Origin of the sequence: Pseudonocardia charpentierae (assembly GCF_031845345.1) — a bacterium.
GTDB classification, from domain to species: domain Bacteria; phylum Actinomycetota; class Actinomycetes; order Mycobacteriales; family Pseudonocardiaceae; genus Pseudonocardia; species Pseudonocardia charpentierae.
The window spans coordinates 170309-285651 of the sequence record NZ_JAVREJ010000001.1 but is presented as its reverse complement, the minus strand read 5'-3'; the positions used below and the strand labels follow the sequence as shown (position 1 = coordinate 285651).

The window sequence follows — 115343 nt, the reverse complement described above, 5'->3', positions numbered from 1 at the left end:
AGCGCGGGCAGCTCGGCGCGGCACGGGGCGCACCACGACGCCCACACGTTGAGCAGAGCGGGCCGGCCCGCGAGAGCGGCCCCGAGATCGACGGCGCCCGGTGCGCCGAGGCACGGCACGGTCACCCCGGCGAGCGGGCCTGCCGCCGGTGCTCCGCTCGCCGCGGGGCAGGCGTCGAGGCCGGCGGCGGTGCGCAGCGGCGCGAGGTCGGCGTCCGTGGCGGCCGGCGCCGTCTGCGCGGAGGTCGGGGCCGGGTCCGCCGTGCGCGGCCACAGCGCGACGATCCCGAGCACGAGGAGCGCGACCACGACGACCGTGCTCAGCACCTCCGCCCGCGTCGCGCCCGTCCGTGAGCCCATGTCAGGGGACGTCCGCGGCGGCCGCGACCGGGTCGGTGCCGGCGTCGAGCGCCCGGGGGTCGTCGGCAGGCGCGGCGTCCGGCGGAGTGTCGTCCGGCGCACCGGCGAGGCGCAGCAGGCGCGCCCGGCTCGGGCCCTTGACCAGCGCCGCGGCTTGGGCGGGGTCCGTGGGGCCGGTGCCGTACGAGGGGCAGTCAGCCGCCAGGGTGCAGGCACCGCAGGCCGGCTTCCGGGAGTGGCAGACGCGGCGCCCGTGGAAGATCACCTGGTGCGACACGATCGTCCAGTCGCGCTTGGGGACCAGCGCGCCCACGGCGTGCTCGACCTTCACCGGGTCTTCCTCCTCGGTCCAGCCCCACCGCCGGACCAGGCGGCCGAAGTGCGTGTCGACGGTGATGCCCGGGATGTCGAAGGCGTTGCCGAGGATGACGTTGGCGGTCTTGCGCCCGATCCCGGGCAGGGCGACCAGCTCGTCGAGCGTGTGCGGCAGCACCCCGTCGTGCTTCTCGACGACGGCCCGGCCGAGCCCGATCAGCGACGTCGCCTTGTTGCGGTAGAAGCCCGTGGAGTGGATGAGCTCCTCCAGCTCGGCTCGGTCCGCCGAGGCGTAGTCGGCCGCCGCCCGGTAGCGGGCGAAGAGCTTCGGGGTGACCTCGTTGACCCGCACGTCCGTGGTCTGCGCCGACAGGATGGTCGCCACGGCCAGCTCGTAGGGAGTGGTGAAGTCGAGCTCGCAGTGCGCGTCCGTGTGCGTCTCGGCGAGCTCGCGCAACATGCGGCCCACCCGGCGCGCCCGGCCCAGTGCGGGCTCGCCGGCGGCGACCCGCCGGGCCAGCCGGGCGGCGGCGGCACGTGAGGGGAGACGGCTCGGGGTGCTCACACGCGCGAGGGTACGTGCGCCCGCCGACAACCTGCCCGCGTCCCGCCCGGTCGCTTTCGCCGCGCATGGTCCGAGTGCCGCTCGGCCTCCGCCGAATGCGCACGTCGCACGGCGGCCAGGGTCACGGATCCGTATCGGGATCGCGTCGGGGCGGCCCCCGGTACCGCGCGCCGCCCCGCCGTGCGGGATCATCGACAGCGATGACTGCATGGCTGTCCGTCCTCGTGCCGCTCCTGGTGATGTTCTTCGCCCTGGGCATGGAGAGGGTGGAGTCCCGGCTCCGCGAGACCTCCGTGCGGCAGGACGAGCTCGACGAGCTTCTCGAGCAGCCCCGTCCGGACGAGGTGCGGGCGCTGTTCCGGTCCGGCACGAACCGCGCGCTCGAGATGTTCCGGCTGCGCCACCGCGACGCCGACGGCGGTCGCCCGACCCGCCGCAGCAAGGTCTCATCCTGACCTTTCGGGGAACTACTCCGGTCCGCCGTGTCAACCGCTCGGCGGAAGTGTGTGATCGGTACACCACACAGCGCAGACGCAACCCATAGACTGACTCGTCGATGATCCGTTGCGGTCAACGGCGGACGGACGAGGAGCGGTCAAGTGGATGATGTTCTGACCCGCGCGGGGATCTTCCAGGGGGTCGAGCCCCACGCGGTGGATGTGCTGGCGCAGGCGCTCGAGCCCGCGGAGTTCGCGCGCGGAGCCGTCATCTTCGCCGAGGGCGAGCCGGGCGACCGCCTGTACATCATTGGGAACGGCAAGGTGAAGATCGGGCGCAAGAGCCCGGACGGCCGGGAGAACCTGCTGATGGTGGCGGGTCCCTCGGACATGTTCGGCGAGCTCTCCATCTTCGACCCGGGACCGCGAACGTCGACGGCGACGGCCGTCACCGAGGTCAGGGCCTACACGATGGACCGGGCGGCGCTGCGCGAGTGGATCGGCAAGCGTCCGGAGATCGCCGAGCAGCTGTTGAGGGTGCTGGCGCGCAGGCTGCGCCGGACGAACAACATGCTGGCCGACCTGATCTTCACCGACGTCCCGGGCCGCGTGGCCAAGGCGCTGCTGCAGCTGGCGCGGCAGTTCGGGTCGCAGGAGTCGGGGCTGCTCCGCGTGACGCACGACCTCACGCAGGAGGAGATCGCGCAGCTCGTCGGCGCCTCGCGGGAGACGGTGAACAAGGCGCTCGCCGACTTCGCCCACCGCGGTTGGCTGCGGCTGGAGGGCAAGAGCGTGCTGATCCTCGAGCCCGAGCGGCTGGCCCGCCGGGCCCGGTGACGGCCATCTCCGAATAAAACTGGTACGCACGTACCAGAATGTGTCACCCTGGACGGCGTGTCCACGATGTCGCCGCCGGGGGAGTCGGCCTCCCTGTCCGACTACCGCGCTGCGCTGACCACGCGCGGCGCTGCCGTTCCCGCGCTCTTCTCGGCGGTCGGGCGGCTGCCGGTCGCGATGTACGCCTTGGCGACGCTGCTCTACGTGCAGGGTGCGACGGGCTCGTTCGCCGTGGCCGGGTTGGTGTCCGCGGGTTCACTCGTCGGAGTGGCACTCGGGTCGGTGGTGCAGGGGCGGCTGGTCGACCGGCTGGGGCCGACCCGCCCGCTGCTCGCCGCCGCGGTGCTGTTCGCGGGCGCCGTGTCCGCCCTGATCGTCGCCGTGGAGGCCGGTGCCCCGCTGGCCCTGGTGGTCGGCGCTGCTGCGGTCGCCGGGGCCGTGCAGCCGGCGCTGCCGGGCTCGTCCCGCGCGCTCTGGAGCCGGCTGGTGCCGGCGGGCCCGAAGCGGGCTGTCGCCTACAACTACGAGGCGATCAGCATGGAGATGTTCTTCATCCTGGGTCCGGCGCTCGCGGCGCTGCTGGCCGCCGCACCGTGGCCCGGCATCGGGCTCCTCGTGGCGGGGATCGCCACGGTCGTCGGCACCACCGGCTTCGCGCTGACCCCAGCCGTGCGCGCGGCGAAGCCGGAGGCGCGGGCCGGTTCCGGCGGCATGCTCGGCGTGCTCGCGCGGCCCGGCGTGCTGACGGTCGCGCTGGCCGGACTCGGGTTCGGTCTGGTCGTCGGCGGGGTGGAGGTCGGCGTGCCGGCGGTCGCCGCCGAGGCGGGCTCGCGGATCCTGGGCGGCATCCTGATCTCGGCGTGGTCCGTGGTCTCGGTGCTGGCGGGGCTGATCTATGCGATGCGTCCGTGGCCGCGCCCGCTGCACCTGCGCCTGCCCGTGCTGCTCGGGGCGTTCGGGGTGCTGGTCGCGGCGATGGCGGCCGCGGGAAGCTCGCTGGTCGGGCTCACGATCGTGATGCTCGTCGCGGGTGCGGTGATCACGCCGCAGGTCACGGCGCAGTCGCTGGCGCTGGAGGTCGCGACGCCGCCGGGTATGGCGACCGAGGCGTTCGGCTGGGTGATCACCGCGATCACGCTGGGCGTCGCCGCGGGGCAGTCGACGACCGGCTGGCTCGTCGAGCAGGCCGGCCCGTCCGCGGCGTTCCTGGCCGGGGGCGTGGCCGGGGTGCTGCTGGCTGTCGTCCTGTGGGTGCGCCGTGGCAGCCTCGCCCCGTCGGTGGACCGGACCCCGCTGCCGGCGCCCTGCTGAGCTGCGCCCGAGGTACTCGGATGTAGCGAAAGCGGCTTTCGGTGCACTCAACGCACCCAACGCCGCTTTCGCTACATCGGCGCCGGCGCGCTCAGGAGCGCAGGTACTCCAGCTGCGCCCGCACCGACAGCTCCGCCGCGCCCCACAGCACCGCGTCGACGTCGGCGTACACGTGCTCGACGACCTGCCGCGGCGTCGCCTCCGGGCCCAGCGTCCGCAGCGCCTCCCGCACCTGCTCCAGCCGTTCCTCCCGGTGCGCGAGGTAGTGGCGGGCGGCCGCGGGGGCGTCGGGCAGTTCCGGGCCGTGGCCGGGCAGCACGGCCGTGCCGTCGGCCAGCTCTGCGAGCCGGCGCAGTGAGCCGAGGTAGGGCCCGAGCGAGCCGTCGGGGTGGGCGATGACGGTGGTGCCGCGGCCGAGGATGGTGTCGCCGGTCAGCACCGCCGAGCCCGCGTCCGGGCCGGTGAGCAGGAACGACAGCGAGTCCGAGGTGTGTCCCGGCGTCGCGAGCACCCGCAGCTCGCAACCTGCGGCCGCCACGACGTCGCCCTCGCCGAGCGCCTCGGAACCCAGCACGAGCGAGGGGTCCAGCGCGCGCACCGGGGCACCGGTCAGCTGGGCGAAGCGGCACGCGCCGGCGGCGTGGTCGTGGTGGCGGTGGGTCAGCAGGACCAGCGCGACCGGACCGTGGGCGGCCACCCGTTCGAGGTGTTCCGGGTCGTCGTCGCCGGGATCGATGACGACGCACCCCTTCTCGCCGGGCGCGCGCAGCACCCACGTGTTGGTGCCCTCCAACGTCATCGGCGACGGGTTGTGCTCCAGCAGCACCGCCGCGAGCGGCGTCACTGCGCGCAGCTCGCCGTAGGCGGGATGCATCAGATCAGCCCGTCGACGTCGAACCGCAGGGCGGGATCGCCGGGCACGGTCACGACGACGCGGCGGCCGTCGCGGTGCACCACCGGCCGGTGCACGCGCACCACCCGGGACTGCGCGGCGGCGAGGACGCCGGCGACGTCGGCGTACCCGGCGATCTCCTCGAGGGTGTGCTGCGTGGGCGGCATCAGGCGCAGCTCCCCGCGGCGCGCACCCGCCAGCGCGTCCGCCGGGTACCACCACGTGGCCTCGACGGCCTCGGTCGTCCGCGCATCCGCCTCCTGCCCCTCGGGCACCGCGGCGACGAAGAAGGCGGTGTCGTAGCGCCGCGGTTCGGCGTCCGGTGTCACCCAGCGGGCCCACGGCGCGAGGAGGTCCGCCTGCAGGGGCAGGGCGGCTGCGCTGAGGACGTCGTTCATCGTGCGGCGGCGGCCCACGAGGTCGTCGCGCGCCGCCGGATCGACGGCCCCCGGCCCGGCGAGCAGCACCCCGCACTCCTCGAACGTCTCGCGCACCGCCGCGACGACGAGCGGCCCGGCCTCGTCGGGGGTGCACCCGAACTGCCGCGCCCACCAGTCCGCGCCGGGCCCGCGCCAGAGGCCGGGGTCGGGCCGGTCACCGGTGTCGACGCCCCCGCCGGGGAAGACGGTCATGCCGCCCGCGAACGCCATCCCCGCCACCCGGCGCTGCAGGAAGACCTGCACGGTCGCCCCACCCGGCCCCGGCTGCGGCGCGTCGCGGAGCAGGACGACGGTGGCGGCGGGCCGCGCCACGGTCGGCGACGCGGGCGCTGGTGTGGACACCGTCGGACTGTAGAACGCCGCCGCCCCCACCCGCGGGTACTACCCGGCCGCGTCGGGGGAAGGTGGGGTGCGACCGCCAGGCTGGCCGTTCGCTCCGTCCCCGTGGCCGTTGATCCCGCGGCCGTTGGCCCCGTGCCCGTTGACCGCGGGAGTGACGTCGGTCCGCGCCGCCCTCCGGTACGGGCGCGGGCGCCGTTCCTGCGAGGCGAGCTCGGCCTGCAGCTGGGCCAGGAGGTCCCGCTCGGTCCCGGCGAGCAGCGGCGCGTCCGCGTCGGGCACGGCCGGGGGAGCGGCCGGCTCCGGCTCCTCCGGCTCGGGGCGGCGTCGACGTCCTTCGCGCGGCAGATGCGACGAGGCCGCGGCGGGTCGGCGCCCGTCCGGCGACGGTGCGTCGCCGAAGAGCGGGACGTCGGTCGGCGGGTGAGAGACGTCCGGCAGCGGCGGCAACCGACGCGGCATCTCGGCCGCAGGCGGGCCTGCCGGGGGCCGGACCGGGCCGCCGGGCCGCGGCGGACGACCGACGCGGGCCGTGGGCGAGTCGAACAGCGACACGTCGGGGTGCTGTTCCGCGCGTGGCGGCCGGCGCGGTCCGGGATCGACGTCCGCACGGACCTCGGTGCGGCGGACGGCGCTGCGTCCCGTCTTCTCCGCGTCGCTCTCCCCGGCCCCGGTACCGACCGGGGCAGGCGGCGCGGACGTCTCGAAGATGTCGAACGCCTCCGCGGGCCGCGCCTCGTCGACCGGTGCGGGCGGCGACTCGCCGGGCACCTCGGCGGGCGGTCCGGGCAGCCCCGAGGGGGGCATCGCCCAATCGCCGGACCGCCAGTCGTCCTCCCACTCCTGCGGGATCTCGTCCGCACCCCCGACGGCTTCGGACGGGGGCTCGTCCGCGGGAGCCGCCGGCTCGGACGCGGTCGGCAGCCGTTCGATACGGCTGGTGTCGGACTCGACCGGGTGCGCCTTCCCACCGGCCGACTCGTCGCGATCACCGGCGGCGGGCTGGGCAGGCAGGGGCCGGATCGGGGTCGGCTCCGGCGGCCGACCACTGCCGTCGTCGGCACCCGGCGTCGTCGGGTCGAGCAGCGGCGCCAGCAGAGGCACCCGCAGCGGGCCGTGGAACGGGTCGGTGTCGGGAGCGCCTTCGGCGACAGGCGCCTCGGCGACGTCCGCATCGAGGGGGCCGGCGTCGACCCCCGGCGGCTCCTCGATCACCGATCCCCCGAGGTCCCGCCGCCGTCGCCGCCCGCCGGCGCGCCGGGCCTCGGCGGATGATCCCGAGAGGGCGTCGGGGGAGGGCACCACGAAGAGCGCTGCCGTATCCGCCCGAGTGCCCGCCTCGGCATCCGGACGGCCGGGCACACGTGCGGCGACGTCCGGAGGACCGGCGACGGGCGTCTCCGCGCGCTCCGCCACCGTTCTCGCGACGACCACCCCCGCCGGCGCGATGACCGTCGCCCCGACCTCGATCCGCCGCGCCGACCGCAGCGCCGCGACGTGGTACGCGGGCAGGGCGGCACCCGTGGTGAAGACCTCGACCGACGTCGGCAGGCCCGCCCGGTCCAGCTCGGTGGCGAGCAGGTAGGCCAGCACGTCCGCCGAGCGGTCCGGGCCGGCTTCGACCAGCAGCAGCGCGCGCGGAACGGGCCCGGGGGCCGTGCCGGCGGGCGTCAGCCGCGAGGTCAGGTGGAACGTGCACCCCGCGAGCCGGCGTGCAGGCAGGGCCGCGAGCACCGCCACCACACGGTCGGGGGGAGCGACTGCGGCGTCGAACCGGTGCCCGGTCGCGTCGTCGGAGACGGCCGGGGCCAGCTCACGCTCGACGTTCAGGTCGGTGTGCGCCGCCCGGGCGGTCGCCACGGCCGCCGTCCGCACCGCGGGCGGCAACGCGACCCGCTCCGCCGCGAGCGCGGCCGTCGCCAGCTCGACCGCCTGGCCCTCCTCGCCGACGGCGACCAGCTCACGCGCCCACGCCAGCAGGTCGTCGTCCAGCCGCCCCGCCAGCGCGAGCAGGAGCTCGTGCACGGTCGGGTCGTCGACGGGGTCACTCGTCGGGGCGCTCACTGCAGTGCCTCGCTGCGCTCGCTCACAGGAACCTCCTCGGCGGCGGACCGCCTCGCGCGCGGGGACGGGGGAGCGGTGACGTCGCGCGTCGCGTCACGTGGTCGAGCAGCCGGTCAGTGACCGGCGGTCGGCGCCTCGGGGCGGCGCCAGAGCAGGGTCGAGCCGGCCAGCGCGGCCCGGTGGTAGGCGGGGGGATCGCCTGCGGGCAGCACCTCGACGCACGGCGCGGGGTCGCCGTGCGCGCGCAGCAGCCGGGCCAGCGTGCCGGCCAACGCCCACGGGCGGGGTCCGTCGGCGCGTACCAGCACCACCCGCTGCGCGTGGCGCCCGTTGCCGCGCAGCGCCTGCCGCAGCTCGGTGCAACCGCTCTCGCCACGGGCCACGGCCAGCAGGCACAGCGCCGTCGTGTCCGCCGTCGGCGCGGGGCGGAAGGTGACGTCCGGCTCGTCAGCGGTCGCCAGGGTCAGCACGGCGTCGAGCAGCTTGCGCGGGGCGTGCCCGGCGACGGCCGTCTCGAGCAGGTCGCGTTCGTCGTCGGTGAGGCCGACGCGGTTGCGCAGCAGCGCTCGCGGCAGCAGCGCGGCGACGGCACTGTGCGCGCCCGACGCCAGCCACTCGCGCAGGCGCCACAGCAGCCGGTCCGGCAGCCGGCCCGCGAGCCGGACCAGCAGCTCGTGGCAGGCCGCCGTGCCGAACTCGGACGGCGACGTCGTCACGCCAGTTCCACCACGAGCTCGACCTCGACCGGTGCTCCCAGCGGGAGCTCCGCCACGCCGACCGCCGACCGCGCGTGCCGTCCCGCCTCACCGAACACGTCGGCGAGCAGCTCGGATGCGCCGTTGACGACTCCGGGCTGGCCCGTGAACCCGGGAGCCGAGGCGACGAAGCCGACGACCTTCACCACGCTCGCGACGGCGTCGAGGCCCACCAGGCCGTCGACGGCGGCGAGCGCGTTCAGCGTGCAGGTCCGCGCGAGGTCGTACGCCTGCTCGGGCGTGATCTCCGCGCCGACCTTCCCGGTCGCCGCGAGAGCGCCGTCGACGAACGGCACCTGTCCCGCGGTGAACACGAGGCCGCCGGCGCGCTTCGCCGGGATGTAGGACCCGGCGGGCGTGGCCACCGACGGGAGCGTGATGCCGAGCTCACGCAGCCGCGCCGTGGGGGAGGTCATCCGCTCTGGACCGGACGCTTGAACCAGGCCACGAGCTGCTCGGAGCTCATGCCGGAGGTCACCGATACCAGCTCCCAACCGTCGCGGCCGAAGTTGTCGAGGATGGCCTTGGTGTTGTGGATCAGCAGGGGAGCCGTGAGGTACTCCCACCGGGTGACCGAGGGGCCGGGGGTACTCATGCGGGCACTGTATCCAGGGCCTCACCCGCTCGAACCGGCCGGTCGTCCCGGCCCCGCCTACGCTGGTCCGGTGGATCCCTCCGCCTGGCCGACCGCGATGTCCGCGGTCCGCTTCCACGTCGTGTCGGGCAAGGGGGGCACCGGGAAGACGACGGCGGCCGCGGCGCTCGCGCTGGCGCTCGCCACCGGCGGACGCCGGACCCTGCTGGTCGAGGTGGAAGGTCGCCAGGGCATCGCGCAGGTGTTCGACACCCCGCCCCTGCCGTACGAGGAGCGCAAGATCGCCGTGGCGCCCGGCGGGGGCGAGGTGCGCGCGCTGGCCGTCGATCCCGAGGCCGCGCTGCTGGAGTACCTCGAGATGTTCTACCGGCTCGGGGTCGCCGGGCGGACGCTGCGGCGCATGGGCGCGATCGAGTTCGCCACCACGCTGGCACCGGGGCTGCGCGACGTCCTGCTCACGGGCAAGGCGAAGGAGTGCGTCTCCCGCCGGGACCGTGACGGGCGCCCGGCCTACGACGCCGTCGTGCTCGACGCCCCGCCGACGGGCCGTCTCGTCACCTTCCTCGACGTCACCCGGGCGATGTCGGACCTCGCGCGCACCGGCCCGATCCACAGCCAGAGCGAGGGGGTGGTGCGGCTGGTGCACTCGCCGCAGACCGCCGTGCACCTGGTGACGCTGCTGGAGGACCTGCCCGTGACCGAGACCCTCGAGACGGTCGCCGAGCTCGAGGCCGCGGACCTGTGGCCGGGGGCGGTGCTCGTCAACCGGGTGCGCCCGCAGTGGCTGCCGGACCGCTCCGTGGCGGCGGCCGCCGACGGCCGGGTCGACGCCGCGCGCATCCGCACCGGCCTGGCCTCGGCGGGCGTCGCACTGGCCCCCGAGATGATCGACGGGCTGGTGGCCGAGACCGTCGAGCACGCCGTGCGGGTCGAGGCGGAGGCCGCGGCGATGGCCCGGTTGCGCGAGGGTGCCGGTCCGCTGCTCGAGCTGCCGAACCTGGTCGACGGCGTGGACCTCGGCACCTTGTACGAACTGGCGGACGCGCTGGTGGCTCAGGGCGTCGGGAGGGGCGCATGAGCTCCCCGCTGCTCGACGTCGACGCCCTGCTCGACGACCCGGCGATCCGGATCGTGGTCTGCTGCGGTTCCGGCGGCGTCGGGAAGACGACGACGAGCGCGGCGCTGGCCCTGCGCGCGGCGGACCGCGGGCGCCGCGTCGCCGTGCTGACGATCGACCCCGCGCGCCGGCTCGCCCAGGCGCTGGGCCTCGCGGAACTGGACAACGAACCTGGCCTCGTGGCGGGCGTGCCGGACGGCTCAGGGGCGGGCGAGCTGCACGCGATGATGCTCGACATGCGCCGCACCTTCGACGAGATGGTGCAGGCCCACTCCACCCCGGACCGCGCCGAGAAGATCCTCGCGAACCCCTTCTACCAGACCATCTCCACGTCGTTCTCCGGAACGCAGGAGTACATGGCGATGGAGAAGCTCGGTCAGCTGGCGGCCACCGGGAACTGGGACCTGATCGTGGTCGACACCCCGCCGTCGCGCTCGGCGCTCGACTTCCTCGACGCCCCCCAACGCATGTCGACCTTCCTCGACGGCCGCATGATCCGCCTGCTCTCCTCACCGGCCCGCGCGGGCGGGCGCAGCCTGCGCAAGGTGCTCGGCGCCGGGTTCTCGCTGTTCACGAAGGCGGTGTCGACGATCCTCGGTGGGCAGTTGCTGGCCGACGCGTCGGCGTTCGTGCAGGCGTTCGACACGATGTTCGGCGGATTCCGGGAACGTGCCACCGCGACCTATGCCCTGCTGCGCTCGCCGGGCACGGCGTTCGTCGTCATCGCCGCGCCGGAGCCGGACGCGCTGCGCGAGGCCGCGTACTTCGTCGACCGGCTGCGCACCGAGGACATGCCGCTCGCCGGGCTGGTGCTCAACCGCACCCACCCGGTGTTCGCACCGCTGTCCGCGACCCGGGCCCGCGACGCCGCGGACGAGCTGTCGGGCGCACCGCTCGCGGCGGCCGTGCTGCGCCTGCACGCCGACCGGGTGGACCGGGCCGCCCGGGAGGGCCGCCTGCTCGCCCGATTCTGCCGCGCGCACCCCGAGGTGGCGGTGACGCAGGTGCCGGCGGTGGCGGGTGACGTCGCGGACCTCGACGGACTCCGGGAGATCGGGTCGCGCCTGGCCGCGGACGGACCGCAGGCACCGGTTCCAGCCGACGAGACCGAACCCGCGGGAGACCTCAGGCCCGTTTGAGCACGCGGGCGGCCCCCGCGGCCGCCGTCGTCGCCAGGATCCAGCCCGCGGCCACCAGCCCGCTGCTGATCCACTGCGCTGCGCCGTCCAACCGCCAGTAGCCGTCCTGCCCGAGGTTCACGATCGGCAGCAGCGTGTCGGCGGCGAACAGCCACGGGTTGAAGACCGGATTCTGGCCGCTGTCGACCGGCCGCGGTGGATGCGCCGCGAACCAGGCCCCCCCGAGCACTGCGAACAGCACGAGCCAGAACACCGCCAGCCACGGCCGGTACCCGAAGCCGACCGTCCAGCGCTGGAGCGCACCCCACGCACGCTCGACCGGGTCGGCCTCGGAGTACCGCCGCCGGTGGCGCGCGATCACCACCCGCTGGGCCTTCTCCTCGTCGCCGGCCCGCCGGTACGCCGCCGCGAGCTGCTCGTAGGGGCCGGGCGCGAAGTCGGGCATCACCCGTTCGAGCCACCCCAGCCGCGTACGGACGTCGACGTCGCGGGTGTCGTCCAGCTGGTCGTAGGAGAAACCGCGGACGTCGACGCCGCGCTCCGCGGCCCACAGCTCCGCCGAGTCGGCGAAGGTCCCGACCCGGGCGTGGGCGAGCAGCACGGTGCCACCCGGAGGGGTGCCCGGCCGGAACGTGAGCTCGGTGGTCACCAGGCCGTTGGCGTTGAGCGCGTAGCGGGCGAAGCCCGTTCCCGGTGTGCCCACGAGCGTCGCGTCGACGAACTGCACCGACTTGCGTGCCTCGGTCCGCCGCAGACGTACCCCGCCTGCCGCGACGAACCCGTCGCGGCACAGCAGGTCCTTGCCGATCATGGCTGCCCGGGCGTCCAGCGACGGGCGGACGCTCCCGTCCACCCGGAGCCGTGGGCGTTCCAGGTGGGCGCCGGTGCAGTCGAGCGTGGCGCCGACCTCGGTGTCGTTGAGCCGCAGCGTGCCCTGGCAGCGGAGGCGGCGGAGGAAGAACTCGCCGCCGACGTGGAGCCGGTCCGCCAGCAGCGCGTAGCCGTCGGGCGCGGCCAGCTCGATCCCGGACAGGCTGGCACTGCCGCGCACCCGGGCGCCGACCAGGCGCACCTGCCCGGCGCACACGAGTGGACCGCGGCCGTGGTCGCGTCCTTCCAGGTCGCCACCCACCTCCATCCCGTCGGCCAGCAGCGAGATCCCGTGTTCCGAGGCGCCGTACGGCCCGGACAGCCGGGCACCGGACAGGCGCAGGTACCCACCGACGGTGGCGTTCGGCAGCCTGATCGTGCCGTCGGTGGACAGCCCGTCGTCGAGCTCCAGGTTGCCCTCCACCCGCACGCGGTCGGCGACCACGCAGGTCCCGGTGTCGATGATGCCCACCGGCACCGGCGGCAGCCGGCTCTCGACGCGATCCGGCTGGATCGCGTCGGCGACCGCGCCCGCCTCCGCGGCCCGCTCGATCCGCGCACCGGAGAACACGAGGTCGCCCACGATCCGGGCCCCGGAGAGCAGCACCCGGCCCGTGGCGGCGAACGCCAGGCCCGGCACGCCGACGTGCCGCCCGGCGTGCAGGCTCCCGCCGACGGACACGCCCGTGACGTCGAGTGCGTCGCCGGTCGAGCCCCGCAGATCGGCCCCGGCGAGGTCGAGGTCGCCGGCGATCCGGCCGCCCGGCAGCCGCAGCTCGCCCTCGCTGCGCAACCGGCGCGCGTAGCAGGTGCCGCCGACGACGATCCGGTCGGCGATCAGGGCCGGCGCACCTCCACCGTGCAGCCGCCCGCCCGACAGCCGCAGCGAGCCGCCGATCTGCGCGTCCGGCAGGTGGACCGCGCCGTCGGCGACGAAACCGTCGTTGAGCAGCAGGTCCGCGGTGACCCGCAGGTTCCCGGCCTGCAGCCCGGGCATCCGGCAGCCGGTGAGGGCGAGCCCCGTGAACTCGGCCATCCGCAGGTCCGGCACCTCGGTGAAGGTGCACTCGAGCAGCTCCACCGGGCGCTCGATCCGGGCACCGACGAGCGCGAGCTCCCCGGTCACCACGGCCCGGCGGAGACGCAGCGGGCCCGTCCCGGAGACGAGCGCCCCGGCCAGTGCGGCGGCGGGCAGCTCCGCCGAGTCGAGGTCGAGCTCCCGGCCGGCCGCGAGCTCGGCGCTCAGGCCGGGCAGCACCGGACCCGGCGCCGCGCGCGGGGAGGGGACGGCGGCGCTCACCCGCAGGAGTGTCCACGACAGCGGCGGTCACCGGGCGGGCACCTCGGCGGGCGGCCCGGCGTCGTGTGCCTCCTGCGCCGCCGACAGGAGCTCCGCCCACGACGTCACCTCCGGCCGGGCCCGCAGCAACGCCCGGCGCTGCCGTTCGGTCATCCCGCCCCACACCCCGAACTCGATGCGGTGGTCGAGCGCGTGGGCGAGGCACTCCGTGCGCACCGGGCACGTGCGGCAGAAGCCGCGTGCCTCGCGCTGGCGGGCCCCCCTCACGAACAACCCGTCCGCATCGACCGTCCGGCACCGTGCCGCCACACGCCAGTTCTTCCTCCCGGGCATCCCCGTGCTCCCCTCGCCGTCGTCCTGCGACCCCCGATCGGGAGTGCGACATCGACAGACGGATCGTCGGAGCCCGCGGTTCCACCGAACACCCGGCAGATCTACTCAATCGCCGTACCCGATCGCTGCACCCGGTCCCGTACTGACACGGTGCAGACGGCGGCCCGCGTAACCTGGTCGATCGTGAAGGCCCCCCGTCACCTGCTCCGACCGATCGGCATGCTGCTCGCGTTCTGCGTGCTGGCCGGAGTCCTCGTGGCCGGGATGGCGTTCCCCGGTGCGCTCGCCCTGGGCCTGGTGTCGAACGAGGCAGGCGACAGCGTGAACAGCGTGTCGACGGACCTCGCCACGGGCCAGCTCCCGCAGACGTCGACGATCACCGACTCCGCCGGCGCGCCGCTCGCGTACCTGTTCGACCAGAACCGCGACCCGGTGCCCGCCGACCAGATCTCGCCCGCCATGAAGGCGGCGATCGTCGCGATCGAAGACCGACGCTTCTACCAGCACCAGGGCGTCGACTGGCAGGGCACGATCCGGGCGGTGGTGGCGAACTCGGCGTCCGGCGACGTCGTGCAGGGCGCCTCGACGCTGACCCAGCAGTACGTCAAGAACTACCTGCTCTACGTCGAGGCGGAGACCGAGGCCGAGCGGCTCAAGGCCACCGAGCAGACGCCCGCGCGCAAGCTGCGGGAGGCGCGGATCGCGCTGCAGATGGAGCGGTCGCTCTCCAAGGAGGAGATCCTCGCCCGCTATCTCAACATCGTCTTCTGGGGCAACGGGGCGTACGGCATCTCGGCGGCGGCCCGCACGTACTTCAACACCACGGCCGACCAGCTGACCGTCCCGCAGTCCGCCATGTTGGCCGGGATGGTGCGCTCGACCACCCAGTTCGACCCCGTCGCGAACCCGCAGGCCGCGCTGGACCGCCGGAATCTGGTGATCACCCAGATGCAGGAGCAGGGAATGATCGACCAGACCCAGGCGCAGCAGGCCCTGGCCGAGCCGCTGGGGATCGTGGACCCGCTGGGCACCCGCAAGAACGGGTGCATCGGCGCGGGCGACGCCGGGTTCTTCTGCAAGTACGTCACGGACTACCTGGCCGAGGCCGGCATCCCGATGGACCAGATCGTGCGGGGCGGGTACACGATCAAGACCACGCTCGACCGCAACGCCATGGAGAAGATGAAGGCGTCGCTGAACGCCCAGGTGCCGGCGAACGCGGCGAACGTCGCGGACGTGATGGCGATCGTCGAGCCCGGCCAGGAGAAGCACCGGGTGCTGGCGATGGGGTCGAGCCGGACGTTCGGGCTGGACGCGAGCAAGCAGGAGACCAGCTACGGGCTGCCCTACGAGCCGGTGAACCTGGGTGCCGGCTCGGTGTACAAGATCTTCACGACGGCGACGGCGATGCAGAAGGGCCTGGGCATCAACTACCAGATGACCGTGCCGCCGTCGGGCTACGCGTCGCCGATCTACGTCGACGGCAACGGTCGGCCGATCCCGGTGGCGAACTCGTCGGACAGCCTGCCCGAGAAGCTGTCGGTCACGGATGCGCTGGCCCAGTCGCCGAACACCGCGTTCATCAAGCTCGAGGAGTTCACGGGCGTCCCGGACGTGGTGGACATGGCGGTGCGGCTGGGGATGAAGTCGCTGGCCACCACCCCCTTCGTGGATCCGAACACCGGGCGGCGCACGGACCGCTCGATCGCCGAGGTGACCAAGGCGCAGAAGCAGGCGTCGTTCACCCTCGGTGTGTCACCGACGAGCGTGCTGGAGTTGTCGAACGTCGGGGCCACGCTGGCGTCAGGCGGGAAGTGGTGCCCGCCCTCGCCGATCGACTCGGTGACCGACGCCAACGGCCAGCCGGTCCAGGTGACCGAGGCGCCCTGCGACCAGGCCGTCGAGCCCGGCCTGGCGAACACCCTGCTCACGGCACTGAGCAAGGACGACCAGCCGGGTGGCACCGCGGCGGGGGCGGCCGCGCAGGCGGGCTGGAACCGGCCGATGGCGGGCAAGACCGGCACCACGCAGCAGCACAAGTCGGCGGCGTTTATCGGGATCGTCCCGCAGATGTCGGGAGCGGTGATCGCCTTCGACAACTCGAACTCGCCGAGGCCGCTCTGCGACGGTGCCGGGGCCCCGTTCCCGTGTCGCGAGGGCAACATCTTCGGCGGCAAGACCCCGGCGCAGACCTGGTTCGGGGCGATGAAGCCGCTGCTCGAGGGCCAGCCGGTGCAGCCGCTGCCGCCGACGGATCCCCGCTACACCGAGGGCGGCGCCGAGTCGAAGGTGCCGAGCGTCGTGGGTCGTGGTCAGAACGACGCCCGGGCGATCCTGGAGCGTGCAGGCTGGAAGGTCTCGACCCGCTCGGTGGACAACCGGGCGGACCGCGGCACGGTCGTCGGGCAGAACCCGAACGGCACTGCGCTGCCGGGCGAGACGATCCTGCTGCAGATCAGCAGCGGCGAGGTGCCCCCGCCGCCCGCTCCTCCGGGCGACAACGGCGACGACAACGGCGGCGACGACGGCGGGGACGATGACGACGACGACAACTGACCTCTTCCGGACGCTCTTCTGAAAGCTCGCTGAGCCCGGCGACGTGCCGATACCCGGTCCTGTCGGGGTCCCCGGCTACCCTGATGGCCGATTGCACCACCGGGGTGCGCGTCGGTACCGAGGGGGTGGGTCCGATCGTCTCCGGCACCACTCCGTCCGGGCCGCCCACGGCCGGCCTGCCCACGGCGACGGCGCCCACGGCGCACCGCGTGCGCAGCGTTCTCGCCATCCCCGCGTTCCGCCGCCTCTGGCTGGTCACCGCCGTCTCCGCGACGGGCGACTGGCTGAGCCTGCTCGCGCTCTCCGCGCTCGCCACCCAGCTCGCCACCGGCTACCAGGCGCAGAGCTTCGCCCTCGGCGGCGTCGTCGCCACCAAGCTGCTGCCCGCCCTCGTGCTGGGTCCCCTGGCCGGAGCGCTGGCCGACAAGTTCGACCGCCGCCGCGTCATGGTCGTCTGCGACCTGTGCCGCTTCGGCCTGTTCCTCTCGATCCCGCTGGTGGGCTCGCTGTGGTGGCTGCTCGTCGCCACCCTGCTCATCGAGATCTGCGCGCTGTTCTGGATCCCGGCGAAGGACGCGTCGGTGCCGAACCTGCTGCGCCGCCCGGACCAGATCGAGACGGCGAATCAGCTCGCCCTGGTGATGACCTACGGCGTCGCGGTGCTCACCGCGTCCGGGCTGTTCACGGCGATCTCCGGCCTCGGGGAGTTCCTGCCGGGCTCGACGCCCGAGATCTCCACCGCCTACGTCGCGCTGGTGCTCAACGGCCTGGCCTACCTGCTCACCGCCACCACCGTCTGGTTCCGCATCCGGGAGATCTCCGGCCGGGCAGCGCAGCGCCGAGAGGCCGCGCCCGGGCTGATCGCACTGCTGCGCGACGGGGCGCGGTTCGTCGTGAGCACCCCGCTGGTCCGCGGGCTCGTGATCGGGATCATCGGGGCCTTCACCGCAGGCGGGGTCGTCATCGGCTCGGCGACGCTGTACGCCGCGAGTCTCGGCGGGGGCAACGCCGCGTACGGCATGCTCTTCATCGCCGTGTTCGTCGGCCTCGCGCTCGGCATGGGCGCCGCGCCGCAGCTGTCGCGGCGGCTGCCGCACAACCGCCTGTTCGGCACGGCCATCGTCGCGGCGGCCTGCGCGCTGGTGCTGGTCGCGCTCGCGCCGCACCTGACGGTGGCGATCGGCGCCGTCGGGCTGGTGGGCGGCTTCGCCGGGATCGCGTTCCTCACGGGTCTGACGATCATCGGTGCCCAGGTCGCGGACGAGGTGCGCGGCCGGATCGTGGCGTTCGTGCAGTCGATCGTCCGGCTGACGCTGCTCGGTTCGATGGCGCTGGTACCGCTGATCGTCGGCTTGGTCAGTGCGCGCACCGTCGACCTGTTTGGCTACCCGTACCGCATCGACGGCACCCGCGTCGTCATGCTGGTCGGGGGCGTGATCGCCGCGGTCGTCGGCATGTTCGCCTACCGCCAGATGGACGACCGCCGCACCGAGCCGCTGCTGCCGGACCTGCTCGCGGCCCTGCGCCGCGGGGTGCGGCGCAGCGGATCCGGGGTGCTGATCGCCGTCGAAGGTGCCACGGCGCGGGAGACGGCCGCGCAGGCAGGGCGGCTGGTCGACGCGCTCCGCGAGCAGGGGCACCGGGTGGTCGTGGCCGGGCCCGGTCAGCTTCGGGCCGAGCCGGTTGCCGCCGCGGGAAACCTCGCCGGAGCCCGGGCCGGGGCGCTCGCCGAGGCCGCGGCGCGGGCGGACCTCGTGGAGCGGGTCGTGCGGCCCGCGCTGGCCGACGGCGCGATCGTCGTGGCCGACCGGTTCCTCGCCAGCCCGCTGGTGCAGCTCGGCGTGACGGCCGACCGGATGCAGGCCGAGTTGGACGCCCGCGAGCTCGAGAGCCTGGCCGCGTTCGCCACCGGGCGGCTGCGGCCGGACGTGTCCGTGCTGCTGGACCGGGCACCCGCCGCCGTACCCATGCTCGAGGCCACCGACGACACCGTGCCGTTGCCGCTGCCCGGCGAGGAGCACCTCCGGGTCCGGCGCCTGCTCACGCGGATGGCCGCGGCCGAGCCGCGCCGCTACGTTGTCGTCGACGCCGACGGGCCGCCGGACGAGGTCGCCCGCCGGGTGCTCGCCGCGCTCACCCCGGTGCTGCCGGTGCGCCCGGCAGCCGACCGCGCCGACCGCGCCGACCGCGCCGACCGCGCTGTCGACGACCTCGTCGCGGCCGAGCCACTGGCGCGCCCCGTCGGCGATCCGGGAAGCCGGGTGGACCCGTGAGCGTCTGGGACGAGGTTGTCGGCCAGCCCGACGCCGTCGCCGAGCTCTCCGCCGCGGCCGGCGACCCGACGGCCATGACGCACGCGTGGCTGTTCACGGGTCCGCCCGGCTCGGGTCGGTCGGTCGCCGCCCGCGCCTTCGCCGCCGCCCTGCAGTGCCCCCGGCACGGGTGCGGCGAGTGCCCGTCGTGCCACACGGCCCTGGCCGGCACGCACACCGACATCCGCGAGGTCGTCCCCGAGGGCCTCTCGATCGGGGTAAGCGAGATGCGCGCGCTGGTGCAGCTCGCCGCACGCCAACCTGCGCTCGGGCGGTACGAGATCGTGATCATCACGGATGCGGACCGTCTCACCGAGGGTGCCTCGAACGCCCTGCTCAAGGCGGTGGAGGAGCCCTCGGACAAGACGGTGTTCCTGCTCTGCGCGCCGTCGGAGCACCCGGACGACGTGTCGGCGACGATCCGGTCGCGGTGCCGGAGGGTCACACTGCGCAGCCCGGCGCCCGACGCGGTGGCGGCGGTCCTCACCGCTCGCGACGGGTTCGACCCCGAGACGTCCCGGTGGGCCGCGTCGGTCTCCGGCGGCCACATCGGGCGTGCCCGTCACCTGGCCCGCGATCCCGACGCTCGCAGCCGCCGCGAGCGGGTGCTGACCGTCCCCCTCGGCCTGCGCGGCCTCGGCGACGCGTTCGCCACTGCGGCGGACCTGGACCGTGCCGCCACCGCGGAGGCCGACGACCTCAGTGGCGAGCGCGACGCAGCGGAGCGCGAGGAGCTGGGCATCGCCATGGGCGCCGGGGGTGTCGGCAAGGGCGTCGCGACCGCCGCCCGGCGGGCCAAGGCCGCGGAGAAGGATCTCGAGAAGCGGCAGAAGCTGCGCAACACGCGGAGCCGGCGCGACGTCCTGGACCTGGCGCTGATCGACCTGGCGGGCTTCTACCGCGACGTGCTCGTCGCCGGATCCGGGGCCGAGGTCGCGCTGACGAGCCCGGACCGCGCCGCCGACGTGCAGCGCGCGGCTCGCGAGTGGCGGCCCGAGTCGGCGCTACGTAGGTTGGAGGCCGTGCTCGCCTGCCGGGAGGCGCTCGACCGCAACGTGAAGCCGCTGGTGGCGCTCGAGGCGATGATGGTGGCGCTTCACCAAGGTTGACCAACGTCAGGCGCGATTGACGGCGGATCGGGAGGGTAGCCCTCCGACATGGCCGATACGAACATCTCCGACGACCGCGCCCGCACGTTCGCGAGCGCCCTGCAGACCTTCGAGAAGGACGGCGACGCGGCGGCCTTCGCCGCGCTGTTCACCGACGATGCCGTCACCCAGCGCCTCGACGCGCGAGGGGAGCGCCGAGGCGAGGTCGAGCAGTTCTGGCAGGAGTACCGCGCCCAGTTCGACTCGATCAGCACCACGTTCTACGACGTCGTCGAGGGCGGCGACCGGGTCGCTCTGGAGTGGACCAGCGACGCCACCCTCACCGACGGCCGCCCGCTGCAGTACCGCGGCGTCACGATCATCGACCTCGACGGCGACGACAAGATCAGCGAGCTGCGCACGTACTACGACTCGGCGCAGTTCACGACGTCGACGGCGGTCGCCGACTAGCCACGTCACACCGGAGTGACGGCCGCCAGCCAGTCCGTGAAGCCCGGGCTGGTCGGCGGCCACACCCACGCGAGCACGAGCTGCACGATCGCGACGGCCGCGATCACGACGCGGGTCCGGCGGCTCGTGTCCCGCGGTACCGACAGCAGCGCGACCAGTGTGAAGAGCACGTACGCCGTCACGGGTGTGTAGCGCAGGCCGATCCACACCGCGACGACGGACGCCGGCACCGGCGTCAGGTACCCCACGAGCGCCATCGGGCGGCGCAGGGCGTGGATCAGGCCGACAGCCACGAACAACGGCACGTGCACCAGCGCGCACACCACCGTGGTCGCGGCCGTGCCGAGCGCCGGCCACACCCCGGCGCGGAAGGCCAGGACGGCGGGATCCGCGGCGACGGTGCCGAAGATCGTGCCGGAGAAGCGCCACTCCAGGAACATCCAGCTCAGCACCGCGAACACCGTCGGGAAGACGATCACGGCGACGGTCGCGCGGGTGCGGGACGTCTCCGGCTGGAACCGCTCGTGGGCGATGAACCAGGTCGCCGTGCCGAGCGCGAGGGCGTAGAAGATCGCGATCGGGTCGACCGTGAACGCCGCGGCGAGCGCGAGGCCGGTCACGAACCCGGCCTCGGTGTCGCGGTGGACGGTGAACCGGACGAAGCCGTGCATGGCCACCGCGAGCAGCGACAACAGCGCGATCCCGGCCACCGACTGGCTCGCGGCGTACGCCACGGCGGGGACCGCGAACAGCGGCAGGAGCAGGCAGCCGGTGAGGACGGGGGAGAAGCCGCGACGCACGAACTGCTCCCACACCAGGTGCAGCGTGCAGGCGGCGAACAGGCTCGCCACCACGCTCAGCCCCAGCGTCTCGCCCGGTACGAGACCGGCGAGCAGCGTGGGCGTCGGGGGATACGCCGCCGCCATGCCGGCCAGATCCGAGCCACCGGCACGCACCGCGGCGGCCTGTGCGTCGAACGTCCGGTGCGACGCGCTCTCGAAGCCGCGGGCCTGCGCCCAGATCCCAAGGCCGACGAGCGGTAGCGCCAGGGCCAGCCGCAGCCCCCAGCGTGCTCCTGCGCTAGCCGGCCAACGTCGGCTCCGGTCCGGCAGCAGCGTCGGGGAGCCGATGGGCAGCGTGGCTGAGGCCATGGACGGTCTTCTCCCAGTAGTGCGGCTTCGTCACGAGCTGCCAGAGCGCCTTGTAGGCGGCGGCCGAGTGCAGCAGCCAGTAGACGGGGTTGAGCAGCGCCCACAGCACGAGCGAGTAGTTGCGCCGCTTGAACGCGCCCATCATCGACACGTAGATCATCAGCCCGTTGCCGACGAGCAGGTTGAAAAGGATCACCCACAGCACCCAGCCGGGGAAGACGCCGGCCATCTCCGACGGCGGCAGGATCAGCGCCACCACGAACAGCCCGTACAGCGGTGGGGTGAACAGGAACGTCACCGGGGTGCCACCCACCAGCAGCGCGAACGCCGCGGTCCGCCGCACCCCCGCCGTCCGCAGCAACGCACGAGGCCGGCGCAGGTGCACGAGCAGCGTCTGCAGGTAGCCCTTGATCCAGCGCGACCGCTGGCGCACCCAGTTGCCCGGTGCCCGGTTCGCCTCCTCGTAGGTGGTCGAGTTGATCACGCCGACGGTGCGTCCGAAAGCTGCCGCACGAATGCCGAGGTCGGCGTCCTCGGTCACGTTGAACGGGTCCCAGCCACCGAGCATGCGCAGGCCGCGGGTGCGGAAGTGGTTCGACGTGCCGCCGAGCGGGATCGGCAGGCGCAGCCGGTCGAGGCCCGGGAGCATGTAGTCGAACCAGAACGAGTACTCCACGGTGAACATCCGGGTGAGCCAGTTGTCGGTGGCGTTCCAGTAGTTCAGCGCCGCCTGCACGCACACCAGCCGGTCGCCGCCGCGGCGGAACGCGATCACGGCCTTCTTCAGCTGGTCGGGCTCCGGCCTGTCCTCGGCGTCGTAGATCACCAGGAACTCGCCGCGGGCGAAGAACAAGCCCACGTTGCAGGCCTTGGGCTTGGTCTGCGGGTGCCCGGGCGGCACCGTGAGGAACGTGATCGTCGACGGTGGCCGCGCCGCCTTTGCCGCCTCGATCGTCTCGGTGTCGTTCTCCTCGAGCAGCAGGAGGACCTCGAGCTTCTCGCGCGGGTAGTCGAGCGCGCCGAGGTTGGCGATCAGGTCGGCGACGACGTTGGCCTCCTCGTACACCGGCACGAGCACCGTGTACGTGGGCAGGTCGCGGGGGTCGAGCGCGGCGACGTCCGCGTCGTCGACCTGCACCCGGTTCTCGTGCCGCGCCCCGACCATGCAGACCACGAACTTGAACAGCACTGCGGCGAGGAAGGCCAGGCTCAGGGCGGCGCTGAGCACCGCGACCGTCGTCCGGGGGGCCAGCACAACACCGGCCATCAGCCCGGCGAGCAGGAGGCCGAGCCACACCCGCTGACCGGCGAGCAGCACCTGCCGGGCCGACTGCATGCGGTCGCGCCGCCAGAGGCCCAGGGTCGCCTGCTCGACGACGGTCTCGCGGAAGGCGGTGTTCAGCGACTGGAGGATGTCCCAGTCGGTGGTGACCACGAGCGTGACCGGAGCGCACAGCCGGTCCAGGATCGACCGCTGCCGCTCGAGGGTGGGCCGCTCGGAGGTCGCGACGAGGATCCGCTCACCGTCGCGGCCGTACGGGATCCAGCCCTCCTCGGCGAGGACGTGCGGATCGAGCCCGTCGAGCAGGGAGAGGTCGAGCGGGGTGTTGACCAGATCGACGAACTCGCAGTCCCAGGTGCGCGCGAGCACCCGGTAGACCGCGTCGCGGCGGATGAGCCCGGCCGCCACGAGGATCGCCCCGAGCCGACAGCCCGTGCGCTCCTGCACCTCCGTGGCCCAGTCGCGCTGCTCGGCGGTGATCCACCCCTCCCTGACGAGGATCTCGCCGAGCTTCTCCTTCGTCCCGCCGACCTGCACCTACGCAGGATCACCAGGTTCGATCACGTTTACGTGCGCCCGCGGGAAGGTCGACACGACCGGGTGACGACCTTCCCTGCTCGCCAGGGCCTACACGCTCGGCCGGATCGGGTTATCCGGGTCGTCCGCCGTGCCCGCACGCGGGTCGAGCGGGTCGAGGCCGCCGCCGACCTCGTCGGCTGTCCCCGGCGTGTCGAGGGTGTTCAGCCCCGTCGGCTGCGGGGCGGGAGCACCCCGGTGGCCCTCGATCCCCCGGTCGGCGATGTCGCGCTCGGTGACGTCCCGGTTCGCGAAGTCGCGCTCCACGACGCCCCCGCCGGAGATGTCCCGGTTCGCGAAGTCGCGGGCGACGACGTCGTCGCTCGTGATGCTCTCGTCCGCGAAGTCGCGCTGCACGACGCCTTCCTGCCCGGCGCCGCGGACTCCGCGGTCCTCACCCGGGCCGCTGCCGCCTGCCGCCCACGGCTCGTCCGACCGTGCCTCGTGCCGCCCGCCGGTGCCGGTGCTTGCACCCGGGTTGCCGGTGACGGTGCCGGAGTTGGGGTCGTCGCTGCTCAGCCCGGTGTCCGTGCCGAAGCCGGCGACGCCTGCCGCCGACGAGGACGCGGCGCCGGCGGCGACGCCGGTCCGTTCGCCGTCGTCGGTGCCCGTTCCGGTGCGACTCGCCGCGTGCGCGCCGGGGTTGCCGGTCACGACGCCCGAGTTCGGGTCGTCGCTGCTCAGACCGGTGTCCGTGCCGAAGCCGGCGACGCCCGTCTGGGACGACGACGCCGCGTCGGCGGTCGGTCCGGACGTCCCGGCGGCACCGCGCCCCGCATCGGGATCCACGGCGATCGGATCGCCGCTGTGTCCGAGCGTCGAGTCGTCCACCGACGGGGTCGCCGACGGCGCACCCCCGTGCTCGGTCGTCAGGGTGCTCTCCGTGCTCCCGGTGGGCCCGACGGCCACGACGTCGCCCGGCACGTCGTCCGCCGTCTCGCCCGCACCCGTCCGTGCATCCGCTCCATCCGACACCACGTCACCGTCCTCGATCGTGCCTCGCCAGCCACCCGTCGCCGAGCCCCGGCCTTCGATGAACTCCTTGAACCTGTCGAGATCCGCCACTGCCTGCCGGTCGACGACGTCCAGCACGTCCCCGATCCGCTCGAGGACGCCCTCGGGCTCGAACTCGAGCGTGAGCCGCACGCGCGTGCGGTCCGCGCCGACGTCGTCGAAGAACACCGCGCCCGCGTTCGTCGCTCCGGTGGTCGCCGCCCAGGCGACCTTCTGGTCGGGGACCTGCTCGATGATCTCGGCGTCCCATTCGCGGCGGATGCCGGCGATGTGCGCGACCCAGTGCGTGAGCGCGTCGCCGACCTGCCGGACCTCTTCCACGCCCGACATGAACCGCGGGAACTCCTCGAACCGTGTCCACTGGTCGTAGGCCGTACGCACCGGCACCGCGACCTCGATGGACCGTTCCACGTGCGTGGTCACCAACGCTCTCCTCGCCGTCGAGGGCCTCGGCCCGTCATGCGGTCGGGTACCCGCTGATCACGGCGATGACCCGCGCCGATGGTGGGCGACCGGCCCCCGCAGCCCACTGACGAGGGGTCGCTACACTTGGCGCCGCACCACCCGCCGCCTTAGCTCAGTCGGTTAGAGCGACGCACTCGTAATGCGTAGGTCTGGGGTTCGACTCCCCAAGGCGGCTCCGCAGGTCAGGGCCGGTGTCCGGCCCTCATCCATCCCCTTCCGGCGACGCTCGTGGCCTCCTTCGTGGCCTCCATCGGTTCTACAGTCCGCCGCATGGCCTCCCCACGGTCGGCACGCGGACGCCAGCGCGGCACCATCGGATGGTTGCCGAGCGGCTCGGCACGGGTGAAGGTGTACGCCGGGATCGACCAGCTCACCGGCAAGAAGTTGTGGCTCCGTGAGACCGTGCCGGCCCGGGAGAACCGCAAGGAGACGCAGCGCGAGGCGGAGAAGGCCATCACGCGGCTGCTCAATCAGGTCGACGAGCAGCGCAGCCCCCGCACGGAGGCCACGGTCAATGAGCTGCTCAACCGGTGGCTGGGAGTCCTCGACGTCGAGCGCAAGACCCGCGCCGGCTACGTCAGCAAGATCGAGAAGCACGTGCGGCCGACAATCGGCCGGCTGCAAGTGGCCCGAGTCAAGGCCGAGACGATCGACGAGCTCTACGCGCAGCTGCGGCGCTGCCGCGACCACTGCCGCGGCGAGAAGTACGTCCAGCACCGGACCGACTGTGAGCACGTCTGCGATGAGCACAGCCCACGCCGGCCCTGTGCGCAGGTGACGTTTCAGGACCCGTCGGCGTACTGCCGGTGGTGCGAGCGCATGTGCCGCCAGCATCGGTGCAAGCCGTTGGCGGCGGCGAGCATCCGGGTCGTGCACGCCATCCTCAGCGGCGCATTCTCGCGGGCCGTGAGATGGGGCTGGATCGGCGTGAACCCGATCGACCAGACCGAGCCGCCGCCGGTACCTCGGCCGAACCCGAGCCCGCCCACGGCTGCGGAGGCCGCCGCGCTGCTGACCGAGGCCTGGGCAGACCCCGACTTCGGCACGCTGGTGATGTTCGCGATGACCACCGGGGCCCGACGCGGCGAGGTCTGCGCGCTGCGCTGGTCGCAGCTCGACCTCGACGCCGGCGTAGCGGTATTCCGGGCCAGCATCGGGCAGATCGCCGGCCAGCGGTGGGAGAAGGACACCAAGACCCACCACGCCCGCCGAGTCACCCTCGATGCCGAGCTCGTGGCCGTGCTGCGTGAGCACCGCATCCGGTACGAAGAACACGCCCGCCTGGTCAACAGCACGCTGCGTCGCGACGGGTTCGTATTCTCACCGCACCCGGACGGCAGCGTGATGACCAACCCGGACACGCTGACTCAACGCTACGGGCGCCTGGCCAAGCGGCTCGGCTTCAACACCCACCTGCACAGCCTGCGGCACTACTCGGCTACGGAGCTAATTGCCGCAGGAGTCGACATCCGAACAGTTGCCGGACGACTGGGTCACGCTGGCGGAGGCTCAACGACGTTGCGCACCTACTCGGCATTCGTACTCGAAGCCGACCAGCGTGCCGCAGCGGCGCTCGCCGGCCGACGGCCACGCCCCGTAGTCCGTCCGCCTCATGACACCTGAAGGTCGATTCATGCTGACGTCGATCCTGCGGACAACCACAGGCGCGACCTTGTCTGCGACAACCTGTCCGCGACCTGTCGCGCGACAACCTGTCCGCGGCCTGTCCGGTCCGTTGTGTTTACAGGCCCAAGGCTCACTGAGCTGACGCGGTAGCGTGCGGTGGCTCCCTCACCGGGGTCGTCTCGAGTAGCGAGGGGTGTGGCTTGAGGTTGGTCGGTCTGATGGTTCAGGGTTCGTCGCGGCGTTTCGTACGCGTATCGGCGTTGGTGCAGGTCGCAGACATCATGCAGGTGCCTCACGGGCTAGCATCTGGTTGCGGCATGAAGTTGCCCCCGGTTTCAGAGTGTTGGGCGCCCTTCGCCTGGTTCGGAACCGGCGGGCGGAATTCTTGACGTCGGTGGCGCGGTGGGTGGAGGTGCACCGGCTGGCTGTGGCCGGGGGCGAGGCCGTGATCGCCCGCGCGGTCGGTGGTCGGGTGAGTCAGGAGTGGCTGGCGACGTCTCGGTTCGCCGACGTGGCCCGGTTGGCCAAGGCAATTCTGTCGCTGGGTGAGGACGCCGACGCTCTCTACCACTTGGGGTGGGCGCGGCAGGCCACTGGGCGACCGGCGGAGGCGTTGAGCGCCTATGAGCAGGCGCTGGACCTGTACCGGGCGGCCGGGAACCGGGGGAACGAGGCCACCACCCTCAACAACATTGGCCTGGTCTACCAGGGGTTGGGGCGGCCGCAGCAGGCCCTGGATTACTTCCGGCAGGCGCTGCCCACTATGCGGGCGGCCGGGAACCGGGGGAACGAGGCCACCACCCTCAACAACATTGGCCTGGTCTACCGGGTGTTGGGGCAGCCGCAGCAGGCGCTGGATTACTTTCGGCAGGCGCTGCCCATCCACCGGGAGATCGTCGACCGGGCCGGTGAAGCCAGAACCCTCAACAACATCGGCTCCCTCTACCAGGGGTGGGGGCAACTGCGGCAGGCCCTGGACTACTACCAGCAGACCCTGTCAATCGCCCGGAAAATCGGTGAACGGGCCGGTGAAGCCACCGCCCTCAACAACATTGGCGTCGCCTACGAGAAGTTGGGGCAGCCGCAGCAGGCCCTGGACTGCCACCAGCAGGCCCTGCCCATCCGCCGGGAGGTCGGTGACCGGGCCGGTGAAGCCACCACCCTCAACAACATCGGCCACGTCTACCAGGGGTTGGGGCAGCCGCAGCAGGCCCTGGACTACTACCAGCAGACCCTGTCCATCGCCCGGGAGGTCGGTGAGCGTGCCGGTGAAGCCACCACCCTCAGCAACATTGGCCTGGTCTACCAGGGGTTGGGGCAGCCGCAGCAGGCCCTGAACTACTCCCGTCAGGCGCTGCCCATCCAGCGGGAAATTGGTGACCGGGCTGGTGAAGCCACCACCCTCAGCAACATTGGCCTGGTCTACCAGGGGTTGGGGCAGCCGCAGCAGGCCCTGAACTACTCCCGTCAGGCGCTGCCCATCCAGCGGGAAATTGGTGACCGGGCTGGTGAGGCGGTCACGCGCTACAACTTGGCGATGATCTACCGCGGGCAGGGAGATCTGGGGCGGGCGGTTGCGGAGTTGGAACAGGTCGTCGAGCTCGACCGCCAGGTTCAACGCCCTGACCTGGCCTCCGACACCGCCATGCTCGAACGCGTACGTCAAGAACACGCAGAATTCGACCCTGAACTGGACAGCGATGAGAGCGCCCGTCCAGGTCGGACAGCCGATCAGCGGACGTCAGCGGAGGATGGGAACGCTCTGGGCTGGGTGAAACGGGTGCTGCGGGCGAGGCGAAAGAAGGCATGACCATGCAGAACAATGCGAATAGGACACTGCGTGCCGTTACCGTTCGTGCTCGCGCGGAGTGGGAATCCTACGATTGACTTCTGTCGTGCATGCTGTCCTGTTGCTGGCTGATCTTTGGTGAGGGGTGTGGACGTGGCTGCTGCGTCGATTGAGGTGTCGGGGCCGGATGCTGAACGGCTGGCTCGCGAGTTGCAGGCGGCGTTGGCCGCCGCGGCCGGGACTGGGGAGAGCGCGTCCGCGGTCGAGGTGCAGCGCTCACCGGAGTTGGTGATCGCGGTGATCGGGTTGGTGTTCAGCGGGGTGAGCACGGCCAAGACGATCTGGGACTGGTGGCGGGTGCGTCACGCGCAGGGTGCGACGGTGAAAATCCTTCTAGCCGACGGCACTCGCATGGATTTGGCCGGGATCGACCAGCAGCGGTTGGAGGTCGAGTTCAGTCAACGAACGTCGGAGGGGTGAGTGACCGCGGCCAGACGACGCGCTGGAACTGGTCTGAGGGGCTTGGGTGAACGAGTTCGAGCTGGAGGTCTTTGAGCAGACCTCGGACTACGTGGAGCTGCGGCTACGCGGCAGCGGCAGCAGGGTGCAGACCCGTGGCCTGGACCGGGTGGCGGTCGAGGAACTCATCGGCGTGGCAGAGCAGTCCTACGCCCAGGACGCGGTGGCGCAGGGGGTGTTCGGCGCGGCCGGGCTTCGTGAACTGGGCGAGAGACTGTTCGCCTTCCTCGACGGTGATCAGCGGTGGCTGGCCGCAGTGGTGGACGACCCGTCGGGGGCCGTGCTGCGATTCTCTGCCGAGCAGCGGTTGCGGCATCTGCCCTGGGAACTGTTGACCCGCGGCGGCGACTATCTCGCCGTGTCCGGGCAGGCGCCGCTGTTGGCGATTCGAGCGGCCCGCGCCGGCGCCGGTCAGGGCGGCCCGTCCGTGGCCGGGAACCGGCCGTTGCGGGTGTTGTTCATGGCGACCTCACCGGAGGGTGTGGAGCCGGTCCTCAACTATGAGGCCGAGGAAGCCGGGATTCTGGCGGTAACCGCGGACACCGGAACGGAATTGGTGGTCGAGGAGAGCGGGACGCTGGAGGGTCTGCGGTTCACCGCGGAGTCCTACGGCGCCGGCTATTTCGACGTGCTGCACATCAGCGGCCACGCCGACGTGCGCGAAGGTCGGCCGGTGTTCCTGGTGGAGAACGAGCTCGGCGCGCCGGTGTGGGCCGAGGCTGATGAGTTCGTGCAGGCGATGGCCGGGCAGTGGCCACGGATGGTGTTCGTGTCGGGGTGTCTCACGGCTAACGCACCCGGGCAGGGCAAGGTCCCGTCGATGAGTGAAAGCCTGGTCCGGGCGGGAGCCCCGATCGTGTTGGGGTGGGCGCTGCCGGTGGGCGACATCGCCGCCTCCAGTTTCGCCGCCGAGCTGTATCGAGGATTGGCGGCCGGATTGCCGGTGCATCGCTCGGTGGTCGTGGCCCGGCAGCGGCTGTACCGGGAACGCAGCCGCAACTGGCATCTGCTGCGCGTGTACGCCGACTCCTCGCCACTGACCCCGATGGTCACCGCCCGCAACACCCCGCGGCGGGAACGGATCCGGGTCCGACAGGCCGCGGCCGAGTTCCTCGACCCGCAAACCCGGATCTCCCGAGTCGCGCCCCGGGAGGCGTTCGTCGGGCGGCGGCGGGTGATCCAACGTTGCCTGCGCACCCTCACACAACCCCTCGGTACGGCCGGCGCGGCGGAGGCGCTGGTGGTGCAGGGGATGGGCGGGCTGGGGAAGAGCACGCTGGCGTCGCGGCTGTTGGAGCGGATGCCTACCTACCAGCGGGTGGTCTGGTTCGGCCGGGTCGATCTCACCAAACTGCGGGAACTGACCGAGAAGGTCACCTTCGCGGATCTGGACCAGCAGATCGAGGCAACCGAGCTGCTCAACAACGAGCGCGCCGATCTCACCGTACGGCTGAGGTACCTGTTCGCCGGGCCACTCGCAGACATACCCTGTCTGCTGGTGCTCGACGACTTCGAACACAATCTCGACGAGCGCGACAGCGGCCATGTCCTCTCGCCCGCCATGGCCCAGATTCTTCCTGCCCTACTCACCGCGATCCGGGACACCAACAGCCCCAGTCGGGTCCTAATCACTAGTCGCTACCGGTTTCCGGAACCGGACGGGTCAACCGTGCGGGTGGAAGCGTTGGAAACGTTGACCGACGTCGAGCAGACCAAGAAAATCGCAAACCTGACCAACCTGCGGCCCGCATCATTGACTACTCCACCGGAGGTGAAAGACCGTGCGGTGCACGCCGCGAGCGGCAACCCCCGCCTGCTCGACTGGCTCGACAAGATCGTTGCTGATCCGGACCTCGACGTCGAGGGGTTGATCGCCGCGATCGAGGGCGAGGCCGACCGGTTCCGCCGCGAGAACATCTTCGCCGAGAAGCTCCTCGCCACGCAGCCACTCGAGCTGCGAACCATGTTGGCCCGCCTCAACGTTGTCGAGCTCCCCGTGCCCGCAGCCACCGTGTACGCCGTGCACGACCACCCCGACGCCACTGCCCATGTTCACCGCGCTGCAGCCCTGGGTCTACTTGAGGAAGGCACCGATGCCGACACCGGCCAACCCCGCTACTTCGTCTCCAACGTCTTAAGACCCCTGATCAGGCCCCTGCTCACCGACGATCAGTACCGCGATGCCTGCGCCGCCGCCGCCCGCTCCCTCTATGACCTGTGGGTCACGACACCCGGCACGGCCAGCCCCGACCTTGACTCAAACTAGCCGTGACGTCGGTGGCGCGGTGGGTGGAGGTGCACCGGCTGGCTGTGGCCGGGGGCGAGGCCGTGATCGCCCGCGCGGTCGGGAACCGGGTGGGTCGGGTGTGGCTGGCGACGTCTCGGTTCGCCGACGTGGCCCGGTTGGCCAAGGCAATTCTGTCGCTGGGCGAGGATGCCGACGCTCTCTACCACTTGGGGTGGGCGCGGCAGGCCACTGGGCGACCGGCGGAGGCGTTGAGCGCCTATGAGCAGGCGCTGGGCCTGTACCGGGCGGCCGGGAACCGGGGGAACGAGGCCGCCACCCTGAACAACATCGGCATCGTCTACCGGGGGTTGGGGCAGCCGCAGCAGGCGCTGGACTACTACCAGCAGGCCCTGCCCATCATGCGGGAGGTCGGTGACCGAGGCGGGGAGGCCGCCACGCTCAGCAATATCGGCATCGTCTACCGGGGGTTGGGGCAGCCGCAGCAGGCCCTGGACTACTACCAGCAGGCCCTGCCCATCACGCGAGAAGTCGGTGACCGAGGCGGGGAGGCCCCCACGTTGAACAACATCGGCGGCGTCTACCGGGGGTTGGGGCAGCCGCAGCAGGCCCTGGACTACTACCAGCAGGCCCTGCCCATCACCCGGGAGGTCGGTGACCGGGCCGGTGAAGCTGCCACCCTCAACAACATCGGTCACGTCTACGACGGGTTGAGGCAGCCGCAGCAGGCGCTGGACTACTACCAGCAGGCCCTGCCCATCCGCCGGGAGGTCGGTGACCGGGCCGGTGAGGCTGTCACGCGCTACAACATGGCGATGATCTACCGCGCGCAGGGAAAGCTGAAGCGGGCGGTTGCGGAGTTGGAACAGGTCGTCGAGCTCGACCGCCAGCTTCAACACCCTGACCTGGCCTCGGACACCGCCATGCTCGAACGCGTACGCCAAGAACACGCCGAAGCGGAAACAGCTTCGTGACAGTGGTGGCGCGGTGGGTGGAAGAATCCGACTTTCCGTCGCCGATCTCCCAGGCTGACAGGGTGGGCTTGACAGGCGATTTCCGACACCCGTCACCCAAGTGCTGGGCTGGGGTATGACCTTGCTCCGCCTGTCATCTGGAAGCAGGAGGTGTGAATATTGCCCTGTCGCGCGTCATCGAGGAATACTGGGCGGGAGTCGTTCGGCGCCAGCAAGCTGTAGTTGATGTCTTCGCCCGCCTGGTTAAGCACCACGGCGAGCAAGGTCGAGAGAACGAGTCTGCGCTACGTCGGGTCCGCCCACGACTGGCAGGTCGCGCACGTTGCCGAATCAGGCTCTTGAAGTAGTCAAGTGCGCCGCCTCCGGCGGCGCGGACCGGCACCGCTCGGCTCGCGCACTCCGCCTCCGGCCCGTGCGCGGCCGGCGGAGCCGGTCCAGCTCTCAGCGGCAACCGCAGATCTCGCGTCGGATCAGCGAGCAGCCACAGCGAGGAAGTATGGCCCTCGGTCACCCGCAACAGCGACCGTCAGCTCATTAACCACGACATGACGCAGGTGGACTGTAAATCCGCTGCCGTCTGTCGGTAGCCGGCGAGGCTAACTTGGACGGACCAGTCGTTCGTCAGCCAGGAGTGAATAGAGCGCACTGTCGCGCCACGAGCCGTTGGTGAAGACGTGGTCGCGTATGCGGCCCTCGTACTTCATGCCGAGGTGGTCGGCGGTGGCGATGGATCTTAGGTTGTCTGGGCCGATAGCCGCCGAGATGCGATGTAGGTCCAGCTCGTGGAAGCCGAAGTCGACGATCAAACCCGCCATCTCCAGCGCGTATCCGTGCCCCCAGTGATCGGCCGCGACGGCGTAGCCGAGCTTGGCCGCCTTGACGCCCGTGAGCCCGAGCCGGGCGAAGCCGATGAGCGAGTCGTCATCAAGAACGCCCGCCAGGTAGTACTCAGTCCGCGGTTCAAGCTGAGCCCGCGCGACGACACCCTCGATCATCGCCGCCGCTTGGTTGCGGGTCCGCGAGTCGAACGACAACCACTGCGTCACGCGATCGTCGCCGACGAGCCCCATCGACGCATCGACGTCGTCGCGTTCAAACTCGCGCAACGTGATCCGGGGGCCGTGGAGCTTGACGGGATACACGGGTGACAGCCTCACCGAGGCAGGCTGCGCAGCGGTGCCCGGGTGTACTCCTCGATGCGCTCCTGTAGCTCGACGCCCTCCGCGCTGGTCGTGCCGTCAAGGGCAGCGTGGACGCGCTGTACCGAGTGGACGATGCCGTTAATGCGCTGCTCAACGGGGAGGCCGAGGACCGGCGCAAGGATCTCCGCGGCGCCGTCTACCTCGTGTTGCCGTACGCGGGCGATGGCGAGGTCTGCTCGGCTGCCGGCGGCGTCGCCGAACGCCCAGTCGGGATCGGCGGGGTCGGCGTACGCGGTGACGGCCTCGGTCGAGTAGTCCTGCGCGGCTGCGGCCTGGTCGGGGAGCCAGGCCAGGGCGTCGGCGGCGAAGTAGAGTTGTCGCGGACGCGAGAAGGTGGCGACGCCGCCCATCTCGTCCATCTCGTCCTGCCGAACGGTGCTCCAGGCGCGCTCTGCGCGTGCGATGGCGGCATGTGCTTGTGCGGCGTGTCCGAGGAGTCCCCAGGCGCGACCTTCGCTGGCGGCGAGCCAAACCGTCGAGCTGTTGCCCGCCCGCTCGGCGAACACGGCGCCGCGCTGGGCGTAGCGGATGCTGTCGTGCGGCCGGCGCGCCCAGTAGGAGACCAGCGCCTGCAGGCCACAGATCCAGGCCCGAGCGCCGTCGTGGTCGGCGTGCTCGGCACACAGCCACGCGGTCCGGGACTGGGCCAATGCGGCGTGCGGGTCGGCGAGATCATGCGACGCCTTCGCGAGGAGCCCGCCGACCACCGCAGCCATGAAGTACAGCTGGCGGGAGTGATTCGGACGCTGAGGCTGCTCGAGGAGCCGGAACAAGGTGTCCTGCAATGAGATCATGTGACCCAGCACCTCGGTCAATGGCCGGGTCGGGTACGACCGCACGAGGTCGCGGACATCCTCCTGCACGAGCGCAAGCGTCTCGTCCGACATGGTTTGCAAATTTGACATGAAGCGGCGTGCGCGATCTGCGGCCACCTTAAGCACCTCCGACGTCCGCGGAGCCGGCTCGATGTGTCCCGAGCCAACAACGACGAGTTCTCCCTGTGCGTACGGGGCGAGCAGCTCGTCGATCGAGCGGCCGAAGGCGTACTGCAGTGCGCGGCACGTCGCCGGGTTCGGCTGCGCGTCGCCCTGTCGCTCGCGGCGGGCGAGGCGAGCGAGGTGCCGGCTGCTCAGCGAGAGGCTGCGCTCTCCGTGCTCACGGGCGGCATCGCTGACGGCGCTGGCGGCCTCATCCCACGAGAGCTGCCGCTGCCGTACCAGCGCCTCCAGCAGCGTGCGTGGTGCGGTCATCCGCCTTCCTTCCCCGTACGTCCTCCACGGTGAGCTGCAAAGACGTCCGTTTCAAGGGTGCGTGAAGCCAGGTCCGGATGTGTCCTGGTGATGTCTCGGGAGGTCCAGCGTAGGGCGTGGCGATGTCCTATGGGTCCGTTTCACGGTGTTGCCCATGAGCGCACAACGTGCCGGGGTGATCACCCAGGAGGAGCGAGAGGGCGGCTCAGCGGTCGCTGTGGTCCGATCGAACCTCCAGCGCACTGATGCGCGCCTCCAGGTCCCGCAGCGCCGAATAAACCGAGTCTGCCAATTGCTGCAGCCGCGCCTCGACGTCACGGGTGCGGTCGCCGGTCAGCTCGTCGTCGGTGGGCACGGCGCGCACGAACACCGCCTTGCCGGGCTGTCCGACGACCAGGCCCTCGTCGCGCAGCTCTCGAATGGCTGCTCGGACGACCGTCGTCGAGACGCCGAACGACTCGGTGAGACGGGCGGTGGACGGCAGCTCGCCGCCCACTGGGTAGGTGCCGGCCGCGATCGCAGTCCGCAGGTTGGCTGCGGCCTCGACGTACTTCGGCCGGCCGGTGTGCTCGACCACCTGTGCTGCCTCCGTCGCCCTCTTGGTACGTGCCTTGCGCACATGGTGCACCACGGCGCGGACGAGCCGCGGGACAGCAGCTTGTACCACCTTGCACATAAGGATTGCTATGTACACACGGTGAACAAGGTTGAAGGAGTGAAGATGCCCGACCAGCCCAAGGTGGCGCCGACGTTCTACGACGTGCGCGACGTCGCCGAGATGTTCCAGATGTCGCGCATGACCGTGTACCGGGCCATCCACACAGGCGAGCTGCCCGCGGTCCGCATCCGGGGACGGTGGCTCGTCCCCGCGAAGGTGATCGAGGCGCTCGTGACCGCGGCGGAGGCGGCGGTTCCGGGGCGGACGGCGAGCCCGGCTCAGTCCGGCCTGACCGGGGGAGTGGTCCTGTGAGACACCCTCTGTCAACCACCTCCTCAGGCGGCGCGTCCGAGGGCGCGGTTGCGGTTGGCGACGTGGACGGCTTCGTCGTAGCGCACTCCTTTGGTCAGGCAGTGCCAGAGGATCTCCAGCCAGCGGTTGCCGAGGGTGCGCAGAGCCGCGTGGTGGTTCTTACCGGCAGCGATTTTCTGGTCGTAGAACTCACGGGCCAAGCCACTTTGGGACAGGCTGCAGAACGCCCACTGGTGGACGGCGTCGCCGAGGTAGCGGTTGTGCGCGAGCCGGCGGGCCACGACGAAGTCGCTCTTGCCGGAGCGGCGGGTGACCGGGGCGCGTCCGGCGTAGCACTGCAGCCCGTTCGGGGAATCGAACTGGTCGATGTGCTCGCCGATCTCACCGGCGACCCGAGCTGCCAGGCGGTCTCCCAGGCCGGGGAAGCTCAGGTAGATCGCCCCGCCTGGGAACGCGTTCCCCGGGTCGGGGTCCTTGACGGTGTGGTCGCGTCCGGTGCGCCGGCCACCCAGCAGCAGCTCGGCCATGCGGGCCTCCCAGCCGCGGCGGGCCTCGTGCAGGGCCAGCAGCTGGACCGCGGCCAGCCGGATCCCGGCGGCCTTGGCCCGCACCAGGTAGTCGCGGGTGGGCAGCGACGGTACGGCCAGCGCGGCCGCGACCCGGTCGGCGAAGCGCTCGGGCCAGCCGTGGTGGCCAGCGCGGGCGAAGGCGACCAACTCGTCACGGGTGGCCGCGGCCAGCTCTGGCTGGGTGGGCCAGCGCTCCAGCAGCCGCAGCACCGTCGGTGCGCCCAGGTCCGCGCCGGCCAGGACCAGCGCGGTGGGATAGGTGGTCTGCAGGTCCGCGCGCAGCCGGTTGAGCAGCCGGCGCTGGTCGCGGGCGGCGCGTTCGTCGTCGCGGGCGATCGCCCGCAGCTCCCCACCAAGGTGGCCGTGCGGGATCAGCGCCTTGAGCCCGGCGTGCCGGTCCAGGGCGAGCAGGCAGCAGATCCGGGCGTCCTCGGCATCGTCCTTCTTCCGCGCCGGGCCACGCCGGCGGGCGACCAGGTCCGGGTTGACCGGCAGCACGGTGAACCCGGCATCAACCAACGCCTCGACCAGCAGCCCGTGTCGGGTCTCCAGCACCACCCGCACCTCGGCCGGGTCCGGCTCCAGGCGCAGCGCGCGCTCGATCAGAGAGCCGACTCCGCCTGGTCCGTGCTCGATCCGGAACTGCTCGACCACCCCCTCCTCTGGTGTTCCGAAGGCGACGTCATGGAACTCCTCGGCCCAGTCGATGCCGATTCCCAGCACCAGCCCTCCTCCCGCCGTGCCCATCTTGGCCGTTGTGCGCGGCGGACCGGGAAGGCGCTGCGTCGTGCTGATGAACCAGTCCTCGTGGGACCACACCCTCCCGGGCGTCAGGCCTTCGCCGGGGCCCGGCAGGGGCGCCGTCTCACATCAGTCCTCACAGGACAAGCAGCGGAAGCGCTCCCTGCCGGGATCCACCGTGCGAAAGGAAGGTAGAGCCATCAGCGGCGTGTTCGAACACCTCGACGACGTCCTCGTTCGGGTAACGCAAGAGCGCGACGAGCTGCTCGCTGACCCGAATGCGGTCAACAGGTCGACGCGCCTGGCCTCGGTGTTCGAGTCCGAGGCCGAGACGTGGTCGCAGCTCTACGAACTGTCATCCATACGCCTGGTCTGGCGTGCGGCGCTGGCGGCCGAGGCGGGAGCGCGGGCGAACGCCCGGCGCTGGGCTGAACGTGCGGCGTGGGATGCGAGGTGCGGTTCCCGACAGGAGCGGGTCACCGGCCGCGTGCAAGCGCGGACACCTCGGCTGGCGGTTCTTCCCGGCCAATCCCGAGGTGCGTGATCCGAGATGCAGAGTGTTGGAGTCCTGATCCTGTTCGCGCTGGTTGGCGCGTTCATCTGTGCAAAGGCCCGGGTTGCGGCGGGGGCGGTGGTGTTCTCGCTGATCGCGCTCGTGCTGTTCGTGAGCACGCCGGCCGGGTCCGGACTACCTACGGCCGTCGCGAGCTTCCTCAGCACGTTCAACGCCGCGGCGACGCCTCCGCTGACGGGTTCCGCGGTCCCGTCCGACGGATCAGAGGCCGGGGGATGACGGGCAAGGACTGGTGGTCAGGAGCGGCTTGCCGTGGCGTCGATGCCGAGCTGTTCTTTCCGATTGCCTAGAGCCAACGCGTGGCTGCACAGGTCGCGGTGGCCAAGGCCATCTGCAGCGGCTGCCCGGTCCGCTCCGCACCGAGTGCCTGTCGTACGCGCTGGTCCGGCTCCCGTTCGGCATCGCCGGCGGCCTGACGGCCGAGGAGCGCCACCGGTACCGCGCCCGGCAGGCCGGCGCACGACCGCCCCGGACGTCACGAGGGGTCACCATCGACGCCGAGTGGATTTCGACGGACACGCGAGCCGAGATCGCGTCAGCCGGCCTGGCGCTCCTCGCGGCCGGGCGACCCGTCGCCGACGTCGCGCGCCAATGCCGGGTGTCCACCCGGACCGTCGCGCGGTGGATCAACCGCGCTCAGGCGGAGAGGAGCCACGGCGGCAACCGGGCTCCCCTCCTGATCTCCCACACGCACAACCCCCAGGCAGGGACTCGAACGCAGGAAGGACTCGACCCTAAATGAACACGTCCACATCCACCCACCCCGAGGATGACCGTCCACACGCACGGGTGGCTGCCGAGGAGGCCGCTGAACGCTGGGCCGACGTCGTCCGGTTGCAGCGCTGGGCGGACCCGGACCACGCCGACTTCTACGCCCTCGCCGCCGAGATCATGGCGACCCTGCAGGCGCTCGACGACCTGGCGCATGTGTTGCGACGGCAGGTGACGGGCTACGGGCAGGGCCGCACTCTGTACGACGACACCCGGCAGGTAGACCCCGCGACGCGGCTCACCGAGTCGACCGTCGAGCTGGGGCGTCTCGTCGAGTACCTGCAGGCCGCACAGGCACCCGCGAATCGCTTCTGGTCGGCGATCGGACACGTCGGGGTCGAGGTGACCCCGTGACCGGCCGCGGCGTGCTCTACCTCCTGCTCGCCGTGGTGGCCGGGGCGGCGGCGATGCTGTCGTTCGCCGCGCTGCGCGACCTCGCCCTGCGGTGCGGGTTCGAGCCAGTGTTGGCCTGGTTGCTGCCGGTCGCGGTCGACGCCGGGGCGGCGTCGGCGTCGGGGTCGGTGGTCTGGCTGCGCGAGGGCGCGGGGGAGCCGGCGCGGCGGTTCGCCCGCCGCCTGGCCCTCGGCCTGCTCGCGCTGTCGGTCGCGGCCAACGCCCTCGGCCACGGGCTCGCGGCGTTCGTGCTGCTTCCCCCGTGGTGGGTGGTGGTCGTGCTCTCGGGGATCGCCCCCGCCGTGCTCGGCGCGATGGGACGCCTCGCCGTCTTGGTCGGTCGGCCTATTGACGTCGCACACGACCAGGCGCTTGCTGTCATCCAGCCCGATGCGCCGGCGACAGACGAGCCCGCGCAGTTCCTCACCTGCGACATGGCCTCCTCAGCTCCTGCCAGCAAGCCGACAGACGACGGCATGGCCGAGCAGGGCGTTGAGCTACCGGACGGCGGGGATCGGGCGGCGGCTCTGATCGCCGCGGGAGCCGGTCGTCGTCGCCTTTCCCGCGAGCTGGGTCTCACCGAGTACGAGGCCCGTCGCCTGCTGGAGCGGACGCGCCCCGTCGCCGATGCCTCGTCTGTGACGAAGACCGACACCTCGCCCGACACCGGGGCCGGGCCGGCTGAGGCCGCATGGACCGGCGTCCTCGTAGGAGCACGCTCATGACGACCGGCTACCTGATCCTGTTCACATTCGCCGCCGTGGCGAGCGTGGTGCTGGCGTGGCGCCGTCGGGCGTGGCTGGTCACCGTCGGCCTGGCCCTGTTCGCGCTCTACCCGACCGGACAGCTGGTCGATCGCACCCCGGTGTGGCTGCTCGTCGCGATCGTCGTGCTCACCGTGGTGGTGGCCTGGCATCGGTTCTTCCGCACCTCGGCGACGGTGACCCGGTGGGGTGCTCGGATCCGCCGCAAGTCCGGTGTGGCCTCGACGTTCGACATTGCCCGGGTGGGGTCCGGGATGGCGATGCGCCGCAAGGCCGCCACCGTCCGCCCCTCCCTCTCCCGGGCGACTCGGCGGGCGCGGTGGTGGCAGCTGCTGCGGTTGCCGACCCGTGAGGTGGCGTTGCAGCTCTGCAAGGTGGGGCTGCTGCGGGTGTGGATCTCGTCCGAGGACGTGCTCGTGGTGTTCGGCGGCCCGCGCACCGGCAAGACCCAGTACCTGGCCGGGCGGATCATCGACGCCCCCGGCGCCGTCCTCGTCACCTCGACCCGCACCGACCTCTACGAGGTCACCGCGCCCCTGCGCGCCCGCCGGGGGCCGGTGTACGTGTTCAACGCGACCGGGTTGGCCGGGCTGCAGTCGACGATCACGTTCGACCCGCTGACCGGCTGCACCGATCCGGTCACCGCCGCCGAGCGGGCCGCGGACATGCTCGGCGCGGTCAGCGCCGGCACCGGTCGCGGTGGGGCGGGGGAGCGGGAGTTCTGGGACGCCCAGGCTCGCCGCGTCCTGGCCGCGCTGATGCACGCTGCCGCGCTGGGCGGGGCGTCGATGCGGGACGTGCATGCGTGGGTGTCCGACCCCGACGCCGGCCAGGCCCGGATCACGTCGCTGCTGCGGCGCTCGCCGGAGAAGGCGTTCGAGACCGACGTCGCCCAGTTCGTCTCCACGAACTCCCGCACCCGCACCAGCATCACCTCGACGATCATGCCCGCGCTCGGCTGGCTCGCCCATCCCGCCGCCGCAGCCGCCGCCCAGCCCAGCAGCGCCGGCTTCGACGTCGCCGAACTCCTCGAGTCCCGGGCGACGGTGTACCTGCTGGGCGGGGAGGAGGCCCAGGCCGCACCGCTGGTGTGCGCGCTGACCGGGCACATCGCCCGCCAGGCCCGCACCCTCGCCGCACTGCAACCCGGCGGCCGGCTCGACCCCGCGCTCACCCTCGCCCTCGACGAGGCGGCGCTGATCTCACCCGTGCCGTTGCAGCGGTGGACCGCGGACATGGGCGGGCGCGGGGTGACGATCGTGGCCGCGTTCCAGTCCCGCGCCCAGCTCCTGGCCCGCTACGGCGACAACGACGCCGCGGTCATCCTCAACAACGCCGCAGCCGCGCTGTTGTTCGGCGGCACCCGCGACCGCGACGACCTGCAGTTCTGGTCCACCCTCGCCGGTGACCGCGACGAACCCGTCCTGTCCACCGACGTGCACGGCCACCGCAGCACCCGCACCGTCCGCAAGGTCCCGGTGCTCGCGCCCGCGCAGTTGGCGAACCTCCCGACCGGGCGGGTGGTGGCGTTCCGGCGCGGGATGGCGCCGGTGATCGGGCGGGCCGAGCAGGCGCACCGCCGCCGCGACGTGCGCACCGTGCTCACCGGCCACACGCCCTGGTGGACCCGCCTGCTCGCCGCGCTCGCCCGCGGTCTCGCCCGACTGCGCCTGCGCCGTCCGCTTTCCACTCCCACGGTGCGACCGGAGCTGGTCGACGACGACCCGTGGGTGATCCCGCCCGAGTGGACCGCGACAAGCGGCCCCACCGGCGACGGCGACCCGGGTGAGCCGGGGAGGTGGTCGTGATGGCCGCCCGCGACCAGGAGGCGCCGTCGATTCGGGAGATCGCGGAGCTGACCGCACGACTGCGCCGACTGTCGGCCGCCGGCCCTGACGCGGACCCGGTGGAGCGCGCGGAGTTCCTGGCCGACAACCACGCCCTGCTCGACCGGATCGACGCCGCGAACCGGGATGACACCGTCGACGCGGCGGCCGACGCTGGCGGCGACGAGCGGGGACCGGGCGAGCCTGTCGACGACGACCTGCCGCACCGCGACCGGCCCGAGCACCGACACCACACCAGCACCGACCCGGCGACGCCCACCGCCACCGCCGATGGCCCGGAGCCACCGCTCCTGCCGGCGTGCTGGCCGCTGCCGCCGCAGATGCTCGACGGGATGCAGGAGCGGCGCACCGCCCCCGCGCACGCCGACGACCCCGCCGAGCTCCTCGCCTGCCTCGACGAGCTCCGTCAGCGCCTCAACCCGACCGCCCCGGGCACCAGCGCCGCGCCGGCCGTCGACGACGACGCGATAGCCGCCGAGCAGGTCCGCTACCCGCACTACGACCCGCACACCGACGCCGCCAGCGACGCCGAGCGGGGGTGGTGACCGTGCCCGCCGACTCCCCGCACGACAGGACCGACAGCGCCGACGGTGTCGACCCGCAGCTGGTGGCGCTGGCCCGCACGGTCGACCGGACCGGACGCCGACTCAGCGTGCTGGACAAGCTCGTGGGGCAACTCGCCACCGACCTCACCGCGCTCGCCCGCATCGTCACCTCCAGCCCCGCGACCCCGTCCAGCACGGAGGGCGAGACCGACGCGGTGCCGGCGGTGCGGTCGTGGCTGCTGGCCGACGACCTCGACCAGGCCGCGACGGACTTGGCCGACCTGTGCACGTGGCTGGGCCGGGTGTACCTGCGCTACCCGCGCACCGACCTGCCCTCGTGCTGGCTGTGGCACCCGCACGCGGTCGAGGAACTGTGGTGGCTACGCCGCGCCCACGCCGACGCCTACCACCCCGAGAACGGCTCCTGGCTACGCGTCGGGGACTGGCACGACCGCCAGCTCCCCGGCGTCACCCAACGCCTCGCCCACACGATCGGCTCCTGCGAGCTGGCCCTGCACCTGCCCGGCCAACGCGCCGCCGGACTGCCCCGACCGGTGCCCTTCGCCGACGCCGCCCCGTTCGTCGCCCAGACCTGGACCGGCTCAGCCGGCCGCGAGCCCGGCCCCCCGCCGACCGGCCACCAGCTCGACGAAGCCGACCGCCTCCAGCGCGACCGCTTCACGAGCTGAGCCCACGACACCAAGGACATCGACATGCCCCGACCGAGCACGACCACGACCACGACACCAACGAGCACCAGCACAGCGACGACAACGACTCCAACAACGATCACCACGACGCACAAGAAGGAGCAGAACCCTACGACTCAGCAGCCCCAGAACGACCGACAGAACCTCACGACGAGCACTACCAAGAACAAGATCAGAGAGCGATACACACCTAGGCATCACGATCTGTTGGTGATCTTGACCGACCCTGCCGGGTCGGTCGGGTGCGTTCTCTGCGCGATCACGCTGCGCGTCGACGACGACGCGGTGGTCGACTGCGGGTTCGGGCCCGAGCACCGGGACTGCCACGACCACGAACAACACGTGGCCTGCCCGTGCTGAGCATCGCCGTCGGGCACGACGTCGGTTACCTGACCGGGCCCGTGGCCGGAGGTCGGGAGAGCTACTACACGGGCGCAGTCGCCGCGGGGGAGCCGGCTGGCCTCTGGTACGGGCGCGGCGCCGAGGGTCTCGGCCTGGCCGGGGAAGTCGACGCGGACCTCCTGGAGGCCGTCTACACGCACCTGCTGAATCCGCGCGACCCGGCGGCACAGTCCCGCTCGACGTGGGGCGAGGCCGCGGCGCTGGCGCCGGGGCACCGGAACTACCGCAGTGCTGACGACGTCTACGCCGAGCTGCTTGCGGCGAACCCGGACGCCGGCCCGGAGGCCCGGGCCGCACTGCGGGTGCAGGCGGAGGGCTCGGCGCGGCAGGCGGTGTCGTTCCTGGACCTGACGTTCAGCGCGCAGAAGTCGGTCACGGTGCTGGCGGTGGCGTTCGAGCGGGCCGCGAATGAGGCCCGCGCCGCGGGTGACCACCTCGCTGCCGACGCCTGGTCGGCTCACCAGCGCGCCGTCGAGGACGCCGTGCTGGCCGGAGCCCGCGAGGCGATCGACTACCTGCAGGACGTCGCCGGTTACGCCCGCGCCGGCCACCACGGCGGCGGCGCCGGCCGGTGGGTCGACGCGCACGACTGGGCCGTCGCGCAGTTCCTGCAGCACGACTCCCGCAACCGCGACCCGCAGCTGCACGTGCACCAAGGCGTGCTCAACCGGGTCCTCTGTGCGGACGGGGTGTGGCGCACCCTGGACTCGCGGGCGATCCACAACCACCGCGGCGCCGCCGGGGCGATCGCCGAGCGGGTGGCCGAGGCCCACATGACCCGCTCGTTGGGCGTGCGGTTCGAGACCCGCCCGGACGGGCGGGCGCGGGAGATCGTCGGGATCGACCAGGACGTGCTCGACCTGTTCTCCTCCCGCCGCCGGGCAATCTCCGCCAAGGCCGAGGAGTTGTGCCGGGCGTTCGCCGCCCGCCACGGGCGTGACCCGTCCCCGCTGGAGCGGACCCGCATCGCCCAGCAGGCCACACTCGCCACCCGCGCGGCGAAGTCTCACGACTCCGAGGACCTCGACGCCCGCCTCGAGCGGTGGGAGCGGGAGTGCCGGGAGGCCCGCGATAGCGGGCTCGCCGACGTCGCCCAGGGTGTCTTCGCCCGCGGGCAGCAGATCGAACCGCCCGCCACCTGGTCCGAGCGCGACGTGATCGAGCGGGCGCTCGCAGCACTGGGTGAGTCGCGGGCGTCGTGGTCGAGATCGGACTGCGTGCGCGCGCTGTCGGACGCCCTGCCCGGTCACCTCGGACTCGACCCACACCAGGTGCTGCCGCTACTGAACGGGTTGACCGACCGGTTCCTCGGGAGTGCGGTGCGGCTGGACACGCCGGAGTCGGCCGAAGGGCTGCCGGGGCATCTGCTGCGCGCGGACGGAGAGAGCGTTTACGCCCAGCCCGGTGCGGCGCGGTACGCCAGCCCGGAGACCCTTGCCGCCGAACGGGTACTGCGCGCTGCGGCTACCGAGCGTGGCGCCGCCGCGCTAAGCCCAGCCGACGCCGACGCCGTGCTCGCCCGCTACACCGACAACGGCCGCCCACTCGGCCCTGATCAGGCCGCCGCCGTACACGGTGTGCTCACCTCGGGCGCCGGGCTTGAGGTGCTGTCCGCGGCCGCCGGCACCGGCAAGAGCTTCACAATCGGCGCGCTTGCCGATGCCTGGACCGAGGTCGGTCGTCGCGTCGTCGGGCTCGCCCCGTCCCAGGTCGCGGCCGAGGTGCTGGCCGAGGAAGGGCTGTCGTCGGCGAACGTCGCTTCCTGGATCGGCGCGCAACGCCGGCTCGCTACGCCCGGCCGGCCGGTCGCGGACTCTGACGAGCGGTGGCGGTTGCGCGCTGGCGATCTGGTCGTGGTCGATGAGGCAGGCATGACCAGCACCCGTGACCTCGTCGAGGTGCACCGCCGGGCGTCCGCCGCGGGGGCCAAAGTGCTGCTAGTCGGCGACTCGCGCCAGCTCGCCGCGGTCGGGCCGGGCGGGGCGCTGGCCGATGTCGCCGGGCACGGCATCCGCTACGAGCTGGCCGAGGTCCGCCGCTTCGCCACCGAGTGGGAACGCCCGGCGTCGCTGCGGCTGCGCGACGGCGACCCGACGGTGCTCGACGAGTACGCCAAGTACGGTCGGCTCGTCGACGCCGGCACCGCAGAGCAGGCCGAGGCCGGTGCCGCTCGCGCCTGGCTGGCCGACACGCTCGCCGGCCGAGAGTCGCTGCTGCTGCTCGGCTCCAACGAGGCCGCCGCTCGGACCTGCGCGGCGCTGCGGGCCGAGCTTGTCGCACTCGGCCGGGTCGACGAGCACGGCGTCGCCCTGGCCGCGCAGGGCACGGTCGCCGGGGTCGGTGACCGGGTCCAGGCCCGCCGAAACGGCTGGGAACTCGTCGGGCACGACGGCAATGCTCGCGCCCCAATCAACCGCGAGACCTACACCGTCACCGGCACCACCGCGGATGGCGGGCTGCACGTGGTCGACACGGCCGGGGTCCCGATTGCCTTGCCCGCCGACTACGTGCGCGACCACCTCGCCCTGGCCTACGCGTCCACGGTGCACGCCGCCCAGGGCCGCACCGTCGACACCTCCCACGCTGTCCTTGGCTCCTCGTCCAGCTCCGATGTCGCATACGTGGCGCTCACCCGCGGCCGTGACCGCAACACCGCTCACGTCGTCACCCGTGCGTTGGCCGCCGACGCCGAGACCGGGCAGACCCACGAGATCGCGCCGCGCTCCGCCCGCGCCGTTCTCGCTGACGTCCGCACCGGGCCCGATAGGGACGCCGACCTCACCGCGACCGCCTTGGCTGAGCAGCAGGCCGAAGCTGCCCGCTCGGTGCAGGTCGCTCTCGACCGGCTCGCCGCCGAGGTCGCCGAAGTCACCGCCGGCCGGGTCGGCGCCGAGCTGGACCGGCTCGCCGCCACGGGTGTCCTGCGCCCCGCCGACCGGACCGCGCTGGCCGCCGACCCCGCCTATAGCGGCCTGGAGCGGCTGCTCCGCACCGCCGAGGTCGCCGGCCACGACCCCGCCGCCGTCCTGCACGACGCCGTCGCCGGCCGCGACTTCACCGACGCCCGTTCCCCTGCCCAGGTGCTGCACAAGCGCATCACGACAGCCCTCGACAGACGACTCGCCCCCCAGCTCAGCAGCTACGCCGACCTCATCCCGGCCGGTCTCCCCGACACCGTCCAGAAACGCCTCACCACGCTCGCCGAGGCGGCCGACAGCCGGCGCCGTGAACTCGGCGAGCGGGTCGCCGCCGACCCGCCGCAATGGGCCCGCGAGGCCCTGGGTCTCGTCCCCGACGAGCCGATCGCGCGTGCCGAATGGGAGCAGCGTGCGTCATGGGCCGCGGCCTACCGCGAGCTGACCGGCCACGACCGCGACGCCGACCCGCTCGGCGCCGCCCCACCCGCCCGACTAGCGGAGAACCACGCCGCCTGGCACGCCGCACACGACGCGCTCGACCTCCCCGACGCCGGAGCCGACGAGGGCAAGCTGACCGAGGGCCGCCTGCGGGCCCGCGTACGCGCCTACGAGCGCGAGGAGACCTGGGCGCCCCGCTACGTCGCCGACGACCTCGCCGCGGTCGAGCAGCGCGTCGAGCGTGCCCGCGCCGACGCGGAGCTGTGGACGGCCCGCGCCGCGGCGGCCGGCGACCCGGCCGAGGCTGTGCAGCTGCGTGCCGCCGCCGAGCAGGCCCGTGCAGTGGCGGCCGACGCCGCCCGAATGGTCGCCGACCTTGAGGCAGCCGATGACGCCCGCACCGGCTGGTGGCTGCACACCGCGGTCACACGGGACAACGCCGAACGCGCCCGCGCCGAGCTCGGCAACCGCGGTGTCGACCTCGACGATCGCGCGGACCAGGTCACCGCCGAGGAGTGGCTCGACGCCCACCGGGCTGACCAGGCCGCCGAGGAGCCGCACCGCGAGGTCACCGAGACCGACGTCGCCGACGCCGCCCGCGGCACCTTTGCCGAGGCAGTTCCGGACCCGGACCTGCGCGAGATCTCGACGACCGACGCCACCGAGCACACCGACCCCGACCGCGGACATGTCCTCACCAGCGACGAGGCCGCCCTCTCGGTTGCCCGCGCACAGACCGCGCTCGCCGAGATCGCCGCGCGTCGAGCGGCCGACGAGCAGCGAGAGGCCGCCGAGCAGGCCCGGCGGGACGAGCTCACGCACTGGGCCGCCGAGCAGGACCCGGCCGAGCGCGATCCGGTGCAGCGCGACGCGGTCAACGAGGACGCTGACGACCTCGACTGGTGACGCCGGCTACCGGTCCGCGAGCCCGCGCACGTGCCGCCAATGCCGCCGCGCGTCGGCGCGGGCCCGCTCCCGGCGTCGCGCCTGCGCCGCCTGCCACACCGGCGACGCCGAATCTGACCGGGCCACATAGCGAGGCCCGCCGACCAAGGACCCGTCCGGGTACCGCTCGGGCAGCTCGACCGGCGGATCCGGTCGTACCCCCAGCAGCCACGCCAACATCCGCCACGCTCCGTACGCCCAGTCGATGTCCTCGACCACGGCCGGCTGCGCGTTGACGCCCAGCCGCGTCCAGTCCCGGTCGGTCGGAGCCGCCCCGTCTGCTGCCACGCACAGGGCCACCCACGACTCCGCGCGCACCTGCTCCCACGTCGCCGTGTCCGACCGGTGAGTCACCGGTGCCCGCCGGCCGCCGACGACCCACTCGACCGCAGCGAGCCGGCCCCCGGCCTCGATGTCGCCGACCGCCTCGACGAGGCGGTAGGTCAGGTAGTGCAGCTCGACGACCTGCCGGTGGGCTGGAACTACCCATGCCGGAACGACCGCGTGATCAGGTGCGCTGGTCATGGCCCTCAGTGTGCGTCCGGCCCCCGACAACTCGGTAGAACCAAGGGCACAGACCGCCGGCGGAAGCAGGAGCTGACGCCCGACCGGGCCGCCGGTCGTGATGCCTGCCGGACTTCGCCCTCAAGGCCGGGCGGGCCGAGGCGTAGCAGTCGACCCGCCTGCGGCGGGAGCCGGTCGGCCCTCGGCGTACCACGGCCGGTCTCCCCGTCAAGGGCACTCCGCTGCGCTCCGTGTCGCTTCGCGACGGCCCTGGCGGGCCGCCCGTGACGGCGAGCCTCGCCGGCCGCGGTCAGACGCCGTACCGCGGCGGGGTGAAGCGTCCCGCCGCCCCAAGGGGCCGGACCGACCGGCCAGCAACCCTCCGGCGGAGGCCACCATGGACACCACCACCACTACCGAGCAGCGGACCCGCGGCACGAGCGGAACCACCAGCCGGAAGGTTCAGGTGGGCAAGACCCCCGCGGACCGGGCGGCCGAGGTCGAGGCGCTGGCCGAGCAGCTCACGGACACCGTGACGGCGCTGACCACCTCGGCGGCATGGCTGGAAATGCTGAGGGTGGCGGCACGGTTCACCCGCTACTCCTCGACGAACGTGCTGCTGTTGTGGATGCAGGCCGAGCAGCGCGGCGTCACTCTCTCGCGCGTCGCCGGCTATCGGGCGTGGCAGGCCATCGGTCGGCAGGTCGTCAAGGGCGCCCGGTCGTTCGCGGTGAAGGCGCCGGTCCGCCGTCGGCTTACCCTCGAGGAGGCCACCGAGCGGGCCCGGTCTGGGCAGCGGCCGGCGTTCGACGCCGATGGCCGCCCGGCGCTGGTGGTGCGAGGGTTCAAGCTCGAGCGCGTCTTCCGCTACGAAGACACCGAGGGCGAGCCCCTGCCCGAGGTGCCCGAGGTCGGCTACGTCACCGGCGACACGCCGACCGGCGCCTGGGACGCGCTCAGCGCCCTGGTCACCCGCGAGGGCTACCAGCTCACGGCCGAGGCAGAGGACGGCGACACCCGCGGCCACACCGACTTCACCCGCCGTGTCGTAAACATCGATCCCCGCTATCACCTGGCGGAGCGGGTGCACATCCTCGTCCACGAGCTGGGCCACATCCGTTGCGACCACGAGAACCGGCGGAAGGTGTCGCGGGCGCAGCGCGAGACCGAGGCCGAGTCGGTGGCGTTTATCGTCTGCTCGGTACTCGGCCTGGAGCTTGGCGACGTCGCCGCGGTCTATGTCGGCGGCTGGACCGACGGAGACCCCGACACCATCACCGCTGCACAGGTCGCGATCCACACCGCTGCCCGCGGTGTGCTGGCCGATTTGGAAGACAACCGCAACGAGCATGGCGACGACGAGGACGTGTCCACTTGACCACCGATTAGACCGATCGCCGCCGCGGCCCCGTGCCAAGGGTCCGCGGCGGCCCTGCCTGGCCTGTCGTCCGGCTTGGGTGCCATCAGGTGCGCAGCAGGCGTTCTCGGTCGCGGGCCCACCGAGGTCCAACGCCCGCGTCGTCCGGTGGTCGCACCGGGGGCGGGCTTGGTGAATGTTGCGAGCAGGTTGGCGACAACGAACTCGCCGTCCGCGCTAACCCCGCCACGAAAGGTCAGCCCTGACCTCGCTGGCGCGGCTGGCGACGGCCGGGTCCACGGCGACGTCGACCACCTGGCGACGCGTCAGCCTCATGACCGGGCTCATACAGTTCTCGTCCTCCTGTGCGCGCCGAGACCTCGGTCAGGCGCGGTCTTTCAGTTCGAACGTTAGTCCTAGCGCTTGTGCGATCTTCGTGATCGTCGCTGTCGTCACGTCATTGTTCGCCTCGGCGCGCGCGATTGTCGGGCGTGACAGCCTGGACTTTTCGCCGAGCTCCGCCTGTGACCACCCCTGCTTCTTGCGTGCCTCTCGGATGACGTTGCCGAAGCCCGTCCCAAATTCCTCGCTCATAATGTCGCCCGTCCGGTCTCTTCCACGGCGTCCCGGTCCGGGCGGTACTGCGCGTGGAGCGCGTCTGCGGCGATGTCAGATATCTTTCCAAGGAACGCCGGATCGGTTAAGTAGGACTGGATCTCCTTCGACTCGTTTACAGTCTTCAGTACGGCGAGCCCGACAGCCCCGCTGAAGCCCTCGGAGGCCTTGAGCTGGGCGACGGTGTTGTTCTTCGCCATCGCCACCGCTTCCTCGCTATCATCGAGGAAGCCCCAGAAAGTCGTGATGAAGCCTGACACGCTCTCGGGGCTCACGTCGACGCCCTTGGCCTTGAACATTTCGTTGACCTTGTCGATGGCCTCGTCGAGCGGGCCCCGCTTCGGCGTGGCGCTTCCGGCGTGCTCGCCATCAAAGATGGGGAGCTTGATGCCCGCGCTGTTGCCCTCGCTGAGCGAGTGGTCCTCCTCGATTGCGGAGGGTACGAGCTTGACGCCGGAGAGCTGAACCCCCTCGAGGAAGCTGTCGTCGTAGTCGTTGCCGTCGGTATGGAGGTTGCGGCCGAGCAGGGTCGCGAGGATGGCGCGGCGGCGTAGCTCCGGGTCCTGGTAGTCGACGATCTGGCTGAGGAACTGCCAGGCGTTGCGGTACCCCAGCACGTCCGCGCGGAAGGACTCCAGCTGCTCCTTCTGCTTCTTGTCCTTCGACAGCACGGCCTGACGCCACTGGCCGCTCCAACGGTTCTTAATCGGAGCCAGCGCCTTGGCGATCACCTCACCGCCGAGGACAGAGAGGAATGCGTCGGCGACCGCGTCCATCTCCTCGTGCGTGTAGAGCCCGGCTGTGTCGAGCCGCTCTCCTATGGTGATCAGCGCGTTGGGGTCGACGTCGCCGTCAACGTGGGCGTCGGAGTGGTAGAGCTTGAAATCGGCCTGGACACTCGCCGGGGTGTTCCGGAAGTCGACGACCATCGGCGCGGTCTTGCCCGGGTATATCCGGTTGAGCCGCGAGAGGGTCTGCACGGTGGCGACGCCAGAGAGCTTCTTGTCGACGTACATCGCCATCAGCCGCGGCTCGTCGAAGCCAGTCTGGAACTTGTTGGCGACGATGAGGACGCGGTAGACGCCATCCTCGCGGAATGCCCTGCCGACATCGCTCACCCCGTTGACCGACACCTCGGTGACGCTCTCGCCGGCCTCGTCGGTGAGCGACCCCGAGAAGGCCGCGAGGGTGTGCAGTTCATAGCCCTTCTCGGCGATGTAGGCATCCATCTTCCGCGACCAGCTCAGCGCCTCCATGCGCGAGCTCGTCACGACCATGGCGCGGGCTTGGCCGCCCAGCAGCGGCTGCACGTTCCGGCGGAAGTGCTCGACGACGACTCGTACCTTCTGTGCGATCGCGGTCGGGTGGAGCCTTGCGTAGCGGACGATGCTTGAGACCGCCTCGCCGGTGTTGACCTGGATCTCACTCTCGGCCTCCTCGTCCTCGAGGATGTTCTTCACGCGGAGGAACATGTCATAGGTCGAGTAGTTGGTGAGGACGTCGAGGATGAAGCCCTCCTCGATCGCCTGCGCCATCGTGTAGGTGTCGAAGGCCTCCCACCGGTCCCCGACCTGGGTGCCGAACAGGCGCAGGGTCTTGCCCTTCGGCGTCGCCGTCAGGGCGACGAAGGTGATGTTGGCCGACGCCGCGATGGCCGAGTCCTTGGCGGCCATGAGGTCGTCGGCGCTGATCTCCTCATCGGGATCGACCTCGACATCGACGAGCAGCTCCTTGAGCTGCTTGGCCGCGGAGCCCGACTGCGAGGAGTGCGCCTCGTCGGCGACGACGGCCCAGCGCCGACCGCGCAGCTCCTCGGTGTCCTCGATGAGCTTCATGACTTCTGGGAACGTCTGCAGAGTGCAGGTGATGATGTGATCGCCCTCAAGCAGCGCCTTCTTCAGCTGCGGCGACTTCGCGCCGGACCTCTCGCCGACGGCCACGACGAGCCCCTTGCTCGACTGGACGAGGTTCATGTCGTCGCGGATGTTCTCGTCGAGGACAGTGCGGTCGGTGACGACGATGACCGAGTCGAAGGTCGACTTCGAGTCGGCGCCCATGTGGCGGATCAGGCGGTGACTGAGCCAGGCGATGGTCTTCGTCTTGCCCGAGCCAGCCGAGTGCCAAACCAGGTAGCGCTTGCCGGGGCCGTTGGCCTCGACGTCGGCGACCACGCGCTCGACCGCCCGCAGCTGGTGGAACCTCGGGAAGACGAGCCTGCCCTCGTCCTTCTTCCCCGACTTCCCCGGCTCGAAGAGCGCGAAGTCCTTGAGGATGCGCATGAAGGTCGGGCGGGCGAGGATCTCGCGCCACAGATAGTTGGTCGACGAGCCGGTCGCGGACGGCGGGTTGCCCTCGTGGCCGTCGTTGCCCTGGTTGAAGGGCAGGAAGAGAGTGTCCCCGCCCTGCAGCTTGGTGGTCATGTAGACGAGGTCGTTGGACACCGCGAAGTGCACCAGCGCACGGCCGGGCGCGAGCAGCGGGCGGCTCCGCCCCGGCTTGCGGTCCTCCTTGTACTGGCGGATCGCGTGGTTGACGGTCTGCGTGTTGTCGGTCTTGAGCTCGAGCGTGACGACCGGCAGGCCGTTGGCGAGGAGCACGACGTCGATGCTCTCGTTGGTCTTCGTATCGAAGCGCACCTGCCGCAGGATCCGCAGCCGGACCGACGCGGCCGCTTCGACCACCTCGGTCAGGTTGGGGTTCGCCGGCGGGAAGGCCATCATCGGCCCGAATTTCGCGGCAGGACGCCCGATCTGGGCGTAGGAGAAGCCCTTGCGCAACACGCCGAGCAGGCCGCCGACGGGATGCCCAGTCGTCGGGTCCATGCGCGTCGCCTTGGCGAGCTCCTTGGTGACGTGCTCGAGCAGCTTCCGCTCGGCGTCCACCTTCTGCTCGCCGACCAGGTCGCCGGGGACGGCCTTCTCGTACTCATCCGGGTACTGAGCGGCCAGCCAGTGCAGCGCGTCCGCGGGCGCCATCGCGAGGCCAACGTCCCATCTTGTCGGCTTGCCGTCGTCCTCGTACAGCCAGCCGCGCTTGGCCAGCTCGGAGCAGAGGTTCTCTTCGAACTCCCGCTCCATCAGCTGCGCGTGGCTCATGCGACTTCCTTCTTGCCGGTGACGACGTCGGTGATGAGTGCGGCGCGGCGCTCGATGAGCAGGGACTTGAGATCGGCGACCTTCGCCAGCATGGCATCGACGCGACCGCTCGCCTCGTCAAGCTCGTCCGCGATCCTGACCTGTTCGTCGAGGGGAGGCAGCGGGACCGGTGTCGCGTCCAGCACCGTCTTCGTCACACGCTGGGCGTTCGGACGAACGCCGGTTGCGATCGCGGCGAAGTAGTCGATGTACCGCGAGCTGCGGAAGAGGTGGTGGACGTAGCGCGGCTCGAAACGGTCCGAGATCCAGAACGCCTTGTAGTCCGGGCTGATGTGCCCGGTGAGAGACGAGACGCCGAGCCCGCCGTGGTTGAGCCACATCATGTTGGCCGCGAGCTGACCCGGATGGACAACCCGGTACTTCGAGACGTCGAGCGACGCCTGCTGTCCCTCCGTGCGAGTATTCAGCTCGACACCTCGGTACTCGGAGATGGAGAGCAGCGGCCCGGCGGGGTGATCGCCGTTCCGCTCGGTGCTCTCGGTGAAGTCGTAGCCGAACTTCGTTCTCTCCCAGTGGTCAGGGATGCCTAAGAGGACAGAGTGCGGCTCTAATCCTCGACGCCCCGCGCTCTCAGCGAGCCCGAAAACAGCTCTGGTCTGGACTATGCGCAAACGTTCCTGAAGCTTATGCGTGAGGCTTTGGAGCTGGGCGAGCATCGCATCGATCTCGCCGGTCTCGCGATCAAGGTAGTCGGCGATCTTCCGCTGCGCATCGCGATCGAACTCGGGGATGGGGAGGCGGGCGACGGTTCCGATCGGGATCGACACGCGAGTGACTCCGAACGACGCTGTGAGCCAATAGCCCTTGGTATCGCTGGAGTCCAGGCACCAGTAGAGGAATTGAGGGTCGACCCGGTCAGTGTATGGCCGCAGTAGCGAGAGATGGTAGGCGCACACCATGTCGTCTGAGGCGGATTCGACGAGCGCAGGGATTCCGATGTCATCGGACGTTTCCGAGTCCTTGGTGATGATGATATCTCCGGGCCGGACTCCGAACCGCGCGATGTGGTCCGCGGATGCCGTGGCCTCCATCAGGTCCAAGCTCGCGGTGATGCGCTGGTTGTGGTATACGTCCGTGTAGTTCACGAGGCGGACGGTCGACTCTGAAGGGTTGGACTTCTTGTCGACGTTCGACGGCCGAATGTCGACAAGCGACCAGAGGGGAACCTTCTTCACTCCTCGCTCACCGCCATGAAAAGCTGACCCAGGTCGCTCATGAGCTTCTGTACCTCTGCATCGATTTCTGTCAGAGGGCGGGGCTCCTCGGGTACATAGAAGATCCGCGTGAGCGGGATTTCTGTGCCGTACTTCGCTTTGCTCTCATCCCACTGCGCACCGGGCGCGTACGGAAGCACCTCGCGCTCCATGTGAGCCTCCAGGTCCTCACTCAGCGGCACGCGCTCCGTGAGCTTCCAGCCCGGAACGATCACGGGCTTGCCCTTGCGTTCCACGGCCGGAGGCGCTGTGTCGTCCGGAGCAGCCATCGCCTTCATGACCGCATCGATCAGTCCGATGGAAGCCTTCAGCCCAGCGGCCTTCGCAGCGAGAGGGAACGACTTCGGCAGATCGTTCCAGGCCGTGCCGTCGAGGGAGCGCATCACCGCCGCGTGACCCTCGGCAAAGTCCCGCCGGCTGCGGAGGGCCTTGGCCGCCTCATCGCTGAAGCGCGTCGCGAACCGCGCCTGCCGGTACACGGGCACGTCGCGAAACATGAAGTCCTCGGGCGTCATAACGCGCGAGATCGCGGAATCGGCGTACTCGAACGCATTGTAGGCCTGCAGCAACTTGGCCCGGTGGTCCTTGCCCACCTCGCGGCGCTTGTCGCCCATCGGCTTGCGCAGCGAGATCCACTGGCCGGAGCCGTCAATGAGCTGGATCTTCCCCTTCCGCTCCGCTTCCTTGCTCGCGTCGAGGATCCAGACATAGGTCGCGATGCCGGTGCCGTAGAACATACTCGTAGGCAACGCGATGATCGCGTCGATCAGATCCTCTTCGAGGAGCCACTGGCGGATCGAGTTCGGCCCATTGTCGCTGTTGAACAGCGGCGATGCGTTAGAGACCACCGCTGCGCGGCCGCCCTGTCCGTACTTGCCAGCGGGGCTGAGCTTCGAGGCGCAATGCGCCAGGAAGAGCATCTGGCCATCGGACGTGCTGGGGAGGCCGTGACTGAAGCGCGACCCCTCGATCTTGGCCTGCGCCCGCACCGACCCCTCCTCGACCTCCCAGTCGATGCCGAAGGGAGGATTCGAGAGCACGTAGTCGAAGGTCTGCCCCTCGTAAACGTCCTCGACGAGGGTGTTCCCCTTCTTGATCGCGTCAGGGCGGCCGCCCTGGATCAGCAGGTCTGCCTTGCCGAGCGCGAACGCCGACGGCATGAGCTCCTGGCCGTAGAGGGTGACGTCAAGCTTCTCGTTGGTACGCTTCAGCGCCTCCTGCGCGATCAGCAGCATGCCGCCGGAGCCGGCCGTCGGGTCGTAGACCGAGCGCGCAGCGTGGTCGGATGCAATCGTGTCGTCGTCGTTGCTGATGAGCACGTCGACCATCAGCCGGATCGCGTCGCGAGGCGTGTAGAAGTTGCCCGCGGCCTTCCCCTTCTTGTTGAAGGCCCGGTACATGACGTCCTCGAAGACGTCGCCCATGCCCGTGTTGCTGAGGCTGGTCGGGCTGAGGTCGAGAGTGGAGAAGTGCTTGACGACGGCGTGCAGGCGGTTGGCGTCGGCGAGGACCTTCGCGCGCCGGTTAAAGTCGAACGAGACCCAGATGTCGGCGATGTTGTTGGAGAACCCGTCGATGTAGCTCTTGAGGGACTTGTCCACGTTGTCATCGACCGACGCAATGGTGGCGAGGTCGAGAGGTGAGACGTTGTAGAAGCCCAGGCCGAACCTGTCCTTGACCGCGATGTCGATCAGGTGCTGAGGCATCCCGCTTAAGGCGTCGACGAACTTGACCACCTTGTCCTTGGTTTCAGCAAGCATGCACTCAAGGCGACGAAGGACCGTGAACGGCAGGATGTAGTCGCCGTAGTCCTCCTCGTCGACGATGTTGCGCAAGTACTTGTCCGCCGTGTCCCAGACGATGCGCGCCGTCGTGCTCTTCGATGCCCCCGTTGACTCTGCCATGCGTGCTCGTCCCCACCTCGTCACGTACTGCCTGTGTCGGGAACCTACACGGGGCGATGTATCACCAACGAGACATCCAGGCCCCGTGTCTGAGGCGATCCAGAGGCACACGCGACGTGGACGGGCACCGCGAGCATGGTCGTCTGACCTGCGGCGTTGCGAGGGGCAGCCGTGCTGACTCAGCTCAAACCTCGCAGATGATCGTTCAGGTCTAGGCTGGGCGCAATCCGCGTACGGGTCCGTGTTGGCGTGGTGGGCGGTGTTCGGGCATCGGCCGCAGCCGGCGACGGGCTCAGTTGGTCGACGACAAGGCCTGCTCGTCCCGAGCCGCGAAGAGGCCACCCGCGATCCGCGAGTGCATGTGGTGTGAGTACGCGTGCCACCGGCATGGGTGCGCGCCATGGGCGCCGCCGAACATCCGCGCCGTTCGTGCCATCTTGGGCGGTACGTTTTACCCCGGAGTAAGCCAAGGAGCGCGCTTGCGCCCCCCGGCTGGCGCTACGGCCTGCTTACGCACACTCTACCGACAACGGAACCTCGTTGCGGCCCACGAGTGGCGGAGTTGCAGACTGGCGGGAATGCGTCCGTCAGGCCGACTGATCACGCCGACTTTGTCGAACCTGCGGAGTCGGCTGAGCTTCACGGCGAGCATCGTCGTCCTGCCCCTTTAGGAGCGATCCTACGACGAGGAGTAGGCGAAGGAGCTTCATCAGGGCGACAGTCGAGACGGAAAAGAATACGACAGTCCCAGTGGGATTGGGTACGGAAACTGCAGAGATCCCGACGATAATCGAGCCAAGGAACATGACTCCTAGGCTGCGCAGAAAGATTCCAGTTAGATGAGAGCCCCATTCAACTCGCATTTTGCGCGTTGTCGGATTCTCTAGCGCCGAGTAGGCGAACAATGCTGCGACGCCAAATGCTGCAACGTTGGCTAGTAGTGAAGATAAGCTGCTCATCGCTGACCGCTGACCGTCCTGGTCTGTAGCGGCGAACATACTGACGAGCGGAGTAAGGCGTACCACCACGACGACGATTATGGCGGCTATGACCCAATCGAGTGCAGGTCGATCGAGTGGTCCCCGGGTTGTCGTCGGGCTGGCACCGCGTGCTGCACTCATCGTCGCCGCTCCCAGCTTGGCTACTCCATCGGGTCCCGACGCACGGCCGCGCGCAGGTCGTCCTCGAACTTCTCGACGGCGGCCATGATGGCATCGAACGCCGACAGTTCTGAGACGGAGGCGTTGACCCCGCTCTTGAGCTGGATGTCGCGCTTGATGGTGAAGCGGTGCTTGATCAGGTTGATCGTCTCGGCTTGTACTCCCTTGTTGTCCTGGTCGAACGTCCGGACCTTCGCGGTGCTGAGGTTCTCCAGGCCGATGGAGCGGGCAAGCTCCTCGGTCGCCAAGTACAGGTCGCGCCGCTGCTGATCGTCCTGAGGGTTGCGCGTCCGACCGACGTTGATCTTGATACCGATCTTACCGGTTGCGTACCTGGCTGGGTGCAGATAGTGGTCGAGGGGGCCCGAGACGCGCTTGGCAAGGACCACTGAGGGGCCGGCGAACTCAAGGTAGCTCACGCCTCCAGCGTCGTTGAGGTACCGCCATCGTTCTGGATCGATCACAGGCTCCACTGCGAGCTGCATGTTGAGGATCTTCGTCGCGTTGATCCATCGCGCGACCGCCTGCGGGGATGGTGCGGTGATCTGGGAGCGCAGCAGGCCGAAGACGTTGCCGAACGGAAGGAAGTGGACGAAGGTCGACTCGACAACCTCCCATCCTTCTCCTGTCGTCACCATGTCCGTCACGGTGCCCGTGTCCCGGTTCTGCTGCCGGGGCATGTCGTCGCGGGTCTCGGTCAGCACGAGGTGGTCGACGTCGTTGCGGCTGTAGGCCGCACCTGTAACGTCCGCAGCATCGATGACGTGTCGCGACCGGCCGTTGCGTGCGTTCTCCGCCACCTCCGCCATGAAGGTCGGCCAATCGACCTGTCCGACCGGCGCCATAGATGCGGCGTCAACAAACTGCCAGAACGCCACGGTCCGCTTCAAGCAGCGCTTGTCCGTCATTGCTCCCACCCTCTGGCGCCGCTGGGGCCGACGCCACTCAACTCACGGGTGGGGACAGGATAGTTGCGCCGGACGTGTCCGATCTTTTGCACCCGTCTGGGTGAACTTGACCATGTACTGGTGCTACGAGACGTAGCACGGGCTTCCGGAGCGCTCGTGCATGAGTGTGGCGAGTTCCTTCTCGGGCAGACGGAGCTGTTCGGGAAAGGGTGCCCCCTGCGCAGCGCAGACCGTGATGCGCCCTGTGACTAACCAGTGCTGCGCGTGCGTCACGGTGTAGTTGGCCGTGTAACTGTTGACGCTGGTAGATCCGGCGGCGTTGCCAGGGGTCGGCTGCGGCGAGCCGCTTGGCGATGGTTAGAGCGGTCTGGAAGTGCTGGGCGGCGGCGGGGGTGTCCACGGCCGCGACGGTGAGCTCGCCGAGCCTGATGTGGCTGGTCGTCAGTAACTACCAGCTGCGCCACGCCGAGCACAGCCGAGCACACACGGCAGGATCTACAACACTCTCCGAGCCGCCGCCGTCGTCCGCCTGCGGTGGAAGCATGCCTCATGTGGCCGTCCCCCCGTTGCCCGCTGATCTGCGCGATCCGTACCTCGCCCACCTGGGTGTGGTCCACGGACACGTCGGGACCGAGCCGACGCTGGAGAGGTTGGTCGCGTTGCACGCCGCGCACCTCGACCGCGTCGCGTACACGAATCTGGACGTGCAGCTCGGCAGGCCGGGGTCCATCGACCCACGGCAGTCGGTCGAGCGGATCCTCGATGGTCGCGGCGGGTACTGCTTCCACCTCAACGGCGCTTTCTCCGCCCTGCTCCGCAGTCTGGGCTACGAGGTCGTGCTCGCGCGTGCCGCCGTCCCGGCGGCGGGCGACGGTGGTCGTCGGTGGGGCAACCACGTCGTCCCACTGGTATGGCTAGCCGGCGAGGTCTTCGTCGTCGACGTGGGAATCGGGGACGGGATCCGCAGCCCGCTGCGGCTTGCCGAAGGGACGAGCGTGCAGCCGCCGTTCCGGTACAGGCTCGAACACCGGGGTGGCGAACGCTGGCGGCTCGACCATGACCGACGCGCCTTTGTGCCAGGACTCGATCTCGACACCACACCGGTCGAGCTGTCCCGCTTCGCGGCGACCCACACCGACCTGTCGACCTCCGCCGACTCGTACTTTGTGCGGTACTTCACGGTGCAGCGGAGAGCGGCGGATCATGTGCTGACGATGCGGGGCCGCGTGTTGACCCGGGTGGACACGTCGGGAACGTCCTGTCGAATGATCCACAACCGGGAGGAGTGGGAAGCGGTGTTGGTGGAGAAGTTCGGCCTAGTACTGCCCATCAAGAGCGAGCACGAGCGGTCCGCGTTGTGGCGGCGGGTATACGCACCGCATGCGGCACGGTGAGTCCTGCCGGAGCGGCACGCGGCGACGCCGTATCGTCCTCCTCGCGGCGATGCCGTCGGTACGTCTCGCAACCGAAGAGGAGTCAGAGGTGTCGAGCTCTTTCGCGCCGGACCTCGTCGACCGCATCGAGAAGATCAGAGCGGCATTCGAGGAGGGGGCGCTCGGTGAGAAGGCCCACGAGAAGCATCCCGGGCTCCCGCTGAGCAGCCGGGAGAATTACCTGTACTTCACTCTCGCGCCTGCTCTCAATTATCAGCGACAGTCCCACCAGCTGTGGCGGGCGGCAGAAAAGACGTTCCATGATCCTGCGACCGCGTTCGTGTACGAGCCGAGCCTGGTGGGCGAGGTCACGGACGACGAACTCCGTCGTGCGTTGACGACGCACGCGCTCGCCACCCGACCGGTGCGGCACACCGAGACGTGGAGGAGGTTGTGCGGAACCCTTGCGGCCCATTACCACGCCGATCCGCGCGAGTTCCTGGCGAGCTGCGATTGGGACGTCGTCGCGATTCTTGACGGGCTAAAGCGCGACAGGAAGCGGTTCCCGGTCCTGTCGGGACCGAAGATGTCGAACTACTGGCTGTTCATCTTGTCGCGGTACACCGATGTGAAGTTCGAGAACATGCACGAGGTCTCGATCATCCCCGACATTCATGTCAAGCGGGCGACCGAACGCCTGGGAGTCGTGGAGGACGCGTCCCTGCACACGACCGAAATGATCGCCGACATCTGGCGAGCAGGGCTCCGGGGAACCGGGATCATGCCGTCCCAGCTCCACGGACCTCTGTGGTTCTGGAGCCGGGCCGGTTTTCCCGAGCTGTGATGAGGGGCAGGCGCTGACCACACAGCGTCGCGCCCCGCGTCTACTCCGACAGCCACCAGTGTATCGGGCCGTCCTCGTCCCGCTCGGGTTTGACGAACCGACTGGCCTTCGGCCATATCGTGACCGTCTCGATCGGGTACGGCCGGCCGCGTTCCGAGAACCGGGCGAGCACCTGTTCGGAGAGCAGTCGGCGGTCCGGCCTCCCACTGCTGATCCTAAAGCGCCGGAAGGCGTACTCGGGCTGGAAAAGGAGGACGGTCGAGTCGGCCATGTCCCACTTGCGCGAGTGGTCCGGGCGGTAGCTCGAGGAGAACACGGGAACGAAATAGCGCACCGCTCCAAACGTGAAGTCCCACGTCTCGCGGCGGTGCGACAACTCCGCGGCCAATCGGGTCGCCGCCAACGAGTCCCGCTCCCGAAGGCCGCTCAGGCACTTGAGCAACATCCGGCTCAAGTGGTGGCAGGTCGGTTCCACGCCGGGGTGGTACGAGACGGCGATGACTGTGTCGGCGCGATCGGTGCCCCTCTTCCCGGATTCTCCGCCCAGGACTGAGGCCAGTCGGTCCAGCGAGGAGGGATCGGCGAACGTTCCGCTCCACTCCGCCCCGAGCACGTAGCGACCGCTGCGGGCGTAGGGGCAGGGCGAACTCCTGATTGCGGCGAGGAGTTGGTCAATCCGGTCGCTCATGTCGGTGTGACCTCGAGCTACCTCTTGGTCACGAGGTAGTTCCCCATGACCATCGCGTCTAGGGCCGTGCTCTGGAAGGTCGCTAGCGCGTCCGACGGCGACTCCACGATCGGCTCGTGCACGTTGAACGATGTATTGAGTAATACCGGGACGCCCGTGATCCGACCGAAGCCGTCGATCACTCGGTGGAATAGTGGGTGATCGGCCAAGGTGACCGACTGGAGTCGCGCCGAGCCGTCGATGTGGGTAATCGCTTCAAGTTGTGGCCGCTTCTCCTCGCGCGCGGTGGCAGTGAACAGCATGAAGGGGTTCGGTGCCGGACCGGCGCGAAACCACTCGTCCACGGCTTCCGCCGTTACCGCTGGGGCGAATGGCCTAAACCACTCCCGCTTTTTCACGTCGCGGTTGAGTCGATCGCGGGATTCGGCCGTCCGGGGGTCGGCGAGGATGCTGCGGCTGCCCAGGGCTCGGGCGCCGAGTTCGCTGCCGCCCTGGAACCATGCGACGAGTTTGCCCTCTGCCAGCAGCTGTGCTGCTACCAGGGCCGGATCGCTCTCCTTTCCGTAGGCGAAAGGAGCACGGGGATGCCGTTCCCGGTGCACGAGGTGCGGGTGTCGGCGGAGCGCGGAGAGGATCTCCGCCTCGGCGTAGCTCCTGCCAAACTCGTCGCGCCGGAGCGGGCGCCGGTGCAACCGCCCGGTCAGTCGGTGACACCCGATCAGCACATTGCCGAGTGCTTGGCCGCGGTCGGACGCCGGCGGGGGAACGAACAGGTCGACTTCGGCGGAGGAGCGGACGCGCTCGTTCATCACGCAGTTCATCGCGACGCCGCCTGCGACGCACACGGAGCGCACCCCGGTTCGACGGACCAGTTCCGTGACGAGCTGCGTGACCGCCCGCTCCGTCTCTGACTGGACCCACGCGGCCAGGTCCATCGCCGTCCGCGAGTCGACCTCGTACGGGGCTCCCAGATCGAGATTCTCACGATCTGCCAGGTCGACGACCCCGCGTTCATGAGTGGTCCCCAGACGACCCTCGACGCGAAGTCCGTCGACCTCAAACAAAGGCAGGCCCCACCGACCCGGATCGCCGTAGGAGGCGAGGGCCATGGTCTTACCGGCTTCTTGTTCGTGGAAGCCGATGTAGTTGGTAAACGCTTCGTACGTCGCTCCGATACCACCGGCTCGAGGTCGGGTGGCATCGGTGGACGCGATCGTGGTCAGGCCATCGTCCGTGGCGAAGTAGTAGGACTCCGTCGCGGCGTCGTTCCCGGCACCGTCGAGGACGGCGACGACGGCGCTGTTGAAGTCCGACAGGCAGTACGCCGAATACGCGTGCGAGAGATGGTGATCGACCGTGATCGTCCGGTTCGGCCGCAGGCCGAACCGATCTAGGCCGCCGTCGAACCCGGTCGGGAGGCGCTCGCCGATGGAGCTGAAGACGACGAGATCGACGTCGTCCAAAGACTTGCGGACGGCGTGCAGGCAGTAGTGAAGTGCCGACAACCAGCCGGCGCTGTAGCGCGATCGGTTTAATCGCTCTTCGGCGATCGCGACGATTTCACCATCCGCCAGAACGGCGCATCCGCCGTCGTGGCCGACGTTCAGGCCTACTACTGTCGGACTGCTCTCGGACATGGGATCCTCCACCGAGCCGTGGTGCCCCGAGCCCGGAATAGATGATCAGTTCGACCAGATGTTGGTGGTATCACCGTGGCAGGCCTGGGAGTCATCGGCAACATCTCCCGTGATTTGACCGAGTATCCCGGACGGCCCCGCCGTCATCTCCTCGGCGGCGCGGCACTCTATGTCGCGCTCGCTGCTGCCCGGGCCGGGATGCGTGCCGCGCCCATCTCTGTCATCGGCGCCGACCTGGCCGCCGCGATGCGCACGCCGCTGCTGGAGCCGCTGGATCTCAGTGGTGTCGCCGTCACGGCGAAACCGTCGTGCCGGTTCTCCCTGCGCTACAGCCGCGAGCACGTGCTGATCGACTTCGCGGAGGAGTACGGCGCCGCCGAGGACCTCACCCGGCATGCTCTCGTCGAGGCGCCACGACATGAGTTCGTGCACGTCTGCTGTCGCCGGCCACTCGATCCGGTACCTGTGTTGACCGCCCTGGTCGACCGCCGTCAGCGTTTCAGCGTGGACTTCGTGGCCGCCAGCGCCGCCGACATGATCGCCGCGACGGCGGCGCTCCTGCCGCGAGCGGACGTCGTCTTTACCGATGCGAAAGAGTACGACGTGCTCCTCCGCACTGTCGGTGCGTCTGATTTGCCTGCCGTCACAGTGACCGATGGGCCCGGGCCCGTCACGCTGTACGAATACGGAGTGCTGGTCGCTCGCGCTCCGGTACGGCGAGTGGAGGCCGTCGAGGTGACAGGCGCCGGCGACACGTTCAGCGGGACTTTTCTCGCCTCGGTGCTCGACGGACAATCGCGACGGCGAGCGCTGCGTCGCGCGGTCAAGGCCGCTACCGCGCGCGTCACGGTCGCCGGGATCGTCCTCGGTGGGTGAGCCTCTCCAGAGATGGCGGACGAACGCGCTGGAGGATGGGGCCGTGCGATCGATTCTCGTGACCGGCGTCCAGGGGGTGGGCAAGTCGACCGTGGTGCGTGCAGTCGGCGACGTGCTCGGCATCGAATCGTTCAACTACGCGGATCTCATGCTCCGGGTCGATCCTGGCTCTTGGGACAGGGATGATGTCGCAAACTGGTCGTGGAACAGGCGCGTTGCCCTCTACGACGCGGTGGCTTCGCTCCTACCCGACCTGTTCGGCCCGCGTAGCCGCGACATGAACCGCCTGGTGCTCCTTGAGAACCACCTGAGCGTCGTCCACCGGGGCCGGATCAGGACGTTCTCTCGTGATCGTATCGGACAGTACGCGCCGGTGGCGCTTCTCGTGCTCGAGGCCGAAGCGGCCACGATCGCGCGGCGGCGACGGGCCGACACGACCCGTTCTCGTCCCGGCGGCTTGCCGGCGGAGATCGAGAGCCAACAAGCGGTCAACCGGAATGAGGCCATGCTTGTGGCGCGCCGGTACGGTCTACCGCTTGCCCACGTGGAGAACGAGTCCCTTACGGCGACCGTCGAGGAAGTGGTCGTGTGGCTCCGTCAGGTTCTCGGAGGAGTCGTTCGCGGTGAAGGCGAGGACCGGTGAGCTGGCGTCGGTGACCGACGTGGGGTCGCAACGGCTGATCAAGGCCGTCGCGGTATTATCAGCTTATGATCATGAGCGACTACCAGCAGGCGGCGCTTCGCACTGCGGCTTCGCGAGATAAATACAACGAGTTGTTTCACCTCCTGCTCGGGCTCGTGGGGGAGACGGGAGAGATAGCCGAAAAGGCCAAGAAGATTGTTCGCGATAAGGGGAGTGACTTCTCCCAATGGGACGCTGACGACATCAAGAAGGAACTCGGCGATACCTTGTGGTACATCACCGTCATAGCGGACTACTTCAATTTGACGCTTGACGACGTCGCTGAGTGCAACATCTCAAAGCTCGCCGATCGGCAGGCGCGCGGAGCGATCGGTGGTAGTGGCGACAGCCGGTGATGACCGGGCGAATGTCTGCGAGTCGCCGTGCTACCGGCCCGAGTTGAAGGAGGGCATCGGCGGTTGGCCGGCCCGGAATGTCCCTGGCAGCTCGAAAGGGGTCGTCCGGTACAGGTCGGACTCCACGATCTCTGGGCGCCAGTGCTCCCGGGCGTGGGGGGACAGGGCGAACAGTTGGGACGGAGGAACGCTCCCGGACATTCCGTCCGGCCATCGGGAGTAGATCGTCTCGACGGTGTCGGGGTACGCGCACCAGCGCGGGTCCCGCCAACCGACGGTGAGTTCGTTCCAACCCGGGATGTCGGGGTGGTCTGAGAAGTAGCGGTAGGGGAGCAGCGCGCTGATATGCACGGGGTGGTCATCCGATTGCCAGCGGTATTCGGCGGAGAGCTGAACCCGATCGGATCCGTTGGACAGTACCTTGTGCGCAGTGTAGCAGTGGAACAGCACAACATCGCCGGGCGAGAGTGTCGGGACGACCCACTCGGGCGATGCGTACTCCGGAAGTCGGCAGTGTGAGTTCGGTACGTCGCCTGCCGCCCGCGGTGAGCAGTGGTGGTAGTCGTGTGATCCGCCGAGAACGGCAACGCTGCCCGTTTCCTGCGTGGCCTCTCTCAAGGCCACGCGGAACGTGATCATATCGCGACACCACGGTCCGCCGAGGTTGTCGCGGTGGACGTGGAGTGACTCGTCGCCGAGTCGCGCGGGGAACAGGGCTTCCAATACCTTCTTCGGCTGGACGTACGCTCTGGGGCCCAGCAGGGCGGTCGCCAGTTCGCGGATGCGCGGATGCCAACCGAGCTCGTGCAGCAGTTCGATCCTTTGTAGCGCTCCGGATAACGTGCGCTCCGCGGCTCCTTCCGGAAGTTCGACCGCGTGGTGGCTTTCGCCTTCACCGGCGACGTACCGGCCATCTCGCATCGTCGATAGGGCGTCCTCCGCGATGGCCCCGGCGATATTCCTTCCGATCAGATTGCGGATCAGGAGATATCCGTCCCGAGCGAATCGACGTCGCAGGCCGGCGGTGTCGTCCGGGCTCTCGTCGGCCTCCCGCATCTCCTGCATAGCCCGAGTGTAGGTCGAGCTGTGGCGATTCAGGAGGTGTTCGGCCGCGGCCGACCCGCCGATCCGCCAGCCAGCGGGGTCATGCCGCGCCCCCGACCGGGCCGGTGCGCATCTCTCCGATGCTCTCCAGCGCGGGTGAACCCCAGCGCAGCGGGCGGACCTGGGCCGGGCCCGGCTCTCCGCAGGCCGTGTCGCCAGTGACCTAATCCAAGCAAGATCGACGCTTGTGGCGGCTCCGATACGCCCATAACTGGCGATTAGAACGTTGGTGGTTGGAGGGAGCGGGGTCCTCGGTAGGAGTTCTCGGCACGAGATCGATTGTGGCCAAGGACCCCGCGTGATCGCTTATCCTGCATGCTCGACGTTCCCAGCGAACTGGTCCGAGAACTCGGCCGCCTGCTGCGCGCTGAGCGCCACTCGCGCAAGATCTAGAGGGCTCGCAGGCCTAAATGCTGGTCAGCGGGCCGTGGTCGATCTTGTTAGGGGAGGGCAAGATCGAGCCTCGCGACCGGTTGGTGATCCGTTGCGCAGGACGCGACCGACGGTGGCGAAGGCTCTCTGCAGTGCAAGCTCCGTGACGCGCTCCGTGACGCGAACTATGGCTAAATCATGCTGGTTGTGCGTCGCGGTGTGGCCAGCGGTGCAACTGTTGTCGCAGGTGGCGGCTGTGCGAGGGTGCTACGCGTTCCCTTTTAATCCGCTGCTTGCTGAATCACTCTCTCCAAAGATCAAGGCGCAGCCTTCGACGGCGCGGGCCCGCTACGCTGGCCCCGCTCGGCTCGCGCACTCCTGCCTCCGGCCCGTGCGCGGCCGGCGGGGCTGGCTTGCCAACCACTGGAGCGACGAGGCTTTATGATCGATCGATCAGTCCGTTGCATGCGTCGGATCGTCTGCTGGCATGCGTCGCGCAGCCTCCTGCTCGGCAAGTACCGCGGCACCCACCTGTTCACCCGCCTCGGAAAACAGTCGGGCAAGGTCGCGTTGCGCAGCCTTATAACGCTCGGCGGGCTCGGCTGGACACATCCGGTTCAAGCGCCCCCACCAGGCGACCGCTTCGGCGGCGGCCGACAACCCCTCGTGCAGTTCACCCGTCTCCCGCAGAGTGACGCCGAGGGCATTCAGCGATAGGGCGAGGTCGGCGGTGTAGCGGGCGGGTTCGACGGCGGCCAGCTCTCGGTAGAGCGCGGCCGCCTCCCGGAGGGTGGTGACGGCCTCGCGGTACTCACCCACCGCCCAAAAGCTGGCGCCGAGGCCGTGCAGAGACTCGGCGAGGTCAGGGGTGTAGCGGACGGGTTGGGAGGCGGCCAGCTCTCGGTAGAGCGCGATCGCCTCCCGGGCCGTGATTAGGGCGTCGCGGTACTCACCCACCGCCCGCAGGCTGTTGCCGAGACCTGCTAGAGATTCGGCGAGGTCGGGGGTGTAGCGGGCGGGGTCGGCTTCGGCCACCTTCCGGCGCAGCGCGACCGCCTCCCGGTCGGTGGTGAGGGCGTCGCGGTACTCACCCACCGCCCGCAGGCTGATGCCGACGTTGCACAGCGATAGGGCGAGGTCGGGGGTGTAGCGGTCGGGTTCGGCGGCGGCCAGCTCCCGGCGCAGGGCGACCGCCTCCCGCAGGATGGCGAGGGCGTCGCGGTACTCACCCACCTCGTGCAGGCTGTTGCTGAGGCCGTTCAGCGATCTGGCGAGGTCGGCGGTGTAGTGGGCGGGTTGGGCGGCGGCCAGCTCCCGGTAGAGCGCGACCGCCTCCCGGGCGGTGGTGAGGGCGTCGCGGTACTCACCCACGTCCAAGAGGCTGGCGCCGAGGCCGTTCAGCGATAGGGCGAGGTCGGCGGTGTAGTAGGCGGGTTGGGCGGCGGCAAGCTCCCGGTAGAGCGCGACCGCCTCCCGGAAGGTGCTGAGGGCCGCGCGGTACTGACCCACCACCCACAAGCCGACGCCGAGGCCGTTCAGCGATGCGGCAAGGTCGGGGCAGTAGTGGGCGGGTTGGGCGGCGGCCAGCTCCCGGCGCAGGGCGACTGCCTCCCGCAAGGTGGTGAGGGCGTCGCGGTACTCACCCACGTCCGAGAGGCTGGCGCCGAGGCCGTTCAGCGATGCGGCGAGGTCGGCGGTGTAGTGGGCGGGTTGGGCGGCGGCCAGCTCCCGGCGGAGCGCGACCGCCTCCCGGGCGATGGTGAGGGCGTCGCGGTACTCACCCACCGCCCGCAGGCTGTTGCCGAGGCCGTACAGCGATCGGGCGAGGTTGGCACGGTTTTCAGCTGTGGGCTCATTCCTGACGTTGGCCCGAGCGCCGGCGACCGCCACGCGATGCAGCGCGACGACGACACGACCGAGTCCCGCACCCTCAACGATGAGGAGCAGGCGTGTGGCTTCCTTATGCCCGACGGCCGTGGCGGTGGTCAGTTGCGCCAGATGTGCACCGAGCACGAGGCAGGCTCGCGGACCGGCTAGCGAGGTCGCCTCAATGGCGGCCCCGAGCCAGGCCGGGTTCTGTTCAAGAACTTCCACCACTAGCCTGGCGGCAGCCGGGAACCAAACGGCCGCACGCACCAGCGGGGCAAACACAACGCTGCGACCGCCCGAGTCAATGCTCAGTGCCGCGGCAACTAAGTCAACCCGATCCTGATTAGCGCAGCGGGCGACCAGCGCCGCAGCTAGGAACTCCGGCTGCGGGACTACTAGCGCCGCGGAACCGGTGAACCCCGCCGATGCCGGGTAGAGATGGCAGGTCCAGGCGACCAACGCGTCCAGCATGCCCTGCGGCTGGTCACTCAAGCGGGGTACCCGCCTCAGTACCGCGATCCCCAACACGGGCGTCGTTGCGCCGCTCACCATTAGTGCGAGGACGGCGTCCGCCCGCCCCTCATCTGTTACGCCCGGTGCCTGCACACCCCAGCGCGGGTCGGTGGCCGCAGCGCTCCAGCGGCGCATCTCATGCTCCATCAGGTGGTCGGCCAGCGCGTCGGTCCCCGCCTGCCGGACTGCATTGATCGCAACGCGGGATGCGCCATCTAGGGCCGCTAGCGCCGCGCGCACACAGGTCACCAGCATCGGCTCGCCCGCTAGACCGACGTCGCCGAGATCGGCACGGGTCAGCTGCACCGGATCCAACCTAAGCGCCGCAGCGTAGGCGCCGAGTGCCGCGGCGAACCACTGCTTGCGGTCGCCCTTCTCGCCGACCGGCTCGATCGACGTTATCGCTTCCGCGTCCCAGGTCTGAGCGACCCGCCCGGAACCGTGATGGGCGACCCACGCCGTGAACGCGGCTGCATCGCGCACCACCAATAGCACTCGCATCCGTGGCTCGCCCTCGTGGCGCTGCACTTGGTCGAGCAACTCTGCGACATCGGGCACCGTGTCCGCGTCGTCGACAATGACCAAGGTCGGCTCCTGGCACGCCACCACGGTCGCCACGAGCTGCCCGACCCGGTCCCGTACCGCAAACCCCGCCGCCCACGCCGGCGGCAACTGCGCCGCCGCCTCGATCGCCAACCGCGTCTTTCCGACTCCGCTTACACCCGTCACCAGGTGCACACGTTTCCCGTCCGGATCCTCACACCACGCCAGCAGTTCCTTGACCTGGTTCGAACGACCCGAGAACGGCGACAACCGCGACTGAGCAGCGAGCAGCGCAGGCAACTCCGGGCGGCCCTCCCACGCCGCAGGCGGAGGAACCGGTGTAAGAACCTCAGCTCGCCGCTGGCGCAACTCGTCCCTACTCTCCCGACCAGAGATCGCAGCCTGCTGCCCCGCCAATACCACGCCCGCTACAGCGAACATCACGAACGCGGTCACCAGCCCAGGCGACGGTGACTCCGACGTCACCAGGTTGGTCAGCAACCCGCCCGCGACTGCGACCAGGGCAGCAGCGACAGCCCACGCCACCGGCGCGTTCCGTCGCATACGCCAACCTCTTCACTGGCGCTGCGCGCCGACACTCGGCAGATCCGTATGGAGGGGGCCTAGCGAGACGAGTCGCGCTGTCCCCTCGGCCGGTGATTGTCGGCTCTTCGATCTTGACCGGGCAACCTGGGGTTGGGCCCGTGCGGCGCGTCTGAACGAGGGCGGCCCGCGGCTCCTTGATCCTCGCTGTGTTCAGGAGCAGCGAGAGGAGAGCCACGGGCCGTGGTTGACCGTAGCGATGATGCGTCGTGTCTATTGGGGCTCGAGGGCCTGGCGGTGGAGCGTGTCGTGCGCACCGCGGTCGGGGGCAAGATCGTTCAGCTGGTCACTGATGATCTCGACGCGGCCCGGTGCCCGGCCTGCGCGACGGAGTCGACGTCGGGCAAGGACTGGGTGCTGACCCGTCCACGGGACCTGCCGTGCGGCGGTGGGTTCGCGGTCGTGTTGTGGCGTAAGCGGCGCTGGCGGTGCCGCAATGTGGACTGTGACCGGCAGACGTTCACCGAGCAGGTCGCCCAGGTGCCGGCCGGGATGCGCACCACCACTCGGCTGCGGGCAGCGCTCGCGGCCGCGGTGGAGGACGGCCGGGACCAGTCCGAGGTCGCTGCTGCGCATCGGGTGTCGTGGCCGACGGTGCAACGGGCGGTCGTCGTGCACGGCGCGGTCGAGTTGGTCGAGCCGGAGCCGACGACGGTGCTGGGGATGGACGAGACCCGGTTCGGCCGGCCGCGGTGGCTGCCCGACGGGCACCACGACGGTCCCCGACGAGGATGGCCGGGTGCGATGGAAGCGCACGGATCCGTGGGAAACCGGGTTCGTCGACATTACCGGCTCGCAGGCCCTGTTGGGGCAGGTCGACGGCCGGACCAGCGCCGCGGTGCAGGCCTGGCTGACGCAGCGGACGGCGGCGTTCCGAGCCGGGATCGAGGTGGTGGTGATCGACCCGCACGCCGGCTACGCCGCGGCCGTGCGCGCGGCCCTGCCCCACGCAGTCATCGCGGTGGACCACTTCCACCTGGTCATGCTGGCCAACAAGACGGTCACCGCGGTGCGCCAGCGGGTCACCCGCGACCTGCTTGATCGTCGCGGCCGCAACACCGACCCCACCTGGGCCAACCGGCGGCTGCTGCTCCGCGGCCGGGAACACCTCTCCGAGCGTGCCCTCGCGCGAATGTGGAACGGCTGCATCGACCACGACCCGACCGGGCAGATCCTGTCGGCGTGGATCGCGAAGGAGGAACTCCGAGAGCTGTGCGCGACCGCCACCCGCGGCGGGCACCGCCACGAGATCCGTGACCGGCTCTGGGCGTTCTACCAGTGGTGCGCCGACGCGCAGATCCCCGAGCTCACCACCCTCGCCGAGACGATCGAGACCTGGTGGCCGGCCATCGAGGTGTTCCTGAGCACCGGGCTGACCAACGCCCGCACCGAGGGCACGAACCGGTTGATCAAGCAGGTGAAACGAGCCGCCTGCGGCTTTCGGAACCGGGACAACTACCGGCGCCGGGTACGGTTGCACTGCACCCGGCACACCCGCCGATTGTCAGCGAGAACCCCGACGGTGCCCGCCTAAAGTCGAAGAGCCTGGTTGTCCACGCCGCGGTGCCGGCCGCAAGGGCGCCTTCGGCGTCGCTCACGCGATGACGCAAGCGCCACCCTTGCCCCCGGCACCGCGACGAGCAATGCGGCCAGGACGAGGGAACAGGGGGAGTGGGCGCCGCGAACTATGCGCGGACGCCGAAGGAATTCGTAGCTCCGCCTCAGGTCAAAGGCCGGCTGATAGCGGACCGTAGAGGGGTCGCCCTGACCGGTGCCGAAGTCGATCAGCCAGCGCGGAGGCGGCCCTTGACAGGCACCGATCGCCTCCCGTGCCGAATACGTGCCGAGGTTCGGGATCACCGGGGGTATCGCGTCGCCGTCGAGCTTCCCCTTCAATCATCACGCCTTGCCCCCGCGGTCCTGCCTGCACGCCCGGTGCACCGCGCCTGCCCTGCACGGCCGGGAAGGTGACCGACGCATCGTCGTGGCCTCCTTCGTGGCCTCAAATGCAGTCCTACCGTGGGACGCGGTGAGGCCCGTGTGCCTCTCGACGTGCGTGGATGGACTCGGTGCGCACGGCGCGGTCAACGTGCTACTCACTCGTAATGCGTAGGTCTGGGGTTCGACTCCCCAAGGCGGCTCCACGTTTCCCCTCCTAGATCGCTTAGACGTGATCACCTGGCCGCCTCAGGCAGCCTCATGACACACATGGTGATGACGGTGTGTCACTCCGACTCGTCAGGGCGGGCGGATGAAGTGACCACGACGCGGAGTTCCGTCGACTGGAAACGCTCTGGCCGGGATCGGAGGACCACGACCACGTCCTCGACACGCTCGGCGCGCGTTCGGATCTGGGCGGTTGACACCTGGCCTGCCTCCCGCGCCTGCGGTGAACTACTGCACGTGTACTGGGTCCTCCACGTCGACCTGGATCAGTTCATCGCCGCCGTCGAGCTGCTCCGCCACCCCGAGCTGGCCGGTCGCCCTGTCGTCGTCGGTGGCCATGGCGACCCCACCCGCCGTGGGGTCGTCGCCACCGCCTCCTACGCCGCCCGCGAGTTCGGCGTCCACTCCGGCATGCCGCTGCGCACCGCCGTCCGCCGCTGCCCCGACGCCGTCTTCCTCCCGGCCGACAACCCGGCCTACGAGGCGGCGTCCGAGGGGGTCATGGCCGTCCTCCGTGGCTTCGGGCCGACCGACGGCGCCGTCGTCGAGGTGATGGGCTGGGACGAGGCGTTCGTCGGGGCGACGACCGACGACCCCGAGGGCCTCGCCCGGAGGATCCGGGAGGAGGTGCCCGAGCAGACGCAGCTCACCTGCTGCGTCGGCATCGGCGACAACCTCCTGCGTGCCAAGATCGCGACCGAGTTCGCGAAGCCGCCCGCCCGGGACGACGGCGGGGCGGGGGCCGTCGGCACGGGCACCTTCAGCCTGACCGCGCAGAACTGGGACGTCGTGATGGGCGACCGGCCGACACGGGCACTGTGGGGGATCGGTGCCAAGACCGCGGCCAAGCTGGCCGAGCGCGGCTTGCACACGGTCCGCGAGCTGGCGAACGGTGAGCCGGCTGCGCTCGCAGCGGACCTGGGGCCGTCGCTCGGCCCTTGGTATGTGCAGCTCGGCCGCGGGCTGAGCCGGGTCCAGGTGCGGGGCGAGCCGTGGCTGGCGCGGTCGCGCGGTCGCGAGGAGACCTTCGCGGCCGACCTCACCGACTGGGCCGACGTCCGCGCCGCCGCGGCCGACCTCGCCCGGAAGGTTGCCGCCGATGTCGTGGCCGAGGGCAGGCCGGCCGCGCGGGTCGGCGTCAAGGTGCGGTTCGCGCCGTTCACCACCCGCACCCGCAGCGCCACCCTCGCCGAGCCGACCAGCGATGCGGCGACGATCGAGGCGACTGTGCTCGACGTTCTCGACCGGTTCACGCGCCGGCGGCCCGTCCGGTTGGTCGGGGTCCGGGCGGAGTTCGTCACCACTGATGAGTAACGCTGGGTGGCGGTGTGGCTTACGTCCACCGTCCATTGTTCGTTTTCGAGATCGCCGTCAACCGTCAACGGCGTCCTGCACATTGCTAAAAATCATGTGGACGATGGCGGCGAACGGCGCAGTTTTGTCGGTGCTGCTCGCGATAATGAGCGCGTGACCGAGAGCCCGTTGGCTACTGCGCAGAACCTGTTCGCGCAGGCGCTGGAGGCGCTGCGCGGCGTGGCTCATGCGGGCAGCACGGCGGAGAGGGTGTCGGTGCCGCGGTTGTGCGAGACCGTGGCGCGGCAACTGGATCAGGTCACCGTGGCCACCGTGGCGGGGCTGGACCGCGACGGGGTGTTCGCCGAGCGCGGCTACAAATCCCCCACGCAGGCGTTGAGCGACCTGGTGGGCTGGGAGCGATTCGAGGCCCACCGCCGGACGACGGCTGCGGAGCAGGTGGTGTCGCGGGTCGGGCTGGACGGCAGCCCATTGCCGGCTCGGCTTCCGGCGACGGCTGAGGTGTTCGCAGCGGGCAGGACCGGGCTGCGGCACGTCGAGGTGATCGCGCGGTTGCTCGGCTCGAAGGCTGCTGTACGGCTGTCGCCCCAGCAGTGGATCGACGCCGAAGCTCAGCTCGCCGGTTGGGCGGGCGACTACACCCCGACGGAGTTGCACAAGTGGGGCAAGGCCCTGATCGACCTGCTGGATCAGGACGGCGAGGCACCCGACAACCGGCCACCAGTCCTCGTCAACGAACTGCTGCTGACCCGCCTACCCGACGGTGGCGGGAAGCTCAAGGGCCGCTTCGACGATGCCGCGATGTTCGAGGCGATCGCCGCGGTGATCGACGCCCACGCCAAGCCGCTGACCGCTGACGACGACCGCAGTGCGGGCGAGCGGCAGGCCGAGGCCCTGGCCGACGTGTGCGGGTACGTGCTCGACCACGGCGACGTCCCGGAGTGCGGCGGACGCCGCCCGCATGTGAACGTGCTGATCGGGCTCGAGGACCTGGAGAATCGGGCCCGCGCGGCGTGTCTTGACTTCGGCGGGCCGGTCGCGCCGGAGTCGTTGCGGATGCTGTGTTGCGATGCGGCAGTGGTGCCGATCGTGATGAACGGTAAGGGTCAGCCGCTCGACGTCGGGCGGATCACCCGCACCGTCCCCGATGGGCTACGCCGGGCGGTGGCCGCGCGGGATCGCGGATGCGCGCACCCGGGATGCGACCGGCCGATGTCCTGGGTGGAGATCCACCACATCCGGGAGTGGGAGTTCGGGGGCGAGACCAAGCTCGCCAACCTGGTGGCCCTGTGCCGAGTTCATCATCGGCAGACACATTCCACGGAATGGATCGTGCGGATCCGCGACGGGCTGCCGGAGTTCATTCCTCCGAGATGGTTGGATTCCGAGCAACGACCGCGCCGACAAGCTTTGGTGCAGCTGGCTGCGGCGCAGTGAAGTGTCGCTCGAGCGAGTCGGAGGCACGGACGGTCGCTCGACGGCGGTACCGTCCGGGCATGCGGACCACCCGTCTCCGGATCACCATGCGAGACGTCGAGCCGGCCGTCGTCCGCGTGATCGACGTTCCCGCGGACGTGACGCTGGGGGAACTGCATGGTCTGCTCCAGGCTGGGCTCGGTTGGACGGACAGCCACCTGCACCAGTTCACAGCCGATGATGTGCGCTACGGCGTGCCGGATCCGGACTGGGGCGACCTGCAGGTCCAGGACGAGGCCGCGGTCCGGCTCCGAGACCTGCCCGCTCGGTTCGAGTACCTCTACGACTTCGGCGACAGCTGGGAACACGACGTCGAGGTCATCGGGCGGGGTGCGGAGACCCCCGGCTGCGTGGGCGGCACGGGTGGCTGCCCGCCGGAGGACTGCGGCGGCGCGCCCGGATACGAGCACCTGCGCGAGGTGCTGGCCGATCCTCGTCATGAGGAGCCCGACCAGCTGCGGAAATGGGTTGGTGAACTGCCCTCGTTCGACCGCGAGGCCACGGACGTGTTGGTTCGGCAGACGGTCGGTGAGGCGCCGGAGAGCGTCCGGCTTCTTCTCGACCTGCTCGCGGGAGGGGTGAAGCTGACTCCGGGCGGGCGGCTGCCGCGTTCGGTCGTCCGGGCGGTGCAGGAGCGGCGCCCCGAGTGGTATTCGCTGGATCGGCCCGCGTCCATCGAGGAGGACCTGTACCCGCTGGCCGTCCTGCACGACATCGTGCGCAAGGTCGGTCTGGCCCGGTTGGCGAACGGGGTGTTGCGCCCGACCCGGGCCGCCGCGGACGACCGCGAGGTCGTCCGCCGTCTGCGCACCTGGTTCGAGCCCGAGGGTTTCACCAGCATCCTGGGCGGCTTCGCGGCCGCGGTCCTGGCGGCATCCGGCCCGCTCCCACCCGACGAGCTGACCCGTCGGGTGGTGCCGCTGGTGGGTGACGGCTGGGCGGTCGAGGGGCGTCCTATGGCCGCCGCCGATTACCGACGGGTGCTAGGCCAGGTGTCTGCCGAACTGCGGGCGCTCGACCTGCTCGCGGGGGACTGGAGGACGTGGGAGGCGGGCCCGTCTGCCCGCACCCTGCTTCCACGGGCGACGGCGCTGGCGGACCTGTGGACGCGCGAGCCGGCCTGGTGACGGAGGTGGACCGGCGGGAACTGACCCGGCAGCTGAGGGGTGCCGTGTACCGCGGGGACGGGGTTGCGGTCGTGAAGCTCCTCTGGACCGAGGGTGACGTGCCCTGGCAGCTCGCTGGGGACGGCGTCGCGACCGCGCTCAGCCAACACGTCGACGGCGCAGGTCCGCTCGCCGTCGACTGCATCGCGTCGCTGCGGGACCGGGACTGGATCGGTGACGCCGAGCTGGCCGACCAACTCGACGGGTTGGCGGGAACCGGCCCCACCCCGTTGTTGCGGCCGCTTCCCGTGAACCTGGAGGAGCTGAGCGAGATCCTCGAGGGCGACCCGCTGACCGCGGGTGGCGCGCTGGACCTGCGCACCGGTGAGGTGTGGACCCGCCCTGCCGTGGAGTACGCGCAAGAGGACGGAGTGGACGTCGAGACACCGGATTTCGATGACGCCGACCGCTTCCGCTGGGTTGACGGCGACTCGCGCGACGGCTACCGGGACATGGCCGACTTCATCGTTACCCTCCCCGACCAGCGACTCGGGGACCGGCTCAACGACGCGATCCGCGGCCGCGGTGCCTTCCGCCGCTTTGCTGACACGCTCGACCGCGAGTCGGAGGACGAGCTGACCCGGTGGTTCGAGTTCGCGGGCGAACGCAAGCGGGGTCGGGCCCGGGCCTGGCTGGCCGACGTCGGGTACCGTGTCGTGAGCGGCCACACTCTCCGTTGAGGAAACGGCTCAGACGGACGATCGACCACTTGCGGTACGCGTCAGTCGCCGACGGAGGCGGCTGCGGCGAGGATCGCGTCGATCGTGACCTGAGGGTTCGACACCATCGACACGTGGGAGCCGGCGACCTCCGTGATCGTCGCCCCCGCGCGCTCGGCCATGCTCCGCTGCGCGCCGGGGGGAATGACCCGGTCCTCGGTGCCCACGACGGCCCAGCTCGGCAGCGACGACCAACCCGGGTCACCCGACGGCGTGGTGTTCGCGCCCAGGGTGATCGGCCGCTGGCTCTCCACGATCAACCAGCGGTCTGCCTCGGGGAGGTCCTGCGCGAAGGAGTTGTGCACGGTGTCGGCCTTCAGGAACGCCTCGACGTCGCCCTCGGGTGCGCCCGGGTAGCCGACGAGGTCGAGGACCGTGGTCGGGTCGGGCACGGCGAGCGCCGAGCCGGACGGGCCCAGGATCTGGAAGACCGTCTCGCCCTTGTCGGGGGCGAAGGCGTCGACGTAGACGAGTGCCCGCACGTCGCCGCCGCCGGTCGCGGCGTTGGTGATGACGAAGCCGCCGTAGGAGTGCCCGACCAGGACGACGGGACCGCTCGTGCGCTGCGCGACGAACGACGAGATGTACGGCGCGTCGATCGCCACCCCGCGCAGCAGGTTCGGTGGGGTGAACACGGGGAAGCCCTGGCCCCGCAGCGCGCCCGCGACGGCGTTCCAGCTGGACCCGTCGGCCCATGCTCCATGGACCAACACAATCGTCGGCTTCGGCACGCCGTCTCCCCGTGATCGTCGAGATGATGTCGATCGTCAGCGTAGGGGCGGGAGGTCGTCGCGGACACCCTCATGATCTGCGCAAACGAGGAGGAATGATGCACCGGTGCGCCTCCAGTTGCTGACGGCCGGGTCCCGCGGCGACGTCGAGCCGTTCGCCGCGCTGGCCCGGGCCGCACAGGATCGCGGCCACGAGGTGCGCCTCGGCCTGCCCGATCACAGCGACGTCGACGTCTCGGGTTTCGACACCGCGAGCCTGGGCGTCGACTTCGCCCGCTTGATCGCCGAGCAGGGCGTCTCCCCGCTCGCGGCCTTCCGCGGGATGCGTGCCGTCATGCGCACGCTGCTCGTCACCGCGGTCCGGCAGACGCTCGAGTACGTCCCCGACCTCGTCGTCGCCCATCCGAAGGTGCTCTCGGCACCGCTCGCTGCACGCCGGCTCGGGATCCCTTACGTCATGGCCGCGCCCACGCCGGTGGTGACCCCGACGCGCGCATTCCCGGCCCCGGGCGTCCTCCCCTTCTCGTTAGGTCCCCTCAACCGGGCCACCTACGTGGCGGCCGCGGCCGGCAGCCGGATGTTCGCGGCCGAGCTCGCCGACGCCGCGCGCACCGCGGGCGTCGAACCCGTCCGACGGATGCCCGAGGCGGACGCGACGCTGATACCGATCAGCGAGCACCTCGTGCCGCGGCCGCCGGACTGGCCCGCGAACGTCCAGCTCACTGGACCGTGGATCGGCCGCCGCATAGCGACGCCGGATCCGGAGGTCGAGGCGTTCATCGCCGGCGGAACGTTCCTCTACGCCGGGCTGGGGTCGATGGCGACCGGTGACCCCGTCGCGCGGGCGTCGACGATCGTGCGTGCCGCGCGCGACGCGGGCCTGCGTGTTCTCGTCGCGACCGGTTGGGGCGGGCTCGTCCTGCCGGCGGCGTCGGCGGGTTCCGACGTGCTCGCGGTCCGCACGGTCGACCACGCCGCCGTCCTGCCGCACGCGCAGGTCGCGCTGCACCACGGCGGAGCCGGAACCGTGCATGCCGTCGCGCGTGCCGGAGTCCCGTCGGTCGTCGTGCCGTTCCTGGCGGACCAGCCGTTCTGGGCGGGCGTGCTGCACCGGCGCGGCATCGCACCGCCCGCGATCCGGCCAAGGCGGTTGACGACGGCGCGGTTGCGGCACGCCCTCGACGAGGCCGGTGGGATGCGCGACGCGTCGGCCGCCGTCGGCCGCGCGATGGCGGGCGAGAACGGAACCGACCGCGCGCTGGGTCTGCTGGAGGCCCTGGTCCGGTGAGAGCTACGACGTGCCGGTCTGACCCTCGCGTCCCACATCGGCGAGCGGGGGAGTCGACGCCACCCGGTCCAGGAAGGCGAGCAGGACGGCGGTGAACTTCTCGGGGTTGTCGAGATTGCTCGCGTGCCCGGCTGAAGGGATCACGGCGTACTCGGCGAGGGGCTCGCTCTGCGCCCAGGCGCGCGTGCTGGTGGCGATGTCCCCGATGGCGTCGCGGTCGCCGTGGACGAGCAGTGCGGGTACCGGCAGCCGGTAGTCCGGATCGGGCTGCAGGGCGCTCGTGAGCAGCGAGGAGAGGATGGCGACCGTCTCCTTGTTGGAGCGGTGCGCGTTCACGGCGAGGACGTAGGCCCGCGCGCCGGGGTCGGTCGCGGTCAGGTTCGCGGCGTGATGGGCGAAACCGTCGCCGGTGAACATCGCCTGCGCGTTCAGCATGGCGACGGTCATCGCTGCGGCCAACGGTTGACGTGCCGCGGTGTTGCAGGTGGCGTCAGCGAGCACCACGGCGCTCACGCGGGCCGGGTCGCGGTACAGCACGGCCTGGGCGATGTTCGCGCCCAGGCTGAGCCCGACCAGCACCACCTGCGGGGCGGTGAGCTCGTCGAGCAGGGCGACGACGTCGTCGACCGCGGCGTCGAAGTCGAACTCGCCGGTCGAGGTGCCGTGGGACCGCAGGTCGGGGAGGACGAGGTGGAAACGCTCCGCCACGGCGTCGACCTGCGGAGCCCACGCGCGGTGGTCCATCGTGGCGCCGTGGAGAAGGACGACGGTGGGTCCGTCGGCGGTTCCCCCGGTCCAGTACTGGATCGTCGCGTCGGGCCGGACGAGCTCGTGCGCCTGAAGTGCTGTCATGCGTCCCTCTCGTCACGCTGCCAGACCTCTTGAGTACCCCGGGCGTGCCCCGGTACCCCCGCCGGCCCCCTGCTGTGGTGAACGGCATCGACACATGCGGGTTGTCGGGCGCCAACGAGCGACTGTTTCCGCTTCGCCGTAGGGCTGCACAAGATCGGTCCGGTGGACCGCACCGAACCGGCCGTGCACCGCCCGGCCCTCGTCCTCGGCGTGCTCAGCGCGTCGATCCTGCTCGACGCCCTCGACCTGTCGATCACGCAGGTCGCGCTGCCGAGCATCCAGCGTGACCTCGCGCTGCCGGCCGCGGCGCTGCAGTGGGTGGCCACCGGCTACGCGCTGACCTACGGCGGGTTCCTGCTGCTCGGCGGTCGGGCCGCCGATCTCTGCGGGCGGCGTCGGGTTTTCCTCGGCGGTCTGGTGCTGTTCGGCGTGATGTCGCTGGCGGCGGGGTTGGCGCCCAACGCCCTGCTGCTGGTGGCCGCCCGCTGCGTGCAGGGCATCGGTGCCGCGCTGACCGTGCCGGCTGCGGTGTCGATCATCGCTACGACGTTTCCCGAGGGCGCACAGCGGAACCGGGCCCTGGGCGTCTTCGCGGCCAGTGCGTCGGCCGGGTTCAGCGTGGGGCTCGTGCTGGGCGGGGTGCTCACCGACCTGCTGGGTTGGCCCTGGATCTTTCTGATCAAAGGGCCGATCGTGGCCGTGGTGCTGCTCGTCGCGATGCGGTCGCTCCCGGGCGACCCGCCGGCCGACGACGTTCGGCGGCCGATCGACGTGGCCGGCGCCGTGACCGGCACGGCCGGCGTGCTGCTGCTCGTGCTGGCGGTGTCGCAGGCGGCGGAGCCGACGATGGGTACCTGGCTGCCGGTGGCCGCAGGTGCGGTCGCGGTGGTTCTCATCGCCGCGTTCGTGGTCGTGGAACGCCGTGCGGCGGACCCGCTGATCCCGCGCGGGCTGCTCCGCAATCGCACCGTGGGCTCCGCCGACCTCGCCTCGCTCACCGTGCTGGCCGCCCCGTTCGGCTTCTCCTTCGTCGCCACGCTGTACTTGCAGGACGTCCTGGGCTGGCGGCCGCTCGGTGCCGGGCTGGCGCTGTTGCCCGGTGCCGTGCTGTCGATCGTCGTGTCCCGGTGGGTCGCCCCCGGCCTGGTGGATCGCTCCGGCCTGCGGACGGCTGGCGTGACGGGTCTGCTGCTGGTCGCGGCCGGCTTCGCGCTCCTGCTGCGGCTCGACCCCGACACGGGATACGTAACCGGGCTGCTGCCGGCCGTCGTGGTCTGCTTCGGGCTGGGGATGGGCATCGCGTACCCGGTGTTCACGATCGCCGCGGTGTCCGGGGTGGACGCGGCCGAGCAGGGCGTCGCCGCCGGAGTCCAGTCGACGGCATTGCAGGTCGGTGGCGGCCTCGGGCTGGCGCTGGTCAGTGGCGCCGTGTCGCTCGGGCTGGGGCCGGAGCAGGGGCCGCCGACCATGGACGCGTTGCACCTCGGCGCGGCCGTCGGAACGGCGTTGCCGCTATTGGGTGCTGCGGTCGCCGTCTTCGGGCTGGGCCGCCGGGAGTGACCACCCGCGCTCGTGGACCATGGCCTGGGCCGCGGCCAGCAGCGCCTCCACCGGCTCGCCCGCCTCGCCTGCCCACATGACCGACCACGGGAACCGGATCTCCGGGTCGACCAACGGCCGGAACACCACCCCGTCCGGCACGGTGAGCCAGGCGTTGGTCGGCACCACGCAGCGGCGCTCGGCGGCCAGCTCGGCCGCCGCGGCCGGCCCCCACGTCGTTCCGGGGTAGCGGCGAGGCCGGAAACCGGCCTGCTGGCAGTGCCGGAGGACGAGCTGGTTCCACTCCGGAGCCACCTCGTCGGGGGGCAGCAGCCACACCTCGTCGGCGAGCGCGGCGACCGAGACCGTTGACCGCCCTGCGCAGGGGTGGTCGGCGGCCAGCATGACCTGCACCGTCTCCTGCCGCAGCGGTTCGACGGCGACGTCGTCCGGTGCGGCCGCGGCGTCGCCCAGCAGGACGTCCAGCTCGCCGTCGCGCAGCGCCACCAGCCCGCCGGGCACCCCGATCTCGCGCTGCCTGATCTCGATCTCGGGCCGGTCTTCGCGCAGCCGGCGCAGCACGAGAGCGCCGGTCTCGAGGTTGCTGGAGGAGATGTCGACCCGTAGGACGGCGCGGTCGGGGGTGCCGGCCCGCACCGCGGCGACCGTCTCGTCCGCCATGGTCAGCAGCCGGCGGGCGCGGGGCAGCAGGATCTCGCCGGCGGGGGTGAGCGCGACGCGGCGGGTGTCACGGACGAAGAGCGGCTCCCCGAGCTCGTTCTCCAGCTGCTTGATCGACGACGAGAGCGCCTGCTGGGCGAGGAACAGCTTGCCTGCGGCTCGGGTGAAGTTCAGCTCCTCCGCGACGGCGACGAAGTGCCGCAGGTGGCGGAGCTCGGGTGGCATGGGGTCATTCTGCCGCGACGGACCCGTGGTGCGGGTTGCCCCGCGGTGCGACGATGGCCGGCGTGGTGCTGGAGATCGCGGACTTCGCCGTGTTGCCGGGGAAAGAGGACGAGTTCGCCGCTGCGGTGCGGGAGGGGTTGGCCTTGATAGCCGACACACCGGGCTACCGCTCCGCCCGCCTGACTCGTGGCGTCGAATCGCCGAGCCGGTTCGTGCTGCTGATCGAGTGGGAGAGCCTGGAAGCGCACACGGTCGGGTTCCGCGAGTCGGAGAACTACACCCGCTGGCGAGGCCTCGTCGGGCCGTTCTTCGACGGGGCACCCCGGGTCGAGCACCTCAACGACGTCCTGACCCGCTAGCTCGCTGTACCGCAGGAAGGTGCGACGCCCAGGAGCCCGAGCCTTACCGTCTGCTTCGCCGCCACCGACGTCCAGGACGGCGTGTTCGGAAGTGCGGCCGTGATCTGGATCGTGTGCGTCACGCCGGCCACAGATTGCAACGGTGTTAGGTAGCTCGCCGACCGCGTGGCGCCGGTTCCGTTGACGGTCAGCGCCTGCCCGGTCTCGACGACGACCGCCCTGTAGGTCAGCGCGTATGGCGCCGTCACCGCCGTCCACGTGACCGTGACTGTCAGCAGTGCACCTGAGCACCCGGTGATCACCGGCTTGGGGACCGTGTAGGCCGCCAGCGAGATCCCCCTGATCGGCACCGCGTCGATCCACGCCGCCGACGTCGGCTGCGGCGCGGAGGTCCCACCCGCAACGAGCCCCACGACCAGCACCAGCCCGGCGGCCGTCGAGACTGCCCGCCGAGAAGCCGAGCCCCGCGGCCACAACACCCACAGCAGGAAGACCAGGTACGCGCCGAGCAGCATCGTGGCGGTCGGACCGGCGAGCCACTTCAGTACATAGCCCCCGGCGGGCACGGAGATCAGCACCAGGTCGGCGCCGTCGGCCGAGTAAGGGAGCGGGTCGGCCGTCTGGTTGGCATCGCCCTTGAGCCGCAGCATGTTCCGGGCGGCGTCGGCCTCGACCACGCGTGGGTGATCCGCACCCCGCGCGCGTCGAACACGCTCACCACGTCGCCGCGTGCGAGGCGGGCGAGCTCGGCCGGACGGGTGACGGCGAGGTCGCCGGTCTCGATCGCCGGGGCCATCGAGCCCGAGATGAACACGAGCGGTCGGACGCCGACGGTCGCACTCAGCAGCGTGAAGACCAGGCACAGCGTTCCCACGACGGCACCGACGGTCAGCGCCACCTCGCGCAGAACCCGCAGGAGCCGGTGCTCGGTCACGGCGTCGAGGTCGCGGTGACGGTGAACGTCGCCGTCGCTGTCTTGCCCTGCAACGTGGTCGGTGCGTCGGTCGCGAACGTCACCTGGAAGCACAGTGGCGCGCCCGTCGCCCCGGACGCTAGCTGCCCCTGCGCCGTCCCGACGACCGTCGCAGCCGTGTTGGCCGTCAGGGCCAGACCCGTCACGACCGCCGTGCCGCCGGTGCAGGTCGCCGCGTTCCCGGTACCGGAGCGGGTGCCGTTGGCGGAGATGTTCAGCTTCAGCGCGCTCGCCGTCGCGAACGCCGCGGCGTCGGTACCGCCGAGCCCGCCGGTGATGGTGTAGGTGAACGGCGCCGAGCCGGCGTTCTTCACGCGGAAGACCTCGGAGGACGTCGCGCCCGGTGCCATGTCGGTCATGGACAGCGTCGTGCTCGTGACGGCGTTGAGGTCGTTCAGTTGGAGGTCGATCGTGCCCGACTTGAACGTCGTCCCGGTGATCGGAGCGGTGTCCGTCCAGCTGGCCAACGTGCCGACCGGGCTCAGTCCGACGACTGTGCCGAGCGCCAGCACCGCTCGCAGACGCCCCTTCGGCCGTGCACCGCTCATGCCGAAGCCCGCCGTCGCCGGTAGGCACTGACGAACATCACGCCGGCGTACCCGAGGAGCAGGACCGCGACCACCTGCACGCCCCGCTCCCGCTGGTCGCCCGTGAGCAGCCCGCTCACGTGGCCGAGGCCGGGCACGGCGTACCAGAGCACACCCCGCACCTGCTCGGGACGCACCCACTGCAGACCCGGGCTGTTGTTTGTGTCGCCCCGGGTCTGGAAGCGCATACGGCCGTCGGGGTGGCGGGCGATCGCGACCACCCGGTGGGTCACGACCTCCGGCTTCCCGGAGACGAGCTGGAAGGGTGATCACGGATCCCAGGCCGACGGAGCCGTGGGGTCGCGTGACGATCATCGTTCCTGGCGGATACGCGGGGCTCATCGAGCCGGTGAGGACGGTGTAGGGCGTGGCGCCTGCGAGGCGCGGCACGAGGACGGCCGCCCCAGGACGAACGCCGCCACCAGGAGTATCGACGCGGCGAGCACCATGCGGGCGAACCGGGCGGCCTCCCCCGCCTTCGTGGCTGCGGGACGCCGCCCGGTCGGGGCGAACTCGATGGTCATCGGCGTACTGCGGTGGCGCCGTCAGACAGGGTCGTGCGTCTGCGTCGCCGTCACCGCGATGGTGTTCAGCGTGGCTGTCAGGTTCTGGCTGGCGTTCGTCGCGGTCGGGCCGTTGAAGGTGACGCCGATCGTCGCGATGATCTCGTTGGTGGCGCCGGTGTCGTCGGCGTCGGTGATGTGGTTGCGCGACGCGCCGTTGACGGTGAACGTCGCGGTCGGGACCAGCTCCGCCCCGGGCGATCAGGTTGATCGTGCAGGTCTTCGTCAGCGTGTCACCGGGCACGATCAGCTGGGTGGTGAGGGTGGCGCCCCCGTCCAGCACCCAGCCGGCGCCGCAGGCGGGCGTGCCCAGGTCCAGCTGGCCCGAGGAGATCGGGCCGCCGGGGACGTTCTCGGTGTCGTTCCAGTAGGCGAGCGTCCCCGCTCCGCCCGTGAGCAGCAGCGCCGCGACGACCGCGGCGAGTGACCCCTTCGTCGTGCTGTTCATCGTCTTCCGCTCCCCCTGTCGCCAGGCCTGGTCCGCTGGCGAGTGGGGGATTATCAGCAGCTCCGGCGGCTGCGAGCAGCGCCTGCTCACGCATCGTGCCCGAAAAAGTGCGTTCGGTAGCAGGGCGGCCCGACGGGCTCCGCTGCCTCGTCGTGTCGGATCGTCGCGACGGTGAAGAAATTGAAGCATTGAATTTGTCGACGACACCATTCCTGGAAAAAGGACCATGACGAAAGGCCTTACGACCATGAAGGCGGAGCGGGATACTCGCTTTCCCTCGACGTGGAGGAGGCTGTCATGCATCTCGGAGTGGTGCACACGATTCGTGACCGCGCGGCATGGGACCGGGCGTTCTTCGCCGACAAGGAGTTCCCACCCGGCTTCACGCTGTTCGGCACCGTCACGCAGGACGACATCAGCCGGGCCATCTGCATCTGGGACGCCCCGAGTGTCGACGATCTCCAGCGCACGCTGGACGAGATGTTCGGGGATGCGGCCGTGAACGACTGTTTCGTCGCAGACCCGGCGCGATCGGTCAATCTGGCGGCGCCGCAGACGTCGGCTGCACAGGCCTGAACCCGGCGTTCGGGGTTCATCGTCGGTACTTCGCGCTGCCTTCGACGACGCCGGAATGCGACAGCTTCTTGGCGAAGCAGTCCTGCGGCGCGAAGTGGTGTGTGCCGCACCAGTCGTTGGCTTCCTCTGCAGAGGAGAACCGCTCGCGGACGACCGTGATCCAGAAATCACCGTCGTAGTTCCAGTCCGTGGACTTCAGCAGGACTGCGCCTGGATATTGCCGGCGAAGTGCTTCGTGGCCGGCAAGGACGGCTACGTCTGTCGCCGTTCGGTCGGTCGTCGACGATTCTGCGGGCCGGGCGGACAGTTGTGCGACCCACGATTCCGCCAGTGTCTCGACGACGGCGGCGTCCCGGGCACGTACCTGCTCGAGAGCAGCCGTCGGGTCGTCCGGACGCGGCTGCGTCGAGGTGGTGGGCGTCTGTTCCGACACAGTCGGGTCAGCCACGTGAGCGACGGATCGACGCGCTGCCGTGCTCACGCCGACGACACCCCCGATGGCGACTGCGGCCGTCGCCACACACGCTGCCAGGCGGAGTGCGTTCCTCCGTCGGCGAGGAGGAGTCGACTCCAGGCGTCGGGTTCCTGATGGCGTAACGCGGTGCGACGGCTCAGGCGGTAGGCGATGGGTTTCCGCGTCGCCGAGGTCGTGGTGGGCCGGAGCGGCGACGGGTGACGCCGCTGCGACGGCTGCGGGACGCGGCGGCGTGACGGTCGCGAGACGGCGCGGGGTGGCGAGGGACTCGCGCAGGTGCGTCAGTTCGATCAACCAGTCCTGCGCGGGAGGCCTGGCTTCAGGATTGCGCGCGCCGTCGACGAAGGCGGCCCGGAAGAACTGTTGAAGCGTCTCGGGGAGCGCGGCCAACGGTGCACTGCTCGGGTAGGGCGCCAGCCTTCTGTCGCCTGCGTACGTCCACAGCCCTTCCTGAGCGAGCACGTGTTCCGGAGGGTTGTCTCCGCCCCCTCGCCATTGCCCTCGGAAGGGGTGCGCGCCGTCGAGCAACAGCAGGTGCAGATGCAGAGCCAGGGTGAAGATGTCACTGCTGCTCGTCCGGAGCATGCTCGACAGCGATGACGGCAACTGCAGCTCGGGGGGTGTGCAGGCGTCCCGCCCGGCGACACACGGAAACCGTCTGTGCGACACGGGGTCGACGACCTGCATCCGGTCGCATCCGAGCAGGGTGACGTGACCGTCGCTCCAGGCCAACAGGTTCCACTCCCGGAAGTCGCCGATGACGACGTCGCCGTCGTGGAGCACCGCGACGGCCCGGGCCAGGTTCTCGGCGACAGCTAGCCGGTCGTGCCAGGTCGTGGTGTGCCGAGTCGCAAGATCGGGGATCGTGATCGCCGCGCGGGTGTCGATGCGCGGCATGACGAAGCCCGCGAACTGACCGGCGACGTAGGCGGCGTCCTCGGGCCATGCGCAGATCACCGGTCCGGTGCGGTCAGGGCGGTAGGCGGGTGGATTGGCGATCATCGACTTGATGCGCGCCTCGAGATCAGGCCGTTTGTGCAGAGTTGCCGGCAGGTACTGCTTGAGCGCCAGGTCAGGACCGGCGGACACGACGGCGTGGACCAGTGCCTGTCCGTTCTGGTCGAGCTGCTCACCGACCTCGTAGGTCTGGCCCGTTCGCCGGCAGACGAACTCGGTCATGGCCGACCCCTTCCCGGTGCCGCCGACGCACTGTCGGCGTCAAGGTCCTGCTGCCTCGTCGGCTCCCCGCCGAGTCTGCTCGGCAAACCGCGGCTCGGCGGTTCGCGGCCTGCTCGCCGCCTCGCCCTGGCGGTCGCGCAGCGCCTCGTGCAGCTTGCGCATGCTCGTGGCCACCTCGTCGAGCGCGGCGTCGTCGAGGTGGGTGCCGAGGGTGTCCATGAGCAGCCGGATGTAGACGACACGCGCCTGGTGGACGACCCGCGCGCCGTCGTCGGTGATCACGGCGTAGACCTCACGACGGTTGTGCTCCGGACGGTCACGGCCCACCCAGCCGCGTTCGACCAGTCGGTCGATGATCCTCGTCAGGCCGCCCCGCGTGACGCCGAGCCGGTCGGCCAGATCGAGCATCTGCAGGCGGTGGTCCGGGGTGCAGGCCAGCTCGTTCAGGACGTCCATGTCGGACAGCGAGCACTCCGCCTCCGTCCGCAGCCGCTCGTCGACGAGCTTGCTCATCTCCCGGTAGGCGAAGTGCAGGCTCGCCCACGCCAACAACCCGAGGAGTCGGCGCGACGATCGTGAAGAGCAAGACGGGAACGCGCGGGATGCGCGGGTCGCGGTGGGCGGCGCTGCTGGCGCGGGTGCTACGGCCAGTCATGATCAGGCATCACCGCCGGAGCGGCGACCAGTTCCGGGGCCGCGCGGTCCTGTACCTGACTACGGTGGGGGCGCGGACCGGCACGCAGCGACAGAGTGCGGTCGGCCACGAGCCCGACGGTGAGGGTGCGTGGCTGGTGGTCGCGTCCTTCGGCGGTGCAGCGCACCACCCCGGCTGGTACCACAACATCGCCGCTCACCCGGATCAGGTGTGGATCGAGGTGGGTGGGCACCGGCACCGGGTGCGGCCCGAGCAGCTCGAGGGGCCGCGGCGGGCGGAGGCGTGGGCGAAGATCATCGCGAGTCGGCCGAGCATGGCCGGCTATCAGGAGAAGACCGATCGCGTCCTGCCGGTACTACGGCTGACCCGAGTGGGATGAGTTGTCCACAGGGTGCGCCGAACTGCACCTATTCGAACCCCTGTTCGAATAGAATGAGGCCATGTCCGTAGCCTCGCTCGCCACTGCGCACCGCCTGCTTCTGCAGGCCGTCGACGCGCTGGGCGAGGCGGCCGGCCTGAGCTCCGACGCCGAGCTGGTGTCGGTTCTGACGCTGTGTGAAGGAGTCACGCGGCGCCTGGACCGGGTCACCGTGGATGCACTGGCCGCGTTGGAGCGGCGCGGGGTGTTCGCGGAGCGCGGCTACACATCGGTGTCGGCGGCGTTGAGTGATCTGCTCGGCTGGGAGCGGTTCGAAGCGCGCCGGCGGGTGGTCGTCGCCGAGCAGGTGACGTCGCGGGTCGGGTTGGACGGGACGCCGCTACCGGCTCGCCTGCCGGCCACTGCCACGGTCTTCGCGGCCGGGCGGGCGAGCCTGCGGCACGTCGAAGTGATCGCCCGTGTGCTCGGTTCGGATGCCGCGGAGCGGTTGTCGCCTGAGCAGTGGGCGGGCGCGGAGGAACAGTTGGCCGGCAAGGCGGAGCTGTACACCCCGCGCGAGTTGCACGAGTGGGGTGCGGCGCTGGTCGAGGCGCTGGATCAGGACGGTGAGGAGCCTGACGACCGGCCTGCGGCCGGGGTGAACGAGCTGCACCTGACCCGGTTGCCTTCCGGGGGTGGGAAGATCAAGGGCCGGTTCGACGACGCCGCGATGTTCGACGCGATCGCCGCGGTGGTCGACGCCAAGGCCCGCCCGCTCACCGGCGACGACGACCGCCCGCCAGCCCAACGGCAGGCCGAAGCGCTGGCGGATGTGTGCGGCTACGTCCTCGACCATGCCCCGTCGGCGATGCTGCCGGAGTGCGGCGGTCGGCGCCCGCACCTCACCGTGCTGGTCCGGCTCGAGGACCTCCAGAACCGTGCCCGGGCGGCGTGCCTGGACTTCGGCGGCACAGTTTCACCCGAGTCGTTGCGCATGCTCTGCTGCGACGCTGCCGTGGTCCCGGTCGTGCTGGGCGGCCAGGGCCAGCCGCTGGACGTCGGGCGGATCACCCGCACGATTCCGGACGGACTGCGCCGGGCCGTCGCCGCCCGTGACCGCGGTTGCGCACATCCCGGCTGCGGTCGCCCGGCCTCGTGGTGCGAGGTTCACCACATCCGCGAGTGGGAGAACGGCGGCCCGACGCGGTTGGACAACCTGGTGATGCTCTGCCGTGTCCATCACCGGCAGATCCACTCCACCGACTGGGTCGTCCGGATCCGCGACGGGTTGCCCGAGTTCATCCCGCCGCGGTGGATCGACCCCGAGCAACACCCACGGCGACGCGCACTGCCGCACCTGTCGGACGCGTGAGCGGCCGACGGCGGCTCACCCCTGCAGCAGTTCCCGTACGGCAGCCAGGAATGCCGCTCCTGTCGCCCCGTCCACAGCCCGGTGATCGCAGGTCAGGGTCAGTTCCGCGATCGGGCGCCAGGCGGGGTCGCCGCCGTTCCACACCTGCCGCTGCCGGGTGGCGCCAACGGCGAGGATCGCGACCTGCGGGACGTTGAGGATGGCGTCGAAGTAGTCGATGCCGAGCATCCCCAGGTTGGACACCGTGAAGGTGCCGCCGCTGATGTCGGCCATCCCCAGCTTGCCGCTGCGGGCCTTGTCGACAACGGTACGGCGGGCGTCGGCGAGGCCGCCGAGGTCGAGCCCGTCGGCGCCGTGGATGACGGGGACCACCAGCCCGCATCGGTGGCCACTGCGACGCCGAGGTGCACCGCGTCGAATACGGTGACGGAGGCGCCGTCGCAGTGGGCGTTGAGGGCGGGGTGCGCTTTCAGTCCGGCAGCACACGCGGCGAGGAGTGCATCCGTCACGGTGCCGCCGGGTGACCGCTCCTTCGTTCCGAGTGCGTACGTCATGTCGACCTCGACGGCCAGGTGGAACACCGGGACGGCCCAGGCCTCGACCATGCGCCGCGCGGCGACCTTGCGGATGCCGCGCAGCGGTGTGGTGGTGCCCTGGAGCCTCGACGGCGGTCACGCCTGCGCCCCGGAACGGCCGGCGCAGCCGTACAGCTCCAGCTTCGCCACGGTCGCGTCGATCATCTTCGCCCGGCCGGCGGCCAGGGCCTCCTCGAGTTGGCGGTCGCCCTGCGCCCAGGTCTCCTCGATACCGGCGCGGAAGGCGTGCCGACGAGGCGATTGACGAGTGGATCTCCAAGCTCAAGGCGCCCGGCGGGCTGCGCGGTTGTCTCGAGACCTACCGCGCCGGGCTGAAGAACGCCCGCATCAACGAGGAGCTGAAGTCGAACAAGATCGGCATGCCGGTCCTCACCATCGGTGCGCCGGAGTTTCTTCGGCGAGCTGGTCGAGCAGCAGATGCTGAGAGTGGCGGAGAAGGTCGACCGCGCCGAGGTCTTCCAGGAGTGCGGGCACAGCCTGGCGCTGGAGGCCGACGAGCGGTTGGCGAACCTGCTGCGCGAGTTCATGTCGGGGCGATAGACGCTGCCCGGGGGCGGGTGGCGCGATCTGTCACCCGCGCCCGCGCAGCACCTCCGGGTTCGCGCAGTTCGCGATCTCCTCGCCGCGCAGGTACCGGCCGACGTCCGAGGCCACGATCGTCGCCGCCCGCTGCGCCGTCTCCTTGCTCCCGCCCGCCAGGTGCGGGGTCATGACGAGGTTCGGCGTGGTCAGCAGCCGCGACCCCACCGGGATCGGCTCCTCGGCGAACACGTCGAACGCGGCGCCGAACAGGTGGCCGGAGTCCAGCGCGTCGCACACCGCGTCGTAGTCCAGCAGCGCCCCGCGTGCGCAGTTCACGAGCACCGACCCGGGCTGCATCAGGGCGATCTGCTCAGCCCCGATCATCTTCTTGTTGTCGGGCGTCACGCGGGCATGCAGGGTGACGAAGCGCGAGCGCGACAGCAGCTCGTCGAGCTCCACCTGCTCGACCCCGGCGGCGAAGGCCTCCGGTGCGAGGTACGGGTCGTGGGCGAGAACGTTCGCGCCGAACCCCGCGAGGATGCGCGCGACCCGGCTGCCGATCGCCCCGTATCCGATCACCCCGACGGTGCTGTTCTCCAGCTCGGGGCCCACGGCGTCGTAGCGGTAGTAGTCGCCGCGCCAGGTGCCGCCCGAGAGGTCCGCGTGGGTCTGCGGGATCCGTCGGGTGGTGGCGATCAGCATGCCGACGCTCTGCTCGGCGGTCGCCGTCGCGTTGCGGCCCGGCGCGTAGGTGACGGCGACGCCGTGTTCGGTAGCCGCCGCGATGTTGGCGTTCACCGGTCCGCCCCGGCTGATGCAGAACAGCCGCAGGTCGGGGGAGGCGTCGAGGACCTTCTCCGTCAGCGGCGCCATCTGGGTCACGCAGACCTCGACGCCCTGCAGGGCCTCGATCATCTGGTCCTCGCTGCCCGACGCCTCGTCGACCTCCGCGACGCGGCCGAACGGCTCGGTCGGCCAGCCCAGGGTCAGCTCGCTGATCTCCAGGCCGTCGGGCACCTCCCGTGCCAAGGCCTCGACGAGCAGCTCGGTGAGGACGAAATGGTCTCCTGCGGCCAGCACTCGGGTCATGAAGACGCCTCCACGGGTGGGGTGTTGAACTGCAACAGCGCAGCCCGCTCGTCGCGCAGCCGCAGCTCGGTGAGCGCGCAGTTGCGCAGGGTCGGGAACAGTCGCCGGTACTCCGCCAGCGGCACGCCGATCAGCCGGCACAGCGCGAGCCGGATCGCGCTGGAGTGGGCGACGACGAGCACGCGGCCATCGGGGTGCTTCTCGGCGATCTCGTCCAGGCAGTGCGTGAACCGGTCCGCGGCCGCGACCGGGTCCTCGCCGCCGGGAAGGTGGTGGGTCACGGGGTCGGCGAGGAAGGCGGCACGGGCGTCGGGGAACCGTTCGGTCATCTCGGCCGAGGTCAGGCCCTCGCCCTCGCCGAAGTCGAGCTCGCACAGCCGCGCGTCGACCTCGAGCGGAAGGCCGGCGGCCTCGCTGCACGCCTCCGCCGTGATGCGGGCCCGGCTGAGCGTCGACGACCAGACGGCGACGAGGCCGGCGGTCTGCGCCCACACCGCGAGCTGAGCCGCCTGCTCGACCCCTCGTGGAGTGAGCGCAACATCGCTGCGACCGGCGTAGCGGTTCTCCGCGTGCCACACGGTCTGGCCGTGGCGGACGAGGACGAGGTCGGTCACGAGGCGTTCTCCTTCCGGCGGCGGGATGACCACGGGGCTTGCCACCGTTGCACGGGACGACCGGTCCCCGCACCTCTGGAGTTGATCCGTGAAGGTTCTCTACACCGCCCAGGCCACCGCCACCGGAGAAGGCCGCAACGGCCACGGCCGCACCTCCGACGGCCTGCTCGACGTCGACTTCGCCAGCCCGAAGGAGATGGGCGGAGCGGGCGGCGCCACCAACCCCGAGCAGCTGTTCGCCCTCGGCTACGCGGCCTGCTTCCACCAGGCGCTCAAGGTCATCGGCCGGCGGGAGAAGGTGGACGTCGACGGCTCGACCGTCGAGGCCGAGGTCGGGATCGGCCCGAACGACGGGGGCGGGTTCCAGCTCCAGGTCGCGCTGACGGCCACGCTGCCGAGCGTCGACCAGGAGGCGGCCGAGCGGATCGTGGCCGCCGCGCACCAGGTCTGCCCGTACTCGAACGCGACCCGCGGCAACATCGACGTCGCCGTGACCGCAGTCGGCGGCTGACGCCACCACGGCTCAGTGGTGGGCTGCGCTCTCCACCGTCGCCTGCAGCGCGGCGAGCAGCGCGCGGGCGTCGTCGAGGCCCAGCTCCACCGCCACGCGGGCGCCGGGCCCGAGCTCGGGGTTGAGGAAGTCGATGTTCACCGTGTGGTCGTGCAGCGCGTGCACGGGGTGGTCGTAGTAGACCGTCGCCGTGCGCAGCGGGAACCAGCCCTGCGGCCCCTTCCCGCTGCTCGCCGCGACGGCCACCTGCTCGGTCCGGTAGGTGCACACGGCGTTCAGCCCTTCTGCTCGTCGGCGAGGTGGGTCGCCAGGAACGTGCGGATCCGCCGCCAGCCGTCGAGCGCGGCGGCCGCCCGGTAGGCGGGCCGGTCCACGGAGAAGAAGGCGTGGCCCGCGCCGTCGTAGCGGTGGAACTCGTGGGTTTTGCCGTGCTCGTCGAGCAGCTTGTCGAGCTCGTCGACCTGCTCCGGCGACGGGTTGCGGTCGTCGTTGCCGAACAGGCCCAGCAACGGCGCGCGGATGTCGCCGAGGCGGTCGGCGATCGGCTGCACCCGGATGGGGAAGCCCTCGGGCGGTTCGGCGGTCACGAACGCGCCGTAGCAGTCGATCGCGGCCTGCACGTCCAGCGCGATCGCCGACAGCACGGCCTGCCGGCCGCCGGAGCAGAAGCCGATCGTCGCCACGCGGCCATTGGACGTGGGGAGGTCGCGCAGCCACCGCACCGCACCCGCCGCGTCGCGCACGAACCGGTCGTCCGGCACACCGCCGTCGGCCCGCGACGCGGCCGCGGCGTCGTCCGGATCCGCGCCGGGGGCGTCGCGCCAGTGGAGGTTGACGCAGATCGCGTCGTAGCCCTCCTCCGCGAACCGGCGCACGATCTCCTTGGCCTCCCGGTCGTAACCGGGCATGTGGTGGATCACCAGGACCCCGCCACGCGGTCCGGGAGCCAGGGGACGGGCCGTGTAGGCCTCGACGAGGTCGTCGCCGTCTCCTCTGATCCCCACCGTCTCGGCGAGCACGGCGTCGTAGCGCACCCGGAGGCCTCCTCTTCTCCCGTATCGGCCGACGGTTCCCGGCCCCCGGGACATGACTACACCTCGGCCGGTTGCTCCGTCCGGGGCCTGTTGATCGAGAAGGTCCTGTGAAGAGATGCGGTGTTGTCGCCCAGCGTGTCGAACCGACCGGGCGTGACCAGCCGGTACTACTCTCCGTGCCACATATCACTCGGCCGGGTGACCACGCTAGCGTGCCCGCGTCGGGTGCCCGGTCGGGTCTCGTTCCGACACCGCCTCGCTCCCCGGGAGATCGTGTGCCCGCTCGTCACCTCGCACGTCCGGCTGTCGCTCCCCGCCGGCGTGCCGCGGCGGCCGGCAGCGGCGTGCTGGCACTGCTGCTGCTCGCCGTCGGCCTGGCTCTCGCTCCGGCACCTGCTGCGGCGGCGGCCGCCACGAGCATGCTGCGCCTCGCCCAGCTGAGCCCGGACCAGGGCGACCTGGAGCTGACCGTGTCGTCGGTCGCGAACCCGGACGACACCGTCCTGATCGCCGCGCTCGGCTACGGCGAGCTGTCGGACTACCGGACCGTCGAGGCGGGCGACTACGTGATCGCCACCCGGCCCGCCGGGTCGACCGAGCCGCCCATGGTCTCCAAGACCATCTCCGTGCAGCCCGGCACGACGACCACGGTCGCGACCGTCGGGCCGCGGGCCGAAGGCGCGGTCACCAGCTTCACCGACGACCTGACCGCTCCCGACCCCACGCAGGCCCGCGTCCGCGTGATCAACGCGGCGCCGCCCGCCACGCAGCTCGACGTGCGCGGGCCGTCGGGGGAGCAGATCGCGGGCGCCCTCGCGCTCGGGGCGGCCGGTCCGTACACGACGCTGGCTCCGGGGGAGACGCGGCTGTCGGTCGGCCCCGTGGGTGCACCCGCCGCCGAGCTGCCCGTCACGCTGAACGCCAACGAGGTCAGTTCGATCGTATTGACCAGCGGCGACGGCGGCCTCAAGGCGCGGGTGGTGGTGGACGCGGGCGGCCCGTCGGTCGTGCCCCCGGGCCCGGTGCACGCCGGCTTCGGCGGCGCCGCGATCGAGGCCGGCCCGTACCGGGCCGTGAGCAGCACGGTGCTGGTCGTGCTCGCTGCCGCCGCCGCCCTGATGTCGGCCCGGTTCGCGCGGAGCCGATGACGTTGACCGGACTCCGGTGACCGCGGTGTCGGGCCTCCTGGGCACGCCGCCGCCGTGGCCGCTCGGCCTGGTCACCGCGGTGCTCGCGGGCGTTCTGCTGTGGTCGGTGACCGCGCGGTTGCGGCTGCGGCCGGAGAGCCGCGCGGCGTCGACCGCGGTGTACGCGTGCTGCGCGCTGCTCGTCGAGCTGACCACGGCGGACGGCGTCGACGGGCGGGCGGCCCTGCTGCTCGCCGCGGGCGGGATGTTCGCGGCGGCCGGACGGCGACGCAGCCTGCTGGCCGCGCTGGCCTGCGCCGCAGCCGTCGCGCTCGCCCCGGTGGTCGCCGTCGGCATCCTCGTGCTGCTCGGCATGATGGCCCTGCGGAAGGACCTGCTGACCCGCTTCCCCGTCGTGATCCGCCGGCTCATCGGCGTCGCGGCGATCGCGGCCGCCGCCGGTGTCGCGGCCCTGCTCGCCCGCCCGCAGGCCGGTCCGGCGGTGCCGGTGGGCGTCCTCGTCGTGCTCGGCTCGTGCGCGCTGCTGATCGGCGGTGCGTCCTGGCTGCGGCTGCCGTGGCTGCGGCCGCCGGTCGCCGCGGTGGGCGCGCTGGTGCTGTGCCAGTTCCTGCCGGGTCCGGATCTCGACGCCGTGCTGCCGGCCGCCGCCGGGCTCGCCGTACTCGCGGCGGTGCTGACCGAGGAGCACCACGCCCTGTTCGCGCGACCCGTGCTGGTCGGCGCGGTGCTGGTGGGTGTCGTCGTGACGGCGCTGCTCGTGCCGGCCGTCCCGCTGCCGGTGACGCCGAGCCCGGTTGCCGACGTCGCCCCGGTGCCCGCCCGCCTGGCCGAGTCGCAGGTCGGCGCCGTCGCCATCACGATCCCGCGGCTCGACCTGTCCGGGCCGCTGGACGAGCTCGGTGTCGCCGACGACGGCGAGCTGCTCGCGCCCGACGACCCCGCCCGCGCCGGCTGGTACTCCGGCGGTGTCGTCCCGGGTGACCGCGGCCCGGCGATCGTCGGGGGTCACGTCGACTCCCGGAGCGGGCCCGGGGTGTTCTTCGCGCTGCGGTCGCTGCGGCCCGACGACCTGGTCGAGATCACGCGCTCGGACGGCAGGGTGGCGCGGTTCTCCGTCACCCGGGTCCGGCAGGTGGCCAAGGAGCAGTTCCCGACGGCTGCGGTGTACGGCCCGACCCCACGGCCCGAGCTCCGGCTGATCACCTGCGGCGGGCGGTTCGACCGGACGGCGCGCAGCTACACCGACAACGTGGTCGTCGAGGCGGTGGCCGTATGAACACCCACCGTGACAGGGGTCTGAACGGCTCAGGCTCTTACCCCCGATCAGTGGATTTACCTTCCGGTGCTGCACGAGACACTCCGCTCAACGCCACCAGCGCGGCCCGCGGCGTGCGCTCCCCCTCCGTGCAGACGACCGGACCGAGCCGGATTTCCCCGATCCTGGCGTCCGCTTTGTTACCCCCGAGGAGCGTTCCGCACGATGACTGCCGACCTTGACGGCCTGCCCTTCTCCGTCGTCCGGCGGGGCTTCGACCGCGCGCAGGTCGAGGAGCGGCTCGGCAAGCTCCTCGCCGAGCGCGACGCCGCCCACGCCGCCCGCCAATCGGCCCTGGCCGACCTCGAGCGCCTTTCCCGCGAACTCGACGTGAGCCGTGGCGAGACCCGCGCCGCCCGCACCGAGCTGGCCGAGAGCCGGTCCGAGGTGGAGCGCCTCACCGCGCACGTCGCCGAGCTGTCGACCATCCCGAGCACGGTCGACGGGATGAGCGACCGGCTGCAGCAGATGGTGCGCGTCGCCCAGGACGAGGTGAACGACATGCGCGCCCGCGCCACCCGGGGCGCCGCGCAGATCCTCAGCATGGCCCAGGCGGAGGCCGACGAACTGGTCGACGGCTCCCGCCAGCAGCGTCGTGAGTTCGAGGCCGAGCAGCACCAGGCGCAGGACGAGCTGCGGGTGCGGCTGGAGGAGAGCCGGACGCGCCTGGCGCAGATGCGCGAAGAGGCCGACGGCCAGCGCGCCCGCCTCGACGCCGAGCTGGCCGAGCGCCGCAGCCGGGAGGAGCAGTCGCTGGCCTCCGACATCGCCGAGCGGCGCGACGTGCTCATGACCGAGCTGGGGGCGCAGGAGAAGCGCCAGCGCGAGGAGGCACAGCGCATCGTCGACGCCGCGTCGACCGAGGCGCGCGCAGTCCTGGCCGAGGCCGCCGCCGAGGCCGAGCGCTCGCGGACCCAGCTGCGCGACCACGTCAGCCGCGGCCAGGAGGAGCTCGAGCAGCTGCGTGCCCTGCAGCACCAGATCGCCGAGCAGCTGACCGGGGTGCGCAGCCTCCTGGACTGGACGCTGCCGAGGGTGACGGCTCCGGCGCCGACGTCGGCCACCATGCTGAGCGCCACGCCGCCCCAGGCCCAGCCCGCGTTCGCCCCGTCGACGGTCACGGCGATGCCGCCCGCCGCGGCCGCCCTGCCGCCGCCCACCGCCACCCTGGCGGCCCGGCCGTTCGACGACCTGTCGCCGGCGTACGCCGACGCGTTCGACGACACCGAGATGCCCGCCCCGGCCGACGCCGCGCCAGCCAAGGACACGTTCGACGACGACGCGTTCGACGCCGCGATCGCGACGGAGCGCGAGGCCACCGAGGCGACCGCGCAACGGTTCACCGGGCCCGGCTTCCCGTCGACGGACGACGTCCGCGGCGACGACGTCCCCGAGCCGCGGACCGCCGCGGACGACGAACCCGAGCGGCCCTCACCGGTCGCCCGCCCGGAGCGCCCGAGCCGTCTCTCGTCCCGTCTCTCGTCCCGGCGCTGACCGGCCCGTCTTCACCGCACCGCAGAAGCTGACCTTCAGAACAGGAAGTGACCCGTGGCAGGTTCCGCCACCTCGTGGAGCACGCAGGCCCCAGCCGGGACGGCGACGGCCGACGACGACCGCCCGGTGTTCGCGACGGCCCTGCGGGGCTACGAGCGCAACCAGGTCGACGACCACCTCGACCGGCGCGACAAGGAGCTGGCCGCACTCCGCTCGGAGCTGGCCGAACTGCGGTCCGAGCGCGACCGCGCCGTCGCCGACGCCGAGAGCAAGGACCAGGAGCTGCGGGAGGCCCGGGCGAAGTCGGCCCACCTCGAGCCCGCGGCGAAGGAGGACAGTTTCGGCTTCCGCGCGGAGAAGCTGCTGCGGATGGCCGAGCAGGAGGCGGCCGACATCCGCGGCTCGGCGGGCCGCGAGTTGTCGAGCATCGTCGAGAAGGCGCGGACGGAGGCCGAGGCGCACAGGCACGAGGTCGAGCAGACCCTGATCACGCGGGCGTCGCTGCTCGAACAGCAGGCCGCGAAGCGGTCGGCCGCGTTGCAGGAGCGCGAGCAGCAGATCGGCGAGCAGCTCACGGCCGCCCGTGAGCAGGCCGAGCAGCTCCAGGCCAACGCGGCGCGGGCTGCGGAACGGCTGCGCGAGGAGTCCGAGGAGGCCGCCGAGCAGACCCGGCAGCGCGCCGATGCCGATGCCCGCCGCCGGCTCGACGAGGCGGGCAAGGAGATCTCCCGGCTCTCGGGCCTGGAGGCCGACGTCCGCAGCGAGCTCGCCCAGCTCGCGCAGCTCATCTCCGCCGAGCTCGCGTCGGCCCAGGCCGCCCAGGGCGGGGCCAGGGAAGCCGCCGCCGCACCGCCGGAGACCGTGAAGGTTCCGCAGAACAGCCCGCCGAACGGCGGGAGGTCGCGCGATCGGAAGTGACGGTCGCGCACGAGGGGAAGGCGTCATGTCGCCAGGGGGCCAGGTGCACGACACATCGGACGGGACGGACCGGGCACGGTTCGTCACGGTGATGCGCGGCTACGACCGCATCGAGGTCGACGAGTACGTCCGCGACACCCGCCGGACGGCGCAGAAGCTGCAGGCGGAGCTCGCGCAGAGCGAGGAGCGGCGCAGGCGGGCCGAGCAGCACGCCGAGTCCGTCGAGCGGGAGATGACGGCCGCCCGGTCCCGCCCCTCCGCGCCTGCGGAGGAGGGCTTCGGGATGCGGGCGGAGCGGCTGCTCCGGATCGCGGAGCAGGAGGCGGCCGAGATCCGCTCGGGCGCGTCGCGTGAGGCTGCGGCCACCCTGCAGCAGAGCCGGGCCGAGGCCGAACGGGCCCGGCACGAGGCAGAGCAGGCGCTGATCACCCGCTCCAGCCGGTTCGACGAGCAGGCCGCCCAGCGCACCGCGGAGCTGCAGCAGCGCGAGCAGCAGATCGCCGAGCAGCTCGAGGTCGCGCGGAACGAGGCCGAGGCCGTCGAGGCGGCGGCCCGCCGTGCGGCCGACCAGTACCGCGAACGCATGCAGGCCGACGCCGAAGAGGTCGTCGCCCGGGCGCGGTCCGAGGCCGGACAGATCCGCGACCAGGCCGGCCAGGAGCTGGCACGGCTCACCGGCCTGCAGGACAACGTGCGCGCCGAGCTCGCCCGGCTCGCCACGCTGCTCACCCAGGAGTCGGCCCGCGCGCCCGGCGGAGAGGGAAACCGCTGACCGCGAACGTTCTCCGTCGGGGCAACTCGATGCTGTCGGCGACTCCGACGCGACCGGGCCTCGGCCGGGTCGCGCCGGCCGTGGCGACGGCGGCCGCCCTCGTGGTGCACGTCCTGGCGGCGCTGCGCCTCGACGCGCGCGCCCCGACCGGTGACGAGGCGCGGCTGGCCGCCGGCGTCTACGCGGCGGGCGGCGGGCCCGTCGGCCCGGTCCCGCTGTCGTTCCCCGACCTGCTCGCGGCGCGCCAGCTCGCGGCCGTCACCGCGCTCGTGCCGGGTGGCACCTGGTCGGTCTGGGCGACGGCTCAGATCGGGGTGCTCACGGCCGGGCTGCTCACGGCCGTGCTGGTGTGGCCGGTCCTGCGTCGGCTGGGGTGTGGCAACGGGCCGACCGCCCTCGGTGTCGCTCTCGTCGGCGTGACACCGCCCGCGGTCGCGGCGCACTCGACGGTGGTCGCCGCCGCCGTCGCCGTGCCCTGGCTGCTGGTCGCCGCGTTGCTGATCGGCCGGAGCCGCGTGCGCCAGGTGGCCGCGGTCGTCGCGGTGCTGGTGGCGGTGCTCACCGCGCCGCTCGTGGGCGCCGCGGTGCTCGCGCTGGCGGCGTACGCGATCTTCGACGGCACCGTGTCGCGCAGGCCCGGGCGCGCCCTGCGTATCGCCGGCGGGATCGTCGTCGGCCTGGCGGCGGTCGGCCTGGCGATCGCGTCGTCGCGCGGGCCGGAGCCCGGAGCGGCCGCGCCGCCGTTGTCGGGCGGGCTGACGGCGGTCGTCGCGGTGGTCGGGCTCGCGCTCGTCGTCGCCGGATGGCGGGTCCGCTGGGTGCGGCCCCTGCTCGGTCCGGCCGTCCTGCTGCTCGTCGTCCTGCTCGTGCCGGGGCCCGGAAACGCGGCCGCCGGCCTGGCCGTGCTGCCGTTCCTGGCGATCGTGCTCGCCGCGGTGGCCGAAGACGTCGCCGCCCGCGTGCCGGGCCTGCGGTGGCCCATGGCGGTGATCGTCGCGGGCGTGGCGGCGGTCGTAACGGTGCTGCTCCTTCCCGTTCCCGGCCCGGTCCGCGAGCCCGCGCCGTCGATGCTCCTCGGGTGGATGGACCAGCAGATGCCGCCCGGCACCGGGCTGCACGCCGGCGCGCTGGACCGGGCCGAGCTCGTCGAGGCGGGGTTCCCGGCCGAGCGGCTCCGAGATCTCGGTGAGCCGGTCGCTGCGAACGACGCCGTGCTCCTCGCCGGCCGTCCCGGACCGTGCCCCGTGGGTGAGGTGCGTGCGAGGCTGCCCTGGCGGGGTGGCGCGCAGGCCGAGCTCTGCGGCCCGGCGGACCCGGTGGCCACGAGCGAGGCGGAGCGGACGGGCCGCGTTCGGATCGGCACGGCGCTGGCCGGGAACCGCGGCCTGCAGCTCGGCCCGGCGACCGCCGACCTGCTGACGACAGGCCGGGTCGACCCCCGCGTCATGATGGTGCTGAGCGTGCTGGCCGGCTCGCACACGCTCGTGGTCGCCGACTTCCCTGCGGCCCCGTACGCACCGGCCGACACGCTGCGGAGGCAGGTGCTCCTCGGCTCGGTCGACGGCGTGCCGACGACCACGGAGGTCCCCTCGTTCCTGCCCACCTGGCTCGACGGGCAGCACGCCCCCTTCGTTCCCGCGGTCGTGCAGCGGGAGGACGGCGGCCTGCTCATCGGCTACGGCGCACCCACCCCGCCGGGCCTGCTGCCGGGCTGACGGCTGTGCGCGACGATCGGCACCACCGGTCAGTCTGAGAAGTCGACATGGCGTTCGGAGCAGCTATTTTGCCGAAAGGCGTAGTCGACGACCGCCCGCCGCGTGCCGGTCGCCGTCGGCCCCACGGCGCTCTCAGGAGCGCAACCTGCTGGTCACGGGCCTGGCTACCGTCGCGGCCGTGCACCCCCTGACCTCCCGGACCGCTGTGCGCCTGCTCGGCGCCACGGTCTGCGCGGCCGCGCTCGGCCTGGCCACAGCGTGTGGCTCGAGCGGAGCTGCCGCCCCTGCCGCACCGTCCTCCGCCCCGGCCACATTCCAGGACACCGCAGGCCAGACCGCTCAGGGTGGCCACACCGGCCACGGCGGCGGCCACGGCGGGATGGCCGGGACGGGTTCGGGCGAGCTCGAACTCTACGCAGTCCAGACCGGAACGCTCGGCGTCGTCGTCACCGACGGGGAGGGCCGCGTGCTGTACGGCTCCGACGGCGACCAGACGACCCCGCCCCGGTCGCACTGCACGGACACGTGCGCGCAGTCCTGGCTGCCCCTCACCGTCCCTGCCGGGCAGGAGCTGCAGCTCCTGGGCGTCGACGCCGAGGTGGTCGGACGGCTGGCCCGGCAGGACGGCAGCAGTCAGGTGACCCTGGGCGGGTGGCCGGTCTACGTCAACCGCAACGACGACGGGCAGCTCAAGGCCGCCGTACAGGGCCCGCAGTCGGCGGGCTGGTTCGCGGTGTCGCCGAGCGGGGCGAAGGTCACGCTGCCGGGCTGACTCCTCGTGTGCCGGACCCGAAAGGACCAGTCGGCGACGGTGTCGTACCGCGTGCCGCTACCGGACGTGACGTCACCCGATCAGCGGTTGTCCGATCAGGTGACGGCCACAATGGTTCGCGAGGCAATGGAGCTGTCGTCCCCCGCATCGCCTGGCCGCGTGAGCCATCCCCGTCTCCTTCCGGCAGGCACACGGCTCCTACCGATCATCCCCCGAAGGAAGTGTTTTCGTGGCCACTCCCACGACCGCCACGTCGGCCGGCTCCTCGTCCTCTTCCGACCATTCCTTTGACACGGTCCTGCGCGGCTATGAGCGTCGTCAGGTCGACGACGCCGTCAGCCGCCTCCGGAACGAGGTCGCCCAGCTGAAGGACGAGCTCGCCGAGGCCGAGCGCAGGCGCCGGCAGGCCAACGAGCACGCCGAGGCCACCGAGCGCGAGCTGCGCGACGTGCGAGCCAAGTCGGCGCACTCCGAGCCGCGGTCGGTGGAAGACAGCTTCGGGTACCGGGCCGAGAAGCTGCTCCGCATCGCGGAGCAGGAGGCCGCCGAGGTCCGCACGCACGCGTCGCGGGAGTCGGCCGCGATCATCGAGCAGGCCCGCACCGAGGCGGAGAAGCACCGCCACGAGGTCGAGCAGAGCCTGATCTCGCGTGCTGCCGTTCTCGAGCAGCAGGCCGCGCAGCGCAACGCCGAGCTCCAGGAGCGCGAGCAGCAGATCGCCGACCAGCTCACCGCGGCCCGCGAGCAGGCCGACCAGCTGCACGCCGCCGCCGCCCGCACCGCGGACCGGCTGCGGCAGGAGTCCGAGGCTGCCGCCGAGGAGGCGAAGCTCCGGGCCGCCACCGACATTCAGCGCCAGCGCGACCAGGCGGCGCAGGAGATCGCGCGCCTGGACAAGGTCCAGTCCGACGTGCGGGTCGAGCTCGCCCGACTCAACGACGTGCTGTCGAACGAGCTGGCTGCCGGTTCCCGGACCGGGGGCGTTCCGACCCAGCGTCCCGCTCAGACGTCCGCACCGAACGCCGGCAACGGCAACGGCAACCACCGGCGGAACCCGAACGCCAAGGGGCAGGAAGCGGTCGGCGCAGGTCGCTGACTCCCTTCACCGAGTGTCGTCGGGGACGTGAGCACGCGCTCACGTCCCCGACGTGTTTCTCCACCAGGTCACAGGGCCAGCTCGTAGCTCTGCCCGGTGACCGTCGGGCCGAACCCGGCGTAGGGCTCCTCCCCGGTGAGCTCGAAGCCCGCCGACAGGTAGACGGCGCGGGCGGCCACCTGGAGGTTCGTGGTCCACAACCGCAGCCGCCGGTAGCCGACGGCACGGGCGAACCGGACACACTCGGCGGTCAGCATGGTCCCGAGCCCGCGTTTCCGGGCGTCCGGATGCACCAGCATGACCCGCAGCTGCGCCGTCTCCTCATCCGCGCGCACGCAGAACACGCAGCCGACCCGTCGGCCGTCGAGCTCGGCGATCCACGCCGCCTCGCGCTCGAGATCCGCGCCTCCCGCGAAGTCCGCCACGATCCGGGCCACGAGCGCCTCGAAGGGCGTTCCCCACCCGAGCTCGGCGGCGTAGAGCTCGCCGTGTGCCTGCACCACCCAGCCGAGATCGCCCGGGCGGCCGAGCCGCCGGATCGTCACCTCGTCCATCGGCCCTCCCGCACTGAAACAGTCGTTTCAGTGAAAGGCTAGCGCAATGAGTGACGGGGAGGTCGGTGGATCGGCCCGGCGGCAGGAACTGCTCGAGGCCGCCTACGGCTACGTGCTGGAGCGTGGTCTGGCCGATCTGTCGCTGCGCCCACTGGCCACCGCGATCGGCAGCAGCCCGCGCGTGCTGCTGTTCCTCTTCGGCAGCAAGGACGGCCTGGTCCGGGCGTTGCTGGCGCGGGCACGCGCCGACGAACTCGATGTTCTGGATCGGGTGCGCCGGGCCGGGTCGGCGGGCGGCCCGCGCGCCGCCGCCGACGCGATCTGGGCCTGGCTCGCCGCCGCCGAGCACCGCGGGCTGCTGACCCTCTGGCTCGAGGGCTACGCCCGTGCGCTCGTCGAGAGCGACGGTGTGTGGGAGGGCTTCGCCGCCCGGACCGTCCGCGACTGGCTCGGGCTTCTCGACGAGGTGAGCGCGGAGGCGGACGACGTCGACCGGACGCTGCTGCTGGCGGTGCTGCGGGGATGTCTGCTCGACCTCCTCGCGACCGGCGACGTCGCGCGGACGAGCGCGGCGGTCGACCGGTACCTGCGCATGATCGACGAACGCGACGTGGCGGGGTGACTTCGAGCACCTCGACCGCCGAGGAACGACCGGGGCCGCACGTCGCCGGCCTGCTGCGCGGAGGGCGAACGGGAAACGACGAGATCCTGTCGGTCCCCTTCCGTAGCCTGGTCGGGTGACCGCGGCCGATCGTCGCGCTCCGCCCGTCCCCGACCTGAAGGTGTTCCGTGACCGAACGAAGCGACGTCCGCAGCCCCGTCTCACCGGCGGGTGAGCCCGGGACGCCCGGCGGTACCTCGGATCGGTTGGACCCGCGCTCCCGCACGGTGATCGTCGTCCTGCTCGTGTCGGCGTTCGTGGTCATCCTGAACGAGACGATCATGAGCGTGGCGTTGCCCGTGCTGATGACGGACCTGCAGGTCTCCGCCGCCGTCGGGCAGTGGCTCACCGCCGGCTTCCTGCTCACGATGTCCGTGGTCATCCCCATCACGGGCTTCCTGATCCGCCGCTTCCGCACGCGGTCGCTGTACGGCGCGGCGATGAGCCTTTTCAGCACCGGCACCCTGCTCGCGGCGCTGGCGCCGGGCTTCCCGGTGCTCCTGGCCGGCCGCGTGGTGCAGGCGAGCGGCACGGCGATCATGATGCCGCTGCTGATGACCACGGTGATGACGCTCGTCCCGCCGGCCCGCCGCGGCGTCATGATGGGCAACATCTCGATCGTCATCGCGGTCGCCCCCGCGATCGGCCCCGCCGTCTCCGGGCTGGTGCTGAGCCTGTTCGGCTGGCGGGCCATGTTCTGGCTCGTGCTGCCGATCGCGCTCGTCTCGCTCGTCGTGGGTCTGCGTCGGATCACGGACGTCGGGGAGCCGACGGCGATGCGCATCGACGTGCTGTCGGTCGTCCTGTCGGCCTTCGGCTTCGGCGGCCTGGTGTACGGGTTGAGCAGCTTCGGCGAGTCGACCGCGGGCCCGTCGACGACGACGTGGGTGGCGTTCGTCGTCGGCGTCGTCGGGCTCGTCGCGTTCGTCGGCCGGCAGATCGTGCTGCAGCGCGACGACCGGGCGCTGTTGGACCTGCGCACGTTCCGGTTCCGGATCTTCACCGCCGCCTCGGTGCTGATGATGCTGATGATGGCCGTGCTGCTCGGCGCGATCGTCCTGCTGCCGATCTACATGCAGACCGTGCAGCAGCTCGCTCCGCTCACCACCGGCCTGCTCCTGCTGCCCGGCGGTCTGGTCATGGGTCTGCTGGGGCCGGTGGTGGGCCGGCTGTACGACCGGTTCGGTGCGCGGGCGCTGCTGATCCCGGGAACCATCCTCACCAGCATGTCCCTGTGGTCCGCGACGCTGCTCGGGGTGCACAGCCCGGCGGCCCAGATCCTGGTGTTCCACCTGCTGCTGAGCGTGGGCCTGGCGTTCGTGTTCACGCCGCTGTTCACCGCGGGTCTGGGCGCGCTGCCCGCGCGGCTGTACTCCTACGGCAGCGCGGTCTTCGGCGCGACGCAGCAGCTGGCGGGCGCCGCCGGAGTGGCGCTGCTGGTGAGCGTGTACAGCGTGCGGTCGGCGGCGATGGCCGATTCCGGTGCGGTGGGGGTCGAAGCCGTCGCGGGCGGGGTGCACGCCGCGTTCGTGGTGGCGGCGTGCCTGTCGGTGGCGGCGATCGTGGGGGCGTTGTTCGTGCGGACTCCGCAGCACGAAGACGCGGTCGCCGCTCCCTCAGGGCACTGACATCACGCTTGCTACGGCAGTATTGCCAGTTGGGTAGACGGCGACAGATCACCCGATCGATGAGGTCATACTCGTACCGTGCGTAGCGCCTTTGCTCACGTCGCCGAGCTGGACATGGAGCCCGACGCGGACCTCACCGGTCCGGGCGGCGCCGTGACCCTGGCCCTGTGCGGGGCCTTCGATCATGCGCCGCCCTGCCCGGTCGCCCCGCACTACACGAGCGCCGAGCGGCGTGACGAGGCCGTGGCGGTGCGGGTGCTGTTCGCCACGGAGGCGGGTCGCGAGGCCGAGGTGCGTGCCCGGATCGACGAGGCGTTGGCTGCCGGGTTCTGCGACGGCCCAGACGGAACCCGCACCCGCTGGACGTTCCGCAGCAGCGCCCCGAGCCTCGTCACCGAGGCCGAACGCGCGCACGCCCAGCGGCTGATCGATACCTGAGCAGCCGGCCAGCTCCTCGGTCAGATGGCGGGCCAGTGCTCCAGCATCTCGCGCGGCCCGCCCACGTGGAACGCGAGCGGGTCGCGTCGGCGCCACAGCGCGAGCATCAGGTCCGACGCCGTGCCGCGCATCGTCGTCACGGACCCGGGGTGGGGCAGGTGCTCCTCGCGGCGGGTCCCGGTGTCGGTGATCTCCAGGACGAGCGTCGCCTGCGCCGGGGGCACGAAGCCGGCCTGGATCCCGGTGGTCACGAACACCTCGAAGAACTCCGCGATGCCGTCGAGGGCGATGTCCTGGTCGACCGGTGCGGGATCGCCGCCGATCGTCTCGGCGTCCCAGCGGTGCACGGCCAGCTCGTGCACAGCCCGGCGCTGCCACGACGCCGCGACCTGCTGCACCGCCGCCCAGTGCGACACCGGTGCGTCCGGCGGGGTGTCGCACAGTGTGCGGAGTAGCCGGGCGACGTCGGCGTCGTACGTCTGCGCCGCCTCGGCCGGCGGCACCTTCGGGAACTCCGTGTCGTTGTCCGCGGCGCCCGCGAACAGGTCGGTGAGATACCGGGCGAAGCCGGCGACGTGCGCCAGGAGGTCGGCCCCCGTCCAGTCCGGGCACGAGGTCACGCGCCCGGTCGGGTTCCTGCGCACCGCGTCCGCGATCCGGTGCGCGTCGTGGTCGATGCTCTGCATCTGCCGTGCGAGGTCCACCACATCGACCCTAGGTGCCGCTCCGGCGCAACGCCGACCTCGGGGTCCGCACGTAGGGTTCGACGGTGACCGACACGAGGCGGCCCGGGGTGACGCCGCAGGTCGCGCAGGCACTGGTGGCCGCGGCCTTCCTGGTGACCATGCTCGGTGCGACGCTGCCCACCCCGCTCTATCCGATCTACGAGCAGGAGCTCGGATTCGGCGGGCTCATGGTCACCGTCGTGTTCGCGACCTACGCCGTGGGCGTGCTCGCTGCGCTGCTCGTGGTGGGACGCCTGTCGGACCAGCTCGGGCGCAAGGCCGTGCTGTTCCCCGGGCTGGCGGTGGCGGCGCTCAGTTCGTTGGTCTTCGTGATCCCGCACAGCCTGCCCGCCCTGTTTGCCGGACGGCTGCTGTCGGGCGTGTCCGCGGGGGTGTTCACCGGCGTCGCCACGGCGGCCATCGTCGACCTCGCTCCGGCCACCGGCCGGGCACGAGCGGGGCTGCTGGCCGCGTCCGTGAACGTCCTCGGGCTCGGCCTCGGACCGGTCGTTGCCGGCGTGCTGGCCGATCGTGCGCCGCACCCGCTCGTGCTGCCCTACCTGCTGCACGTCGCGCTGGTCGCGGTCGCCGCCGTCGGGCTGGCCGCGGTGCCGGAGCCGGTGGAGCGCCGTCCGGGCCGCGTGCGCCTGCAGATACAGCGGGTCGGCGTCCCGGACGACGTGCGCCCGACGTTCGTGCGGGCCGCGGTGAGCGGGTTCGCGGGATTCGCCGTGCTCGGGTTCTTCACCGCCGTGTCGCCGCTGTTCCTCGGGCAGGTGCTGCACGAGACCCGGCACCTGCTCACCGGCCTGACGGTCTTCGCGTTGCTGGGCAGCGCCACGGTCGGGCAGATCGCTTCTGCCCGGTTGCCGGAGCGGACGTCGCTGCTCGGCGGGTGCCTCGCCTTGGCGGCCGGGACGGTCGTCGTCGCCGTCGGGCTGATGACGGCCCTGCTGCCCGTGGTGCTGATCGGAGCGGTCGTGGCCGGGCTCGGGCAGGGCGCGAGCTTCCGCGCAGGCCTCCAGGCGGTGACCGGCGCGGCACCCGCCGACCGGCGCAGCGAGGTGTCGTCGAGCTACTTCATCGTCCTCTACGTCGCGATCTCGATCCCCGTGATCGGCGTGGGCGCCGGTGCGCAGGTGTTCGGGCTGGTGCCGACGGCGGTGGTGTTCGCGGGGATCGTCGCGCTGCTGGCGGTGGGGGCGTTCGTGAGCCTGCTGCGTCGTCCCACCTGAGCCTCGCCCGGACGTAGCGAAAGCGGCGTTCGGTGCGTTGAGTGCAACCAACGCCGCTTTCGCTCAATGTGAGTGCCGGCTCGTCACGGGGCCTCGGTCGCCAGAAGCTCACCCAGGTGCTGATCGACCTGCGGCATGTAGGTCGGCGCGATGCCGAACAGCCCGAGATGCCCGCCGATGTCCTCGATCACCCGCAGTTCGCTGCCCGGGACCATCTCCTGCTCAGCCCGGCAGTCGCGCGGCGGGAAGAACATGTCCTCGTCGATGGGCATCACGAAGGTCTTCGCCGTGATCCGGCCCAGTGCCGCGGCGAGGTCGCCTCCCGTGTTCCGCGCGACGTCGCCGTGCTGCCACTTCCACGCCATCGTCAGCAGGTCGTTCGGATCCATGACGGTGAAGTAGGGCTCCAGGAAGTCGGTGATGAACTGCTCCTTGGACGTGAACTCCAGCGCCCGCCACACCTCCTGCTTCCAGAACTCGGTGGAGAAACCCATCACCGCCCAGATGTGGGAGTGCCGCTTGAGGCCGTCGACCACGTCCTCGTTCGACTTGTAGTCGCCCTCGTTCCAGCCCGGGTCGGACCAGAACTGCTCGCACAGTGCCTTGGTGAAAAGGTAGTCGTGCGGCGTGTTCTGCGCGGTGCCGGCGATCGGTGCAGCCCGGCGCACCTTGTCCGGGAACCGCACCGCCCATTCGTAGGTCTGCTGCGCGCCCATCGATCCACCGACGACGAGTTCGAGCCGCTCGATGCCGAAGTGCTCGCGCAACAGCCGTTCCTGCGCGACCACGTCGTCGCCGATACGCACCTTGGGGAAGCGTGCCATGCTGATGTTCGCGTTCGGACCGTCGGCGTTGTGCGGCGCGACCGACAACCCGTTGCCGATCTGGTTGATCGCGACGACGAAGTACCGCTCCGGATTCAGTGCGTGGTCAGGCCCGACGTAGACGTCGCGCCAGATCTGATGGGTGCCGGAGTACCAGGTGGTGATGAGGATGGCGTTGTCGCGCGCCTCGTTGAGCTCCCCCCACGTGGTCACGGCGAGCTGGCAGTCCGGGATCGAGCCGCCCTCCTCCAGATCCAGCCGCCCGATGGAGATGTCGTCGTAGTCGCCATGGAACTCGGAGGTGTAGTAGCCGTTCTCGATCACGCCGTGGCCCCTTCCCGGGCAGTGGAGATGGTGAAGCCCTCGTACTCGTTGTCCGCGATCCGGTCGCATTTCGCCCGGTAGGGCCCGACGAAGCTGAGGTTGGGCAGAAACACCCGTGGCTTGCCGGGGATGTTGGCGCCCATGTACCAGGTGTCGGCCGTCGGGAAGAGCGTCGCCTCGGCCAGTTGCTGGTTCTCGGCGACCCAGGAGTTCTCCGCCTCCTGTGTCGGCTCGATCGTCGACGCGCCCCGTTCGACCAGGTCGGCGACGATCCGCGCGATGAAGTCGACGTGCTGCTCGATGGAGACGGGCATGTTCGACAGCACGGACGGGCTCTGCGGGCCGGTGATCGTGAACAGGTTCGGGTAGCCGTGGCTCATCAGGCCGAGGTACGTGCGAGGCCCCTCGGCCCACTTCTCCCGCAGCAACCGGCCGCCGCGGCCGCGGATGTCGATCCGGTCCATCGGGCCGGTCATTGCGTCGAAACCGGTGGCGTAGACGATGGCGTCGAGCTCGTACTCGGTGCCGTCCTCCAGACGGACACCGGACGGTGTGATCGCCGCGATCGGGTTGGACTTCACGTCGACAAGGTGGACGTGCGGCAGGTTGAACGTCTCGTAGTAGCCGGAGTCGAGCGGGTTGCGCTTGCAGCCGAACGGATAGCCCCGGGGAATCAGCAGCTCGGCCGTCTCGGGGTCGTGCACCTTCTCGCGGATCTTGTCGTGCAGGAACCGCCGCACCTTCGCGTTCGCCTCGTCGACGTAGAACATGTCGACATAGCTGCCCAGCCAGATGCCGAACCCGCCCTCGTCCCAGCGGGGCTGCAGCACGGCGTCGATCTCCTCGTCCGTGGACTCGAGCGCACCCTTCTCGAGCAGCGTGAGCTCGAAACCGAAGACCGAGTTCCGGATGCGCTCGCGGATGCCCGCGTAGTCCTGCTTGCGGGCCTCCCGGACCTCGTCGGGAACGGGGCCGTTGTTGGCCGGGATGATGTAGTTCGCAGTGCGCTGGAAGACCGTGAGGTCGCTCGCTTCTTGCGCGATCAGCGGGACGGCCTGGACGGCGCTCGCGCCGGTACCGATCACGCCTACACGCTTGCCGCTGAAGTCGACCTTCTCGTGCGGCCACCGGCCGGTGTGGTAGCTCTCGCCGCGGAACGAGTCGATGCCGTCGAACGGCGGCGTGTTCGACACCGACAACGCTCCGACGCCCGCGATGACGTATCGCGCCCTCACGGACTCGCCGGCGTCCGTGGTCACCGTCCACGTGTCGTCGTCCTCGTCGAAGGTGGTGGCGGCGACGCGCGTGCCGAAGGTGATGTCCTTCTTCAGGTCGTACCGCTGCGCCACGTGCTCCAGGTAGGCGCGGATCTCGTGCTGCTCCGGATAGCGCTCGCTCCACTCCCACTTCCGCCAGAGGTCCTCGTCGAACATGTAGCCGTAGATGTAGCTGTCGGAGTCGCTGCGGGCTCCGGGGTAGCGGTTCCAGTACCACGTTCCGCCGACCCCGCCGCCGGCCTCGAACACCCGGACCGCGAGGCCGAGCTCGTCGCGCAGTTTGTGGAGCATGTAGAGCCCGGAGAAGCCTGTGCCGATCACCACCGCATCGACGTCGCCGGTCCGGCCTTGTTCCGCAGCGCTCATCGTGGTCTCCCTTCGTCGCCACGTCGTCGCAAACGGTGCCCGGTACGGGCGCGGGAGGCTTGGACGTTCGGAGCACGGCATTGAAGGAACGAACCGTCCGATGAGAGGGGGCGCACAGGCCCCCTGTCCGGTTACCGTCGAATGCCGCTTCTCGGGCATCGTGTCGAGGCGGACCCGGAGGACCTCATGACCGAGCTCCTGATCCGGCCCGACGACCTCCCCGCCTGGCTGCCGGGAACGCCCACCGTCCGCAGTCCGGAGCAGGATTGGAAGGGCGTGACGGTCCGCGGTTACCGATACGGCGGATCGGACGTCGAGGTGCCGCCGCTGCGCGACCACGTGGTCGTCGCGTACCGGCGCGGGACCACACCGATGCGGCGCAGCATCGACGGCACCTGGACGGCTGACACCGTGGGTCCGGGAGACGTCTCGCTGCTCACCCGGGCCGTCGCTTCGCACTGGGTGTGGCCGGGGGAGATCGAGGTCGTGCACGTCTACCTCACCGCGGACGAGGTGGCGACGACGTGCCAGGAGATGTACGACCGCGACGTCTCGGACGTCGCGCTGCGCGACGAGGTGCGGGTCGACGATCCGGCGATCCATCGGACGGCGATGTTGATCGCCCGTGAGGCAGCCGGCGGTGGTGCGGGCAGCCGGCTTCTCGTCGACGCGCTCGCGTGCCAGTTGGCGGTGCACATCCTGCGGGGACACGCCGACGTCGCCTTCACCGAGCCGGAGGCGGGCGGGCTGACGTCGGCGCAGGAGCGCACGGTGCGCGACTTCGTCGAGGAGAACCTGCACGAACGGATCTCGCTGGACGACCTGGCGGCGGTCGCGCGGCTCAGTCGCTGCCGGTTCGCGCGTCACTTTCGTCGATCCACGGGGACGAGTCCGCACGAGTTCGTGGTCGACCGCCGGGTGCTTCGCGCGAAGACGCTGCTCATGCGGACCGCCATCCCGCTGCCGGACGTCGCGTTCCGGTGCGGGTTCGCCGACCAGAGCCACCTAACGCGCGTGTTCCGGGCGCGGGTGGGGGTGACACCAGGGCGGTTCCGGGCGGGCGCGTGAGCCTCGCCCGGATGTAGCGAAAGCGGCGTTCGGTGCGTTGAGTGCACCCAACGCCGCTTTCGCTACATCGCCGGGCCCGCTCAGAGCGCGCGGAACCGCCGCAACCGCAGGCTGTTCGCGACGACGAACGCCGAGCTCGCCGCCATCGCCGCGCCGGCGATCATCGGGTTGAGCAGCCCGGTGGCCGCCAGCGGCAGCGCCGCGACGTTGTAGGCGAACGCCCAGAACAGGTTGCCCTGGATCGTGCGCAGGGTGCGTCGTGACAGCCGCACCGCGTCCGCCGCAGCTCGGAGGTCGCCGCGCACCAGCGTGATGTCGGCGGCCTCGATCGCCACGTCCGTGCCGGTGCCCATCGCCAGGCCGAGGTCGGCCTGCGCCAGGGCGGCGGCGTCGTTGACCCCGTCGCCCACCATCGCGACGACCCGGCCCTCGTCCTGCAGCTTCTTGACGACGTCCACCTTGTCCGCGGGCAGGACGTCGGCGATCACAGAGTCCGATCCTGGGTCGATGCCGAGCTCGTCGGCGACCGCGCGGGCGACCGCGGCGTTGTCGCCAGTCAGCAGCACCGGGCGCAGGCCCAGTGCGCGGAGCCGGTCGACCGCCTCGGCCGAGGTCGGCTTCACGGTGTCGGCGACCACGAGCACCGCCCGTGCGGCGCCGTCCCACGCCACCGCCACCGCGGTGCGTCCCCGGACCTGCGCGTCGGCCAGGGCCCCGGCCAGCGGCGGCGGCAGGGCGATGCTCCACCGCTCGAGCAGGGCCGGACGCCCGACCAGCACGGCGTGGCCGTCGACCACGCCCTGCACGCCCAACCCCTCGACGTTCTCGAAGGATTCGACGGGTGGCAGGTCGCCGGGAGCGGCCGCGACGATCGCCGCCGCCACCGGGTGCTCCGACGCCGCCTCGACCGCCGCGGCGAGGCGAAGGGCCTCGTCCTCCGCGACGTCGTCGTCAGCGGCAGAATCAGAGTCAGCGTCGACGTGCACCTCGACCAGCTCCATGCGGCCCGCCGTCACCGTGCCCGTCTTGTCCAGCACGACGGTGTCGACCCGCCGGGTCGCCTCCAGCACCTCCGGGCCCTTGATCAGGATGCCCAGCTTCGCGCCGCGCCCGGTGCCGACCAGCAGCGCCGTCGGCGTCGCGAGCCCCAGTGCGCACGGGCAGGCGATGATCAGGACGGCGACCGCGGCGGTGAATGCCGCTGCGACGCCGGCCCCCGTGCCGAGCCAGAACGCGAAGGTCCCGGCCGCCAGCGCGATCACGATCGGGACGAACACGCCGGAGATCCGGTCGGCCAGCCGCTGGACGGGCGCCTTGCCGGTCTGCGCGTCTTCGACCAGCTTGCCCATCTGCGCGAGCTGGGTGTCCGCGCCGACCCGCGTGGCCCGCACGACCAGCCGACCGCCCGCGTTCACGGTCGCGCCGACCACGGCGTCGCCCGGCTCGACGTCGACGGGCAGCGACTCACCGGTCAGCAGGGCCGCATCGACGGCCGAGCGGCCCTCCTCGACCACCCCGTCCGTCGCGACCTTCTCTCCGGGACGCACGACGAACCGGTCGCCGACCGCGAGCTGCCCGACCGGGATCCGCACCTCGCGGTGGTCCCGCAGCACGGCGACGTCCTTCGCACCCAGCTCGAGCAGCGCCCGCAGGGCCGCCCCCGCCCGCCGCTTCGACCGGGCCTCGAAGTACCGGCCGGCCAGCAGGAACGTCGTGACGCCTGCCGCGACCTCCAGGTAGATCTGCCCCGCCGCGTCGCCGCGGGAGACGGCGAGCGTGAAGGGGTGGACCATCCCCGGCTCGCCGGCGGTGCCGAACAGCAGCGCCCACACCGACCAGCCGAACGCCGCGAGCACACCCATCGACACGAGCGTGTCCATGGTCGTCGCGCCGTGGCGCAGGTTCGCCCACGTCGCCCGGTGGAACGGCCAGGCGCCCCATACGGCGACCGGAGCGGCCAGTGTCAGCGAGATCCACTGCCAGTACGTGAACTGGAAGGCGGGCACCATCGCCAGCGCGATGACGGGGACCGTGAGCAGCGCGCTGACGATCAACCGGTCGCGCAGCGCGCGCGTGGCGTCGGGCTCCGCGACGGCGACGACGTCGGCGTCCTCGGCGGGCGGCGCGGGCAGCGTCGCCGTGTAGCCCGCCGCCTCGACCTGCGCCACCAGCACGGCCGGGTCGAGGTCCGCCGGAGCCTGAACCCGCGCCTTCTCCGTGGCGTAGTTGACCGACGCCTGCACGCCGTCGAGCTTGTTCAGCTTGCGCTCGATGCGGTTCGCGCACGACGCGCAGGTCATGCCGCCGAGCGAGAGCTCGATCTCGGTGGTGGTTGTCGGGGTGCTCATGCCGGGCTCCCCGCGGTCGTCACGGTGAAGTCGGCCGTCCGCACGACTCCGCCGACCTGGAAGTCGAAGAACATCCGGTAGGTCCCGGCGCTGGGCACCTCGGCGTCGAACCCGACCACGGGCCCGGACGTCGCCGTGCTGCCGGGGTGCACGTGCAGGTAGGCCAGGTCGCCGCCGCGCAGGGCGACGAGGTGGCCGTACGCGCCGAGGTAGGGCTGCAGATCGGTCACGGGCGCCCCGTCGCGGGTGACGTTCAGCCGCAGCGGCGAGGTGGCGCCGGGAACGAGCTCGCCGTCGAGCGTCACGGTGTAGCCGTCGACGGTGCTCGTCCGGCTCGCTGCCTGCGCGACCGGCTGGAAGTCGCCGGGGGCGAACAGGTCGACGCCGAGCGTGGTCTCCGGGCCGCCGGTGGGGGTGAAGTCGGCGAACGCCCGGTAGACGCCGCCGGCGGGGACGGTCAGGGGCACCCGCCAGGTGCCCGCCGCGTCGCGCTCGGGGTGCACGTGCTGGAAGCCCGTGGCATCGCGCCGCACCACGATGAGGTGCAGCTGCCGGTCGTGGACCTGGTCGAAGGCCGTGACCGGGACGCCGTCGGGTCCGCTGATGCGGAAGGCGAAGGTGCCCGAGCCGAGCGTCGTCGTGTCGGGGACGAAGGTGTATCCGTCGCTGGTCGACGCGAGGCCGCCGGGTTCGTGGCCCGATGTCGTCGCGGCGTGGTCGTCGATGTGCGCGGGTGCGCGCTGTGCCGGGGAGCCGGCGGAGACGGGGCCGACGGCCGTGCCGACGGAGTAGGTACCCGCGACGAGCACGGCGAGCGCCGCGCCGTAGGCGGAGAGCTTCAGTGCGGTGTTCATGTCCACGTTCCTGTGGCTGGAGGCCGGCGAGGTGGGTGCGGCGGCTGCCGCGGACCGCACCGGCCTGGTGGTGTTGACGGGCGGTCAGCCCACGAGCTCGTAGCCCGCTTCCTCGACAGCGGTGCGAACCTCCGCGTCGTCGAGCGGGCGGTCGCTGGTGACGGCGACCGCGCCGGTGGGCAGGTCGACGGCGACGTCCGTGACGCCGTCGATCGCGGTGATCTCCTCGGTGACCGACATGACGCAGTGCGCGCAGGTCATGCCGCTGACCGTGTACGTGTGGTGGTCCATTTCGTGGTCTCCCTACGACTTCGCCCCTCAGGACTTGACCAGGCGCGCGATCGCGGCGCTGGCCTCGGCGAGCTTCTCATCGGCGACGTCGCCCCCGTCTGCGGCCGCCTGCGCGACGCAGTGCCGCAGGTGCTCCTCGAGCAGGCCCAACGCCACGGCCTCGAGCGCCTTCGTGGCGGCGGAGACCTGGGTGAGCACGTCGATGCAGTACTGGTCGTTCTCGATCATCTTGGCGATGCCGCGGACCTGGCCCTCGATGCGACGCATGCGCTTGAGGTAGGCGTCCTTGTCCTGGGTGTAGCCGTTCATCGCGGTCCTTCCGTGGCGATACCCTCGGGGGGTACTTACCTTTCTACACCCCCATGGGGTATGCCGCAACCGCCGAGAGCCCGGCCGCCAA

General features: G+C 71.1%; 105 protein-coding genes, 1 tRNA gene and 3 pseudogenes (1 of these 109 cut by a window edge). 59 read left to right on the top strand and 50 right to left on the bottom strand.

All coding sequences use genetic code 11. The annotated features are described in order from the left end of the window. Both RM445_RS01370 and nth read right to left on the bottom strand, forming a co-directional pair. Nucleotides 1–359, bottom strand: the 5' portion of a protein-coding gene (locus tag RM445_RS01370; RefSeq protein WP_311554072.1) for a TlpA family protein disulfide reductase. Its footprint begins 274 nt before the window's first position; 359 of the gene's 633 nt are visible here — the first part of the coding sequence; the start codon lies at nucleotides 357–359; its stop codon lies off the left edge, out of view. A 1-nt stretch (nucleotide 360) separates the two neighbouring features. After that, complete coding sequence (gene nth / locus RM445_RS01365) at nucleotides 361–1239, bottom strand: endonuclease III (protein WP_397469193.1); 879 nt, start codon at nucleotides 1237–1239, stop codon at nucleotides 361–363. A gap of 200 nt (nucleotides 1240–1439) precedes the next feature. Here nth and RM445_RS01360 point away from each other — a divergent pair, with 200 nt between their 5' ends. The 3 genes from RM445_RS01360 to RM445_RS01350 all read left to right on the top strand — a co-directional run bounded on the left by RM445_RS01360 (nucleotide 1440) and on the right by RM445_RS01350 (nucleotide 3824). After that, nucleotides 1440–1694 (top strand): hypothetical protein, encoded by a 255-nt coding sequence (locus RM445_RS01360; RefSeq protein WP_311554071.1) that lies wholly within the window; start codon nucleotides 1440–1442, stop codon nucleotides 1692–1694. Between the two features lie 144 nt (nucleotides 1695–1838). After that, the gene (locus tag RM445_RS01355) at nucleotides 1839–2513 is read left to right on the top strand and encodes a Crp/Fnr family transcriptional regulator (protein WP_311554070.1); all 675 of its coding nucleotides are present in this window, start codon (nucleotides 1839–1841) and stop codon (nucleotides 2511–2513) included. A gap of 66 nt (nucleotides 2514–2579) precedes the next feature. After that, nucleotides 2580–3824 carry an MFS transporter gene (locus RM445_RS01350; protein WP_311554379.1) on the top strand — a complete coding sequence of 415 codons (1245 nt, stop codon included), beginning with the start codon at nucleotides 2580–2582 and terminating at the stop codon, nucleotides 3822–3824. A 91-nt stretch (nucleotides 3825–3915) separates the two neighbouring features. Here the strand turns inward: RM445_RS01350 and RM445_RS01345 are convergent, their stop codons facing one another. The 6 genes from RM445_RS01345 to RM445_RS01320 all read right to left on the bottom strand — a co-directional run bounded on the left by RM445_RS01345 (nucleotide 3916) and on the right by RM445_RS01320 (nucleotide 8909). Then, a complete protein-coding gene (locus RM445_RS01345; RefSeq protein ID WP_311554378.1) occupies nucleotides 3916–4701 on the bottom strand; it encodes an MBL fold metallo-hydrolase in 786 nt (261 codons plus the stop codon). Continuing rightward, the gene (locus tag RM445_RS01340) at nucleotides 4698–5498 is read right to left on the bottom strand and encodes an NUDIX hydrolase (RefSeq protein ID WP_311554068.1); all 801 of its coding nucleotides are present in this window, start codon (nucleotides 5496–5498) and stop codon (nucleotides 4698–4700) included. Before RM445_RS01340 ends, RM445_RS01345 begins: the two co-directional genes overlap by 4 nt. A gap of 39 nt (nucleotides 5499–5537) precedes the next feature. Then, nucleotides 5538–7559, bottom strand: coding sequence for a hypothetical protein (locus RM445_RS01335; protein WP_311554066.1), 2022 nt, complete (start codon nucleotides 7557–7559; stop codon nucleotides 5538–5540). Between the two features lie 113 nt (nucleotides 7560–7672). Continuing rightward, nucleotides 7673–8275 carry a hypothetical protein gene (locus RM445_RS01330; RefSeq protein WP_311554065.1) on the bottom strand — a complete coding sequence of 201 codons (603 nt, stop codon included), beginning with the start codon at nucleotides 8273–8275 and terminating at the stop codon, nucleotides 7673–7675. Continuing rightward, on the bottom strand, nucleotides 8272–8730 hold the full coding sequence (locus RM445_RS01325) for a RidA family protein (protein ID WP_311554064.1): 459 nt from the start codon (nucleotides 8728–8730) through the stop codon (nucleotides 8272–8274). Before RM445_RS01325 ends, RM445_RS01330 begins: the two co-directional genes overlap by 4 nt. Then, entirely contained in the window at nucleotides 8727–8909 is a 183-nt protein-coding gene (locus tag RM445_RS01320) for a hypothetical protein (RefSeq protein ID WP_311554063.1), read from the bottom strand. The genes RM445_RS01325 and RM445_RS01320 overlap by 4 nt, the downstream gene beginning before the upstream one ends. A 97-nt stretch (nucleotides 8910–9006) precedes the next feature. Here RM445_RS01320 and RM445_RS01315 point away from each other — a divergent pair, with 97 nt between their 5' ends. Further along, nucleotides 9007–9987 (top strand): ArsA-related P-loop ATPase, encoded by a 981-nt coding sequence (locus RM445_RS01315; protein WP_311554377.1) that lies wholly within the window; start codon nucleotides 9007–9009, stop codon nucleotides 9985–9987. After that, a complete protein-coding gene (locus tag RM445_RS01310) occupies nucleotides 9984–11165 on the top strand; it encodes an ArsA family ATPase (RefSeq protein WP_311554061.1) in 1182 nt (393 codons plus the stop codon). The genes RM445_RS01315 and RM445_RS01310 overlap by 4 nt, the downstream gene beginning before the upstream one ends. On the opposite strand, the gene RM445_RS01305 is transcribed toward RM445_RS01310, so the two are convergent. Both RM445_RS01305 and RM445_RS01300 read right to left on the bottom strand, forming a co-directional pair. Next, nucleotides 11152–13335 carry a hypothetical protein gene (locus tag RM445_RS01305; RefSeq protein ID WP_311554060.1) on the bottom strand — a complete coding sequence of 728 codons (2184 nt, stop codon included), beginning with the start codon at nucleotides 13333–13335 and terminating at the stop codon, nucleotides 11152–11154. The two genes, RM445_RS01310 and RM445_RS01305, sit on opposite strands and share 14 nt — an antisense overlap. A 27-nt stretch (nucleotides 13336–13362) precedes the next feature. Then, complete coding sequence (locus tag RM445_RS01300; RefSeq protein ID WP_311554059.1) at nucleotides 13363–13668, bottom strand: WhiB family transcriptional regulator; 306 nt, start codon at nucleotides 13666–13668, stop codon at nucleotides 13363–13365. A 183-nt stretch (nucleotides 13669–13851) separates the two neighbouring features. Here RM445_RS01300 and RM445_RS01295 point away from each other — a divergent pair, with 183 nt between their 5' ends. The 4 genes from RM445_RS01295 (at nucleotide 13852) to RM445_RS01280 (ending at nucleotide 20095) form a co-directional block, all read left to right on the top strand. Further along, nucleotides 13852–16224, top strand: a complete 2373-nt coding sequence (locus RM445_RS01295) for a transglycosylase domain-containing protein (protein WP_311554058.1) — start codon at nucleotides 13852–13854, stop codon at nucleotides 16222–16224. An 83-nt stretch (nucleotides 16225–16307) separates the two neighbouring features. Beyond that, a complete protein-coding gene (locus RM445_RS01290; RefSeq protein WP_311554057.1) occupies nucleotides 16308–18497 on the top strand; it encodes a bifunctional MFS transporter/dTMP kinase in 2190 nt (729 codons plus the stop codon). Beyond that, entirely contained in the window at nucleotides 18494–19645 is a 1152-nt protein-coding gene (locus tag RM445_RS01285; protein ID WP_311554056.1) for a DNA polymerase III subunit delta', read from the top strand. Before RM445_RS01290 ends, RM445_RS01285 begins: the two co-directional genes overlap by 4 nt. Before the next feature lie 48 nt (nucleotides 19646–19693). Continuing rightward, the gene (locus tag RM445_RS01280) at nucleotides 19694–20095 is read left to right on the top strand and encodes a nuclear transport factor 2 family protein (protein WP_311554055.1); all 402 of its coding nucleotides are present in this window, start codon (nucleotides 19694–19696) and stop codon (nucleotides 20093–20095) included. 5 nt (nucleotides 20096–20100) lie between these two features. Here RM445_RS01280 and RM445_RS01275 read toward each other — a convergent pair whose 3' ends face one another. From RM445_RS01275 to RM445_RS01265, 3 genes are all read right to left on the bottom strand, one after another. Further along, nucleotides 20101–21246: a hypothetical protein gene (locus tag RM445_RS01275; RefSeq protein ID WP_311554054.1), complete on the bottom strand. Its 1146-nt coding sequence runs from the start codon at nucleotides 21244–21246 to the stop codon at nucleotides 20101–20103. Further along, a complete protein-coding gene (locus RM445_RS01270) occupies nucleotides 21176–23065 on the bottom strand; it encodes a glycosyltransferase (protein ID WP_311554053.1) in 1890 nt (629 codons plus the stop codon). Before RM445_RS01270 ends, RM445_RS01275 begins: the two co-directional genes overlap by 71 nt. Nucleotides 23066–23155: 90 nt before the next feature. Beyond that, nucleotides 23156–24541, bottom strand: coding sequence for an SRPBCC family protein (locus RM445_RS01265; protein ID WP_311554052.1), 1386 nt, complete (start codon nucleotides 24539–24541; stop codon nucleotides 23156–23158). 143 nt (nucleotides 24542–24684) lie between these two features. On the opposite strand from RM445_RS01265, the gene RM445_RS01260 reads away from it, so the two are divergent. The 6 genes from RM445_RS01260 to RM445_RS01235 all read left to right on the top strand — a co-directional run bounded on the left by RM445_RS01260 (nucleotide 24685) and on the right by RM445_RS01235 (nucleotide 31736). Then, nucleotides 24685–24758 (top strand) — tRNA-Thr (locus RM445_RS01260). A 95-nt stretch (nucleotides 24759–24853) separates the two neighbouring features. After that, entirely contained in the window at nucleotides 24854–26206 is a 1353-nt protein-coding gene (locus RM445_RS01255) for a tyrosine-type recombinase/integrase (RefSeq protein WP_311554051.1), read from the top strand. A gap of 409 nt (nucleotides 26207–26615) precedes the next feature. Then, nucleotides 26616–28019, top strand: a complete 1404-nt coding sequence (locus RM445_RS01250; RefSeq protein WP_311554050.1) for a tetratricopeptide repeat protein — start codon at nucleotides 26616–26618, stop codon at nucleotides 28017–28019. Nucleotides 28020–28151: 132 nt separating this feature from the next. Continuing rightward, nucleotides 28152–28478, top strand: a complete 327-nt coding sequence (locus tag RM445_RS01245; protein ID WP_311554048.1) for a hypothetical protein — start codon at nucleotides 28152–28154, stop codon at nucleotides 28476–28478. Nucleotides 28479–28524: 46 nt separating this feature from the next. Then, complete coding sequence (locus RM445_RS01240; protein WP_311554047.1) at nucleotides 28525–30783, top strand: CHAT domain-containing protein; 2259 nt, start codon at nucleotides 28525–28527, stop codon at nucleotides 30781–30783. Between the two features lie 2 nt (nucleotides 30784–30785). Then, the gene (locus RM445_RS01235; RefSeq protein WP_311554046.1) at nucleotides 30786–31736 is read left to right on the top strand and encodes a tetratricopeptide repeat protein; all 951 of its coding nucleotides are present in this window, start codon (nucleotides 30786–30788) and stop codon (nucleotides 31734–31736) included. 596 nt (nucleotides 31737–32332) lie between these two features. Here the strand turns inward: RM445_RS01235 and RM445_RS01230 are convergent. From RM445_RS01230 to RM445_RS01220, 3 genes are all read right to left on the bottom strand, one after another. Continuing rightward, entirely contained in the window at nucleotides 32333–32878 is a 546-nt protein-coding gene (locus RM445_RS01230) for a GNAT family N-acetyltransferase (RefSeq protein WP_311554045.1), read from the bottom strand. 11 nt (nucleotides 32879–32889) lie between these two features. Continuing rightward, on the bottom strand, nucleotides 32890–34188 hold the full coding sequence (locus RM445_RS01225; RefSeq protein WP_311554044.1) for a hypothetical protein: 1299 nt from the start codon (nucleotides 34186–34188) through the stop codon (nucleotides 32890–32892). Nucleotides 34189–34393: 205 nt separating this feature from the next. Continuing rightward, a complete protein-coding gene (locus RM445_RS01220; protein ID WP_311554043.1) occupies nucleotides 34394–34765 on the bottom strand; it encodes a winged helix-turn-helix domain-containing protein in 372 nt (123 codons plus the stop codon). Between the two features lie 144 nt (nucleotides 34766–34909). Between RM445_RS01220 and RM445_RS01215 the strand changes: the two genes are divergently transcribed. Next, nucleotides 34910–35158, top strand: a complete 249-nt coding sequence (locus RM445_RS01215) for a helix-turn-helix domain-containing protein (protein WP_311554042.1) — start codon at nucleotides 34910–34912, stop codon at nucleotides 35156–35158. A gap of 23 nt (nucleotides 35159–35181) precedes the next feature. Here the strand turns inward: RM445_RS01215 and RM445_RS01210 are convergent, their stop codons facing one another. Beyond that, nucleotides 35182–36450, bottom strand: a complete 1269-nt coding sequence (locus RM445_RS01210) for an IS110 family transposase (protein ID WP_311554041.1) — start codon at nucleotides 36448–36450, stop codon at nucleotides 35182–35184. 226 nt (nucleotides 36451–36676) lie between these two features. Between RM445_RS01210 and RM445_RS01205 the strand changes: the two genes are divergently transcribed. The 10 genes from RM445_RS01205 to mobF all read left to right on the top strand — a co-directional run bounded on the left by RM445_RS01205 (nucleotide 36677) and on the right by mobF (nucleotide 46736). Then, nucleotides 36677–37012: a hypothetical protein gene (locus tag RM445_RS01205; RefSeq protein ID WP_311554040.1), complete on the top strand. Its 336-nt coding sequence runs from the start codon at nucleotides 36677–36679 to the stop codon at nucleotides 37010–37012. Between the two features lie 6 nt (nucleotides 37013–37018). Beyond that, nucleotides 37019–37261: a hypothetical protein gene (locus RM445_RS01200; protein ID WP_311554039.1), complete on the top strand. Its 243-nt coding sequence runs from the start codon at nucleotides 37019–37021 to the stop codon at nucleotides 37259–37261. A gap of 13 nt (nucleotides 37262–37274) precedes the next feature. After that, nucleotides 37275–37784, top strand: a complete 510-nt coding sequence (locus tag RM445_RS32255; RefSeq protein WP_397469192.1) for a helix-turn-helix domain-containing protein — start codon at nucleotides 37275–37277, stop codon at nucleotides 37782–37784. Beyond that, entirely contained in the window at nucleotides 37781–38167 is a 387-nt protein-coding gene (locus RM445_RS01195; RefSeq protein WP_311554038.1) for a hypothetical protein, read from the top strand. The genes RM445_RS32255 and RM445_RS01195 overlap by 4 nt, the downstream gene beginning before the upstream one ends. Next, the gene (locus RM445_RS01190; RefSeq protein WP_311554037.1) at nucleotides 38164–38931 is read left to right on the top strand and encodes a DUF2637 domain-containing protein; all 768 of its coding nucleotides are present in this window, start codon (nucleotides 38164–38166) and stop codon (nucleotides 38929–38931) included. Before RM445_RS01195 ends, RM445_RS01190 begins: the two co-directional genes overlap by 4 nt. Then, nucleotides 38928–40778 carry a type IV secretory system conjugative DNA transfer family protein gene (locus tag RM445_RS01185; protein ID WP_311554036.1) on the top strand — a complete coding sequence of 617 codons (1851 nt, stop codon included), beginning with the start codon at nucleotides 38928–38930 and terminating at the stop codon, nucleotides 40776–40778. Before RM445_RS01190 ends, RM445_RS01185 begins: the two co-directional genes overlap by 4 nt. Beyond that, entirely contained in the window at nucleotides 40778–41362 is a 585-nt protein-coding gene (locus RM445_RS01180; protein WP_311554035.1) for a hypothetical protein, read from the top strand. The genes RM445_RS01185 and RM445_RS01180 overlap by 1 nt, the downstream gene beginning before the upstream one ends. A gap of 2 nt (nucleotides 41363–41364) precedes the next feature. Next, a complete protein-coding gene (locus tag RM445_RS01175; protein WP_311554034.1) occupies nucleotides 41365–42051 on the top strand; it encodes a hypothetical protein in 687 nt (228 codons plus the stop codon). A 231-nt stretch (nucleotides 42052–42282) separates the two neighbouring features. Then, nucleotides 42283–42432 (top strand): hypothetical protein, encoded by a 150-nt coding sequence (locus RM445_RS01170; RefSeq protein WP_311554033.1) that lies wholly within the window; start codon nucleotides 42283–42285, stop codon nucleotides 42430–42432. After that, nucleotides 42426–46736: a MobF family relaxase gene (gene mobF / locus RM445_RS01165; protein ID WP_311554032.1), complete on the top strand. Its 4311-nt coding sequence runs from the start codon at nucleotides 42426–42428 to the stop codon at nucleotides 46734–46736. The genes RM445_RS01170 and mobF overlap by 7 nt, the downstream gene beginning before the upstream one ends. 6 nt (nucleotides 46737–46742) lie before the next feature. Here the strand turns inward: mobF and RM445_RS01160 are convergent, their stop codons facing one another. After that, nucleotides 46743–47300 (bottom strand): hypothetical protein, encoded by a 558-nt coding sequence (locus RM445_RS01160; RefSeq protein WP_311554031.1) that lies wholly within the window; start codon nucleotides 47298–47300, stop codon nucleotides 46743–46745. A gap of 376 nt (nucleotides 47301–47676) precedes the next feature. Here RM445_RS01160 and RM445_RS01155 point away from each other — a divergent pair, with 376 nt between their 5' ends. Beyond that, nucleotides 47677–48657: an ArdC-like ssDNA-binding domain-containing protein gene (locus tag RM445_RS01155; RefSeq protein WP_311554030.1), complete on the top strand. Its 981-nt coding sequence runs from the start codon at nucleotides 47677–47679 to the stop codon at nucleotides 48655–48657. A 363-nt stretch (nucleotides 48658–49020) separates the two neighbouring features. Here RM445_RS01155 and RM445_RS01150 read toward each other — a convergent pair whose 3' ends face one another. From RM445_RS01150 to RM445_RS01130, 5 genes are all read right to left on the bottom strand, one after another. Further along, nucleotides 49021–49230 carry a helix-turn-helix transcriptional regulator gene (locus tag RM445_RS01150; protein ID WP_311554029.1) on the bottom strand — a complete coding sequence of 70 codons (210 nt, stop codon included), beginning with the start codon at nucleotides 49228–49230 and terminating at the stop codon, nucleotides 49021–49023. Then, a complete protein-coding gene (locus tag RM445_RS01145; protein ID WP_311554028.1) occupies nucleotides 49227–52346 on the bottom strand; it encodes a type I restriction endonuclease subunit R in 3120 nt (1039 codons plus the stop codon). Before RM445_RS01145 ends, RM445_RS01150 begins: the two co-directional genes overlap by 4 nt. Then, on the bottom strand, nucleotides 52343–53581 hold the full coding sequence (locus tag RM445_RS01140) for a restriction endonuclease subunit S domain-containing protein (protein ID WP_311554027.1): 1239 nt from the start codon (nucleotides 53579–53581) through the stop codon (nucleotides 52343–52345). The genes RM445_RS01145 and RM445_RS01140 overlap by 4 nt, the downstream gene beginning before the upstream one ends. Then, the gene (locus RM445_RS01135; RefSeq protein ID WP_311554026.1) at nucleotides 53578–55524 is read right to left on the bottom strand and encodes a type I restriction-modification system subunit M; all 1947 of its coding nucleotides are present in this window, start codon (nucleotides 55522–55524) and stop codon (nucleotides 53578–53580) included. Before RM445_RS01135 ends, RM445_RS01140 begins: the two co-directional genes overlap by 4 nt. 1141 nt (nucleotides 55525–56665) lie before the next feature. Next, entirely contained in the window at nucleotides 56666–57592 is a 927-nt protein-coding gene (locus RM445_RS01130) for a hypothetical protein (RefSeq protein ID WP_311554025.1), read from the bottom strand. A gap of 542 nt (nucleotides 57593–58134) precedes the next feature. Between RM445_RS01130 and RM445_RS01125 the strand changes: the two genes are divergently transcribed. After that, nucleotides 58135–58986, top strand: coding sequence for an arylamine N-acetyltransferase family protein (locus RM445_RS01125; RefSeq protein WP_311554024.1), 852 nt, complete (start codon nucleotides 58135–58137; stop codon nucleotides 58984–58986). Beyond that, complete coding sequence (locus RM445_RS01120) at nucleotides 58973–59809, top strand: hypothetical protein (protein ID WP_311554023.1); 837 nt, start codon at nucleotides 58973–58975, stop codon at nucleotides 59807–59809. Before RM445_RS01125 ends, RM445_RS01120 begins: the two co-directional genes overlap by 14 nt. 40 nt (nucleotides 59810–59849) lie before the next feature. Here the strand turns inward: RM445_RS01120 and RM445_RS01115 are convergent, their stop codons facing one another. Both RM445_RS01115 and RM445_RS01110 read right to left on the bottom strand, forming a co-directional pair. After that, nucleotides 59850–60497, bottom strand: a complete 648-nt coding sequence (locus RM445_RS01115) for a hypothetical protein (protein WP_311554022.1) — start codon at nucleotides 60495–60497, stop codon at nucleotides 59850–59852. Nucleotides 60498–60514: 17 nt separating this feature from the next. Then, nucleotides 60515–62134, bottom strand: a complete 1620-nt coding sequence (locus tag RM445_RS01110) for a carbamoyltransferase family protein (protein WP_311554021.1) — start codon at nucleotides 62132–62134, stop codon at nucleotides 60515–60517. A gap of 75 nt (nucleotides 62135–62209) precedes the next feature. Here RM445_RS01110 and RM445_RS01105 point away from each other — a divergent pair, with 75 nt between their 5' ends. The 3 genes from RM445_RS01105 to RM445_RS01095 all read left to right on the top strand — a co-directional run bounded on the left by RM445_RS01105 (nucleotide 62210) and on the right by RM445_RS01095 (nucleotide 64048). Further along, entirely contained in the window at nucleotides 62210–63010 is an 801-nt protein-coding gene (locus tag RM445_RS01105) for a carbohydrate kinase family protein (protein ID WP_311554020.1), read from the top strand. After that, nucleotides 63003–63653 carry an AAA family ATPase gene (locus RM445_RS01100; protein WP_311554019.1) on the top strand — a complete coding sequence of 217 codons (651 nt, stop codon included), beginning with the start codon at nucleotides 63003–63005 and terminating at the stop codon, nucleotides 63651–63653. Before RM445_RS01105 ends, RM445_RS01100 begins: the two co-directional genes overlap by 8 nt. A 71-nt stretch (nucleotides 63654–63724) precedes the next feature. Next, nucleotides 63725–64048, top strand: coding sequence for a nucleoside triphosphate pyrophosphohydrolase family protein (locus RM445_RS01095; protein WP_311554018.1), 324 nt, complete (start codon nucleotides 63725–63727; stop codon nucleotides 64046–64048). A 30-nt stretch (nucleotides 64049–64078) separates the two neighbouring features. Here RM445_RS01095 and RM445_RS01090 read toward each other — a convergent pair whose 3' ends face one another. Further along, the gene (locus RM445_RS01090) at nucleotides 64079–65113 is read right to left on the bottom strand and encodes a phytanoyl-CoA dioxygenase family protein (protein WP_311554017.1); all 1035 of its coding nucleotides are present in this window, start codon (nucleotides 65111–65113) and stop codon (nucleotides 64079–64081) included. 864 nt (nucleotides 65114–65977) lie between these two features. Next, entirely contained in the window at nucleotides 65978–68905 is a 2928-nt protein-coding gene (locus tag RM445_RS01085; RefSeq protein WP_311554016.1) for a tetratricopeptide repeat protein, read from the bottom strand. A 330-nt stretch (nucleotides 68906–69235) separates the two neighbouring features. On the opposite strand from RM445_RS01085, the pseudogene RM445_RS32250 reads away from it, so the two are divergent. From RM445_RS32250 to RM445_RS01060, 6 genes and pseudogenes are all read left to right on the top strand, one after another. After that, nucleotides 69236–69649, top strand: a pseudogene (locus tag RM445_RS32250) (transposase family protein); the annotation flags it as partial. A gap of 142 nt (nucleotides 69650–69791) precedes the next feature. After that, complete coding sequence (locus RM445_RS01080) at nucleotides 69792–70586, top strand: ISL3 family transposase (protein WP_311554015.1); 795 nt, start codon at nucleotides 69792–69794, stop codon at nucleotides 70584–70586. A gap of 869 nt (nucleotides 70587–71455) precedes the next feature. Beyond that, complete coding sequence (locus tag RM445_RS01075; RefSeq protein WP_311554014.1) at nucleotides 71456–72532, top strand: DNA polymerase IV; 1077 nt, start codon at nucleotides 71456–71458, stop codon at nucleotides 72530–72532. A 153-nt stretch (nucleotides 72533–72685) separates the two neighbouring features. Beyond that, nucleotides 72686–73969, top strand: coding sequence for an HNH endonuclease signature motif containing protein (locus tag RM445_RS01070; protein ID WP_311554013.1), 1284 nt, complete (start codon nucleotides 72686–72688; stop codon nucleotides 73967–73969). 59 nt (nucleotides 73970–74028) lie between these two features. Continuing rightward, a complete protein-coding gene (locus RM445_RS01065) occupies nucleotides 74029–75135 on the top strand; it encodes a plasmid pRiA4b ORF-3 family protein (protein WP_311554012.1) in 1107 nt (368 codons plus the stop codon). A gap of 71 nt (nucleotides 75136–75206) precedes the next feature. Continuing rightward, nucleotides 75207–75854, top strand: coding sequence for a UPF0158 family protein (locus tag RM445_RS01060; protein WP_311554011.1), 648 nt, complete (start codon nucleotides 75207–75209; stop codon nucleotides 75852–75854). Between the two features lie 41 nt (nucleotides 75855–75895). Here RM445_RS01060 and RM445_RS01055 read toward each other — a convergent pair whose 3' ends face one another. After that, complete coding sequence (locus RM445_RS01055; RefSeq protein ID WP_311554010.1) at nucleotides 75896–76624, bottom strand: alpha/beta fold hydrolase; 729 nt, start codon at nucleotides 76622–76624, stop codon at nucleotides 75896–75898. A 106-nt stretch (nucleotides 76625–76730) separates the two neighbouring features. Here RM445_RS01055 and RM445_RS01050 point away from each other — a divergent pair, with 106 nt between their 5' ends. Beyond that, nucleotides 76731–77912 carry a glycosyltransferase gene (locus tag RM445_RS01050; RefSeq protein ID WP_311554009.1) on the top strand — a complete coding sequence of 394 codons (1182 nt, stop codon included), beginning with the start codon at nucleotides 76731–76733 and terminating at the stop codon, nucleotides 77910–77912. A 3-nt stretch (nucleotides 77913–77915) separates the two neighbouring features. On the opposite strand, the gene RM445_RS01045 is transcribed toward RM445_RS01050, so the two are convergent. Beyond that, nucleotides 77916–78764: an alpha/beta fold hydrolase gene (locus RM445_RS01045; protein ID WP_311554008.1), complete on the bottom strand. Its 849-nt coding sequence runs from the start codon at nucleotides 78762–78764 to the stop codon at nucleotides 77916–77918. A gap of 162 nt (nucleotides 78765–78926) precedes the next feature. On the opposite strand from RM445_RS01045, the gene RM445_RS01040 reads away from it, so the two are divergent. Next, nucleotides 78927–80324 carry an MFS transporter gene (locus RM445_RS01040; protein WP_311554007.1) on the top strand — a complete coding sequence of 466 codons (1398 nt, stop codon included), beginning with the start codon at nucleotides 78927–78929 and terminating at the stop codon, nucleotides 80322–80324. On the opposite strand, the gene RM445_RS01035 is transcribed toward RM445_RS01040, so the two are convergent. Further along, nucleotides 80277–81209 (bottom strand): LysR family transcriptional regulator, encoded by a 933-nt coding sequence (locus RM445_RS01035; protein WP_311554006.1) that lies wholly within the window; start codon nucleotides 81207–81209, stop codon nucleotides 80277–80279. The genes RM445_RS01040 and RM445_RS01035 overlap by 48 nt on opposite strands. A gap of 53 nt (nucleotides 81210–81262) precedes the next feature. Here RM445_RS01035 and RM445_RS01030 point away from each other — a divergent pair, with 53 nt between their 5' ends. Beyond that, entirely contained in the window at nucleotides 81263–81568 is a 306-nt protein-coding gene (locus RM445_RS01030; protein ID WP_311554005.1) for an antibiotic biosynthesis monooxygenase family protein, read from the top strand. Here the strand turns inward: RM445_RS01030 and RM445_RS01025 are convergent. The 5 genes and pseudogenes from RM445_RS01025 to RM445_RS32245 all read right to left on the bottom strand — a co-directional run. Beyond that, nucleotides 81565–82245 (bottom strand): hypothetical protein, encoded by a 681-nt coding sequence (locus tag RM445_RS01025; protein WP_311554004.1) that lies wholly within the window; start codon nucleotides 82243–82245, stop codon nucleotides 81565–81567. The two genes, RM445_RS01030 and RM445_RS01025, sit on opposite strands and share 4 nt — an antisense overlap. Continuing rightward, nucleotides 82140–82502: a S24/S26 family peptidase gene (locus tag RM445_RS01020; RefSeq protein ID WP_311554003.1), complete on the bottom strand. Its 363-nt coding sequence runs from the start codon at nucleotides 82500–82502 to the stop codon at nucleotides 82140–82142. Before RM445_RS01020 ends, RM445_RS01025 begins: the two co-directional genes overlap by 106 nt. Next, complete coding sequence (locus RM445_RS01015; RefSeq protein ID WP_311554002.1) at nucleotides 82499–83089, bottom strand: TasA family protein; 591 nt, start codon at nucleotides 83087–83089, stop codon at nucleotides 82499–82501. Before RM445_RS01015 ends, RM445_RS01020 begins: the two co-directional genes overlap by 4 nt. Next, a complete protein-coding gene (locus tag RM445_RS01010; RefSeq protein ID WP_311554001.1) occupies nucleotides 83086–83361 on the bottom strand; it encodes a S24/S26 family peptidase in 276 nt (91 codons plus the stop codon). The genes RM445_RS01015 and RM445_RS01010 overlap by 4 nt, the downstream gene beginning before the upstream one ends. 580 nt (nucleotides 83362–83941) lie before the next feature. Continuing rightward, nucleotides 83942–84139, bottom strand: a pseudogene (locus RM445_RS32245) (alternate-type signal peptide domain-containing protein); the annotation flags it as partial. A 297-nt stretch (nucleotides 84140–84436) separates the two neighbouring features. Here RM445_RS32245 and RM445_RS01000 point away from each other — a divergent pair. Continuing rightward, a complete protein-coding gene (locus RM445_RS01000) occupies nucleotides 84437–84715 on the top strand; it encodes a hypothetical protein (RefSeq protein WP_311553999.1) in 279 nt (92 codons plus the stop codon). Nucleotides 84716–84731: 16 nt separating this feature from the next. Here the strand turns inward: RM445_RS01000 and RM445_RS00995 are convergent, their stop codons facing one another. Together RM445_RS00995 and RM445_RS00990 are read right to left on the bottom strand one after the other, a co-directional pair. Continuing rightward, a complete protein-coding gene (locus RM445_RS00995; protein ID WP_311553998.1) occupies nucleotides 84732–86369 on the bottom strand; it encodes a hypothetical protein in 1638 nt (545 codons plus the stop codon). A 39-nt stretch (nucleotides 86370–86408) separates the two neighbouring features. Next, on the bottom strand, nucleotides 86409–86918 hold the full coding sequence (locus RM445_RS00990) for a MarR family winged helix-turn-helix transcriptional regulator (protein ID WP_311553997.1): 510 nt from the start codon (nucleotides 86916–86918) through the stop codon (nucleotides 86409–86411). 26 nt (nucleotides 86919–86944) lie between these two features. Between RM445_RS00990 and RM445_RS00985 the strand changes: the two genes are divergently transcribed. Both RM445_RS00985 and RM445_RS00980 read left to right on the top strand, forming a co-directional pair. After that, a complete protein-coding gene (locus tag RM445_RS00985; protein WP_311553996.1) occupies nucleotides 86945–87403 on the top strand; it encodes a nitroreductase/quinone reductase family protein in 459 nt (152 codons plus the stop codon). Between the two features lie 61 nt (nucleotides 87404–87464). After that, nucleotides 87465–88754: an HNH endonuclease signature motif containing protein gene (locus RM445_RS00980; RefSeq protein WP_311553995.1), complete on the top strand. Its 1290-nt coding sequence runs from the start codon at nucleotides 87465–87467 to the stop codon at nucleotides 88752–88754. Between the two features lie 15 nt (nucleotides 88755–88769). Here RM445_RS00980 and RM445_RS00975 read toward each other — a convergent pair. After that, nucleotides 88770–89359 (bottom strand): annotated as a pseudogene (locus RM445_RS00975) (2-oxo acid dehydrogenase subunit E2). 369 nt (nucleotides 89360–89728) lie between these two features. Between RM445_RS00975 and RM445_RS00970 the strand changes: the two are divergent. After that, nucleotides 89729–89890: a hypothetical protein gene (locus RM445_RS00970; RefSeq protein ID WP_311553994.1), complete on the top strand. Its 162-nt coding sequence runs from the start codon at nucleotides 89729–89731 to the stop codon at nucleotides 89888–89890. A 30-nt stretch (nucleotides 89891–89920) separates the two neighbouring features. Here RM445_RS00970 and RM445_RS00965 read toward each other — a convergent pair whose 3' ends face one another. Then, a complete protein-coding gene (locus RM445_RS00965; RefSeq protein WP_311553993.1) occupies nucleotides 89921–90961 on the bottom strand; it encodes a 2-hydroxyacid dehydrogenase in 1041 nt (346 codons plus the stop codon). Next, a complete protein-coding gene (locus RM445_RS00960; protein ID WP_311553992.1) occupies nucleotides 90958–91575 on the bottom strand; it encodes a histidine phosphatase family protein in 618 nt (205 codons plus the stop codon). The genes RM445_RS00965 and RM445_RS00960 overlap by 4 nt, the downstream gene beginning before the upstream one ends. 88 nt (nucleotides 91576–91663) lie before the next feature. Here RM445_RS00960 and RM445_RS00955 point away from each other — a divergent pair, with 88 nt between their 5' ends. After that, nucleotides 91664–92086, top strand: coding sequence for an organic hydroperoxide resistance protein (locus tag RM445_RS00955; protein ID WP_311553991.1), 423 nt, complete (start codon nucleotides 91664–91666; stop codon nucleotides 92084–92086). 12 nt (nucleotides 92087–92098) lie between these two features. Here RM445_RS00955 and RM445_RS00950 read toward each other — a convergent pair whose 3' ends face one another. Together RM445_RS00950 and RM445_RS00945 are read right to left on the bottom strand one after the other, a co-directional pair. Continuing rightward, nucleotides 92099–92356, bottom strand: coding sequence for a DUF6295 family protein (locus RM445_RS00950; RefSeq protein WP_311553990.1), 258 nt, complete (start codon nucleotides 92354–92356; stop codon nucleotides 92099–92101). A gap of 5 nt (nucleotides 92357–92361) precedes the next feature. Then, the gene (locus RM445_RS00945) at nucleotides 92362–93120 is read right to left on the bottom strand and encodes a dienelactone hydrolase family protein (protein ID WP_311553989.1); all 759 of its coding nucleotides are present in this window, start codon (nucleotides 93118–93120) and stop codon (nucleotides 92362–92364) included. 275 nt (nucleotides 93121–93395) lie between these two features. Here RM445_RS00945 and RM445_RS00940 point away from each other — a divergent pair, with 275 nt between their 5' ends. The 8 genes from RM445_RS00940 to RM445_RS00905 all read left to right on the top strand — a co-directional run bounded on the left by RM445_RS00940 (nucleotide 93396) and on the right by RM445_RS00905 (nucleotide 102350). Next, nucleotides 93396–94268 carry a DUF4397 domain-containing protein gene (locus RM445_RS00940; protein WP_311553988.1) on the top strand — a complete coding sequence of 291 codons (873 nt, stop codon included), beginning with the start codon at nucleotides 93396–93398 and terminating at the stop codon, nucleotides 94266–94268. A 16-nt stretch (nucleotides 94269–94284) separates the two neighbouring features. Then, the gene (locus RM445_RS00935; protein ID WP_311553987.1) at nucleotides 94285–95544 is read left to right on the top strand and encodes a class F sortase; all 1260 of its coding nucleotides are present in this window, start codon (nucleotides 94285–94287) and stop codon (nucleotides 95542–95544) included. Nucleotides 95545–95748: 204 nt separating this feature from the next. Continuing rightward, nucleotides 95749–97077 (top strand): coiled-coil domain-containing protein, encoded by a 1329-nt coding sequence (locus tag RM445_RS00930; RefSeq protein ID WP_311553986.1) that lies wholly within the window; start codon nucleotides 95749–95751, stop codon nucleotides 97075–97077. A 54-nt stretch (nucleotides 97078–97131) separates the two neighbouring features. Then, on the top strand, nucleotides 97132–97995 hold the full coding sequence (locus tag RM445_RS00925; protein WP_311553985.1) for a coiled-coil domain-containing protein: 864 nt from the start codon (nucleotides 97132–97134) through the stop codon (nucleotides 97993–97995). A gap of 43 nt (nucleotides 97996–98038) precedes the next feature. Beyond that, a complete protein-coding gene (locus RM445_RS00920; protein ID WP_311553984.1) occupies nucleotides 98039–98767 on the top strand; it encodes a coiled-coil domain-containing protein in 729 nt (242 codons plus the stop codon). Nucleotides 98768–98796: 29 nt separating this feature from the next. Further along, nucleotides 98797–100482, top strand: coding sequence for a hypothetical protein (locus tag RM445_RS00915; protein ID WP_311553983.1), 1686 nt, complete (start codon nucleotides 98797–98799; stop codon nucleotides 100480–100482). Nucleotides 100483–100660: 178 nt separating this feature from the next. Continuing rightward, complete coding sequence (locus RM445_RS00910) at nucleotides 100661–101254, top strand: hypothetical protein (RefSeq protein ID WP_311553982.1); 594 nt, start codon at nucleotides 100661–100663, stop codon at nucleotides 101252–101254. A 229-nt stretch (nucleotides 101255–101483) separates the two neighbouring features. Then, nucleotides 101484–102350 carry a coiled-coil domain-containing protein gene (locus RM445_RS00905; RefSeq protein WP_311553981.1) on the top strand — a complete coding sequence of 289 codons (867 nt, stop codon included), beginning with the start codon at nucleotides 101484–101486 and terminating at the stop codon, nucleotides 102348–102350. Between the two features lie 68 nt (nucleotides 102351–102418). Here the strand turns inward: RM445_RS00905 and RM445_RS00900 are convergent, their stop codons facing one another. Then, complete coding sequence (locus RM445_RS00900; RefSeq protein ID WP_311553980.1) at nucleotides 102419–102904, bottom strand: GNAT family N-acetyltransferase; 486 nt, start codon at nucleotides 102902–102904, stop codon at nucleotides 102419–102421. 46 nt (nucleotides 102905–102950) lie between these two features. Here RM445_RS00900 and RM445_RS00895 point away from each other — a divergent pair, with 46 nt between their 5' ends. The 3 genes from RM445_RS00895 to RM445_RS00885 all read left to right on the top strand — a co-directional run bounded on the left by RM445_RS00895 (nucleotide 102951) and on the right by RM445_RS00885 (nucleotide 105631). Beyond that, the gene (locus RM445_RS00895) at nucleotides 102951–103526 is read left to right on the top strand and encodes a TetR/AcrR family transcriptional regulator (protein ID WP_311553979.1); all 576 of its coding nucleotides are present in this window, start codon (nucleotides 102951–102953) and stop codon (nucleotides 103524–103526) included. Between the two features lie 167 nt (nucleotides 103527–103693). After that, nucleotides 103694–105193, top strand: a complete 1500-nt coding sequence (locus tag RM445_RS00890) for a DHA2 family efflux MFS transporter permease subunit (protein ID WP_311553978.1) — start codon at nucleotides 103694–103696, stop codon at nucleotides 105191–105193. 78 nt (nucleotides 105194–105271) lie between these two features. Continuing rightward, nucleotides 105272–105631: a hypothetical protein gene (locus tag RM445_RS00885; RefSeq protein ID WP_311553977.1), complete on the top strand. Its 360-nt coding sequence runs from the start codon at nucleotides 105272–105274 to the stop codon at nucleotides 105629–105631. A 20-nt stretch (nucleotides 105632–105651) separates the two neighbouring features. On the opposite strand, the gene RM445_RS00880 is transcribed toward RM445_RS00885, so the two are convergent. Continuing rightward, nucleotides 105652–106335, bottom strand: a complete 684-nt coding sequence (locus RM445_RS00880; RefSeq protein WP_311553976.1) for a maleylpyruvate isomerase family mycothiol-dependent enzyme — start codon at nucleotides 106333–106335, stop codon at nucleotides 105652–105654. Nucleotides 106336–106400: 65 nt separating this feature from the next. Between RM445_RS00880 and RM445_RS00875 the strand changes: the two genes are divergently transcribed. After that, nucleotides 106401–107591: an MFS transporter gene (locus RM445_RS00875; RefSeq protein ID WP_311553975.1), complete on the top strand. Its 1191-nt coding sequence runs from the start codon at nucleotides 106401–106403 to the stop codon at nucleotides 107589–107591. An 83-nt stretch (nucleotides 107592–107674) separates the two neighbouring features. On the opposite strand, the gene RM445_RS00870 is transcribed toward RM445_RS00875, so the two are convergent. Both RM445_RS00870 and RM445_RS00865 read right to left on the bottom strand, forming a co-directional pair. Next, nucleotides 107675–108739: an alpha/beta fold hydrolase gene (locus RM445_RS00870; RefSeq protein ID WP_311553974.1), complete on the bottom strand. Its 1065-nt coding sequence runs from the start codon at nucleotides 108737–108739 to the stop codon at nucleotides 107675–107677. After that, nucleotides 108736–110382, bottom strand: coding sequence for a flavin-containing monooxygenase (locus RM445_RS00865; protein WP_311553973.1), 1647 nt, complete (start codon nucleotides 110380–110382; stop codon nucleotides 108736–108738). The genes RM445_RS00870 and RM445_RS00865 overlap by 4 nt, the downstream gene beginning before the upstream one ends. A 186-nt stretch (nucleotides 110383–110568) precedes the next feature. Between RM445_RS00865 and RM445_RS00860 the strand changes: the two genes are divergently transcribed. Next, nucleotides 110569–111450, top strand: a complete 882-nt coding sequence (locus RM445_RS00860) for an AraC family transcriptional regulator (protein WP_311553972.1) — start codon at nucleotides 110569–110571, stop codon at nucleotides 111448–111450. Between the two features lie 80 nt (nucleotides 111451–111530). On the opposite strand, the gene RM445_RS00855 is transcribed toward RM445_RS00860, so the two are convergent. From RM445_RS00855 to RM445_RS00840, 4 genes are all read right to left on the bottom strand, one after another. Then, complete coding sequence (locus tag RM445_RS00855) at nucleotides 111531–113798, bottom strand: heavy metal translocating P-type ATPase (protein ID WP_311553971.1); 2268 nt, start codon at nucleotides 113796–113798, stop codon at nucleotides 111531–111533. Continuing rightward, nucleotides 113795–114652 carry a hypothetical protein gene (locus RM445_RS00850; RefSeq protein WP_311553970.1) on the bottom strand — a complete coding sequence of 286 codons (858 nt, stop codon included), beginning with the start codon at nucleotides 114650–114652 and terminating at the stop codon, nucleotides 113795–113797. The genes RM445_RS00855 and RM445_RS00850 overlap by 4 nt, the downstream gene beginning before the upstream one ends. A gap of 84 nt (nucleotides 114653–114736) precedes the next feature. Further along, the gene (locus RM445_RS00845) at nucleotides 114737–114943 is read right to left on the bottom strand and encodes a heavy-metal-associated domain-containing protein (RefSeq protein WP_311553969.1); all 207 of its coding nucleotides are present in this window, start codon (nucleotides 114941–114943) and stop codon (nucleotides 114737–114739) included. A 27-nt stretch (nucleotides 114944–114970) separates the two neighbouring features. Next, nucleotides 114971–115252 (bottom strand): metal-sensitive transcriptional regulator, encoded by a 282-nt coding sequence (locus tag RM445_RS00840; protein WP_311553968.1) that lies wholly within the window; start codon nucleotides 115250–115252, stop codon nucleotides 114971–114973. Between the last annotated feature and the right edge of the window lie 91 nt (nucleotides 115253–115343).

Coding starts and splice junctions, on each gene's coding strand:
- RM445_RS01360 (WP_311554071.1), top strand. CDS start 1,440: ATGACTGCATGGCTGTCCGTCCTCGTGCCGCTCCTGGTGATGTTCTTC.
- RM445_RS01350 (WP_311554379.1), top strand. CDS start 2,580: ATGTCGCCGCCGGGGGAGTCGGCCTCCCTGTCCGACTACCGCGCTGCG.
- RM445_RS01325 (WP_311554064.1), bottom strand. CDS start 8,730: ATGACCTCCCCCACGGCGCGGCTGCGTGAGCTCGGCATCACGCTCCCG.
- RM445_RS01320 (WP_311554063.1), bottom strand. CDS start 8,909: ATGAGTACCCCCGGCCCCTCGGTCACCCGGTGGGAGTACCTCACGGCT.
- RM445_RS01315 (WP_311554377.1), top strand. CDS start 9,007: ATGTCCGCGGTCCGCTTCCACGTCGTGTCGGGCAAGGGGGGCACCGGG.
- RM445_RS01310 (WP_311554061.1), top strand. CDS start 9,984: ATGAGCTCCCCGCTGCTCGACGTCGACGCCCTGCTCGACGACCCGGCG.
- RM445_RS01300 (WP_311554059.1), bottom strand. CDS start 13,668: ATGCCCGGGAGGAAGAACTGGCGTGTGGCGGCACGGTGCCGGACGGTC.
- RM445_RS01290 (WP_311554057.1), top strand. CDS start 16,308: ATGGCCGATTGCACCACCGGGGTGCGCGTCGGTACCGAGGGGGTGGGT.
- RM445_RS01280 (WP_311554055.1), top strand. CDS start 19,694: ATGGCCGATACGAACATCTCCGACGACCGCGCCCGCACGTTCGCGAGC.
- RM445_RS01275 (WP_311554054.1), bottom strand. CDS start 21,246: ATGGCCTCAGCCACGCTGCCCATCGGCTCCCCGACGCTGCTGCCGGAC.
- RM445_RS01255 (WP_311554051.1), top strand. CDS start 24,854: ATGGCCTCCCCACGGTCGGCACGCGGACGCCAGCGCGGCACCATCGGA.
- RM445_RS01225 (WP_311554044.1), bottom strand. CDS start 34,188: ATGACCGCACCACGCACGCTGCTGGAGGCGCTGGTACGGCAGCGGCAG.
- RM445_RS01215 (WP_311554042.1), top strand. CDS start 34,910: ATGCCCGACCAGCCCAAGGTGGCGCCGACGTTCTACGACGTGCGCGAC.
- RM445_RS01200 (WP_311554039.1), top strand. CDS start 37,019: ATGCAGAGTGTTGGAGTCCTGATCCTGTTCGCGCTGGTTGGCGCGTTC.
- RM445_RS01195 (WP_311554038.1), top strand. CDS start 37,781: ATGAACACGTCCACATCCACCCACCCCGAGGATGACCGTCCACACGCA.
- RM445_RS01185 (WP_311554036.1), top strand. CDS start 38,928: ATGACGACCGGCTACCTGATCCTGTTCACATTCGCCGCCGTGGCGAGC.
- RM445_RS01180 (WP_311554035.1), top strand. CDS start 40,778: ATGGCCGCCCGCGACCAGGAGGCGCCGTCGATTCGGGAGATCGCGGAG.
- RM445_RS01160 (WP_311554031.1), bottom strand. CDS start 47,300: ATGACCAGCGCACCTGATCACGCGGTCGTTCCGGCATGGGTAGTTCCA.
- RM445_RS01155 (WP_311554030.1), top strand. CDS start 47,677: ATGGACACCACCACCACTACCGAGCAGCGGACCCGCGGCACGAGCGGA.
- RM445_RS01150 (WP_311554029.1), bottom strand. CDS start 49,230: ATGAGCGAGGAATTTGGGACGGGCTTCGGCAACGTCATCCGAGAGGCA.
- RM445_RS01145 (WP_311554028.1), bottom strand. CDS start 52,346: ATGAGCCACGCGCAGCTGATGGAGCGGGAGTTCGAAGAGAACCTCTGC.
- RM445_RS01135 (WP_311554026.1), bottom strand. CDS start 55,524: ATGGCAGAGTCAACGGGGGCATCGAAGAGCACGACGGCGCGCATCGTC.
- RM445_RS01130 (WP_311554025.1), bottom strand. CDS start 57,592: ATGACGGACAAGCGCTGCTTGAAGCGGACCGTGGCGTTCTGGCAGTTT.
- RM445_RS01125 (WP_311554024.1), top strand. CDS start 58,135: ATGCCTCATGTGGCCGTCCCCCCGTTGCCCGCTGATCTGCGCGATCCG.
- RM445_RS01120 (WP_311554023.1), top strand. CDS start 58,973: ATGCGGCACGGTGAGTCCTGCCGGAGCGGCACGCGGCGACGCCGTATC.
- RM445_RS01115 (WP_311554022.1), bottom strand. CDS start 60,497: ATGAGCGACCGGATTGACCAACTCCTCGCCGCAATCAGGAGTTCGCCC.
- RM445_RS01110 (WP_311554021.1), bottom strand. CDS start 62,134: ATGTCCGAGAGCAGTCCGACAGTAGTAGGCCTGAACGTCGGCCACGAC.
- RM445_RS01095 (WP_311554018.1), top strand. CDS start 63,725: ATGAGCGACTACCAGCAGGCGGCGCTTCGCACTGCGGCTTCGCGAGAT.
- RM445_RS01090 (WP_311554017.1), bottom strand. CDS start 65,113: ATGCAGGAGATGCGGGAGGCCGACGAGAGCCCGGACGACACCGCCGGC.
- RM445_RS01065 (WP_311554012.1), top strand. CDS start 74,029: ATGCGGACCACCCGTCTCCGGATCACCATGCGAGACGTCGAGCCGGCC.
- RM445_RS01045 (WP_311554008.1), bottom strand. CDS start 78,764: ATGACAGCACTTCAGGCGCACGAGCTCGTCCGGCCCGACGCGACGATC.
- RM445_RS01035 (WP_311554006.1), bottom strand. CDS start 81,209: ATGCCACCCGAGCTCCGCCACCTGCGGCACTTCGTCGCCGTCGCGGAG.
- RM445_RS01030 (WP_311554005.1), top strand. CDS start 81,263: ATGGCCGGCGTGGTGCTGGAGATCGCGGACTTCGCCGTGTTGCCGGGG.
- RM445_RS01015 (WP_311554002.1), bottom strand. CDS start 83,089: ATGAGCGGTGCACGGCCGAAGGGGCGTCTGCGAGCGGTGCTGGCGCTC.
- RM445_RS01000 (WP_311553999.1), top strand. CDS start 84,437: ATGCATCTCGGAGTGGTGCACACGATTCGTGACCGCGCGGCATGGGAC.
- RM445_RS00995 (WP_311553998.1), bottom strand. CDS start 86,369: ATGACCGAGTTCGTCTGCCGGCGAACGGGCCAGACCTACGAGGTCGGT.
- RM445_RS00980 (WP_311553995.1), top strand. CDS start 87,465: ATGTCCGTAGCCTCGCTCGCCACTGCGCACCGCCTGCTTCTGCAGGCC.
- RM445_RS00965 (WP_311553993.1), bottom strand. CDS start 90,961: ATGACCCGAGTGCTGGCCGCAGGAGACCATTTCGTCCTCACCGAGCTG.
- RM445_RS00930 (WP_311553986.1), top strand. CDS start 95,749: ATGACTGCCGACCTTGACGGCCTGCCCTTCTCCGTCGTCCGGCGGGGC.
- RM445_RS00915 (WP_311553983.1), top strand. CDS start 98,797: ATGCTGTCGGCGACTCCGACGCGACCGGGCCTCGGCCGGGTCGCGCCG.
- RM445_RS00900 (WP_311553980.1), bottom strand. CDS start 102,904: ATGGACGAGGTGACGATCCGGCGGCTCGGCCGCCCGGGCGATCTCGGC.
- RM445_RS00895 (WP_311553979.1), top strand. CDS start 102,951: ATGAGTGACGGGGAGGTCGGTGGATCGGCCCGGCGGCAGGAACTGCTC.
- RM445_RS00865 (WP_311553973.1), bottom strand. CDS start 110,382: ATGAGCGCTGCGGAACAAGGCCGGACCGGCGACGTCGATGCGGTGGTG.
- RM445_RS00860 (WP_311553972.1), top strand. CDS start 110,569: ATGACCGAGCTCCTGATCCGGCCCGACGACCTCCCCGCCTGGCTGCCG.
- RM445_RS00855 (WP_311553971.1), bottom strand. CDS start 113,798: ATGAGCACCCCGACAACCACCACCGAGATCGAGCTCTCGCTCGGCGGC.
- RM445_RS00850 (WP_311553970.1), bottom strand. CDS start 114,652: ATGAACACCGCACTGAAGCTCTCCGCCTACGGCGCGGCGCTCGCCGTG.
- RM445_RS00845 (WP_311553969.1), bottom strand. CDS start 114,943: ATGGACCACCACACGTACACGGTCAGCGGCATGACCTGCGCGCACTGC.
- RM445_RS00840 (WP_311553968.1), bottom strand. CDS start 115,252: ATGAACGGCTACACCCAGGACAAGGACGCCTACCTCAAGCGCATGCGT.